This is a genomic window from Priestia sp. SRI_019 (assembly GCF_057586255.1).
The window spans coordinates 1-113,960 of the sequence record NZ_JBYCZN010000006.1 but is presented as its reverse complement, the minus strand read 5'-3'; the positions used below and the strand labels follow the sequence as shown (position 1 = coordinate 113,960).

Below are 113,960 nucleotides of genomic sequence, written 5' to 3'. Positions count from 1 at the left end.
GGCTACTTTTTGACTGTTCATATGATTTGTGAGAAAAAAGATAATCAGACCATAGATAAGAATTCCCATCATTGCATGGCCGCTTGGAAAACTGTAGCCTTCGATGCCTTCAAGAGGACGTCCTCGTTCTACCGCATCTTTAACTGCTTTATTAATAATATCACCGCTTAAAATAAGTAAAAATGCCGATATCATACCGATATAGTCCTTTTTGAAAAATAAAAAAACGAGAAGTACAGCTAAAAGAACCATAATCATCACTTTTGAAGCTAAAAAAGACAAGCCATGAAAAATAGATGACGCTGACTGAAGAATAGTGCTGTCACCTATAGCTGAAACAAGCCAGTGGTCTCCTTGAAAAGAATCTGTCGACACAACAAACAACACTCCTAAAAAAACAAGACCTGCCCCCCCAAACATCCACATCAATTTTTTGTACAGAGATACAGTTTGTGAATCTACCATATCGTTACCTCCTATTATCTCATGAGAAAATTGGTAAAAAACTCATTCTTTATCCCTATTCCTCACCTTATGTATCTATTATGTATATAAAATATTTCATGATTCAATTACTTTTTCCAATAACAACGCTTACATTCTTTTCTTTTTTATAGATAATGATATAATGATTAAAATGTCAAAAAATTCAAAACTTTATTCAACTTATACAGAAAGGATATGGTCACGTGAATCCCAAGCTACATACTTTACTTGAAGAAAAATTTGATGAAATGATTCAAATCCGCCGATATTTGCATCAGTATCCAGAACCGTCTTTTAAAGAATTTCAAACCGCTGCCTACATTCGATCTTTTTATGACAAAATCGGTATTTCTTACCGAGCAAATGTAGGAGGAAACGGCATTGTAGCAAGCATTCAAGGAGGAAACCCTGGTCCTACTGTAGCTTTGAGAGCCGACTTTGATGCCCTTCCTATTCAAGATGAAAAAGATGTACCATATCAATCAACTGTTCCGGGTGTGATGCATGCGTGTGGTCATGATGGTCATACGGCTACTCTTTTAGTCCTTGCTAAAGCGCTTTTTGAAATAAAAGATTCTCTCCCTGGTAAAATCGTCTTCATTCATCAGCACGCTGAAGAGTACGCTCCCGGAGGCGCCAAGTCCATGATTGAAGACGGATGCTTAGACGGTGTAGACGCGATATTCGGAACGCATTTATGGTCCTTAACTCCAACTGGTGTCGTTCAATATCGAACGGGCCCTATTATGGCTGCTGCTGATCGCTTTGAAATTACGATCAAAGGAGCAGGCGGACACGGTGCACAGCCCCACAAAACAAAAGATTCAATCGTCATCGCCTCTCAGCTTGTTGTTAATTTACAGCAAATTGTAAGCAGACGTGTAAACCCAATTGATTCAGCGGTTGTGAGCATAGGTTCTTTTGTAGCGGAAAATGCATTTAATATTATTGCTGATTCTGCTCGACTAATTGGAACGGTAAGAACATTTAATGAAGATGTACGAAATGATGTCGAAAAAGAAATCGAACGAATTGTCCAAGGTACATGCTTAACAGCTGATGCTTCTTATGAACTGAGTTATACGCGTGGCTATCCTTCCGTCGTCAACCACCCCGAAGAAACGGCCTTTCTTGCTTCTGCTGCTTCTCAAATCGATGAAGTTCATACAGTCGAAGAAACGGAGCCTCACATGACTGGGGAAGATTTCTCTTATTATTTGCAGCATATTAAAGGAACGTTCTTTTTTACAGGAGCTCAGCCAGAAGGCGTAGATGCTCCTTATCCTCATCATCATCCTAAATTTGATTTTAACGAAAAAGCAATGCTTATCGCAGCTAAAACGCTTGGTACGGCTGCTGTTGAGTATTTAAGAGAACAAGCTCCTTCTAAAAACGTAATAAAAGCGAATTAATCATTCAGCAAGCATTCGTACAGATAAGCAAACGAGTGCTTGTTGTTTTATTTCAGGAACCTTTTCCTCACTTAAAACGTAGTATTTATATCGACTGAAATGAGGTGATTTTTTTGAATACGTATGAAGAAAAAGTGTTACAAGAAGCTGAACATTGGAAATTCAGCATGTTGAAACGACCTTCTAAATTTCAACGGACCGCAAAATCTTTACAGCTTAAAATAAATGAAAAAATCCCTGCTAAAGTCCATAAGATTATGACTGAAAGCATAAAAAAAATGGTTGAAACCACGCTTGTTGGATCCGATTTCACTACTAAAAAAAGAGATGTCAGCGGTCTTTCGTTTGAAGAAAAAGAGAAAAAAATTTTGGAGCTCATACCTAAGTACAAAAAAACTGCTGCTGTAGAAGGAGCTGGTACTGGTGCAGGCGGTCTCCTTTTAGGTGCAGCAGATTTCCCGCTTCTTCTTTCCATAAAAATGAAGTGCTTATTTGACATTGCCGCTACGTATGGTTTTGATGTAAAAGAAAAAGAAGAACGCATTTATATGCTGTATATTTTTCATCTTGCTTTTTGCAGCGATGACCATAGAACGAAGCTGCTTGAAGTAGTAGAAAACTGGGAGGAAAAGAAAGAGGAACTTCTTGAGCTTGATTGGAAAGCTTTTCAACAAGAATACCGCGATTACATTGATGTTGTGAAAATGTTTCAGCTGATGCCGGGAATTGGAGCTGTTGTAGGTGCCTATGCTAATTATCAGCTTCTTGACCATCTCACAAAAGTAGCGATGAACGTCTATCGCTTTCGGATATTATCTTCGTCACAAAAGTAGTCTAAAAACGTAAAAAAAGCTCCATTCGGAGCTTTTTTTACGTTAATTTTTTATTTACATATGCATTTACAAATAAGTGAATAAATATAGCACCTGCTGCCACGGAAAGCAGTGCAGCAACTAGATTAGAAAAAGCCACCGCTATGGCGAGTACAAGAATTTGTACATACAGCGCTTTTTTCCATACGTCCAAAAATGCCTTTTTTCGTTCTTTAGCTTCAACTGGATAAAGAGAAAGCCATAAAATCTGTTTGTGCTGCTTCCAAAGCGGGAGTAATTGAAAACCCGTCATGTACACAACAAATAAAACAACCACTATATTGCCGTATTGAAACGGCGCAGCTACAATTAAAAATCCGCCAATGACAGTTAAGCGAACGAGCAAGCTTAAATAATCTCCTGATCGCAAAAATGTTCTGGTGTACAAGTAATGGTAAGTGGCACTTTGACGAAATGGAATACGTGCTACTAGCCAATCTAAATATCTACGGCGTTTAATTCGCTCTTTTACCTGAGGAACGTCCGTAAATAAATTAGCTAATCGATAAAAATAGCCCATGCGCTTTTCTTCTAAGTCAATTAGCTTTTCCCATTTAATCGGCTTTCTTTTTGTAAGCGAGCGATAATAAATGGCTAGCGCAATCATAATTACCGCTACGATTCCTGTAAAGAATGCGTATGCATGCGAAAATAAGAAATACGTAAAAACTGCATTCAAGAAAAACCTGACGATATAATCTGTCCACTTCGCCCACTTTTCTTCAAACCATACGGCCCACCAAGACATGCCTAAGTTTACAACTTTCAAGATGAGTAATAGCAGAAAAAACACAAAAACGTTTGAGTAAGAATCATGCATTACCTTTACGTGAAGAGGTGCTGCTGCACCAGTTGCAAATAATAAAATATAAAGCTGAATCGTAAAGGTAAACCAAAAAGATTTTTTAAAATAAGGCTGCAGCTTCGTCTCCAAAGGAAGTAAAAAGACTAAATCAGGTCGTTTTAAAAACGTTTGAATTTGACCCATGGTTAAAATCAATCCCATAAGTATCGCAATCACTACAGCTGAAGGAAACGCAGGTGTTAATGTACTCAACCACTGTTGATAATAGTAGGCCAAACCGCCAATCGCAAAAATTAACACTAATTTAATGTGGTCATTTAAGATATATTTTGTATATCTTCTTATATCCACTAAATACTGCTGAAACCGTTGCTTCCATAATGCATCAATCTTACTCATAGCCTTCTTCCTTTGTTAATTCAATATAAATTTCATCAAGAGTAGCATTGCACATTTGAAATTCTTCTTGAAGGTCTTTAAGCGTTCCTTGCGCTCTTACTTCTCCGTTATGTAAAATAACAAATTTATCGCAGTAGCGTTCCGCGGTCGCCAAAATGTGTGTGGACATTAAAATGCCTGCACCTTGCTTTTTCATATCCGTCATCAAATCAAGTAAAGATTGAATACCAAGCGGGTCTAACCCTAAAAAAGGTTCATCAATAATATAAAGAGACGGCTGAACCAAAAAAGCGCACATAATCATAACCTTCTGCTTCATTCCTTTTGAAAAATGCGCAGGGAACCATTTTAACTTCCGGTCTAAACGAAATTCTTTTAAAAGCGGCTGCAGACGGGCTTCATATGTTTGAGGCTCAAGTCCATAAGCCATAGCTGTCATATCTAAATGTTCTTTTAATGTTAATTCATCGTATAGCACAGGAGTTTCTGGAATAAACGTAAACTGACTTCGATAACCTGTTGGGTCTTGTTGAAAGGTTTTATTATTAATGGATACACTTCCTTTTTTTGCTTCCATTAATCCAATGATATGTTTAATCGTTGTACTTTTGCCGGCCCCGTTTAACCCGATTAATCCGACTAATTCACCTGCGTTTACATCAAACGATACATCTTTTAAGACGGGAGTTTTTGTATATCCCCCTGTAATATTGTTAATTTGCAATAAAGAACCCATCACGATCTCCTTTTATTTGTTCTTTTTTGTCTCCAAGCGCAAGCGCTATTTGCTCTATTGTACCAAATCTTTTTCTTCCTCACATCGTTTTCAATTTTTTTCGGTTAATTTTTCCAGAATATAATCGAAATATCGGGACATTCTATATAGGGAAGAAGGAAAACAAGTTATTGATTACAACTAATCATTACAAAGCTTCTTACATTTGGGATGAGGTGTCTACAGCAGGCATATTTCAGAAAACCTTATTGTAAATCGATGTATGTTTGATTCATAAGGGGATGGTAGTCATGAACGTAGTAAGAATATATATAATGGGTAGACAATAATGTTCATTTATTACTGTGTAAATGAGGTGTTTGTCAAAGACCAAGAACGATTTCGTTCACATTGTATATTTTTTTAGCTCAATGCTTAAATGAGGTGTTTGTTAAAGAGAATATACTTTTTCAAGTTACTGTGTCATTAGGCAATGCAATTACGTAAATGAGGTGTTCCTTAAAGATCATATGCTGCATTAAAAGCTATTTTTTCCTTCTTCACATAACGGGATGCATAATCGTTTGCATCCCGTTTTTGTGTATAAAATACCAGCAGCTATTTCTTGCCTGCTGATTGCATTTCTACTTTGTGGTAAAATAAACGTACATGTATACCCATACATTTATATTGGTAACGGAAGGTGAACATAATGAGCACACATGATGAAAACTGTATTTTTTGCAAAATTATTCGCGGTGAAATCCCAGGTGCAAAAGTATTTGAAAATGAACACGTATTAGCTTTTTTAGACATTAGTCAAGTAACAAAAGGTCATACGCTGGTGATTCCAAAAGTACATAAAAAAGACATTCACGAACTAACGCCGGAAATTGCGCGCAATTTGTTTGAAGTGGTTCCTCAAATCGCAAATGCAATTAAAGAAACATACAGCCCAATCGGCTTAAACATCTTAAATAATAATGGTGAAAAAGCTGGTCAATCCGTGTTTCATTATCATATGCACATTATTCCTCGCTATGGGGAAGGCGATGGATTCGGTGCTGTATGGAAAGAGCATACAAGCGAATACACGCCTGAAAAACTTCAAGAAATCGCTGGCAATATTTCTTCTCGCCTTTCTTGAAACAAAAAAAGCTTACACATGTAAGCTTTTTTTGTTTTATCTATTCATTTAATACATGTTTAATCAGTTTGTGGTATAAAACATCGTGCGGCTTTTCACTTATTATGAACGACTTTCCGCCTTAACTTCTAAATTCATACGTTCTTCAATCAATTTTGTTAATGCTCTTGATCCTTCAGGTACCAAGTGGACACCATCTGATGTAAAGTATTCGGGGTGCTTAGAAGCCTCTGAGTACCAATCTACGAGCGTGACGTGATCAAACTTTTCAGAAGCAGCTTTCAAGTTCTTGTTCACGGTGCTTTCCCACGAACGAGGAACGCGCGTATTCACTAAGTAAACGTCCGCGTGTGAAAAAGCTTTTAACAGTTGTTCAAGTTCTTCATTTGTAAAATAGCCGTTTGTTCCTAACTCAATAATCACTGCGCTGTTCGGATTATTAAATGCTTGATAGCTAGGAGTTAGCTGCAGTGCTTCATTGAGCTGCCTTCCTACTTTTCCGTCAATCGTAATACTAAGCGGCATCTCTTTAAGATTAGGAGCAATATCCAGCATGACCGAGTCTCCAATTGCAAGAACATCTCTGTAAGAATTCGGCTGCTGTTTTTCTTTGGCATCAGATTTTTCTTCCCCGGAACTCTTTTCCGCGTTCTCTGCTTTTTTATTATCCGCTTTGTTCTTGTCTTTGACAGAAGTTGAAGCATTTTCTTTATGATTCGTTTGAATTTTAACCTCTGTCTCTTTTGCTGTCGTTTCATCCTTTTGCTGCGTACTAATAGCAAAGCTTGTCATATCCGCTGTAAACAGCGCCAAAAAGAAAATGAGACTGCCCAAAACCGCTTGTCTCGAACGAGAGAGATTACGCCATTTAAAAAGCTCTCTCGGATGGTAGTGCCGGAAATAATAGCGAAAGCCGCGTGTGCGGATAGGCACTTCGATGTAACGGTAAGAAAGTTCAGCAATGATAAATGTAAGGCCTACTTGTAGCAGCGCATGCCAATAGACCGGGCGGCCAATCTCGGATACAGGCGTTGTAAGAACAATAACCGGATAATGCCACAAATAGATGCCGTATGATCTAGTACCAAGCCAGCGAAGCGGTTTAAACGACAGAGCTTTTCCTAAAAAACTACTAGGATGACTAATTGTTGCAACCAGTACAGCAGCGTTTAAACAAATCAGCAGCATTCCACCTTGATAAAGAAAAGATGCATGAGTATACTCATCAACGCTCCATACGCAGAGAATAAATACAAAGAAACTCACCATACTTACCGCGTTTAATACTTGCTTGCCTACGGCTGGAAGATTTTTTGATGATAAACGATACATCGGCCAGGCAAATGCAAGTAAACAGCCGATTAAAAGGGCAAACAGCCGAGTGTCGGTTCCATAATAAATACGGCTAGGATCTCCTCCTGGCTCATATAAAAAAGACATTAGAATAGCTGAGACCATTACTCCAGCTAAAATGAATAGAGAAAGAATTCCTCTCTTTTTGATAAATTTTAAACCCAACAATAAAACAAGTGGCCACACAATATAAAACTGCTCTTCAATAGCCAGTGACCATAAGTTCTTTAATGGTGACGGTGACCCAAAACTATCAAAATATGAAACTTTATGAAAAATAAACCACCAGTTACTCATATAAAAAATAGACGATAATGCATCGCCTCGTAGCGTTGTTAACAATGGCCGGTTAAATAAAATAACCCAAGCTGCAGTCAATACTACCATCACATACACAGCCGGAAGAAGTCTTCTCGTTCGGCTGATCCAAAAATGCTTCAAATTTCCCAAAGGATTTTCCCAAGATTGCACGAGTAAAATCGAGGTAATTAAATACCCTGATAATACAAAGAAAACGTCAACTCCTAGAAATCCTCCAGATGCCCATCCAAATCCTAAGTGATAGGCAATAACAGACATAACAGCGAAAGCTCGAAGTCCATCCAAACTATATATATACCTATTTTTCTTTTCCTTTGCACTCATAAAAATGCCTCCAAGCAATATGTACAACAAATTTCTTTCTCAATAAACATTAAGAATATTACGTAAATGTTACATTTTTGTTACAAAAATCATTATATACAATATTATTACTTTCTTCAATATATCACTTACTTAAAATCAAAGAATAAGTAAAAAGAAACAAATTCATTATCTATCTTATTCATAAATTACTAATTTAGTAGTAGTCATATCGATTCTATCTGCGCAGTACTAAAGCCTAACATCTTTCTTTCACCTTACCCGTTTGAGAAATAGAAAAACTTCACACAATTGGTGAAGTTTCTAAGGTGTCTTTAGCATATCTAGGTGGGGAAGCCCTTCATCTGAATAAATATCGGAAATAGGTCTAAAACCAAACGATTCATAAAATGTTTGAAGTCTGCTTTGAGCTTGAATTTTAATTGTCTTCTCGTGCAACTCATTTTCTAAAAAATCAATTCCTCTTGCTACTAGTTCTCTTCCAAGACCTGTACCGCGCTGTGCTTGTTCTACAATAATGCGCCCAAGAGAAGCTTCCCGATAGCTAATTCCTTTTGGTAAAACTCTAAGGTATGCGATAATTTTCTCATTCTCTTTTTTGAACAAGTGATAAGCAAGTTTGTCTTTTCCATCTACTTCTAAGTAAGCACACTTCTGTTCGACAACAAAAATAGCGGTGCGAACCTGTAGAATTTCGTAGAGTTCATCGTTTGTCAGCTCTTGAAATGATTTTATGCACCAAGTCATGATCCGCTCACCTTTTCTTATTGTTCTTTTTCAATTAAATTCAGCGTACGTTCAAGCCAATTGATATAGCTTGTCTCCCGGTCTTGAGCGCGAGATAGCACCAAATAATGACCAAATTGAGGAGACGAAACGGTAATGTGATGATTAACTTGTTCCAAAAGGTCATCCATTCGTTTCTTTAAAAAGGTTAGCTTCACTTTCCTGCTTGATAGCTGATTATCTATTTGCTGCTTTAACTCTTCTATTGACATGGATGAAGCAAAATAAGCTTTTAACATAAATTCATCTTTAGTTGTTTCAGGAATAGGATCAATCGTAGTGAGCCACTTGCTTAACTCGGCTCTTCCTTCTTCCGTTATCGAATACATCTTTTTTTCTAATTTCTTGCCTTGAATCACGGTTTCATAGCGAATAAATCCCTCTTCTGTTAATCGCTTTAACTCAGGATAAATCTGGCTGTGCTTAGCACTCCAAAAATTACCGACCTCTTCTTTAAAAAGCCTCGTAATGTCATACCCGCTGAGCTCCTTCTGATCTAAGAGCCCTAATATGGCATATTTTAATACTCTCATTCTGTTCCTCCACATTATTTCTTCCATCAGTATAGCATATAAACATTTCATTTACATGTTTGCCAAAACATGTTTGCGTATACTTTTTATTTATCTTTTTTCTATTATTTTCTCTTTACAGATTAATTTAAATTTTTGAAAAGTTACCTCCACAATCAATGGTTTTCATGATAGTATAATGATATTCTTTCTGACATCAGTCATTAGCCATTTTGTATGATGAGTGTTCGAACTAATTTGAGGAGGAATTAATGTGATTACGTTAAACAGAGCTTATAATTTTAATGCAGGTCCGTCTGCGCTTCCCCTACCTGTCTTACAACTTGCTCAAGAGGAGCTAGTTAATTTTAAAAATACAGGTATGTCTGTGATGGAATTATCACACCGCAGCAAAGAGTTTGAAGATGTATTAACACATGCTAAAGAAACACTCACGGAATTGCTTAACATTCCAGATACACATGAAATTTTATTCCTGCAGGGCGGAGCAAGCCTGCAATTCTCTATGATTCCAATGAATTTTTTATCTCCCGATCAAGTCGGTGCATATGTACTAACCGGATCATGGTCGGAAAAAGCATTAAAAGAAGCAAAGAAACTTGGAAAAACAGCAGTTGTTGCTTCTACTAAAGAAGAGAACTACCGCTCTATTCCAGCTTTAGATGATGTAAAGCTTCCAAAAGAAGAAATTGGGTACTTGCATATCACGTCCAACAACACCATTTTTGGTACACAATGGGCTGACTACCCTTCTATCGAAGGAGTAGACTTAATTGCCGACATGTCAAGCGACATTCTTTGCCGTCAAATTGATGTATCTAAGTTCTCACTCATTTATGCTGGTGCTCAGAAAAACCTCGGACCATCTGGTGTCACGGTTGTCATTTTGAAGAAAGAATTACTTAAACGTATTCCTGAAGGTTTACCAACAATGCTGAATTATGAGACACACGTAAAGAGCAACTCTCTTTACAACACTCCTCCAACGTTTGGCATTTACATGCTTTCACTTGTTTTAGATTGGATTAAAGAACAAGGTGGCGTTAAAGCAATTGAAGCCCAAAATCATAAAAAAGCTAAGTTACTCTACACAAGCATGGAAGGTTCAAATGGTTTCTATACCCCTCACGCTACAGAGGAAAGCCGATCAATTATGAACGTAACGTTTACTTTACCAACCGATGAGTTAACTGCTGCGTTTTTACAGCAAGCAAAAGAAAAAGGCTTCGTAGGATTAGCTGGACACCGTTCAATCGGCGGATGCCGCGCTTCTATTTACAATGCTGTACCGCTTGAAGCGTGTGAAGCTCTTGCCGCCTTTATGGATGAATTTGCACAGGCAAACGCATAATTGGCAGAATTAACAGATCCTTTTTTCACATAAATATGTTATAATCAGTATGTAAATATATGCAATGGGCATAGACGCACTATTGGTATATTTCGAGCTTAGCTTAGAAGAGGAGAGATGAGAAATGAATACAAAGGTTTTAGTTTCTTTAGCGTTATTAGTCGGAATTGGAGCGGTTCTCCACACGGTGGTACCTCCTATTTTATTTGGAATGAAGCCAGATATGATGTTAACAATGATGTTTTTAGCAATCCTGTTGTTTCCTAGCGTAAAAAATGTTGCATTGGTTAGCTTAACCACAGCGGTTATTTCTGCTTTAACAACAAGCTTTCCTGGCGGACAAATTGCAAACTTGATTGATAAACCAATTACAGCATTTGTTTTCTTTGCATTATTTATGCTTGTGAAAAAAGCAACAGGTATTAAAACACCAGTTGCCGCTGCTTTAACAGCTGTTGGCACGCTCGTATCAGGAACCGTATTCTTGTCTGCTGCCGCGCTAATCGTCGGCTTACCGGGCGGAAACAGCGTCATGGCGCTTGTTGCTGCAGTTGTATTACCTGCAACAGTAGTGAATACAATCGTTATGGTCGTTATTTACCCAATTGTTCAATCCGTTCTAAAACGCACAAGCATCAAAGCAAAATTATCGTAACGTCAAGAGCCTGATTTAATTGAGAATCAGGCTCTTTTTTTACACCAAAAGCTAAGGCCCACCAAAGCGTGGCGGACCTTTAGATAAAACGGTTCATTTATAGTATGTTGCTGATCTTTTAGAGACAGCCGACGGTTCTTTTGTTTAAAAAGAAATGGTACAGAATGCTTTTCACTTAAATTTCATTTGCAGCCCATACAATAGGTATGAAGACTTACTATGTAATAAAGGTTTAAGTTCTTCATCCTAGGTTACATAATAAAGTATAAGCGCCAATAAAAAACTCGCAAAAGCCACTGTCGCACATGTAAGAGACTTTTGTTTCAGCACATGTTTAGGTGGATATGATGCCGTTCTAGTCGTAAGGCTAAACCATTTAAAGGCAGCCAGAAAAAAACTCAGGCTAATCATCAAAAGAATGAATAAAGCTACCCCATGTTGATAACCTCCTTCTTTTGTATCAATCTATGCTATTTTTTTTATGATTATGTCAGAAGGAAGTGTTAGCAATTACTTTACTACATAGGAGGAAATAAATAATGAGTAGAATGAAAAAACTAGCAGCTGGAGCAGTAATCGGAAGCACCGTAGCCGCTATTACAACGCTTCTTGTTACTCCATATTCAGGACGAGAACTCAAACAGCGTGTCAGCTCTCGAAAAGACCGAGTTAACGCTTCACAACAAGAGCTCTCAACAAAAATAAAAGCTGTTTCTCAACAAGTACAAATGACCGCCAGAGAAGGAAATACTATAGTGAAAAATATCGCAAGTGACCTTTCTACTACCCTTGGTCAGTTTAAAGAAGAAATTGTCCCTCATAAGGAATCCCTTCAGCATCATTTGAAAGAAATCCAAAATTCTTTGTCAAACCTAGAGGAACATGTACAGACAACTAAAAATCCCAATGAAAAAATTGACAAAAAAGAAGGTTAAGACGCCTTCTTTTTTAATTTTTTAAAATTTTGTAAATTTACATCTTTATAATTTTTTATTTTATTGGCATAATAGAAGATAAATAAAAAAAGAGACTAAGTAGGTGGGAGAAGATGAAAAAGACTAGTGATCAAGATTACAGTTTGAAAGAAGCACTTCTATTTAGCCAACGCATTGCCCAATTAAGTAAAGCCCTTTGGAAAACCGTAGAGAAGGATTGGCAGCAATGGATTAAGCCTTATGACCTTAATATTAACGAGCATCATATTTTATGGATTTCCTATCATTTAAACGGGGCTTCCATTTCCGAAATTGCCAAATTTGGAGTTATGCACGTTTCTACTGCATTTAACTTCTCCAAAAAACTAGAAGAACGAGGTTTACTCGAGTTTTCTAAAAAAGAAAGCGACAAGCGAAATACGTACATTCAGCTGACAGATAAAGGCGAGGCCATTTTATTAGATTTAATGGAACATTACGAACCTTCTAATAATTCAGTGTTCAGCGGCGCACTTCCGTTGCGCGACTTGTACGGCAAATTCCCTGAGTTTATGGAACTAATGACCGTCATCCGCAAAATTTACGGTGAAGATTTTATGGATATCTTCGAGCGATCTTTCCATCATATCGAAGAAGAATTCACTGAAGAAGATGGCAAGCTTGTCAAGAAAGATAAAGAGAACCACCAGGAGACTATTTCAAACTCTTAATGGTTAGTCCCTTATCCATTGAATAATTTCAAAAAATTCATTCATCACATCTTGATAAGAAGGTTGATAACGAAGCGATTCGACCGTCTCTCTGGGAGTTAATTTATAATTCAGCATGCCAACAAATTGTGTAAGAAGCGGAACAAAGTCTGTTAGACCTTCCGCTTTTTGCTCAATATATTCGTTTTTTGTATCTTCACACAGAATTAAAATTTCCTCTACTTCCTTCTTTGTAAGCTGATTTCTTACCACTAAATCAATAAATGGTTTAGCTTCTTGTTCAGATGTCCCAGATAACAGTTTTATGTAATATTCTAAACGTGATACTCGAGATTCTAAAGTTTCCATCCGCTTCCCCTACTCCTTCAACGTTCATATACCTCTACTCCATATTGTACATGATTCATTCATGTTCTTCCAAATAATTCTTTCTTCGTCATTCACATTTCCTGTTTAAGTAGCACCGTATAAAGATTTTCATATACTGATTATGTACTCACTGCATATATTAATATAAATCCCTCTGTCCTTTTTAACAATCCTTTTGCACAATGGGTAATTGTTACTCATTTCTTATCCATTCACTTTGCTATTTCGTTTAAAACCTATTTCTCAACTTCTTAACTACCCTTTATAAAATAAAAACCGCATTTCTGTGTAAATACCTTTTGAAATTCTTTGCTCAACTGTATATATAACTATCTATTTTATCGCTTTTTTGGTAATGTTAATATAGATATTTGTAAATTCATACAAAGCTGTACTATATAAATGACTATAAGACTTTTTGTCTTCGTCACACTGATTTTGTTAGGGGGATTTTTATGTACATATTCTTTATTGTATTTGCACTATTCATTTTATTCTACATCAATGCACTAACAAATACATTGTGTATTCAAAAAGAAATTCCAGCTGAAAAACAGCCTAAAGTTTTTCGTACGATTAATGTATTAATTACCATTTTATTAGTTTCATCTTATATTGAAGTATCATTTACATAAAAAACGGTGAGATGTCTCACCGCTTTTTTATAGGCTTAGCAAAAACAGCTAGCTCCGATGATAACTAATAAGATGAATAATACGACTAATAGCGCAAATCCACTGCCGTATCCGCATCCGTAAGAACCCATATCTATCGCCCCTTTCCTTTTATATTCATCTGTTTCCTAGTGGTAACATGCACAACCAACAATGACTAATAGGATAAACAGTACAACTAATAGTGCAAAACCGCCTCCATATCCGCCTCCGCTCATTTGAGCACCCCCTTTGTTTACTAATACTGCATCTTATGCATCAGCTCAAAAAACGTCTAGGCTTTTAGCCCAAACTCCATAATTTATTTCTCTTTCTTCTCGTTTGGAGATTACTCTGTGAGTTTGTCCACCATTTTGAAAACGCTTTATAAAAAAGCCATCATAAGCGTATAATCACTCCATGCTTAGTGGAAAATAAATGTAAATTTACGTGGTTTTAACTTCATTTGCTAACATCAGGAAATGTGATATAGTAAATCTTGAGTCAAGCTACATAAGTAAAAATGATGAGTAGGAGTGTTTACGTATGAAAAAAAGCTTAGTTGCACTAACAACGGCAGCCAGCCTCGTTGCTTTATCAGCATGCAGTGGGGGAAATGATGCTTCAAATGCCAACGATTCTTCAAAAGTAATTGTAGAAACAAAAGCAGGCAATATCACTCAAGGTGATTTGTATAAGCAAATGAAAGATACAATCGGACAAGACCAATTTAATACACTCGTACGAAGCGTTACCGAAGAAAAAGTATTGAGTGAAAAATATAAAGTAACGGATAAAGAGCTTGATCAGCAGCTGAACATTCTAAGAGAACAATACGGTGATCAGGTGGATTCAGTTATTAAGCAAAAAGGCGAAAAAGAAGTCAAAGATATGCTAAAAGTTGATATTCTCCGTGAAAAAGCTGCTACGGCAGGCATTAAGGTATCGGACAAAGAGCTGAAAAAAGCTTATGATGAATATAAAGCTCAAAAACCTCAAATTCGCGCAAGTCATATTTTAGTAAAAGACGAAAAGACAGCAAACGAAGTAGAAGCGAAAATCAAAAAAGGCGAGGACTTTGCTAGTCTGGCAAAAGAATATTCAACGGATCAGCAGTCTGCAGCTAACGGCGGCGATTTAGGCTACTTCGGTGAAGGTCAAATGGTTAAAGAATTTGAAGAAGCGGCTTACAAGCTGAAAAAAGGTGAAGTAAGTAAACCAATCAAAACAGAGTACGGCTACCATATCATTAAACTAGTCGATAAAAAGAAAGTAGAATCGTTTGAGAAAAAGAAACCCGAACTTGAGCAGCAAATCAAACGTTCAAAAGTAGATCAAGCAGAAGCGAATAAGAAGATTCAAAAAGAGCTTGATAAAGCAAAAGTGGAAGTCAAAGATAAAAATGTAAAACCAATTTTTGAAGAAGGTGCGACAGATAGTCAATCTGGCGTAGAAACTCCTCAGCAGTAATGCTAAGAGCCTGTCACTCATGTGACAGGCTCTTTTATATAATCAGATGGAATCGCTGTTGCGTCTTTCTTTTTCCACTTGCATTCTTTCAATGAAGACTTGTCCCTCTTTTTCAATAAACGAATCATCCACTTGCTTATCATGTTGTGCAGCACGAATCGCCATAAATCCACTAAAGAAAATGCCTGCTACAACTAAATAAATCCAAATTGGTAGTGTCACCATATATTGATCCCCCATCACAGTTATTTACAACCACTATATGCGAAGGAAGAAAGACTTATACCTTTTTAATCAATCGTTGGTTTATAAAATGAGCGATTATCCAGTGCAAAAATACGCTCTGTAAACTCACCGGGCTTCACTTTTGTTAATGCTCGGTCAAGCATATTCATTTTAGCGTCTACATTGTCAATCAAATGAAGCATTTCAGCCTCTTTAATTAACGGCTTTTTCGGACTTCCCCACTCTTCCTTACCATGATGCGATAACACAAGGTGCTGAAGAAGCATAACCTCTTCTCCTTCAATCGCTAATTCTTCTGCCGCTTTTCCAATTTCATTCACCATAATCGAAATATGGCCAAGCAAATTTCCTTCGACTGTATATATCGTCGAAACAGGACCTGAAAGTTCAAATACTTTGCCAAGGTCATGAAGAATAACTCCAGCGTACAGCAAGTCGCGGTTTAAGCTTGGATAAAGGGTTGAAAATGACTCAGCCAGCTTCAGCATAGACACCACATGGTAGGCAAGTCCTGATACAAACTCATGGTGATTTTTAGTTGCTGCCGGATATTCTAAAAATTCCGTTTGATATTTTTTAAACAAATGGCGAGTAATGCGCTGGACATTCGAATTTTTCATTTCAAATATGCTCTTTGTAATATGTTCGACCATTTCTTCTTGAGATAAAGGCGCCACTTCTAAAAAGTCAGATGTGCGTACTCCGTCTTGGGGCTGTGCAGGACGAATGTTGCGTATTTTCAGCTGGTTGCGCCCGCGGTAATTCATTACTTCTCCAGCAGCTCGCACAATCTTTTGAGCAGCATAATTTTCCTCGTCATCTGGGGATGCATCCCACAGCTTGGCTTCAATATCACCTGTTTTATCCTGTAGGATTACCGTTAAAAATGGCTTTCCATTGCTTGCAATTCCTCTCGTTGAGGATTTAATTAAAAAATAAAGATCAACTTGCTCTCCTACTTCGTATTGAGCAATTCCTTTTGTCATGATCTTTTCCTCCTTACCACTTCATTCTATGTATTTGATAACGAAGCTCTTATCGCTTCGTCCGCTTATTTACAGCTCTTTACATTTCATTTTACCATCGCTTGGCACCGAATGCACGGGTAGACGCTTTTTCATAAAAGATGAGATTGCGACATAACAAAATCAATGCAATCTAAAGACGAACGAATTGGATAAAGGAGCTGAACTGCTCGAGACACCGCTGTTGATTTCCGTGCAAGCCTTCGTTTTCTACGGGAGGGCGCTGAGCCTCCTCGTCGCCTCCGTTCCTGCGGGGGTCTCACCTATTCCGCTTTTCCCCTCAGGAGTCTTCGTCTTGCTCTCCAATACAAAGCTAGAAGCAGCCGCATATATGAAAACTATGGTTACCATAGCAATAAAAAAATCCGAACGAGTTGGATTCTCCATCAAGAATCTAGGTTGTTCGTTCGGACCTTCCTTCAACTAAACTACTTTTGTCTCAGCCTCTCACTTCTTTATGTTTCTTTTTTCGTTAGCTGCAGCGCCTTTTTAATATCTTTAAAAGAGGAAGATTGCCCATACATAAGGACTCCTCCTTTATACACACGGGCACCAAATATAGCTAAAGCAGTAATTGTCACAACTAAAATCCCTATTGATACACTCACTTCCCACATAGGAACATTTAACATACCTACACGCAAAAACATAATCATCGGAGCAAAAAACGGGATAAAAGATGTGACCGTAATGATTGTGGTTTCAGGATCACCAAGTCCAAACATAGCAATTAAAAAAGCGGCCACAATCACAAGGGTCATGGGCGTAATCATTTGCTGTACATCTTCAATACGGCTCACAAGAGAACCTAAAAAAGCCGCCAGCGTAGCAAAAAGGAAGTACCCCAATATGAAAAAGACAAATGCATACACGAATGTAGTCAGCGGAACATCATTAAATCCGAGGTAAGAAAAGATACCGTTATGATTTGTTTCCACACTGGCTTTTAATGATGTGTAGCCCACGCTCAGTATCACTGCAAGCTGTGTTAAGCTGAGCAGTGCAATTCCAATGATTTTAGCAAACATTTGTGTAATAGGTGATACGCTCGATACAAGGATCTCCATAACGCGGGATGATTTTTCAGTAGCTACTTCCATCGCAATCATGCTCCCATACATGATAACGGCAAAATAAATAACAAACAGCAGCACATACACAAGACCTCTTGCTTGATTTAGCTCTTGTTCTGTTTTAGCATTTTCAACTAACGCTTTCTTTTTAAATGAAACAGGGCTGTAAAGCTGATCAATTTGCTTTTCTTCTAACCCGATTTTTACTGTAGCCATAGCCACTTTTGTTTGCTGTACCGCCTGTTCTAAGGTAGAAGAAAGGTTTGATTCGGCCAAAGAGTTAGCTTTGTACACAGCTTGAGGCAGCTGCTTATCGTTTAAGGATAAAAGTAAATAGCTATCGAGCTCCCCGCTTTCTACCGCTTGTTTTGCCTTAGACTCAGACGTAAATTCTTTTAAATGAATGTCTTTATCCATGACATTTACATTTTGTTTGAACAACGTATATACGCTTTCCACTTCGTAGATGACACCCACATTTGTTCCATTATCGTCTGAATTAAAAACGTCGATAATTTTCTCCATATTTGTAAGAGCAACTAGAATAAGAGCAGTAATAATCGTCGTAATAATAAAAGATTTTGTTTTTAATTTATTAAGATATGTATGAAAGACAATGACCCAAAATTTATTCATAGGAAGCACCTACCTTTTCAATGAAAATATCATTTAATGAAGGCTCTTCCACTGCAAATTTAGATACAAATGAAAAGTGTTTAAGTTCTTGAAAAATGAGCTGCGATACGGATTCATGTTGAATTTGAACAATTATGCCTTCAACCGTTTTTTTCACCTTTACAACGCCTTCAAGCTCTGTAATTCTCTCAAACGGACCTTTTCCGTGTACAATGACGTTTTTCTTGCCAAATGAACGCTTGATCTCCGGCAGCCTTCCATACACAACAGGCGTGCCATGATGCATAATACATAAATATTCACAAAGTTCTTCCACATGTTCCATTCGATGACTTGAAAAAACAATCGTCGTTCCGCGCTTTTTCAAATCAAGCACCGCTTCTTTTAATACCTCTACATTTACAGGATCCAAACCGCTAAAAGGTTCGTCTAAAATAAGCAGCTCGGGCCGATGAATAACGGAGGCAATAAATTGAATTTTTTGCTGATTTCCTTTGGATAGCTCTTCTACTTTTTTCGAAGCATATTGAGGAATATTAAATCGAGATAACCAGTGCTCCATTTCTTGCAGCACGTTCGCTTTTTTCATTCCGCGCAGCCGTCCAAGGTACACAAGCTGATCTTTGACTTTTAATTTCGGATACAATCCCCTTTCTTCTGGAAGGTACCCAACTAGATGACTTCTACTGTAAGTTAAAGATTTATCATTCCATTGGATGTGACCTGAGGTTGGTTCAATGAGCCCTAAAATCATTCGAAACGTCGTCGTTTTGCCAGCACCGTTTGCACCTAAAAAACCAAACACTTCGCCTTTTGGAATTTGCAAGGATAGCTCATTTACAGCTGTAAATTCACCGTACCTTTTTGAAACTTCACGGATAGAAAGAGACATTTAATTCCTCCTTTGTAAATAAACCTATGTTTATTGTATGGAAAAAAATGATATCTGTAAACCTTAGCAGGATTTAGAGGAATAGGACGAGAAATATGTTGAATACGCTTACAATTATACTATAAGAGGAGAGTAGATTTTATGAGTACTTACACATTAACCGCTTTTGAAAAGACTGGAGAAAAATTAATAGATGAAAGTTTTGAAGCAGCTTCTGAGACAGAAGCAAAGACTATCGGCACCAAGAAGTTAGAAGAGCTTTCCTATTTAGAAAAAACGCATCGATGCGTTAGCTCTAGCGGAAAACTTGTATTGTTTCATCGTTAATACAAAACGCCGGAAAGGTTTAGCTTTCCGGCGTTTTATATTACTTTACAGCTTCTTTTAGTTCTTTACCAGCTTTAAATGCCGGTACTTTTGATGCTGGAATTTGCATTTCTTCACCCGTTTGAGGGTTACGGCCTGTACGAGCAGCACGCTCGCGTACTTCAAATGTACCGAAGCCGATTAACTGAATTTTTTCACCTTCACCTAGCGTTGATGAAATTGTTTCTAGTAATGCATCAACTGCTTTAGATGCATCTGCTTTTGTTAACTCTGATTTTGTTGCCACTGCGTTTACTAAATCTGTTTTGTTCATTTCCAATCACCTCATTAGTTTCTACATTATCTTGTGTTACCACTGTTTTGCAACTTTTAAACATGCTCTATCAATATGATAGACAAAAATATTGGCTTTTAAACTAGTTCACTTAATTTTCGGAAATATCTTTTTCACTTTGATTAAAAACAGGCGCTCGCTTTTCCAGAAACGCACGTACACCTTCCTTATGATCCGAACTTTGGCTCATAGCAAACTGACTTCTTTTCTCAAGCGCGAGCACTTGCTTTAATTGTGAAACAGATGTCTCCACATAAATTCGCTTTGTTTCCTTCAAAGCACGTGAAGGTTTTTTTAGCCAATATGAGAGATAATCTTCTACATGCTTCGCCAAATCTCCTTCTTTTATTTCATCAATTATGCCAAATTGATGAGCTTCCTCTGCTTTTAATGTCTTTCCTTCCCAAATTAGCTGTTTTGCACGATGAGCACCGATGCGCTTTTCTAGTAAAAAGTGACCGCCTCCGTCTGGAATTAGAGCAATACCGATAAAGTTCATCGCAATTTTTGTGTGTCTTTCTGCAATAATATAATCAGAAGCAAGCGCAATGCTGAGCCCTAGCCCTGCTGCCGCACCGTGCAGTACACTTATCGTCATTTGAGGAAGGCTGTATAAAGTCAGCACGGCTTCATTAATCAAATCCATCACCTGCTCAAAACGTTCTGATTGTGAAGGTGACATCATCATATTAATGTCTCCGCCTGCTGAAAATACTTTTCCGTTTCCTTTTACTATTAAAAAGTCCGCTTCGCTTTCTTCGACAACTTTTAAACATTGAATAAATTGCTCTAGCACTTCTTCGTTTAATGCATTTAAGGCATCCGGCCTGTTAAACGAAATTGTGGCGATACGCTCTTGCAAAACTAGTTCTACTACTTTTAATTCGACGGTCATCTTACTCACCCTTTCTGATAATGATTAAGGACTTGTTCACGAAGCGTACGTTTTAAAAATTTTCCTACCGTTGTCTTTGGAATTACATTCATAAATAAAATGTCATCTGGAAGCCACCATTTTGCAAACTGCGGCGCTAAAAATCCGAGCAGCTCTTCTGATGAAACGACACCTTTGTATGCATCTTTTAACACGACACAAGCCACTGGACGCTCTTGCCACACCTTATGAGGGACTGCTATGACACAGGCTTCAAAAACAGCTTCATGGGCAATAAGAGCGTTTTCTAGATCAACCGATGAAATCCATTCTCCTCCGCTTTTAATTAAATCTTTTGTTCGGTCTACGATTTTGATTGTTCCCTCTTCGTCAACCGTCACAATATCTTCGGTATACAGCCAGCCGTCTTTAAACGTATCTTCTGTTCTTTTATCTTTGTAATATTCAGAAGCTACCCATGGCCCCTTTAGTAATAGCTCACCCATTTCCACTCCATCCCAAGCAACTTCTCCATTTTGACCTATTACTTTCATTTCAACCCCAGGAACTAAGAAACCTTGCTTTGCTTTTACGTTGAGCTGATACTCAAAGTCTTCGCTGTACTGATAGCTTTTCAAGCGGGAGACGGTCACCACAGGGCTTGTTTCCGTCATTCCGTATGCATGCATAAATTCAATTTGATATTTTTCCTGAAATTCTCGAATGACGCTTTTTGGAGCCGCTGATCCACCGCATAAAATAGCTCGCAAACTGTCAACTGCGTAAGGTTTTTCTTCTAACTCTTGTAAAAAATTTAGCCAAACGGTAGGCACAGCTGCAGCAAGAGTTACTTTCTCTTGTTCAATCAGAGAAGCAATCGTCTCTGAAGTACAAAAAGCACCCGGCAGCACGAGCTTTGTTCCAAACCAAACGGCAGCAAAAGGAATTCCCCATGCGTTCACGTGAAACATTGGAACGATAGGCATAGCAGTATCAGCTTCTGATAATCCAGCACTATCAGCAAGCCCTAGCGCCATACAGTGCAGATAAATAGCGCGATGAGAATATACAACGCCCTTTGGCTCTCCTGTAGTAGCAGAGGTATAACAAAGACCTGCCGGTTCTTCTTCGTTTAAATCTTGAACAAAAGAATGCGATGCATCCCCTCGCTCAATCCAATTTTCGTAATGATAAACTGGCAAGCCTGTTTCTGGCAGTTCATCTTCATCTGACATAATGATATAGGCTTCAACATGTGGAAGCTTTTGATGAATACTTTCAAATAAAGGTAAAAAGCATTCATCAAATAAAATAACTTTATCGCGTGCATGGTTAATGATGTATACAATTTGCTCAGGATCTAACCGGATATTGATGGTGTGAAGAACAGCGCCTATTCCGGGCACGGCGAAATAAGCCTCTAGATGTCTATGGTGATTCCATGCAAACGTCCCGACTCTTTCTCCTCGCTTCACTCCGATTTGTTCTAGCATACTAGAGAGTTGCCGAGTCCGTTTTATTAACTGGTTATAAGTTAAACGCTGAATTCCTTTTGAAGATTTAGAAATCACTTCTTTTTTACTAAACAGCTTTTCAGCTCTTTCCATCATAGATGGTACGGTTAACTGTACATTCATCATTAAGCGGCACCTCGCATCGCCATAATAAGAAAACGCTTACAACTTTTTTATATATTCAACATATTCCGACATTTCCCTGCCGGAAATAAAAAAAGATCACTAAAAAGTGACCTTTTTATTTCATAAATAATTCATCTAAAATCTTGAGTTTCTCTTGTGTGTAGTGCTCGAATCCATCGTTGTACGATTTTGGGTCTTTTGGATTCGCAAACCTTGTAATAATGCCTGTTTCTGGATGCACGAACTTACTTGATGCCCCGCATCCAAGACCAATAATCGTCTGCTTTTCTTCCATGATCATAATATTGTACAGGCTCTCTTGACCAGGGAATGAATATCCAACGTTCTCTAAATTACCTAAAATATTTTTTTGGCGATATAAATAATAAGGTTCATACCCTTGTTCTTGAGTCCACTCGGTTGCTAAATCCATCATTTCACCAATTTCATAGCGATCTGCCACTTTGTATTTCCGTTTATTTTGAGTCATTTCAGACGCGCGTTTAAACGATAGCGTATGAACAGTTAAAGATTCAGGAAGCAATTTTTTAGATTCGTCTAGCGTATGCTGAAATTCTTCTACACCTTCATTTGGAAGCCCAATAATTAAGTCCATGTTAATGTTATTCATCCCCATTTTTCGAGAAAGATGAAATTTATCAATAGTTTCTTCAACTGTATGATGGCGTCCAATAGCTTTTAAGGTTTCTTGAATATAAGACTGCGGATTTACACTAATCCGGTCAATATTCCATTTGTTCAAAACAGCTAGTTTTTCTTCCGTAATCGTATCGGGTCTTCCTGCTTCTACCGTAATTTCACGGATATTTTGTACATCCGGGAACGATTCATACATCTCTTCATACAGCATGTCCATTTCTTCAGCGGTAATGCTCGTTGGTGTGCCTCCACCATAATAGACGGTTGTAATCTTGACGTTATTGTCTTTTAGCCATTTTCCTACTTCACGCATTTCATAATGCAAGCCGCCTAAAAATGACGTAACGGATCCTTGACGTCCGTTAATCGCATAGGCTGGGAATGTACAGTATGCACACTTCGTCGGACAAAACGGAATGCCTATATAAATGCTGACTTCATTCTTTAACTCATGTAAATCGGGAATAGCTGCTAGTTGACGATCTACAATATGCTGCATTAAATTAATTTTGTCATCGGTAATTAAATATTCTTCCTTTAGCTCACGATGCGCTTGTTCTTTACTTTTGCCTGACTGCAGTTTCATATGAAGCAGCTTCGTCGGGCGTATACCGGTCAAAATACCCCATTTTTGAACGATGCTTGTATACTCCTGTAGTACAGATAAGTAGACGCGAAGCACCACATTTTTTATTTGCTTAAATTCTTCTTTTTCTGTTTCATACGGCGTAAACGATTTAGAAAGCTCTTCTGTAAACACCTTGTCCGTTTCAGCGTCATGCAGCACTGCTTTCGCATAAATTTCTTCATGTACTTTTAGCTCTACTTCGACCTTCAGCTGAGCTTCGTTATCATCCTCAAAGGAGACATTGCTTTCTTCAAAAAACAAATCTGAAATTCGGTGAAGCGGACGTAAAAAACGCTCATCTTCTATACCTTTTATATAAATGTTCAATATAATCACCTTTCAAATCAATTCTATCTAAGTAATCAGTTTACAAAACCTACGTATGTCCGGTCAAGGTGCTCAGCTCAAGGGAATGCGCGGACAGGAAACAAACGGAAAAAAGAGACTAAACCATAACTACATTCATTCAATCTAAAGACGAACAAATGAGATACATGAGCTGAACCGCTTGTTACACTTGTTGATTTCCAGGCAAGGCTTTGCTTTCCGCGGGCGGCCGATGAGCCTTCTCGTCGCTTACGCTTTTCGCGCAGAAGTCTTCGCCTTGTCCTCCAGTCAACAGCTAGAATTATCTACATATATGAAACCTACGTCCACTCTTCCAATAAAAAAATCCGAACGAATTGGATTCTCTATCAAGAATCTCGATTCATCGTTCGGATCTTCCTTCGGCTAAACTACTTTTGTACTAGCCTCTTTTTTCCTTTATTTATTTTAAACGAAAGCTGTCAATTTGATGAAGATAACCAAGGCGCTGCTGCTTTCTAAATAATTCTTTTACCATATAGGCTACACCATTTTCATTATTAGAACGAGTAACCCAATCCGCAAGCATTTTTAATTCTGTTGGTGAATTGCCCATGGCCACACCCATTCCTGCATGTTCAATCGTTTCTAAATCATCATAGCAATTTCCAATTGCTACTACGTCTTCCATTGGTATCCCTAGACGATTTGCTACATAACGAACGCCTGCAGCTTTTGTGGCTCCTTTTGGCGTAATATAACATCTATTTTCATTTGGATACGAAAACCATTCAATATCCGGAACTGCACTAGCAATTGTTTGCTCCGCGTATTCTTTTTCTCTACGATCTGCAAAATACACTTCTATTTTTGGCGTAGAAACAGGTTCATCACGAAGCGTATCTCCTAATGAATCTACGAACTGCACGGGATAAAAGAGCGGTTCTCCCGTTTTTAACACACTTTTAGCTACAATATTATTAGGAAGCTTTACACGATTTCCAATTGAAAACCTTTCATGCAAAATGCGGACATGACAATTAAAATTTTCAAAAAGCTGAATGAGATTAAATGTTTTTTCCTCGCTAATTCTCTTATCTAGTATCGGTTTGTCTATCGATGTTCCGATAAAGGCACCGCTATGAGTAATTAGCATTGCTGGATGAACTTTAAGTGACCGAGCAATTTTTTTAGCAGACGGAAAATGCCTGTTTGTTACTAACGTAACGTAAACCCCTTTATTTTTCACAAATTGAATTGCGTCTTTCGTTTCTTTTGTAACGCGCCCTTGGCTATTTAAAATGGTTCCATCAATATTCAACGCTAGCAATCGATAAGCCATATGAGAACCCCTTCTTTCATAGATGTCTAATCCGTTAGGATACGGTTATAAATGACCTTTTCATGATAGTCGGCATGTGTAGCCTTGTTACTAAGCTTATGAGCAGAACTGCACAATTAGAAGGAATTTCCGCACAAAAAAAAGAGGAAAAGATTTCTCTTTTCCTCTTTCCTCTATCTCTTATTCAGCCGCACCGTAAAGTTCTTCAAGTGGCTTCATGATAATTTTGTTTAATTCACCAATTACCATGCTCATACGCTGCTCAGCTTCCATTAGCTTCGCAATATTTTGATCTTGTTGAACGATTGCAACTGTTTGTTGAGCTTGCTGAACTTCTTCTTCAGTGATTTCTTGGCCCATCATTTGCTTTTGTTGCAGCTCCATTTGCATTGTACGGAAACGCTCAAATAATTGTTTTGAACCTTGATCAGCGTTTACTGCTGCATATAAGTTTTTTAAGTTTGTGTAATCGTCGCTTTGACGAATTGCTTTTTCTAAATCATTTGCTACATCATGTAAGTTTACAGACACGTTAAGTTCCTCCTAATTAAGTTCTATAATTTCTTGACTTCCCTAACTATAACAAATTATTATATAAAATTCAGCTTAAGACCTTTATTTTCTCAGAAAACGATAAATTCTCTTCACAGATTGGGCTAATTCCTCATAGTATATATCAGCATTCGCCTACTAAAGGAAAGAAAAAGAGGATTCGTTTATGAATACTTTTACCATCTCTCTAAAACCACTAGAGAACCATATGAGCAGCGACATTTACATTAGTTCTGCTCTGTTCTCCCGCGTGAAGTGCAAGCACGAGTTTACGCTAACAGTAGGCTCCATTACGAAAGAAGTCGAAGCCACCGTTTTTCAGCATCGAGAATGCTGTTTCATGATGTCAGAAGCTCTATTTACAGACTTTCGCTTTCCTTATGAAACGCATCAGCTGAGAGGCATTTATGAAGAGAACTCGTTTAGGTTGGGACCCGTAATTAGCATCGTAACAGAAGTTCGAGAAGATGAAGAACTCTTTGGCTCCATTTCTGTATTTTGTAAGGAATTTGTTCAAGCTTGCAAGGAGTTAGGGTGTTTTTGCTATGTGAGCAAATTAAGCGACGTGCAGTCATTATCCCCTAAAGGATATGTTTATCGCGCTGATCGATGGGTTTATTCAGACGTTCCCTTTCCGGGAATCGTACACAATCGGATTCATGCCAGGAAAACGGAGCAAACCGCTGATTTTCAAACCTTTAAAACATTTTTAAAAGAACATGACGTTCCTTTCTTTAACGCACGCTATTTAAATAAATGGACGGTTTTTCAACAGCTTAAAGATGTCGTACACTTGCTTCCATATTTGCCAAAAACGTATCAGCTTCGTTCACGGCAAGATCTTCTTGACGCTTTGGAACTCCATGACGATGTTTTTTTGAAGCCCGTTCATGGTAGCCAAGGAAAAAACATTTTTAAAATTTCAAAAAAAGAGAAGTATATTTTAGACTATACAACGTTTACGCAGACGTATGAAAAAGAATATGAATCTCTTTATGACTTATTTGAAACGCTTTATAGTCAATTAAAAAGGCAAGGATTCCTCATCCAAGAAGGAATTTCACTGCAGACATACAAACAGTGCCCTTTTGATTTCCGCATTCTCTGTCATAAAAAAGACGACTTGACGTGGAAAATCACGTCCATTGTCACACGTGTATCAAAACCCGGCAATTTCGTTTCAAATCTTGCCCGTGGAGGAGATATTCATCCTCCTCATCAAGTGTTAAATCAGCTCTATGATTCAAAAACTACGCGCCATATCCTTTCACTTTTAAAAGAGATTGCGATTGAAATTTGCACACAGCTTTCTCATCCGTCTGAACTTTATGCGGAATTCGGTATTGATTTAGCGATTGATCAAGAAGGAAAGCCTTGGATTATTGAAGTAAATGTCAAACCTTCCAAACAATCCGATTCAAGCGCTTTCTCCGTCCGTCCATCAACAAAAGCACTGCTTGACTATTGTCTGCATGCAACGAATTTTCAATTTCCCAAGGAGGATTTACGATGATTTCATTAGGCTTTTTAACGATTCACCCACAGCAAGAAGTGGAGTACGTGACAGAAATTGCTAAACATGCTTCTGAGTTTTCGATTGAAATATACCGTTTTACTCCTTTTAACATTCATCCTAACACCGAAAATATTGAAGGCTTCCGCTACGATTTACAACAAAAGAAATGGATAGAAGATTCCTTCTTACTTCCTTCGTTTATTTACGATCGCTGCTTTTATCGAAAAGACTCGCTTTCTAAAAAGGCTCGCCCTATTGTAAACTGGCTTAAACAGCGGGAAGATGTTACATTTTTAGGCCATGGATTACCCAATAAACTAGATGTCTATGAAGTAATTAAAAAAGATAGCTATTTATCTTCATATATTCCTCCTACCACTCCAATCGAAAGTGTAGAGCAACTTGTTCAGCTGCTTCGAACAAACGATAGCCTAATGATTAAACCTGCCAATGGCTCACAAGGTAAAGGAATTGTGAAATTAAGACAGCGCGGACGTGAAATTGAAGCTTCTTATCAACAAAATGACATTGTAAACACCATTCTGTTTTCCTCTTTTCAAGAGTTTAAGAACTGGTTTACGAAAACGACCCGTGATGTACTGTATATTGCTCAGCCCCATATTTCATTTTTCCCTTATGAACGCACTCCTTTTGATATAAGACTGCTATTACAAAAAGGAAACGATGGTAATTGGAAAGAAATTGGAAGAGGAATTAGACAAGGTGAACGGGACTCCATCGTAACAAATGTAAGTTCAGGAGCATCTATTGTACCTTTTGAGAACTTGCTGCCTCGCATCCCTCGCGTTCATCGTCAATATGTAATGGATGAAATCAGCACCATTTGTAAAACGATTCCGTCCGTGCTGGAAAATCACTTTCCTTCTCTTTTTGAATTAGGTATTGATTTATGTATCTCGAGAGACTTCAGCATCTGGATTCTAGATTTAAATTCGAAACCGGGAAGAAAAATAGTAATGGAGACCGCACCTGAACAAAAAGAAGTCATGTATAAAAATGTCCTGTCTTACTGCGTCTATTTAGCTAACACACTATCGTATCGTAAGGAGTAATGCTATGAAAAAAACTCTTACTCGCCTTGTTGTAGTAGAGCAGCTGGGCTGCGATCTTTCTATTCCTGCATCTCTTTACAAAGACTCCTTGAAACAAGCAGCCTTTGGAACAATGACAGCTCCATGCCTTATACAATCTTCAGAACGTGAAGAAATTCAGATTTCAGCTGAGCTAATGACAAAACTTCAAATTCCTTTCGCCCATATGATGCATCCTATTATTGTGAATGAGACCATTCACTTAGGACCTTTAATCGGTGTGTTATCCGCTGGTTTTACTGGTTCTCTGCTGCGGCCAATTGGAAAGCGTTCCCTTCACTTAGCTAAACTTCTTTCTACTGCAAGTATAACCGGGGGCCTGCCTTTTATTTTTGGAACTCATCATATCAACTGGGAAACCGGGACCATAAACGGCTATTTTTATGAAGAAAGCGGCTGGACACAGCATGAAATCCCGCTTCCTAACGTTGTATATAATCGTTTGCCAAATCGAAAAACAGAGGGGTTAGCTCCTTTTAAGTTCATTAAAGAAAAGATGATGACTGATTACGGCATTCCATTTTTTAATCCTGATTTTTTCAACAAGTGGGAAATTCATGAGCTTTTAAAACTGAACGAGCAGACAGCCTATTTGTTACCTTACACGGTTGAAAGTCCTTCGTGTGAGCAAATAAAGAAACTTCTGCTTCTTCATCAAACCGTTTATTTAAAACCGAAAAACGGAAGCTTAGGCCGCGGCATTTATACCCTATCTTTTAAGGATTCCATGTACACGCTGACTTACAAAGGAGAAAAAGGTCTTCATGTTCAAGCAAAAGAAACCTTAGAGGATCTATTATCAGAATTTGAATATTTACTTACTAACCCTTCCTACATTGCTCAGCAAGGTATTTCATTAATCAAAAAAGAAAAGCGCTGTGTAGACTTTCGCGTGCATACGAATAAAGACGGGAATAACCAATGGATGCTTACTGCTCTAGCTGCTAAAGTGGCCGGTCCCAACAGCATCACTACGCATCTTGATTACGGCGGAGAAATTGAAGCTACAGCCAAAATATTCACTAACCCTTCTTACAAAAAAGAAATTGAAAATAAGCTAAAAGATGCCGCTATCTCAATTAGTCATGTGCTTGAACAGGAGTTGAACGGATTAATTGGAGAGCTTGGATTCGATTTTGGAGTGGATTATCAAGGAAACGTATGGCTGTTTGAAGCTAACTCTAAGCCCGGTCGCTCTATTTTTTCACACCCTGCCTTACGAAAAGCGGACCAACAAACTAGAAAACTTTCTCTAGAATACGCGATTTACTTATCTGGATACTATCTAAATACACCTGAAGGCATCAGCATATGATTACAATTTACTATCACAAAGAAGAGCAACAGTGGTTTCATCACAACCCTTCAGCATCTTACACATGGGGAGTTCAAGACATTGAACTTCCCTTTACTCAAAACATTTCTTCTACTCAAGCTTTTCTTCGTTTAAAAGGAGAAAAAGCTGGTCCTATTGTGGGGGTTTTAACGAACAAAGCTGTTTTGGAAAAACTGAATGTAAAACAGCGTCCTTTATTAGAACTCTTACATCATACCCTGCAAGAAAAAGGAGGGCTTCTTGCTTTATTCGCTGAAGAAACAATGTCTCATCACTTCTTTGAAGGGTATTGCTTTGACGGTGCAAAAAAGCAGTGGATCAAAACAACCTTGCCGCTGCCAAACGTTATATATAATCGTTATCCAGGAAGAAAATCAGAAACCAAGAAGCTGACATCTTTACATCAAAAAATTAAAGGCAAGCACATCCCACTTTTTAATTCCGCTTTTTTTTCAAAATGGAAAGTATATCAATTATTTTCAAAGGATCCACTGCTATCTTCTCACCTTCCTAAAACCTATCGTTTAACACCAGAAATTGATATTGCTAAGCTTCTGCAAAAACACTCTTCCCTTTACTTTAAGCCTATTAACAGCAGTAAAGGTGCTGGAATTTTTCGATTATCTTCCCATAAGCATACGATTATTTATCAAGATCATAAACGCAAAGAAGAATTTTCTTCTTTACAAGCAATTGACCTTCCCAGGTCTGCTTATCTCATTCAAGAAGCGATTGAGACGCAACCATTCAAAGACAGGCGCTATGACTTACGTATTTTAGCCCATCACAAAGATAGCCGATATGTTATTAGCGGTGTCGGTATTCGACATAGTCCCTATCAATCCATTACAACACATACGTTAAACGGCGGCAGCATTTCATCTTTTCAAGATCTTGAAGATGAAGTAGATACTTCCTTTCTTTCGTCCTTTGTAAATACGTGCGGGCAAGTCCTTCAAAAGTCTTTCCCTCTGGTTGAAGAATTTTCTCTTGATATGGCAAAGTCAGCCCAAGGACAGTATTATTTGTTTGAAGTGAATGCAAAACCGATGATTTTTGATGAAACAGATATTCAAACGCAAGGTGCTAAACACATATGCAACATATTTTACAAATTAACAAAATTTTTAGATTAAATGATTTTTCATCTCCTTTTCTCATGGTAAGCTTATAATAACTAATTGAGAAAGGAGATTTTCTTTATGGTTTCACACTTTCAGGTTAAACCACTGTATCAAAATAATCGAATGCCGGGCTGGCACATCTCGTTTTATATGAATCGGGTTTATTATGAGGCTGATTATTTAAAAGATGGACAAATTGTATGGAAAACTGCGCTTTCTAATCAAATAGATGAAACACAATTAATTGATTATATTCATGAGCTTATGCTTTTTCATGTTTATGAATAGTAAGCTTTCACCGAAGGGAACGAGCACAGATGAAACAGCTGCACACACTATTTGGGGATAAAATGATTAAGGCTAAAATCCCTTCTCAATTTGAGCGTTACAAATGGTTTTCATGTGATGAAGGCTTCATTGGAATTGAACACACGGCTTTATCTCAAAAAGAGCAGGCGTTACTTTCTGCTTTTTTAACCCCTTATGATGAGAAAGTTTCTTTACTGACGCCAGAGCAATTGTATTGGTCAGACCTGTTATTTGAAGCACCTGAAAAAGTCATTCACTCTCATCATACGCACCATTCTTTTCGCTTCACCCAGTTTTTAATTAAACGTTTGTTTGAACAAAAAATAGAGTTTGAAAATGCGCTTCACGCCTTGTATTCTACCTCGATTACTGTGTTGTGGATTGATAAACAATCAGGTATCGTTATCGAAACCTTTAATGATCCTAATGACTTAACTGAAAATTTATCAGATTCTATCGAGGTGCTATGTCATGATTTTGAAACTTCGATTCAGTTCTTTGAGGGACAAATTCACTTTTTTCCGTCTTCACCGCGATTAATTTTTGAGCGTGAAAAGAGATGGTTTTATCAAATTAAGCATACAGTCGAACAAAACCATGTTATCCATTTTGCCGACGTTTTACCCCATTTGGTTCTGCAAGAGTCTTCAGAGGCAATTCAAAACCATATGATACATTTACTTGACTTAGTAAAAGATGATGGAGATCTTTTAGAAACGATTAAAGTTTATTTAGAATGTAATTTAAACGTATCTCTTGCTGCTAAGAAATTGTACATGCATCGTAACAGCTTGCAGTATAGAATTGAGAAATTTATTGATCGCACACACCTTGATATCAAACACTTCACAGGAGCTGTGTCTGCTTACTTAGCCATTCTTGCTTTAAAAAATTTGCAAGATGGAGAATAAAATGAAAGGGTTTTCGTTAATAATGCACGAAAACTCTTTCTTTTTTTTGTGCATGTTTGCCATTTACCGTTTCATTAAAAAAAATTACACTAGAGTTAAGAAAACGGTTTCACAGAGTACATACAAGGGGGAAATGGAAATGGCTGAATTACGTTTAGAACATATTTATAAAATGTATGATAAAGATGTGACGGCGGTAAAAGATTTTAACCTTCACATTCAAGATAAAGAATTTATTGTATTTGTTGGGCCTTCAGGCTGCGGGAAATCGACAACGCTTCGTATGGTTGCAGGGCTAGAAGAAATTTCCAAAGGTGATTTTTATATTGACAGCAAGCGTGTAAATGACGTTGCTCCAAAAGATCGCGATATTGCAATGGTATTCCAAAACTACGCATTGTATCCGCATATGAGCGTATATGACAACATGGCTTTCGGCTTAAAACTTCGTAAATTACCAAAAGATGAAATCGAACGCCGCGTAAAAGATGCCGCTCGTATTTTAGGACTTGAGCAATACTTAGAGCGTAAGCCAAAAGCATTATCCGGCGGACAGCGTCAGCGTGTAGCTCTAGGTCGTGCAATCGTTCGTGATGCTAAGGTCTTCTTAATGGACGAACCTTTATCAAACTTAGACGCGAAATTACGTGTGCAAATGCGTTCTGAAATTGCGAAGCTTCACCAGCGTTTGGGTACAACGACAATTTACGTAACACATGACCAAACCGAAGCAATGACAATGGCTTCTCGTCTGGTTGTTATGAAAGACGGGATTATCCAGCAGGTTGGTACACCAAAAGAAGTATATGAAAAACCTGAAAATGTATTTGTAGGCGGGTTTATTGGTTCTCCTGCTATGAACTTCTTAACCGGAACGTTAAAAGACGGAAAGGTTCAAGTAGGCGATTCTCTTCTTGCAGTTCCGGAAGGTAAAATGAAAATACTTCGCGAGCAAGGATATTTAAACAAACAAATTATTTTAGGCATCCGTCCTGAAGATTTCCATGATGAGCCTGTATTTATTGAATCTTCACCTGGCACAAAAGTTACAATCAAAGTCGATGTATCCGAGTTAATGGGAGCTGAAACCATGCTTTATTCTAAACTTGGCGGACAAGATTTTGTAGCACGCGTAGATTCAAGAACAGATATTAAACCGCTTCAGTCTCTGGACTTAGCATTAGATATGAACAAAGCGCATTTCTTTGATGCAGAATCTGAACAGCGCATCCGTGCTGAGCAGGAATAAAAAAAGACCCCTAGGGGTCTTTTTTTATTCCTGTATTTGCTTGAATTCTTCACTGTGACAAGTAGAGCAGTAAAAGAGATGAATACATTGGTGATTTGCTAAGTCACTAGGATACCCATTTTCTACTTTTAACTGATCGATTTCCATGTAAGCACTGTAATCATCAAAATAATCGCTGACTTTGCCCATATCCCCCAGCACTCCTCCACATGTTTTGCACGTCATTTGTACATCACTAAACCCATTACATAAGGAACAAATCGACATCCGCACACCTCGCTTTACCTGATCAATATATACCTATAATATGCACGGAATAAAACTCTCTTACTCTTTATCAAACTCCACACAAAAATTTCTATAAATTACCAACAAATTTCTATGTATATGTTTTTTTTCCTTTCGCCATAATACTAGTAACAACCGAGCACAACAGCTCGCAAGCATTGAGTTACGCCGCGGTAGGCAAGCAGATCTAATCGATGCATCTGCTCGGCTGGTTCAACTCCAGCTAACTCAACCATTACAATCTATTTTATCTAACGAGGAGATGAATACACATGGCAAATTATCAAAACGCATCAAACAGAAATTCATCAAACAAGTTAGTAGCGCCTGGTGCTCAAGCTGCTATCGATCAAATGAAGTTCGAAATCGCTAGTGAGTTTGGTGTAAACTTAGGACCAGATGCAACAGCTCGTGCGAACGGATCTGTTGGTGGCGAAATCACAAAACGTTTAGTACAATTAGCTGAGCAAAACCTAGGCGGCAAGTACTAATATTAACTAATTTCATATTATGGCTTTAGCGCTCCAAGATTTCTTGGAGCGCTTTCTAATTTCTTTTAATCAACTTCCTCATTCTTATTCGCAAATGATTTTACGGAAACTTTGCGAATACGTCGATTTTCTACTTCCTTAATGGTAAACAATATCTCTTCATATGAGAAAAAGTCTCCTTTAGCAGGAATATGATCAAACTGCTCATATATCCATCCCCCTAAGGTATGACACGTACTGTCAGGAGAACTAACCGCTATATAGGTTAAAAATTCATCAATAGGGATGTCGGCGTTAAATTCGTACTCTTTTTCCCCTATCTGGTGTACATACTTAACAGCTTCATCATGTTCATCCCAAATCTCTCCTACAATTTCTTCTAATATATCCTCTAAGGTCACAAGACCGGCCGTTCCCCCAAACTCATCAACTACAATTGCCATGTGAACCTTACTTTTTTGGAGCTCTGGCAATAGAACAGATATTTTCATGGATTCTACTACAAAAATAGGTTGTCTCAACAAATCACGAATAGAAATCTCTTTTCTTTGGACTAAACAGGTTAAAAATTCTCTTTCTGATAAAATGCCAATAATATTATCAATATGATCTTCGTATACAGGGACTCTTGAATATCTCTCTTCAAGAAACATTTGACAAACCGAATCAATATCGGCATTTACGTCAACTGCTGTGACATCTATTCTAGGTTTTAAAATTTGCCCCACCACAATGTCATTAAAATTGATTGAACGATGAACTAGCTCTTTTTCAATATTATTAATCGTTCCTTCTTCTTCGCTTAAATCTACCATCACTTTAATTTCATCTTCTGTAATCGTTGGTGTAGGAGCAGACGCTAACAAGTGAGAAGTTCCTTTTTTCACTTGTAAAAATAAGAAGGAAATCGGGGTTAACAATTTAATAATAATAAATAACAAGGAAGAAATCATCAGCGCAAAAGATTCGGCATGCTCTTTAGCTAACGATTTTGGCAAGACTTCACCAAAAATCAAAATGATGATGGTCATAACGATGATACTAATCACAAGTGCTAGGTTTCCTTTAAACATATCGAGGGCAATTTTAGCTGCCAAAGAGGACGCAGCAATGTTTACGACAATATTTCCTACTAAAATTGTCGATAGCGTCTGCTCAAAGTGTTCAGCAATATGCAGCGCTTTTTTACTTCCCCGATATTTTTTCTCAGCGTAATGTTTTAAACGAATTTTATTTACGCTTGAAAAGGCTGTCTCAGCAGATGAAAAGAAAGCTGATAACATAAGCAAAACGACTAATATCATCATTTGATTCAGAGGCAAGTCTCCCAAAAGACATTCACTCTCCTATTTTTTTATTTTTCTGTCTTTTTATCATATCAAATTTTTTTGTTGGTGAATATTTCATTCATAAACTTTGTATTACTTTATGCTACGCATGCTTTTTATTATGAATAAGTATACAGATTGTATATCCTAAAGAATAGATACTATCTTTTATAGAGGGGTGTAGCCAATGAAAATTTTACTATTAGGCTCTACAGGGCGAGTTGGACAGTCTTTATTAAAAATGATGCTAAAAGATGAAAACGACGTTACTGTACTTGTTAGAGACCGCAATAAGCTACAGGTTAGTCATCCAAACCTACATATCTTACAAGGCGATGTACTTCATCAAGAAAATATCAACTTTGCCCTCAAGCACCAAGATATCGTAGTCAGCGCGTTAAATACAGATGGTGCAGAGACGATTTCAAAAAGTATGCCGCTTATTATAAACAGCATGAAGTATTACGGCGTTCATCGTATTCTTACTATTGGAACTGCAGGCATCTTACAATCACGAACAGAACCAGAAAAGTATCGTTTTCAATCAAATGAATCAAAGCGTAAAACGACGAGAGCAGCAGAAGATCATTTAAAAGGATACTTACACTTGAAGGAAAGTGATCTAAACTGGACGGTTATATGCCCAACATACTTGCCTGAGGGTGAAATAACAGGCACATACCGAGTGGAAAAAGATATTTTACCAGCTGATGCCGTTAAAATTTCAACGGGAGATACGGCTCACTTTACCTACCATGAGATATGGGCTCAAAAGTTTTCCAAATGCCGCGTTGGAATTGCTTATTGAAAAATCAGGAGAACTTTTCGTTTTCAAAACGAGAAGTTCTACATCCAGAAAATACCGATTATAGCTAATCCACCTAGAACAAAACCTCCTATTTGACCAACGAGAGCCGGTGTCAAAACAGGCTTTCCTTTTTCTTTCTCTAATGTGCTAATATCAAGCTTCATCTGATACATTTCTTCTTTTAAATCTTCAATCTGGCCGTGCAGCGCTTGAATCTGACGTTCTTGGTCACTCATTCACTATCTTCCCTTCCCTTTTTTATTTTTATCATATGCGTAAAAAAGTTAAAGCTTTACTTTTCGGCATCACTTTTTCTAAATGATAAAAACTCCTTTCCCCGGCTTTAGGATAAAAAACTCTTTCCTTCTCATAATAAAAAAGAATAGAGTCCTTAGTCACTGTTGAAAGGAGAACACGATGATAAAACTTGTGTTGATTCGGCACGGACAAAGCGTGTGGAATCTTGAAAATAAATTTACAGGCTGGACGGATGTAGATCTTTCTAAAAATGGATTGCAAGAAGCGCGAGAAGCTGGAAAAGTGCTAAAGAAAAACGAATATACTTTTGATATTGCCTATACTTCTGTTTTAAAACGATCCATTCGCACTCTGTGGATTGTCTTACATCAAATGGACTTCATGTGGATTCCCGTATATAAATCTTGGAGGCTGAATGAACGGCACTACGGGGCTCTTCAAGGTTTGAACAAAGAAGAAACCGCAAAAAAATTTGGAGAAGAGCAAGTGCATTTGTGGAGAAGGTCGATGAACGAACGCCCTCCTGCTTTAGAGACAACAGATATTCGCTATGAAGCTTCCAACCCTAAGTATAAGGAATTAGCTAAGGGACAATTTCCTGTAACGGAAAACTTAGCTGATACAGAAAAGCGGGTTCTAGAATACTGGGACGAAACTATTGCTCCTTCTATTAAAGCTGGCAAAAAGGTTATTATTTCCGCTCACGGTAATACGATTAGGGCTCTGATGCAGTACTTGGATAACATTTCCCCTGATGGCATTGCGAACTTGAATGTTCCTACAAGCGTGCCGCTTGTTTATGAGCTTGATGATAATTTAAAGCCCCTTAGACATTATTATTTAGGCATCGATGGAGAGATTCCTACCCATATTCCTTCTTCATAAAAAACGTGCCTAGATTGTAGGCACGTTTTTTTATATGTTTGAACGAAAGTATTTTCCATACGCCCAGTGATTAGTAGGACCGTGCCCGGAACCAATTTCAAGCGTGTGCTTAATCGCATAGTGAACAAAATCGGAAGCGATTTGAACTGCTTCAACCACGCTTTTGCCTTTCGCTAGTTCAGCTGTGACGCAAGCAGCAAACGTGCATCCCGTTCCATGTGTATGCTTTGTATTCATCTTTTCATGCGTGATTTCAACGTACGTATGACCATCATACACTATATCAATCATATCTTGATGAGATTGATCATGTCCGCCTTTAATTACCACGTGCTTTACACCTAGCTCATGAATCTGTTTTGCCGCTTCTTTTCGGTCTTCGATCGTGTGAATTTCTTTACCCGTGATGACTTCCGCCTCCGGTATGTTCGGCGTAATGACTTCACAAAGAGGCAATAATTCTTTTAGAGCCTGTACGGCTTCTCTTTGAAGAAGAGACTGACCGCCTTTTGCAATCATAACGGGATCAACTACAACATTTTGCAGTCCGTACTGTTTGATTTTACGAGCCACTGCGTAAATAATATCAGCACTGAACAACATACCTGTCTTCACTGCATTAGGAAATAAGTCAGTGGCAATTGAATCTAACTGCGTTTCAACTGCTTCTACTTCTAAAGGATAAACTCCTTGAACGCCAACTGTATTTTGTGCAGTCACAGCTGTAATAACAGACATGCCAAAAACGTCACGCTCTTGAAATGTTTTTAAATCAGCTTGAATGCCTGCTCCTCCACCGCTGTCTGATCCAGCAATGGTTAATGCTTTTTGTACTGTCATGCTTGAAACCTCCATCTCTTTCTTACCCAATATACCGATGATAAAGTGACTTTGCTTCTACTATATCATTTGTTCCATGGACAAAGACGCGCCCATCTTGAAACATAACTAAACGGTAATCATCTACATAAAAAGAAAGCAGATACGGATTTTGTTCAATTTTATATCCTTTTTCTTTTAATCGTTCACCTAAAGACTGCAGCGGCTGCTTAGCTGATTTGCCCGGACGGATTTGTACCGTGTTTCTTCCGCATAGCACAGCTGTTTTCGTTTGATTTTCATATTGTAAAAAGGGATAGGTTTGTTCACTGCCGCATGAGCGGCAAGCAGATTTGCGAAACACGTTCACATTGATGCTCGTATACTCATTTTTCCATACGTCAAACGAAACAAGTTCCCTCCTGAGCGCATTCCAGTCTCCGACTAATATTTTTAACACTTCTGTTACTTGATGAGCGACTACCATTTGTACAGCAGGACTAATAATCCCCACTGTATCACATGTTAACCCTCCAAGCGGTACAGATTCAAGCAAACAGGATAAACACGGTGTTTCACTTGGTATGATCGTATAACTAATTCCATAACTTCCTACACAAGCTCCGTAAATCCAAGGAATATCATATTTTTGTGATAAATCATTCATTACAAGGCGTGTGTCAAAATTATCGGTCGCATCAATCATAACATCTACCCCCTCAACAAGCTGTTCTAAAACTTGAGGGGTACCGTCTGCTACGTGCGCTTCTATTTTTACATCATGATTAATATCGTGAAGCCTTTTTTTAGCAGCAATTGCTTTTGGAATTCTTTTATCAGCATCTTTTTCACTATATAATTGCTGACGCTGAAGGTTGCTCCACTCTACATAGTCCCGGTCAATGAGCGTTATTTTCTTTACCCCCGCTCGCGCAAGGGCCTCGGCGTTCCCTGTTCCAAGAGCACCTGCTCCTACAATCAGAACATGCTTTTCTTGAATTAGCTGCTGTCCGCCTTTTCCAATAGGTTGAAACAGTTCTTGGCGGGAATAACGATTAATCAACCGATACTCATCCCTTCTGTTGGACTGCTTGCCGTTGCATATTGTTTCTTTTCAATACGTCCTGCTTCAAATGCTGCTCTTCCTGCCTCAATCGCTAGCTTCATAGCACGAGCCATTTTCACAGGATCTTTTGCTCCTGAAACAGCTGTATTTAATAACACACCATCTGCTCCTAGCTCCATAGCTTGAGCTGCGTCTGAAGCCGTTCCAATACCTGCATCTACAATTACTGGAACAGTTGATTGTTCAATGATAAAACGCATGTTCAACGGATTAATAATACCTTGACCTGAACCGATAGGCGAAGCTCCTGGCATAATGGCATGTACGCCTAACTCCTCTAAACGACGCGAAAGTAAAACATCATCTGATGTGTAAGGTAAAACGGTAAAGCCCTCTTTTAACAGTTCTTCACTAGCTTTTAATGTTTCAACTGGATCAGGAAGCAGCGTCTTATCACATCCAATTACTTCTACTTTCACCATATCACAAAGTCCAGAAGCCTTTGCTAATTTAGCAATACGTACGGCCTCTTCTGCATTTTTTGCTCCAGCAGTGTTAGGCAAAAGAGTGAAACGCTTCACATCAAGCGCTTCTAGTAAATTAGGCTGATTTTGATCAAAAATATCCATTCGTCTAACAGCAAATGTTAAAATTTCTGTTTCCGACTCTTCTACCGCTTGACGCTGAGTCATAAAGTCCGGAAATTTCCCTGTTCCTAATAATAAACGTGAATTAAATGTATATTGTCCAATTTTTAACATACTCTTCATCCTCCTCCTACAAATGAAACGACTTCTAACGCATCTCCATCTTTTAAACTTGCATCACTATGTTCTTCTTTTTGTAAAATATTCTTGTTTAGCTCAACAATTACCACTCGTTCATGCAGGTTCTGAGCCTGCAACAAGTGCTGAACCGTTTCAATTTCCTCTCCAACAGTAACGGTCTTACCATTAATGATTAGATTCAATGAACTCCCTCCATTACTCTAGTTAGCTGAAATGATGTAAAAAATGAATGATTCGGCTTTTTCCCTAACAAAGCATCAGCCATAATTTTTCCAGTTGCAGCACTTAATAAAATACCGTTTCGGTAGTGGCCAAACGCCATGTGTAGATTCACTATTTCAGGATGCTCTCCTAAATAAGGCCAGCCATCATTTGTTTGTGGACGAAGACCTGCCCATGCTTTTTCAAATGTGGCTTCTTTAATAGCCGGCAGAAGCGCAGAAGCTTTATTCAGCAAAAATTGAATACCTTGTGCAGAAACCGTCTTGGTAAAATCATGCTGTAGCTTAGTTGCCCCTATTACGATTCTTCCACCAGTCTTTGGCACTAAGTAAAAACCTTCATCTAAAAATATCGTTTTAGAAAGCAAAGGCTTATGACTTTGCAAAGCAATACACTCCCCTTTTACAGGAAACACCTGACCTAAATGTTCAGAAGAAATAAAGCGTTTAGCCCATGAGCCTGCTGCAATAACTACTTTTTCTCCATAAAAAGATCCTTTGGACGTCTGTACACCTTTTACTGTTTCATTTTCCATAATAAGAGAATGAACGTCACAGTATTCGAATATATCTGTTCCGTGATACAAGGCTCCATGAGCAAGAGCTTGCGTTAACTTAGCCGGAGCTAGCTGGCCGTCCCCCGGTATTGTAATGGCTCCGTATATGTCTGGAGAGAGCCCGGGTTCTAACAAACGCGCTTCTTTTACATCAATCCATTTTACATGTTCATCCCACCTGTGGTGCTGAGCGGCTTTTTTCTTTAATACGTGTGCATCTTCTTCTGTTACAGCGACTTTTAATAAGCCTTTTTGAATGAGCTCTACGTCGATGGCCGTTTTTTCTTTTAGTTCCTTCACCAGCTCAGGAAACATGCTTCTGCTCTTAATAGCAAGGTCTAAAAGAGGACCTTCTTCATCAATTTCAGCTTGAGCACCTAAAATACCAGCGGCTGCACTTGAAGCTTCACAACCAATTTGATTGCGCTCAAGAATGGCTACTGATGCTCCTTGTTTTGACAAATGATAAGCGATAGAAGAGCTAATTATGCCTCCTCCGACTAACAGTACATCATAATGCTGCTTCATTTTCTCCACCTCCAGATGTCCATATATGAGAATATTGTTTAATCGCTTTAAGGGGATCTTGCGCAAGCATGACACTAGACATCACAGCTATACCATGTGCTCCTGTTTGCAGTACCTCTTTGGCATTTCCAGGTGTAATCCCACCAATCGCAATAACTGGTATCTCCACAGCGTCTACTACTTCTTTTAGCGCTGCTATCCCTCGACTTTTTAATCCTTTTTTTGAATGAGTTGAATAAATATGTCCGTATAGAATATAATGAGCGCCATCTTTTTCAGCTTCTAGAGCTTCTTCCACAGAGTGAACTGATTTTCCCACAATAAGAGAAGGAAATGCGTCTCTAACACACGAAACATCTAAACTATGATAGGCAAGCTGTACGCCTTTTGCTTTTAAAGCATGCGCTACATCAACTCGGTCATTTACAATAATTTTAGAGCGACAAAATGGCAGGCTTTCTAGCAAACATTGAATCTGCTTTGCCGTTTTCTTTTTTTCTCTAATATGAATGACACCCACAAAAGGCTCAATAGCCGTTAAAATGTCCCGAACCTCTTTAACTGGCTGCTTATCTGTTGTAATGACATGAAATTTAGGAATATCCATATGATCGAAACCTTTCCATTCAGAATAAAGAGAAATTTCAATCACTTCATCTTGTGTAGAGGGCTTGATTACATACAAAAAAACCACTCTACAACGTAGAGTGGTTAGCATGTATCGTTATGTAAACATGATCGCCACTTCCCTACGCTGGTACAAACCAGATCAGGTTCAAAGGGTCCGAAATACATTCGTCTCAGCTTCAAAAAGCTCCCCTAGTGATTGCTATTTATTGATTTTGTTTTTGCACTTAAAATTATAACACAACTAGATGTAAATACAATATCTCTTTATGCTCTTACGGCTCTCTTCCTTTTATAGATGTATCTTTTAAGCTTCTTTACTAAGAGGCCCGGCGCACCGCATCATTCTGCTTTTTATATAGTTAGTAATCGGTATAGTCGTCAAATTCTTCTTTGTCTTTTTCCTTTTTCCGATCCCATATAAACAGCAGGAGTAACATAATAAAAGTTAGAATATAAAAACCGTAAAAAATAAATGCCGCCACAACATTTATAAATAAAAATAAAAAACCGATGATCTGACCTGCAACAGCTACAATCAACAAAATGTATTTCCAAACTTCTGCTTTTCTATCCATTCTCTACTTCTCCGTCTTTTTGTTTTTCCCTACTAGAAACGTTCTCTTTACTTAAATAAAAACGTTCCTGCCATTAAACCGACTGTAAATAAACCAACTGTTCCAAATGCTGAAATCCCCACGTAAGCCAACATTTTCCGATAAGATTTTTCTCGAATTAACTGTACGGTTTCCACACTAAACGTTGAAAAAGTGGTAAAGGCACCAAAAAAACCAATGCCAATCATTAAAAATATTGAATCATCATAAGCATGACTCGGAACCTTTCCATAATAACTACCGTAAAAAAGACCAAGGCCAAACGCACCGAGCAAGTTTACAAACAGCATTGATACTGGAAAAGGAGGGTTTGAAACTGCTTTTGTAACTTTTAAACCCAAAAGATAACGGCATATTCCTCCAGCTGCTCCACCAAGTGCCAAGCTCACTATGCTCATTTACTTCACCTCATGTACTTTCACTAAATTTTCCCCTGCCGCTTCACCGCATAGATAGCCTGCTAAAGCAAGAAGGATTCCACCTACTAAAGAGACAATGACATAAATGGCTCCCCCAAATAAATGGTGCTGAGTGAGAGAAATGACGTCTCCTGCAAACGTTGAATACGTTGTAAAACCGCCGCACACGCCAACTCCTAGTCCAAGCTTTATCCATTCTTTTGGCTTTTTCCACACAAAAAATCCTGTTAATAGGCCTAGTATGAAGCTTCCTAATAGGTTTTCGATTACCGTTCCTATTGGATAGCCCGTATATAATAAGGAAAGATTCAGCAAATAACGTGCATATGTACCAGCGATAGCGCCAAAGGCAATTGAGATTAAGTTTATGGCTTTCATCATATCGCTCCGTTTCATAAATTCTTCTTTAAGTGTACCATAAGGAATTTATTTCTACCTTAACATTTAACTATATGTTTATTGCACCAAAAGTCATGAAAAAATGAAAGAGAAAATCGTCGCATGAAACTTCCTTTTTACTCCTCAAATATCCCTTAAAAATCCACTTAATCCAAATTTTAAAATCTTTCTGTATCCTTATGACAAACCGTGTATAGAAGGTATATTTCCCTTATTTTAAGTCACATTAATCGTATAAGTTTTTTTTGTTGACTTTTGCTGTGTTCTTGTTTAGTATCACAGAGTATCATTTCCTATCAGAATACTAGGGGGTTTAGAAAATGAAGAAATTTGCTGCACTTTTGTCGCTACTATTAGCTTTCACAGTTGTGCTTGCCGCATGCGGTTCTAGCTCAAAAAATGAAGCAAACAATGGAGACAATAAATCTTCACAAGAAGATTTATATAATAAAGTGAAAAAAGATGGCGTATTAACAATTGGAACTGAAGGTACATACCCTCCGTTCACTTTTCATGATGACAAACAAAAGCTAACTGGGTTTGATGTAGAATTGGCTCAAGAAGTAGCTAAACGTCTTGGCGTAAAAGCTGAGTTCAAAGAAACACAGTGGGATGGCATGTTTGCTGGATTAGATGCTAAACGATTTGACATGATTGCTAATGAAGTTGGTATTCGTGAAGATCGTCAAAAAAAATACGATTTCTCTGATCCATACATCCAGTCAGGCGCTGTATTAATTGTTCGTAAAGACGAAAAAGATATCAAATCATTTAAAGATTTAAAAGGAAAAAAATCAGCGCAGTCATTAACAAGTAACTATAAAGACATGGCTCAATCTTATGGTGCAAACATTACGAGTGCTGAAGGTTTTGCTCAAGCAGTAGAACTAATGAGCGCAAACCGTGTTGATGCTACAATCAATGATAAATTATCGTTCCTTGACTATAAGAAAAAGCACCCTAACGCACCTATCAAAATCGCGGATGAAAAATCCGATGGTGCTGCAAGCGGCTTTATGTTTAGAAAAGACAGCGGTAAGTTAGTGGATGAAGTAAACAAAGCATTGAAAGATATGAAAAAAGACGGAACATACGCAAAAATTTCTAAGAAATGGTTTGGCGAAGATGTTTCTCCTAAATAATATTTTTCCTGATGGAGAGCGATTGAATCAATTGATTTCAATCGCTCAATCATCTCTTTTACCAATGCTAAAGGGAGCTATTCAATATTCTATTCCACTAACATTAATCACGTTTGTACTCGGTATCATTTTAGCTGTCTTAACAGCCTTGGCTCGTTTATCATCTATAAAAGTTTTAAATATAATTGCGCGCATCTATGTATCGATTATTCGAGGTACACCGCTGCTTGTGCAATTATTTATTATTTTCTACGGCTTACCCAATTTAGATATAACAATTGACCCATTTATCTCTGCTGTTATTGGATTTTCATTAAGTGTAGGTGCGTATGCATCTGAAATTATCCGAGCAGCGATTCAATCTATTCCTAAAGGACAGTGGGAAGCTGGTTACTCACTTGGTATGACCTATTCCCAAGCGTTAAGACGGATTATTTTACCGCAAGCAGCACGTGTATCGATTCCGCCATTATCTAACTCTTTTATTAGCCTTATTAAAGATACGTCACTTGCATCGCTTATTCTTGTTTCTGAGATGTTCCGTAAAGCTCAAGAAATTGCTTCGACTAACTATGAATTTTTACTTCTTTATAGTGAAGCAGCGCTCTTGTACTGGATTATGTGTACAATCTTATCCATTATCCAAGGACGCATTGAAATAAGACTAGATCGTTACGTATCTAAATAACCGTTTCGAGTAGCTAAAGGAGTTTTTTATATGATTAATATCAAAAATTTGCATAAATCATTCGGTGATTTGCAAGTATTAAAAGGGATTGATTTAGAAGTTGAACAGGGCAAGGTAATTGTATTAATCGGTCCTTCTGGATCGGGTAAAACTACTTTTTTACGTTGCTTAAATCTGTTAGAAATCCCAACAGACGGCACGATTGAACTTGATAAAAAAAGCATGAATTTTACCAAGCCTGTTCGTAAAAAAGACATTACTTCATTTCGAAGTCTAACAGGTATGGTCTTTCAAAACTATAACTTGTTTCCTCATAAAAATGCTCTTGAAAATGTTATGGAAGGTCCTGTAATTGTAAAAGGTGTTTCCGCTCAAGAAGCAGAAAAAAGAGGGAAAGAATTATTGACACGAGTTGGCTTAGGAGACAAGCTCGACTTTTATCCTTTCCAGCTGTCTGGCGGACAACAACAGCGTGTTGGCATCGCCAGAGCAATGGCGATGGATCCAAAAGTTATGCTGTTTGATGAGCCTACTTCAGCTCTTGATCCTGAGCTTGTAGGAGACGTTCTTCAAGCGATGAAAGACTTGGCAAAAGAAGGAATGACGATGGTGGTGGTAACTCACGAAATGCGCTTTGCCCGTGAAGTAGCGGATGAAGTTATTTTTATGGATCAAGGTGTCATTATGGAAAGAGGGACACCGGATCAAATATTTTCAAATCCTCAGCAAGAGCGGACACGTCAATTCTTGAATATGATTCATTAAAAAGGTTGCACACTTTCATGTGCAACCTTTTTCTTTATTTGACTACTGCTTTTTTCATTAAATCGGTAATGTACGTAAAGAATGCTTCAGCTGTGACGTCATATACGACATCTACAGGTCGTCCCTCTTCGGAAATTTCTGTTCTTCCTTGGCTCGGTGTTTCTGTATGCACAATACTCGAAACGGTTTTTACCTTCACAAGTGTTGAATTCCCTGTAAATGCTGTTGTGAGTACATCCCACAAATAATATGTTGAATTGGTTTCAACGTGTACAAGCGGCGGGCAAGCCGCGTAGCACTGCCCTACAAAGTCTACTCCTTCATATCTTCGAAGTGAAGCCCACATTTGACGAATAGCGGGCGTTAAGGGAACTTGATTCGTGCTTTCTAAAGCAACCATCTCAATTTTAATTTTGCTTTCCCATACTTTCGCTACTGCTTCTGGATCCCAAAAAGCATTCCACTCCGCCGTTCCATCGTGTTCGGGCTCTTGCACGTTTCCTACTTCTTGAAATGTACCGCCCATCCATACTAACTTGTCAATTTTCTCTTCTATTTCCGGCGCTTTTTCCAATGCTCTTGCTAAATCTGTTAACGGTCCTGTAAACAATAAAGTTGTTTTCCCGGCTGTGTGCTGCAATGTCTCGATTAAATGATCATGAGCAGGGAGCTGACTTATTTTTGTTTGTACTTCCCCTTTTTCATTTAAAATCGGTAGTGCATCCACATAAAACGTATGCATGCGCCATTCTTTTGGAAATGGATTCATGCCGCGTGAAGTAGATTTGGCTACCTCGATATCATAACTTCCAAAACGATCAATAATCTTTTGGCTTGCGCTGATACCTGGCTCTAGATATCCGTCAGCGGGAATGACAGATACTCCCGTTACTTTTACATCATCCATTTGCAGCAGTAAAAAAAGCGATACTAAATCATCGATGCCTGCATCGTGGTTAAAATATACATTTGTACTCATTTCTCTTCTCCTCTTTTCTATGTATTGCTAACTAATAGCTATACCGCTATTTTACAATGAAATAATCCCTTTCGTAATCAAAGTATTAGGAACTTCTTTTACTATTTTCTATAATGGGTATAGAAATAAGGTAATCTATGTATAGATGTATACATCTCATTATAGAAAGGAGAAATAAAATGGAGCAATCATTTTCAGCATTAATCGTAGATAAAAAAAGTGAACACCAAGTGGAGGCGTCCGTCCAAGAACTGACGCTAAACGATTTGCCAGAAGGCGATGTACTTATTCGCGTTCATTATTCAGGGGTGAATTATAAAGATAGCTTAGCCAGCATCGCAAACGGAAATATTGTGACAAGCTACCCATTTGTCCCAGGAATCGACCTAGCAGGCGTCGTTGTATCTTCTGACAGCCCTGATTTTAAAGAAGGTGATCGTGTCATTGCAACAAGCTATGACATTGGCGTATCACACTTTGGAGGCTATAGTGAGTATGCGCGCATACGCAGCGAATGGATTGTCCCTCTTCCTCAAAATCTAACGTTAAAAGAAGCAATGATTATCGGAACAGCTGGCTTTACAGCTGCTTTATCTGTGCATCGCTTAGAGGAAAACCATACTAGTCCATCTAATGGCTCTGTGCTTGTAACAGGCGCTACGGGAGGTGTAGGAAGCTTTGCGGTTGCCATTCTTTCAAAATTAGGCTACACAGTGGAAGCAAGTACGGGAAAAAGCTCGGAAGCAGCTTATTTGAAAGAGCTTGGCGCTTCCTCTATTGTAGCGCGTGAAGACGTTTATAACGGTAAATTAAAAGCATTAGGCAAGGAAAAATGGGCCGCTGCGGTGGATCCTGTGGGCGGAGAGCCTCTAGCTTCTGTTCTCAGTCAAATTCAGTACGGAGGCTCTGTAGCTGTCAGCGGGCTAACGGCTGGAGGCAAAGTGCCAACAACCGTCTTTCCCTTCATTTTAAGAGGGATTAATTTATTAGGTATCGATTCTGTTTACTGTCCAATGCCTACTCGAAAAGAGATTTGGAATAGACTCGCTAATGACTTTAAGCCTGAGAGCTTAGAACCTTTCATTCAGCAGGAAATTTCACTACAACAGCTCCCTAAGGTACTTCCGACTTTATTAAAAGGACAAGCTCGAGGACGAACAATTGTGAAGCTATAAAAAAACGGAGAAACCTAGGTTTCTCCGTTTTTTCACGAACAGAAGCATGTTATTATGCATCTATTTTTGCTATTAAATCCGTCACTAATTCTTTCATGGTCACATCAGCTAAGACTTGTTCCATGGCATCTTGAGAATGTTTTAAAATCAATTCAAGAACACTTTGAATATTGGCTCCTACAGGACACTCCACATTCGGATTTTCATGCATTTGAAACAATTCTCCTTCTTCCACTGCCGCCACCGCTCGATAAACGTCTAACAACGTTATCTCTTCTAAATCTTTCAATAGATAAGCTCCGCCAGCTCCGGCTTTTACACCCACGAGTCCAGCTTTCTTTAACATCCCAATTACTCGTCTTATAACAACAGGATTTGTATTTACACTGCTAGCAATCCACTCTGAAGTACTAGGATGACTGCTATCTACTTTAATTAAAGATAGTATGTGAACGGCCACGGTGAATCGACTGCTAATTTTCATTGCTCTCACTCCTATTTTGTTGTAATCATTATAGTTACAACATTTAGGAAAGTCAAGCATGCTTTTTTAGGAAAGAATGTCCTCTTCTACCGCCTCATAAAAACGCAGCGTTTTCTTGATTTCCATAGCTTCAGAAAATACTTTCGTTTTCTTTTTATTCGCTTCTTTATGTTCGTTCACATGTTCTTCTCTTGAGATCCACGCTTGAAAGAACTGCTTATCTTCCCACTTGGATACAAAGACATATTCAACTTTATCTGCGGAATCTTTTTTCCAGCATTCGAACGATAAATTTCCTTTGGCTGCCTCAATTTCTGTTTTGTTTTTCTTAGCTTTTTGCTTGAGCTGTTCTTCAAATTTCTTTTCTGTTTCAAAACTTGCGTTTACAACAAACATCTTATCTTCCTTTCTAAATGAAAGTAATTCTCATTGAATTATCGCATACTCATTTTATTTTTTCAATTTATATGGATAAGTTACAGAAACCCAAAAAGACCGCTGTTTAAGCGGTCTTCTCTTTTACAAATGCTTTCTATGCACTGTTTTTCCATCATACGTAAAGGCAATAGGTTTGCCTTCCATCATCGTTTCTAAATGAACGGGGCGGCCCCAAAGCTGATGAACATAAGGTACCACTTTTTCTAAGTATTTGACATCTAATTCAATTCCTTCATACCAGTGTTTTAAATAGAGCTCTCCATTTTTTAAATAGTCTCCATTGGTTACTGTGATGTAAGGAAATCCGCCGTTTACGCGCATATTAACAAGCTGATCTCTAACTTCTGTCCATTCTTTATCGACAATTTTGTAATCTTTCCCTTGCTTTTGGAATAAGTACATATCCTCCCGCATGACTAAATCTTTTGTTAAGTAATTGCGGATAAAGGAAATATCTGATTCAACTTCACGTACCTCAAACATCTTCTCTCTTCCTGATCCGGGCTCGACGCCCCGGCGAATCATATCTTCTGTTGGATTATTGTAGCGTTCTTCAATGTCTTCAAAGATTTTTAATCCTAAATAATATGGATTAATTCCCGTCTTAGACGGCTGCACAACCCCTGCATTTAGCTTGGCGAATTCTATCGCTTCATCACTCGTTAAGTCCATTTCTCGAATAATGCGCTGATGCCAGAAAGAAGCCCAGCCTTCATTCATAATTTTTGTTTCAAGCTGCGGCCAGAAATAAAGCATTTCTTCTCGCATCATCGTTAAAATATCCCGCTGCCAGTCCTCTAAATAAGGACTGTATTCTTCGATAAATAATAAGATGTCTTTTTCAGGCTGAGGCGGAAATTTTTTAAAAGATTTTGGAGGTTTTGGTTTTTTCTTTTCTTTATAATCCAAATTCCATAAATCATCGTAAGGAGAAATGATTTCTTCTTCCGATGATTCTACATCATCTATGCTCCAAGAAAGCTTGGCACGCATAAGGGACGGATCAATATGTTCCTGAATCGATAGGACAGCATCTAAAAACTTTTCTACTTCACGCTTACCGTGCTTTACTTCGTATTCTTTAATTCGATCAGCGGTCGCTGCCATACTTTCTACCATATCCCGTTTAGTGTTAGCAAAACGGCTGTTATTTTTAAAGAAGTCACAGTGGGCTAACACGTGAGCTACAATTAATTTATTTTGAATAAGCGCATTGGAATCCAATAAAAATGCATAACAAGGATCTGAATTGATAACTAATTCATAAATTTTACTCAATCCCAGATCGTAGTGTAATTTCATTTTGTAAAATTGTTTTCCAAAGCTCCAATGTGAAAAACGAGTTGGCATCCCATATGCACCAAACGTATAAATAATATCTGCCGGGCAAATTTCATAGCGCATCGGATAAAAATCTAAGCCGAAACCGCTAGCTATTTCCGTAATTTCATCAATCGCACGGTATAATTGCTTATAATCTGCTTCTTTCACGACAGCTCCCCCTTTCACTCCTTACTTCAATCTATGTACAAACATGTCAATTCATGTGTTTTCATCAAAAAGAAGCTTTATTTTTTCAAGAAAAGGGGATTTTTATTTAGTTGTCTTAAATAATGGATGTAATATACCTATTATGCTGCATCATTCTTTGCTCTTCTTATCATTTATCCGGTGCTGTACGTTTATTCTTCTTGCATAATGACTACAACCTCTTTTAATTATGCACTGGTCTTTTGCCCAACATTTACAGCGTAAGAATTCCCGCAAATATCATACACTAATTTCAACTCCTCAAAAGGAGGAACGTTATTAATGGATGTAATTGATTATGATCGAGCTTTATATTACACACACCGTTCACAATGGGATAACTTATTAATTTTAATGGTTCGAACAGACGACGATTTTCTTTCAAAAAAGATTGAACATTTTTTGCACGCCTACAATTTTGAACGAAACTACCGCATCATTCAAGAAGAGCTTTATTCTTTACTACGCTACATTGATCATGCAACGGAATATTCGGAGCACAACCCGGAGCTTCTGGAAGAATCATTGTACTAGTATTTTTGATACACACACTTGGACAAAGAAGGGATGAATTCCCTTCTTTATTTTTTTATGTTGCACTAAAAATATGCATACTTTATTTCAAAAAACCTTACATAATATATGTAAACACATTTATTTTTATCGTTGACATAAAAGTGAATTCGACGTACAATCTTCAGTACATACGCTAAGATATTTCAGTACATACTGGGAGGAACATATATGAGTACTAATAAAAGGTTTCGCACATTAGATTTAACGCTAGCCGGTATGTTTGCGGCTCTGATGGCTATTGGTGCAAACATTACTTCTTGGGCACCTTTTTTACAAGTAGGCGGCGTGCCTCTTTCACTTCAGCCTTTTTTTGTTATATTAGCAGGACTTTTACTTGGGAGCCGAATGGGTTCTATTTCGATGATTGTATACGTATTAATTGGCATTGCCGGCGCCCCGGTATTTGCTCAATTTAAAGCAGGAATTGGTATTTTATTTGGAAGCACCGGCGGCTTTTTGCTTTCTTATATCGTAGCAGCATTTATCACAGGAAAAATTATGGAAATGCGCGGGAAGCCAACTTTTTCTATCTTTTTAATTTCATCGCTAGTTGGTATTGCGGTTATTTATTTAATTGGTACTACGTATATGTATGCAGCAGTTAATTACTGGCTTGAAGCTCCTGCAATGACATATGCAGCCGCTTGGAAGATTATGTCGTGGTTTGCGGTAAAGGATCTTATTTTTACTGTTCTTGGGGCTATGCTTGCTCCGAAAATTTATAAAGCCCTACGATCTTCTTCGTACTTGTCAAATACGCAATCAAACAAAGTATCATAAAAGAAGCCTGCTCAAGTTTGAGCAGGCTTTACTTTTATACCGTTTTCACTTTATCCAATACACGTTCTACTTCACCCATTACAGCTGTTTGTACAGCTTCTAAATGAGCAATGCTTGTTGCTTCATCTTCTGACACGACGCCAAAATAGAACTTCACCTTTGGCTCTGTACCAGACGGACGAAGGCAGAACCAAGAACCGTCTTCTAAGATATATTTTAATACATTTGATTTTGGTAATGTAATTTCTTCTACTTTTCCTGCTTTAATATGCTGACGCTCACTTAATGTATAATCCTCTACAACCGAAACATTTAATCCTGCAATGTCAGTAGGAGGTTCATTTCTAAATGTAGCCAAAATATGCTGAATTTGCTCAGATCCTTCTTTTCCTTTAAGCGTTAAAGATTTCAGACCTTCACGATAGAAACCATATTTAGTAAACACTTGCTGAAGCGCTTCGTATAGTGTCATGCCCTGCTTTTTATAATAAGCACAAGCTTCTACTGCTAGAATGGCTGCTTGTACAGCGTCTTTGTCACGAGCAAAGTCACCAATTAAATAGCCATAGCTTTCTTCATAACCGAATTGGAATGTATACTCGCCCGTTTGCTCATATTGCTTAATTTTTTCACCGATAAATTTAAAACCTGTTAGAGTGTCAACAACTTGCAGTCCAAATGAACGAGCAATTTGTGCGCCGATTTCTGACGTTACAATCGTTTTTAACACAACGCCATTAGCAGGCAGCACGCCTTTTTCTTTCTTTTGAGAAAGCAAATAGTGAAGCAATAAAGCACCCGTTTGGTTTCCTGTTAATAACGCATATTCGCCGCTTGGATCTTTGACAGCAATTCCTAAACGGTCTGCATCTGGATCCGTTGCGATTAAGATATCTGCATCAATTTCTTTTCCTTTACGAACAGCATATTCAAATGCAGCAGGCTCTTCAGGATTCGGAGATTTAACCGTCGAGAAATTTGGATCAGGAAGTTCTTGTTCTTCAATAACCGTGACATTTTCGTAACCGATGGATTGAAGCGCGTTGCGAACTGGCTTATTAGCTGTACCATGCAGAGGTGTAAAAACCACTTTTAAGTCTTTACCTGTTTCAGAAGCTAGCTCTGGATTAATTAAAATCGTTTTTAGTTTCTCATTGTATGCTTCGTCAATCGCTGAACCAATCATTTCAATAAGACCTTTTTCTTTTAGCTCCGCTTCAGATTGAACAGCTAATGCAAGTTCATTTTCCACAGCATTTACAAAGCCAACTAGTTCATCAGCTTCTTTTGGCGGCAACTGACCACCGTCTGGACCATATACTTTGTATCCATTATATTCAGGAGGATTGTGGCTCGCTGTAATAACAATACCTCCAAATGCGTTTAACTCACGCACTGCAAATGAAAGTTCAGGTGTTGGTCTTAGCTCTTCAAATACATACGTTTTAATTCCGTGACTTGCTAATGTTTTTGCTGCTTCCATTGCAAATTCAGGGGATTTGTGGCGAGAATCATACGCTATGACTACTCCTTGGTTAATAGCTTCTTCGCCAGCTTGTTTAATGTACTCAGCAAAGCCTTCGGAAGCTTTTCGGATTGTATACGTATTCATACGGTTTGTACCCGCTCCAATTTCCCCACGCATTCCGCCTGTTCCAAATTCTAATGTTTTGTAAAAACTATCTTCTAATTGTTTTTCATCACCTTTGATTGCGTCTAAATTTTGACGTAATTCAGGATCTAAATTTGGATGATTAACCCAAGATGTATACGTTTCTTTCCAACTCATAAAAAAAAGCCCCCTTATATAAATGTAAATATGTATGAAAAGAGAAAAACGAGTAATCGTCTTTCTCTTTTTTTAACAGTCATATTATATTTCTTCGTCAAAATTTGACTTCCTGCTATTATATTATGGCTGTATTGACAAATTTTGAGGTACTTTTTATTTTATCATGAAATACCTGTCATACGGTTAACTTTTTCATCTACTGGTACAACTGCGTCATGAAGGTGCTGTTCTAATTCATCCGTATAAGCTTTTGTTTGCTCAGGCGTCCACTTTAACTCTTCGGCCATATGAGCAATCACTTGTTTTTTCCAGCTTCTTACCCAGTTGATATCAAAGAATAAAGCGCCCGTACGTCTAATAAAGAAGTCCACTGGTTTTGAAACCATTTCTTCTTCTATGCCATATTGAATTTGCAGAAATACACTAGCTGGAAGGTCGCTGTTTTTTAGCTGATCCGGACGTTCAATCATGTAGCGGTATACTTTATCTACGTTTGAGCCATAGCGTTTTACAAGCTTTTCAGCAGCGTCACGTGATAACCCTAGTTTGATGCCTTCTTTGACTTTTTGCTCTACAAACGTTGGGAACCCACCTGAACCTCCTACATTACCTCCAGAAATCGGTAAATGTTTAGTTTGACAGCTTTCAAATTCGCGTCCTTCTGCTTTAAAATCTTCAGCTACGCGATTTACGACAATTTCAGCCATTTTACGGTACCCAGTTAATTTCCCTCCAGCGATCGTAATTAAACCTGATTCCGATGTCCAGATTTCATCTTTACGCGAGATTTCAGAAGGGTCTTTTCCTTGTTCGTGAATAAGTGGACGAACACCAGCCCAGCTTGATTCCACATCGTCTACTGTAAGATCAACCGTTGGGAACATATAGTTAATCGCATCAATAACATATTGACGGTCTTTTACAGTCATACGCGGATGTCTAGCGTCTTCTTTATAGACCGTGTCTGTTGTGCCCACATATGTTTTTCCATCACGCGGAATTGCAAACACCATACGTCCATCAGGTGTATCAAAATAAATGGCTTGTTTTAACGGAAAGCGCTCTTGATCAATAACTAAGTGAATTCCTTTTGTTAATTGAAGCTGCTTGCCTTTTTTTGAATTATCTTTTTCACGCAGCGTGTCCACCCATGGACCTGCAGCGTTGACGATTTTTTTCGCATAGATATTATATTCTTTATTCGTAAGCTGATCACGAACAACAGCCCCTACTACTTTTCCTTTATCATAAATGAAGTTTTCCACTTTTGTGTAATTGACTAAATCTGCTCCTCTTGCGGCAGCTTCTTTAGCTACTTCAATTGTTAAACGTGCATCATCTGTTTTATATTCAACGTAGTAACCGCCGCCTTTTAAGTCTTTAGATTTCACCAATGGCTCGCGGCTAAGCGTTTCTTGTGCACTAAACATTTTGCGGCGCTCTGAGCGTTTTACACCAGCTAAGAAATCATATACGCGCAGTCCGATTGAAGTTGAGAATTTACCGAATGTTCCACCCGTATGGAAAGGTAACAGCATCCACTCCGGAGTCGTTACATGAGGGCCATTTTCATATACGATGGCACGTTCTTTACCAACTTCAGCTACCATTTTAACTTCAAACTGTTTTAAATAGCGTAGGCCGCCGTGAACAAGCTTCGTTGAACGACTAGATGTTCCTGCTGCGAAATCCTGCATTTCAACTAATGCCGTTTTCATACCTCGATGAGTCGCGTCAAGGGCAATACCCGAACCAGTAATTCCCCCACCAATTACTAGTAAATCATATTGATTTTGTGTCATGTCTACCAATTTATTCGAACGTGTTTGACTTGAAAACATACGTCATTCCCCTTTCATTTTTCAAAGATATCAATTTTTTCCAATATACCAAAAAGAGAGACCACAAATCACATATATAGTATGCCTACATATGGATCTGTGGTCTCTCCGATTCTCCAACCAATTTATTAACTTGAGTAAATTATATCATACATGCACTTTTAATTAAAGGATTTTTATCAAATAATTACTTAAAAGCCATTGTTGCATGCACGGCTTTTTTCCAGCCGCTATATAATTCTTCACGCTTTTCTTCTTCCATATTTGGTTCGAAAGATTTTTCCATATTCCACTGCTGCGCAATTTCATCGCAATCTTTCCAGTAGCCAACCGCTAGACCCGCTAAATATGCTGCCCCAAGAGCTGTTGTTTCATTCACTTGAGGACGCTCAACCGGAACGTCTAACACATCACTTTGGAACTGCATTAAGAAATTATTCTTAACTGCTCCTCCGTCTACACGCAGTGTTTTTAATGTAATTCCAGAGTCGGCTTCCATTGCACTTAATACATCTCTTGTTTGATAAGCTAGTGATTCAAGCGTTGCACGGATAAAGTGTTCTTTTTTTGTACCACGAGTCAATCCAAACATCGCTCCCCGTACATCGCTATCCCAATATGGCGTTCCAAGTCCTACGAAAGCCGGCACGATATATACGCCGTCTGTAGACTCTACTCGCGTTGCATAGTTTTCAGTTTCAGCCGCATTTTTAAACATTCTTAAACCGTCCCGAAGCCACTGAATAGCAGATCCTGCTACAAAAATACTGCCTTCAAGCGCATATTCTACCTTACCGTTAATCCCCCATGCTAATGTAGTTAACAAACCGTGATCGGACTTAACTGCTTTTTCACCCGTATTCATTAACATGAAGCAACCTGTTCCATACGTGTTCTTCGCCATTCCTTTTTCATAGCACGCTTGTCCGAATAAAGCGGCTTGCTGATCTCCTGCTGCTCCCGCAATTGGAATACTCTGACCGAAGAAGTGATAATCTACTGTATGAGCGTATACTTCAGAAGAAGGCTTTACTTCTGGAAGCATAGATTTCGGTACTCCTAAAATATCTAGCAGTTCATCATCCCATTTTAAATCGTAGATATTGAACATAAGCGTGCGGGATGCGTTTGAGTAATCCGTTACATGCGCTTTTCCACCTGATAGCTTCCAAATTAACCATGTATCGATTGTTCCGAATAACAATTCACCGTTTTCTGCTTTTTCTCGTGCACCTTCTACGTTATCTAAAATCCACTTTACTTTTGTTCCAGAGAAGTATGCATCAATTAATAATCCCGTTTTGTCGCGGAACGTATCGTTTAATCCTTTTGCTTTTAACTCTTCACAAATGCCAGACGTTTGTCGAGACTGCCATACAATTGCATTGTATACTGGCTTTCCTGTTGCTTTTTCCCATACTACTGCTGTTTCACGCTGATTGGTAATTCCAATTCCTTCGATTTGATCAGCATGAACACCTGACTCAGATAAACAAGATGCGATAACTGCTAAGATAGAACCCCAAATTTCACTTGCATTATGCTCTACCCAACCTGGTTTTGGAAAGTACTGTGTAAACTCTTTTTGAGCTACATGTACAACTTCACCTTTTTTATTAAATAACATTGCTCGTGAGCTTGTCGTTCCCTGGTCTAAAGATAAAATAAATTTTTCCATATCAATATCCCCTATTCTCTGTATAGTGTCGTTTCTTTATTGTACATAGTTAGATGGTAAAGCGCATTCATTTTTTTGGTACTACTGCTGATTGAATTTGTGCTGCCTTTTGTTTAGAAACAGCGTAGATAACAGCTAAAACAATCACCGCAATGCTTAAGACAATCCATAAGCTGCTAGACATTTTATTTAAGAATGCCGCTTGATAAAATACTGCGCCAATTGATCCGCCTACTAAAGGACCCACTACTGGCACCCAAGCGTATTTCCAGTTCGAGCTGCCTTTGCCAGGTATCGGCAAGATAGCATGAGCAATACGAGGTCCTAAATCACGAGCCGGGTTGATGGCATAGCCTGTTGTTCCTCCTAATGATAAACCAATACTTACGATTAAAAATCCTACTACTAACGGATTTAATCCATCTGTAAATTTATTTGCTCCAATTGCTAAGATTCCTACTACTAATACAAACGTTCCAATTGCCTCACTTAAAACGTTTGCAAATGGGTTAGCAATTGCTGGCCCCGTTGCGAATACGCCTAATTTTGTACCAGCATCTTTTGTTTCTTTCCAGTGTGGAAGATAGTGTAAATAAACAACTGTTGCACCAAGAATGGCTCCAATAAACTGAGCTAAGATGTAGATCGGTACTTGTGACCATGGAAAATCACCTGTAATAGCAAGCGCTAAGGTTAACGCTGGATTTAAGTGTGCCCCACTCATATTACCAACCGCATATGCTGCCATCGCTACTGCCATTCCCCATCCCATTGTGATAACAATCCATCCTGAATTAGCAGCAAACGATTTTTTTAAATTGACGCCCGCACATACACCAGCGCCAAGGATAATTAAAATCATTGTTCCAATTATTTCTCCTAAGAATGCTTGCATATAAATAACCTCCCCTTTGTATGAAAACAATTAAAGTAACAAGAAAATAAGAAAATCCACCATACATCCCCCTAATAAAATCATTAAAAGGCTATACCGTGGATCTCCTATTCTCCCTCACATCTATTAACTTATCTAGAAGTTTACTAGATGATGAAAGCGTTGTCAAACAGTTTTTTTAAGTTGAAATACTCCACAGTTCTCTATTTGATGTTGTAACAGCAGAAGCCCCGGCTTCTAAAGCATTATGAACTTCTTCTGCCGTTCGTATTAAACCTCCAGCTAACACCGGAATGCCCGTTTCAGCTTTAACTTCTTGGATTAAAGTGGGCACAATTCCAGGAAGAAGCTCAATATAATCCGGTTTTACTTTCTTCATTAACTCATAGCTTTTCTTCAAAGCCGTGCTGTCCAATAAAAAGACCCGCTGAATGGCATAAATCCCTCTTTGTTTAGCTTTTAAAATAACGTTTGTTCTTGTCGAAATAATTCCCGCAGGCTTAAACTCCTGACACAAAAAATCAACCGCATATTCATCGTGCTTTAAGCCATGAATTAAGTCTAAATGAATAATTAGCTTTTTTTCATGCTTATGGACTTCTTTCATAATTCCTTTTAGCATGCCCACTTGATTGTCTAAAAGAACTCCGTACTCATAATTACTTGCTAAAAACTTTTCCAATTGCTTCATATCTCGAACAGCGGGTAATACCGATTGTCCATGAAAACTCATGTTTTCCCCTCTTTTCCATGGTTAGTCCACAAAATTCATTGTAATAGTTTTTATTATGGCAAAAGTTGAAATAAAAAACACCATGCATTTGCATGATGTTTTTAGAAACTGCGTTATTTTTTATATTTGATATTGTAAACGTCATGGCGTCGGTCTTTTAATTGACGAACCGTTCCTGATTGACGCTGGCGGCGAAGAATTTCTAAATCTACATCTCCAATAACCACCATTTCAATATTAGGATTACATTCTCCTACAATACCGTCTCGTGCAAATTCAAAGTCAGACGGTGCAAAAATAGCAGACTGAGCGTACTGAATATCCATGTTTTCTGTTTCAGGCAGGTTTCCAACTGTACCTGCGATAACCGTATAAATTTGGTTTTCGATCGCGCGCGCCTGAGAACAGTATCTTACGCGCAGATAGCCTTGACGGTCTTCTGTACAGAATGGCGTAAAAATAATATTTGCACCTTTATCGGTAGCAATACGAGCAAGCTCCGGAAATTCGATGTCATAGCAAATTTGGATGGCAATTTTACCGCAATCTGTATCAAACACTTCAACTTTATCTCCTGGGCTAATTCCCCACCATTTTCTTTCATTAGGTGTAATATGCACTTTATACTGCTTTTCAATTGTTCCATCTCGGCGGAATAAATACGCAATATTAAAGATATCTCCATTATCTTCTTCGACGAAGTGGGATCCTCCAATAATATTTACGTTATATTTAACCGCCAAGTTAGTGAATAGCTCAATGTACTCTTCCGTATATCCTGCTACGCGCTGAACCGCTTTGCTTGGAATCTTTTCGTTCAAGAAAGACATTAGCTGAGTTGTGAAAATTTCCGGGAATACGCAGAAGTCGGCTTTTGCGTCATAAGCAACATCTGTATAATATTCTACCTGTGTTGCAAACTCTTCAAATGAATTGATCTGTTTCATCATATACTGAACAACACAAATACGCACTGGGAATGACGTTTTAAAATGGCGTTTTGAACGGCGAACGTAATCTACGTTGTTCCATTCCATCAGCGTTGCATACTTATTAGAAGCTAGATCGTCAGGAAGATAACCAGGGTTTATACGCATAAGCGTAAATCCGTTCATTAGCTGAAAAGATAGGACTGGATCATAAATTTTATGATGAATAACTTGCTCTACATATTCTCTAGGCGACATTTCAGCTGAATGCTTATGGTAATTAGGAATTCTTCCGCCGATAATGATACTTTTCAGATTCAATTCACGTGCTAAATCTTTACGCGCTTCATACAAGCGGCGTCCTATTTTCATGCCGCGATACTTTGGATGAACCATTACTTCAATTCCATACAGATTGTAGCCTTCCGGGTTATGATTTGTAATGTATCCTTCGTCTGTAATATCGTCCCACGTATGCTGATCATCGTACTCATCAAAGTTCACAATCAAGCTTGAACAAGATCCGATAATTTCCCCGTCGTACTCTGCACATATTTGTCCTTCTGGAAAAATGGCCAGGTGACTTTCAAGCTGTTCTTTTTTCCACGGATCCATTCCCGGGAATGATAGTTTTTGAAGTGCTAAAATTTCATCTATATCGTCCGGTTTGATGTTACGAATAATCATTTTTTTCTCGAATTTTGATAAATCTATTGTAGACATACGCTAAAACAACCCTTTCTCTCTCTTCATTAGGCAATTAGTTTCCCTGTTTTTTATTATAATAAACATTATTAAAAATTCAAAAAATGAAGTTGAGACATAACGAAATAAATCCAATCTAAAGACGAACAAATGAATACATTAGCTCGTATGAATAGCTTGTGACCACGCTTTTGGTTTCCGTCCAACACTTCGCTTTCCGCGGGAGTCTTTGCCTTTCTCTCCCATCAACTGCTAGAAGGAACAAAACAGATGAAACCTGCGTTCACCATAATAAAAAAACGAACCACCAATCAAACATGTTGATCAATGGCTCGTTTTTCACTTAGGCTAAAATACTATTGTTTCAGCCTTATTTTCTATTTGCAAATATCTAATTTTATGGATGTTTTTTTATTAGGATAATTTTCAATAAATCCTGGTCCTAAAGAGACTTTAATGCCATTTATTTTATATACATTATAGCGTTCACCGCGATTTAACGTACGAATCTTTACCCATTTTCCTTTTTCTTCTTTTAACAAAACCATCGGTGATTGAATCGTTACAAAACCAATTTGGCCTTTTGAGAGCTTTTTCGTTTTACAAAGATTCTGGGCGACTGGAGCACTGCTTACTTTGTATTTGTTTTTAACAGCGATCGAATCAAAACTTTGAGAATGAAATTGACCAATAACCACTTTTGTACCGGTTTGAACGCGGTCAAACAGCCAGCGTACCTCTTCATCATACATACGAATGCACCCTGAACTTGCATAAGTCCCGATAGAACTTGGATTATTATTTCCATGAATAGCATACGTCGTTCCATATGTTCCGCGCGCATTTAATCCTAGCCAGCGATCACCTAGCGGATTCCTAGGATCTCCTCCCCGAATGTTGTCTTTATAATAAGGCCGGTTTTTAATTTTATTTACAATGCTAAAGGTACCCTCTGGTGTATAACTCATCTGCCTCCCTGTCGCAACTTTGAACGTCCTTACTAATTTTCCTCCATCATAAAAAGCAAGGGTGTTAGTAGATTTATTAATAATAATAAGTTGATTTGACGCCGCAGACGCATTGCCTGTCAGACCCATCCCCGCGAGTAAAAAAATAAGCCCAACAAAAAAAACAGCCACCTTTTTCATTTATTGACTCCCCCAATTTCTCTTATATCTATATAAGAAAAGTATAGGATGAAAGGCAAACCATCAGAACACTTTTTACCTTATAAGTCAAAATACAATAAAATCTTTCACGCACCCCTTTTTACTGACAAGAAGCAATAAATGTACATAACAAAAAAACGGCCCTTTAAAGGACCGTTTCATTTGTATTTAAAGCTTCACTTCAACTTTTGCATTTTTCTTAAGTTCTTCGACTTTTTTCTCTAATGCTTCTTGTTTCTTTTGTTGTTCAAGCTGCTGCTTAATTTGAGGCTTTACGTCTTCAAGCTTTGGCATTTGAGATTGTTCTTTACCGCCGCTTGCTTGACTTTGGCTTTGTTTTGCAAATTGATCGTAATAATCTTGAATTTCTTTATCCGTTACTTCTGGTGTTTGGATGTCTTTATCTACGTACTGCTGATATTTAATGCTGTCAGCCAGCTCAGACTTTAATTGTGATTGAGTTAGTCCTGCATCTTTTAAAGCCGCTTTAAACTGTTTATCTGTTTTGAACTGCTTTTTCGTTTCTTTTAACTTTTTATTTACTTCTTCATCAGTTGCTTTATAGCCTTTGTTTTCAGCCTCTTGCAATAGCAGCGTTTGACCTACTAAATTGTCAATTGTTTGCTGCTTTACTTGTTTAGCTGCTTCTTTAGATGTTGGGTCTTGTCCCATTTGTTGATATTGGGCTTGTGATGAAGATAATGCCGCATTATATTCTTCACCAGAAACTTTTTTACCGTTTACAACTGCTACGGTTTTCTTCTCATCTACTTTTTGTTTATCTAATTTCTTCTGCATTTCTTTTGCTTGCTTTTCCTGCTTTTCCTGAGCCTCTTTTTGCTTCTCAGTTTGTGCAGTTTTCTGATCATCACTTTTTGATTGCTTTGCATCATCGTTCGAACCGCATGCTGTTAAAGCTGCAGCAATTAACCCAATGAGCAATGTATACATCAGTTTTTTCATGATTAATCTCCTTTCATAATCCCAAACGATTATTAGCTATTCGAAAAAATCATCTAGGGGGCATTGTATATGATATAGGCGTAAAAAGAAACCATTTAGGCTAATTTTAAACATATGTAATAAGATTGAAACGTTCTGTAATCTTATGAAAGGTAAACAATTTCGTTTATACGACCTGTCTAATCATAACATTATTCAGTATGATTTACATAATTTACAGAAAGTTATTCATCGTACATTCTTTTCTTTAAAGCTTTCTTTACATTAAAGATGACAGTATTCGATCACATAATCTCATCGTTTTTACATTGTCACTTCCACTGGAAAGAAGTTCTTTATCACTTGTACAACACTCAATGAAATGAGCCATCTCTCCAACAAATCCACGAAGGTAAAGATCTCGATATGCTCCTGACATTGGAGAAGCAGTAGGTGTAAACACACGGTCGTTTTCTTTTAATGACTTCCATGGTAAATCATCAAAAGTCTGAGATTCGTGAATAGTCAATGCGTTTACTTCATCAGCAAAAGCAAAGCCATTGTCAAATGTCACTAATAAGTTTTCGCTTTCGCGAGACCACGCTGTCATGCCAGTAAAATAAAGGCTTCCTACCGTACCGTTTTCAAACTTCAGCGAAATACTATTTGAAATATACTCACCATGACTATTTCTAAACCCTGTCACGTGAACGACTTCGCCGAACAAGTGACGGACAAGATCAACAATATGTATGGCAGCAAGCTTCATAAACTGCTCTTCATCTTTACAAAAAGGGGTACTGTCTACAGCAAACCTCGCTTGAAATGAACGGACGTTTCCAAGGTTTCCTTCTTCAATTAGCTCTTTTAGTTTTATATAGCAAGGTGCATAGCGCTTCATAAAACCTACCATTACTTTTACGCCAGCTTCCCTAGCAGCATCTGAAATCTCTTTTGCTTCTCTTTCATTCATCCCCAAAGGTTTGTCCACATAAACATTTTTTCCCGCTCGAATACAATCAAGCACCAAAGCAGGATGATCTTCAGGCTGTGCCACAACTACTACTCCGTCGCACTTTTCCTGCTTCAGCATTTCCTTATAATCATCGTATGGCGTACCGCTGCTCCCAAATCGCTGAAGAGCAGCTTTTGATCTTTCCATACTGCGTGTGGAAATTGCTTTAATTTCTGCTCCCGCTTCAATAACGGACGGATAAATGTTCGTCGATGCGTGAAAGCCTGCACCGATAAAACATAATTTTGCTTTTGTCATGTTTTCGCTCCTATTTGTTTTTTGTGATGGATTTATACAAGTTTGACCATATCACAAGCTCTTTTTGAATGTCCAATAGAAGTCTGAAATATATGATTAAAAAGAAAAAAAGCATGTGATACATGCTTTTTTCTTTAATTTATGTATGAATTATAAAACGATTCATACGAATACGTAATCAAATTGTTTTCTTTTGCAAAACATTCAATGGAAATAGGGAATAAAAACCCGTATTTTTTTAAAATTGCAATATTTTTTTCGAATTGCTCGCAGTCGCTTTCTTCAATCGGCCGATGTTGAATCGCTTCAATCACGGCAATTATTGTCTGAAGGCTACTAATGACTTGCAATGCTTCATCGAGTAAGCCATTATATAAATGGTCTGTACAATAATCTGGATTTAATAATTCATCAGGATTAAGCTTATCTACAGATACATACCGAGGTAACAAGTCATAGCGAAGCTGTTCAGTCAACTCTTCTATGTAATTCTCCATTTCTGGCGGAGCTGCTTGGGCAATTTTCATGGTTACCCCCCCTTTTTTCTCTTAACTTATGTCTCTTTATTTAGCATAACATAAACATAAAACGAGAACTTCAGGTAGTTATTTCCTCCTAATTATTTACAAGTTCTTTTAAAAGATTAAAGGATATTTACTAGTATGTAAGGAAGGGATTAAATATGAGTATACACGGCCAATGGCTAGAAGATAAAATCGCAAAAAATGATGCAGGGCAAACAATTGAAGATTATTTAAAAACGAAATGGCATATTCCTAAAAAAACGTTGCATCAGTTTCGGATGAATAAAAATGTGCTTATAAACGGTGAGCCTTTACCATGGAGAAACACTCTTAAGGAAAATGATAAAGTGTCACTCCCTTTTTTTGAAGCAGAGCCTAATGAAATAACACCTTACAATGTTGATATAGAGATTTTGTTTGAAGATGAGCACGTACTAATCGTAAACAAACCAATAAACCTAGATACTCATCCTTCATCAGAGCAAGACCAAAAAACTCTTTTAAATGCTGTAGCTGCTTATTTTCAAAAAATAGGCCTCAAAACAAAGCCTAGACACGTTCACCGTTTGGACAGCGATACATCAGGTGCTATCTTATTCACGAAGCATTTTGTAGCAAGCTCTGTGTTTGATCAGCTGCTGGCTGAACGTAAAATTAATCGGACTTATATTGCCCTCGTCCAAGGAATCATAAAAAAAGAGGACGGAATCATCAATGAACCCATTGGACGCGATCGTCACCACGCTACAAGAAGAAGAGTATCTAGAACGGGACAAGCTGCCAAAACACGTTATCGGGTGTTAAAACGCAATACAGCAAAAAACGAAACGCTTATTGAACTTTCGCTCGAAACCGGACGCACTCACCAGATTCGTGTTCATATGAGTCACATCGGCTATCCATTACTTGGTGATACTCTTTATGGAGGAAAGAGATTAAAAGAGCAGCAGCAAGCTTTACATGCCATTAAGCTTTCTTTTATACATCCGTTTACACATCAGCGTGTGTCAGCTGTTGCACCTCCAACTCAGCAAGTCTTTTTACCTTACATCAAGTTGCTTTCCTATTAAACATAAAAGAGAGGTTAAGACATAACCAGCTAAGGGCAAACAAATAGAAGAAGTGCGCTGAACCGCTTGAGACACCTACATGAAACCTGCGTTCACCATATCAATAAAAAAATCCGAACGAGTTGAATTCTTTATCAAGAATCTCAATTCATCGTTCGGATTTTCCTTTAACTAAAATACTTTTCTTCTAACCTCTTTTTTCTATTGAATTTTAAACTGACGAATCAAGTTCGCCAATTCTTCACTAATCTCTTGCAGATGTTCAGCTGATTGAGAAACAGTAGAAATAGCTCTAATTTGTTCTTCTGTAGAAGCGGTAATTTCTTCAGTTCCCGCTGCTGATTGCTGTGCAATAGCTGCTATGCTTTGAATTGCCGCTACCACGTCTTCTTTATGGTCATCGATACTGTCCATACTGCTTGTCACATGTTCGACAGCCGCCGCCACTTGTTCAATTGTAGTTGCAATTTCATGAAAAGCTCGTTCTGTATCTCCTACCACAAAGTCTTGAGACTTTGAAAGCTCTTCTGTACGGTTGCATTCTTCACGCGCAGCAGCGACTTCCCCTTGAATCGCTGCAATCGTATGGCGAACTTGTTCAGTGGCCTGAGAGGACTGTTCAGCAAGTTTTCGCACTTCTTCAGCTACTACCGCAAATCCTTTGCCATGTTCTCCTGCACGAGCTGCTTCAATACTAGCATTTAATGCAAGTAAATTTGTCTGATCTGAAATACTATTAATGGTGAAAATAATAGATTCAATTTTTTTCATCTTATTTGTTAACTCTTCCATTACAGCTTGAACAGCGTGAATCGTTTGAGACGATTCAGTAGTTTGGTTGCGAAGGAGCTGCATCTGTTTTAAACCTTTTTCATTGATGCTTACAGCTTCAATCGTCATTTTATTAATCTGTGCATTTTGTTCAATGACTTCTTCAATTTGCGAAGATAAACTCATCGTTTTATGATTAGTAGAGTCAGCATCAGAAGCTTGCTGCGTGGCACCGCTGGCAATCTCATGGATAGCCCGGCCGATTTCCTCACTGGATGCAGTTGCTTCTTCAGACACGGCACTCAAGTCTTCAACAGACGTTTTTACTGTCTCAACAGACGTCTGAACCGTACCAATCAATGTTTTCATTTTGGCTACCATATCATTAAACAAATGAGTAAGCTCACCGATTTCATCTTTTGACTTCGTCTTCACCTGAACCGTTAAATCGCCAGCTGTTACTTTGGCTACTTCATTTTTCAAGCGGCGAATCGGATTAGTAATAATTCTTGAGAAGAAGACGGTTAACACCACTGATAATAAGATGCCAATTAACGCAATCCAGACAATAACAGTCAGTAAATGATGAGCGCTTGAGAGCATTTCATTATAAATAAAGGCATTTCCTATCTTCCAATTCGTCCCTTCGAGAGTATCATATGCCATCACTCTCTCTTCACCTTGAAAGGTATACTTCATGAAATCTCTATTCCGGTCTGCTCCGTACATTTTTTTCATAAATGGCTGATTCATCAAATTTTCCCCAGCTTCTGTTGGATGAACGAGCGCTGTGCCATTTTGATCAAATAAAAATGCATACCCACCGTGATTTACTTCTGCTTTACCTACAATGTTTTTTAATGCATCTAAGTCTAAATCAGTAGCTATAACGCCCAGCACATTTTTAGTATCTGGATCTAAAATAGCCTTTGCAATTGTCACGACCGTCTTTTTTGTTGCTGCATCTTCATATGGATCCGTATAAATAACCTCATTAGGTGATTCTACTGCTTGTTTGTACCATACCCTTGAAGTCGGATCATAGTTTGAACCAAACTCTTGTTTAGGAACAGAATACATTCCTTTATTTTTAGTGCCTATGTATTCAAGTGCCAGGTTTGGATACTTTTCTTTAAACTGCGTAAACTCTTTTTGAACTGTGTTCCATGTAAAATACGGATTTTCCTCTTGGTTTGTTTGATCTCCTTCCAGCTTAACAAAATTAACAATTACATCGTTTTCACTATACGTCAGCAAAGAACGACTATACATGTCTAAGTACGTATGAATGGTTTCTTTTAACTCTTTCACTTGACTTTGAGACTGAACTTCTACATCTTGTTCTATTTGCGTTTTGGTAAATTGATAAACAGCCCCTGAAACAACTAATAATAAAATAGCTATAAAAATACTAAAAAATACTACGAGCTTTGCACTTAACCTCTTCATTCCCTCACCCTTCTACAAAAATCTTTATATTACTAATAACGGCTTTTCATTTTCATTTTTGAAGAAGTTTTTGTGATTTATTTCAAATTCCCGCAAAATAAAACCAGCGCATCCTTTCACAATGAAAGAACGTGCTGGTCTTATTTTTGCTTTTCGTATGCATCAGGTTCAATATGAACAAGTGTATCTTTAATTTGATGCTCATCGTTCATCATATGTTCAATTTGATCAGCAATTTCATGGCTTTTGATAACATTTAAATGGGGATCTACTTTAACCGTTACATCAATCACGACTTGATTACCAAGCTTGCGCGCTTTCACATCTTCTACTTCTTTTACACCTTCTACAAGCTCGATGCTTTCTTTGTAGTGCCCTAACTTTTCTTCATCAAACCCGTCCGTTAAGGAATGAGCCGCTTCTTTAAAAATCTCGATGGCTGTTTTACAAATAATAATTCCCACAGCAAAAGCAGCTACCACGTCCAGCCAGGGCAAGCCGAATTGTGAGCCCAAAATTCCCACAACAGCCCCTATACTCACAAGTGCATCAGACAAATTATCTTTAGCAACCGCATATAAAGACTGGCTATCAAGTTTTTTAGCAAGCTTAATATTATATCGGTAGACACCACCCATAACAGCAGCTGCTCCAAGACCTACCCAAGCAGCCAGTAAATTAGGCGCTTCAGATTTGTCCATAAATAATGACTGACCCGCATCGACCAATACTTCTAGTCCGATGACCATCATGATAAAAGAAGCAATAAGTGAAGAGATATGTTCCGCTCTGGAATGTCCATAGGGATGATCATTATCGCGAGGTTTTTTAGAAATTTTTAAGCCGATTAAGACGGCAATGGATGCAATAATATCTGTAACATTATTAAGACCGTCGGCTTTTAATGCAGAGGAAGCGGTGATACCCGCAATAGTAAGTTTACATGCCGATAAAAAGATATATGATAAGATACTAACCCAAGCGCCTTTTTGGGCTTGCTCATAGTAGTTCTCCATCCCTTCAACTCCTTTATTAAAAATAAGCAAACTTAGTGTAACAAATGGATTTCGTGTGGGTCTATAGAAACATTATTGGCTGCTAACATACAAATAGAGAATGTTAAACTCTTTAGCTTTCTGCAAAACAAGTTGCCTTTACTCAACACTTTAAACGTTTAAGATCTTTCTAAATGTGGCACTTCATGTAGAAGAACCTTTTTTAAATCACCCTGTAAAATTGTTTCCTATTTTTTAAGGTGTGATTTTTATCACAGCCGAGGGTATTTATTCTTGTTACACTAACATTGTGAAAAACATCACAAAATAAAATTCAAAGGATGATACAAATGAAAACACAATTTACGCCAAAAACACGAAAAGTTGCTGTAATTGGAACCGGATTTGTTGGCTCAAGCTACGCTTTTTCAATGGTGAATCAAGGTATTGCCAATGAATTAGTGTTAATCGATATGAACAAAGAAAAAGCAGAAGGTGAAGCACGTGATATCAATCATGGAATGCCATTTGCCACACCGATGAAAATCTGGGCTGGAGATTATAAAGACTGTGCTGACGCTGATTTAGTAGTTATTACAGCGGGCGCTAATCAAGCTCCAGGGGAAACACGCTTAGATCTAGTTGAAAAAAACGTTAAAATTTTTGAATGCATTGTAAAAGATATTATGAACAGCGGATTTGACGGCATCATTTTAGTGGCAACAAATCCAGTTGATATTCTCGCACACGTTACACAAAAAGTATCAGGATTACCAAACGAACGGGTAATTGGTTCAGGAACGATTCTTGACACAGCTCGCTTCCGCTACTTGTTAAGCGACTATTTCGAAGTAGATTCTCGCAACGTCCACGCTTATATTATGGGGGAACATGGAGATACGGAATTTCCTGTTTGGAGCCACGCGCAAATTGGCGGTGTGAAGCTCGAACATTTTATCAATACTGCCGCTATTGAAAAAGAACCCGATATGCAGCATCTATTCGAACAAACCCGCGATGCGGCTTACCATATTATTAATCGAAAAGGAGCGACTTATTACGGAATTGCAATGGGGCTTGTACGCATTACCAAGGCTATTTTAGATGATGAAAATTCTATTTTAACGGTATCTGCTTTATTAGAAGGACAATACGGTATTTCTGATGTGTATATCGGCGTACCAGCTATCATTAATAAAAACGGCGTGCGTCAAATTATTGAATTGAATTTAACTCCTCACGAACAGCAGCAGCTCGAGCACTCTGCTAGCATTCTTAAGCAAACTCGCGACAGAGCTTTTGTGTAACATCTAAAGATTTTTGCGGGGGACTCCCCCCCGCTCCCTTGTTTTAAATATGTAGTAGAGGTGTATGAATATGACGTGGACTCAGGTATATAATCCGTTAAATAATATTTGGCTTTCTGCACTAATTGCACTCATCCCCATTATCTTTTTCTTTATTGCTTTAACTCTTTTGAAATTAAAAGGACATATTGCTGCCGGTATTACGGTGCTTCTTTCTATGATTATTGCTATTTATTTTTATGATATGCCTGCCTCAATGGTCTTAGGAGCCACAGGCTACGGGTTTCTGTATGCACTTTGGCCCATCAGCTATATTATTATCGGAGCGGTGTTCTTATACAAGCTAACTGTCAAAAGCGGACAGTTTACTACCATCAGACAATCTATTATTTCAATAACCGATGACCCCCGCTTGCAAATGCTGCTTGTTGCTTTTTCCTTTAATGCTTTTTTAGAAGGGGCAGCGGGATTTGGAGCTCCGATTGCCATTACAGCAGCGCTTCTAGTTGGACTTGGGTTCAAACCGTTAAAAGCAGCGGCGCTATGTTTAATTGCTAATACAGCTTCAGGAGCGTTTGGCGCCATGGGGATTCCTGTTATTGTCGCAGGACAAGTATCTGGCATAGATCCAAAAGAAATTGCTCATTTTCTTGGCACGCAGCTTCCGATTATTTCTTTTCTTATCCCTTTTTTACTTGTCTTTATTATGGATGGGATAAAAGGATTAAAAGACGTATGGAAAGCAACGAGCATCACAGCCGTTTCCTATGCACTGACACAGTATTTAACTGTTACATACATCGGCCCTGAACTTCCAAATATCACATCTTCTATTGTGAGTTTGCTTGCTCTTGCTTTTTATATTAAACGAACAAGCCCGGCAGCAGCTAAAAGCTTCAGCCTGTCACCAAAACAGATTTTAAAGGCTTGGTCTCCTTTTATTCTCTTAACGATACTCGTTACGGCTTGGAGCATTTCTTTTGTCAAAACAATGCTTGAACATATGAACCTGCTTATTAACGTCCCATTTTTACACAATCACGTAATTAAAGCAGCGCCTTTAGTAAAAGATCCTACGCCTTATGCTGCTGTCTTAAAAATAGACGTATTTGCAGCAACAGGTACAGCAATTCTTATCGCTTGTGTCCTTTCAGTTTTCTTGCTTAACGTATCACCAAAAGTGGCATGGACCACTCTTTTAGAAACCGTAAAAGAATTATCAAGACCTATTATTACTATAATGATGGTCATTGCTTTTGCCTTTATTTCAAATTATTCAGGTCAGTCTTCTACACTTGGATTGGCGCTCGCTACATCGGCTGCTTATTTTCCATTTTTATCACCATTCCTTGGCTGGATTGGCGTATTTCTAACGGGATCTGTCGTATCAAATAATGCGCTGTTCGGCAACTTGCAGCTAACTACAGCTCAGCAAATTAATGTCTTGCCAGTTATTCTCGTAGCAGCTAATACTGCCGGCGGCGTAATGGCTAAAATGCTTTCTCCTCAATCAATTGCCGTCGCTGCCGGAGCAGTGGGACTGGCTGGAAAAGAAGGTGAACTGTTCAAATACACGCTCAAATACAGCATGGGATTTTTGATACTAGGGGGATTTGTTACCTTTTTATTAGCTTGGTGGTTATGATAAAAAAGCGCTAAAAAACTGTTATTATCGTGTTTCTTTCATTTAAACAAACGTTTGATTATATAAAAAAGTCCCCAGTTAGCGCTGGGGACTTTTTTTATTCTGAAATAAGTAAACCTATATTGCCAAATTGTTTTCCTTTATCTAATCGTTCGCAAGCTGCAGCTACCTCTGACAGCGGATAGAATCGATCGATGATTGGTTTAATTTGATGTTTCTCTATAAAATTCATCATGTCCACAAATTCTTCCTGACTTCCCATAGATGTGCCAAGTATATTGAATTGAGGATAAAAAATAGTTCTTAGAGGCAATTCAACTTCATTTCCAGAACTCGCCCCAAAATTAACAATTCTTCCATTTGGCTTTAGTATTTCAAAATACGTCGGAAATAAAGCTGCCCCTACACTATCAAGTATAATATCTACTTTTCTATCGTTGATTTCTTCTGTTAGGTTACTTCTACTGTCTAATGCATAATTCGCTCCATACTTTAGGGCTTGCTTTCTTTTTTCATCACTTCTAGAAGTGACTGTTACGTTAGCTCCGATAGCTTTTGCGAATAACAATCCATAGGTCGCGACTCCGCTTCCTATACCGGGAATAAGTAGATGCTCTCCTTTTTTTAATTGGCCTTTTGTAAATAGAGCTCTATAAGCAGTTAAAGCGGATAGTGAAAGAACCCCCGCCTGTTTCCAAGATAGATAAGGCGGCTTTTGCACAACGTTCTTCGCTTGTATGATTACATACTCTGCAAACGTCCCATTCGGTGGACCACCTAAAATTTTAGGCGTAAACGGAATGTCCTCTATACGATCCCACTCCAGACTTGGATTAATGATCACTTCCATTCCAGTTTTTAAACCTTTTACATCTTCCCCGGCTTCTTCTATAATGCCTGCACCGTCTGAACCTGGGATAAAAGGCTTATCTCCTTTGCCTCGATTACTCATAACGAATAAATCTCTTCGGTTTAAACCTGCTGTTTTTAGCCTTACTTTTACTTCTCCTCTTTCAGGGTGCATCTCCTGAAGATCTCTGTACTTCATGCCTGCTATTCTACTTTTTTCACTATGTATAATGCCTTTCATCATTTCGCCTCCTTTTAATCTACTCTACTAAAAACCTCAAAACCTAAAAAGAAATATGCCTAAAAAAGGAAAACAAACTTTTAGAATCGATCTTTCACCGTTTTATCTTTATTTTTCTGTATCGTAAAGGTATTAAGCTTCTTTTATTACAGTTTTGTTACAAACAATCCTTTTGTAACAAAAAGATTAAAAAGTAGAAAGAAACGCCTAAAAACATTGATGAACCAGCATTTAACTGGTGATTCCCTTACTATATCTATTTTAGAAACTACTAAAAAACTAAAAAAATTTAAGAAAAAAAGACAAAACACTTTCTTTTGTTACAGATTTATTGTAATATAAATGTAACAAAAGAAATATAAAACACATAATTGTTACATAAATAAGGTTAATTAATTAGGAGTGAGTTAGAAATGAAAAAAATTGGACTAGTTTTATCATCAATCGCTATTTTCTTTACACTAAGCACTGGAGTTACAGCACAAACAACATCTACAACACTAACGGATGCAAATGCTGCCAAAATTGCAGCTAGTGCCAGCAATCATTTCTGGAGTGCTCTGCACGGTTATAAAAACAAACCATGTACAGAACGTACATTTGAATATAAAGGAACTGATTACGTGTATCTTTGCCCTGAATTTGATACAAAAGCTGAGCTATCAAGCTACTTATCTGAGACATTTACAAATAGTGCAGTAGAAAAAGGATTAACAAATTACGGCTATATCACATATAACGGCAAACTTGCACATCCAATCGGCGACGGATTCAGCATGTTAGAGTGGTCAAAAGCAAAAACAAAGCTTGTGTATCAAACAGCAACGGTTCGCTCTTATGAATTCACAGTTCCAACTGTAGATGGCGGCAGCGTAAAACGCACTGTCACATTCTATAAATCTAATTCTCAGTGGAAAGTAAATAAATTTGACGCTGTTCAATAATAAAAAAAGCAGGCCTGCTTGAGCAGACCTGCTTTTTTCTTTTTTATCGATAACATAAATAAAACTTCTACTTACAGCGCTCTAATAGCTGTAAATAGAAGTTGAGATCACAAGTTTAAGTAAATCAAATTTTGTCGAATCCTGTAGAAACAGTGATAAGTTACGTTTTATATTACAGGCTAAATTGCTTATTGTCAACATAATTCAGCAAAAAGATAGGGCAATATATTCAGAGCATAATAAAGACATTAACTTGGATTTTGTTCATGTTCCTCTGGGTTATCATGTACAGGATGAGCGCCTGGAAATAATCTTTGCGCTTTTTCATGAAGATTTTTGTTTTCATAATTAAATGCGCTATACGTTCGCTGCCCTTCTTCCCATGAAGTAGATTTCCCCAGTTTTTGATTAACAGGAGAACCGAAAGGACCGTCTGGAAATTCTTCAGCGGTTATATACTCATGGCTTTTTTCTACTGTAGAGAAATCATCATACGATGGTTGTTTGTCTTCTTTCAATGATTCCACCCCTTCTTTCTAGAAGATTTTCTACTAGTATGCACACTTCTTTGTAAAAAACCCTCTTAAATTAGTCTAAATCAGGGTATGATAACTATACATTTATTTTTAAAAGGAGTTGAACAGCTTGGAACCTAGACCTCAGAAAGGAACTTTTTTCCGAGAAAAAATCTTAAATAATAAATTTGTTGTATATACAATTATTATTTTTATTCTCAGCATGACTATTTTTTCGTTATCAAAAATCGGATTTATTTTAATTCCTATCTCTATTTTTATTAAAACAATCGCACTGCCGATTATCTTAGCAGGAATTTGCTTTTATTTATTTAATCCGCTTGTTGACTTTTTAGAACGAAAAGGTGTAAAACGAATTATTTCCATTCTTGTTTTATACATAGTGATTATCGGCGCATTAGCCATTATTATTTCATCGGTTATTCCGCCTCTAAAAAATCAAGTTGACCGTCTTATTGATAATATCCCAGAGCTGACGCATGACGTTCAGCATGCGGTGACGAACCTTTCGAATAACCGATATGTCGAACAAGGTCTTCAGTCGGCTAACACGGACCTAGATAAGATTTCAAAAGATGCATCAAAACACTTGAGTAAATATGTTTCTGGATTTTCAAGCGGGATTGTGAACTTTGTCGGCACCATTACAGAAATTATATTATCGGTTGCCGTTTTACCCTTTATTCTTTTTTACTTATTAAAAGATGGGAAAAATTTACCTAATTACATTGTAAAACTGCTTCCAAACCGCTCTCGTTCTGAAGCTAAATTCATTTTAGCCGACATGAACCACGCATTAAGCGCATATATTCGCGGGCAAATTTTTGTTGCGATTTGTATAGGTGTACTGCTTTTCATTGGCTATCTGATTATTGGGTTAGATTATGCATTACTTCTAGCGATTATCGCCATGGTAACCAACGTTGTGCCTTACCTTGGTCCTATTATCGCCATTATCCCAGCCATTATTATTGCGTTTATTACCTCTCCTTTCATGCTTGTAAAACTAGCCATTGTCTGGGCAGTTGTTCAATTGCTTGAAGGTAAAGTAATATCTCCCCAAATTATGGGAAGAAGCCTAGACATTCACCCGATTACAGTCATTTTTGTCATTCTAACCGCCGGAAACTTATTCGGAATCATCGGTATCATTTTAGCTGTCCCTGGATATGCCGTTTTAAAAGTTATTATTACGCATATTTACCAATTCATCCGTTTGAATTCGACTATGTATCCAGATAAAAAAGCATAATAAAAAGCCCATCGATTTTCGATGGGCTTACCTTTTTACTTTTGTTCTTCTTCTTCATCTTCACGATCAAACCAAAGGAGCTCTTGATCATCTTCATCTCCATTATAGTTGATGAGAATTTCTTCTCCTGCTTGGATATCCGTATATGCATAAAAATCAAAGGTATGATTGTCAAAATTAATTTCATACGTAGCATTGGGTGTATACGAGTGATTAAACAGCATACCGTATCCCAAAAGAATAGCCGTATGATTCACTCCATATTCAAAAGCATAATCCGCTAGTGTTGTTTTCTCAATAAAATCATGCTCTTTATTAGGATAAGCGATAACAGGAGCTTCGTGAATAAGCGTTCCTTTTTTAATATCTTGCTTAGCAAATACACCTCTATTAAATTCTCCGTCGCTTATCGCAGACACTTTTATTTCGATCATATTCGTCACCTATATATTCTTTCCTTTAAGATTTTTTTCTTTCTTAAGCTTGACAGTTTCTAATGGGGAAATCAACTGTTTTTCATAACCACTTGAATATAAGCTGAAGGAGCGCTTATCATGCACACTTGTGTAAGCACTTACCTTGTTAGAAACATGCAATTTGATTTTATTTTAGACATGGGAAAGCAATAACCTTGCGCATAGCGCTTTTTTGAGCCATTCAACATGTGAAGAATCGTTTTTCTCTGTGATATAATCGTTTATGCTGCTTTTTTATGTTAATCTATCACTCTTATTACCAAATTTATCTCATGTTAGAAAGAAGGTTTTAAATGAACTTAAATCATGACAAAGATGGTGTAACGTATGCAGTCCTTTCTTATCTTATGTGGGGGCTCACGCCAATTTATTGGAAGCTGGTTCACCACGTAGCACCGGGGGAGATTTTAGCTCAGCGCGTTTTTTGGTCTTTTATTTTTATGCTTACTCTTTTATTGATAACAAAGAAATGGCGTACATACATTACGTTTGTAAAAGAAATAATGAAAAAACCATCCTTATTCTGGTCCCTTTTTACTGCGTCTGTACTTATTAGTACAAATTGGGGCATTTTTATGTGGGCTGTCATTGATGGAAAAATAGTAGAAGCGAGCCTTGGACAATATATTAATCCCCTAACAAGTGTTTTATTAGGTGTTATTGTCTTAAAAGAGAGATTAAGCGGGGCTCAAATTTTTGCCTTTATACTAGCAGCGATCGGGGTATTAACACTCAGTCTTCATTATGGTGTGGTTCCTTGGATTTCACTTAGTTTAGCTCTTACTTTCGGATTATATGGTTTGGCAAAGAAAAAGATTAAAGCTGATTCAACAATTGGATTAACTCTTGAAACGATGGTCGTCTCCCCTATTGCATTAGCATACATAAGCTACCTCACGTTTCAATCACACCTGCAGTTTTTTGATTCTTTTTCAACAAGTCTTTTATTAATCGGAAGTGGAATGGTCACAGCTCTACCACTCTTATTATTCACAAAAAGTGCTAAAAAAGTATCATTATCAATGCTTGGTATTCTTCAATATATTTCACCAACCTTATCTCTGCTAGCAGGAGTGATTCTGTACCATGAATCGCTAACAAAAGCTCATGTTATTGCTTTTAGTTTTATTTGGTTAGCTCTTATTGTTTATACGTTTTCATCTATTACTAAATGGGGGAACAAAAAACAAATAAGAAATAAAGTGGAGGCCTAACAGAAGCATACATTTTCTTACGTATTATTTTTAAATACAATAGGCTGGGAGGAGCAGTATTTATGAAACGAATTATTGACTCTCATATTCATCTCGATCAATATGAACCGAAAATCTGGAAAGACATAATTGAGCAGGATCCTTCGTTACAAGCGCTTATTTCTGTATCTTCCACATTACAGTCTTGCCAACTTAATCAAAAAATCGGCCAATTGTATTCCTGTGTGAAACCCGCCTACGGATTTCATCCTGAACAAATGCTTCCTTCTTCAAATGAATTAGCGGAACTGTTTGCCTGGATTGATCAAAACAATGAAGAAATGATAGCTGTTGGGGAGGTTGGTCTACCTTATTACTTAAGTCAGACCTATACTCTTTCTCTAGAGCCCTATTTGGAGCTGCTTGAAGCTTTTATTGTTCATTCAAAAAAATGGGGGAAACCGTTAGTTCTTCACGCTGTATATGAAGATGCTGAGATCGTATGCGACTTATTAGAAAAACATTCTGTGTCTAAAGCTCACTTCCACTGGTTCAAAGGAGCTAAAAAAACCGTTGAACGAATGAAAAACAACGGTTACTATATTTCAGTTACACCCGATATTGTATATAAGCCTAAAACCCAAGCGCTTGCTATGGAATACCCTCTTGACTACTTGATGGTCGAAACAGATGGTCCGTGGCCATTTGAAGGACCTTTTCAAAACCACACAACGGTTCCATCAATGATACATCAGTCCGTTGAGGAAATAGCACGTCTCAAAGGAGTTTCTGTAACGGAAGCATATGATTTTTTATATCAAAATACGTCTTGTTTTTATAGTCTCTCCATATAAAAGGCCTTTCCCTAAGGAAAGGCCTTTTATATCTAAATTCGTTTCACAAGTTTTACGATTAGCACAATCACTGCAATGACAAGAAGAATGTGAATGATGCCGCCGCCAATATGAAAAACTAATCCTAATAACCAAAAAATAAATAAAAGTCCAATAATCGTCCACAACATAATGTTTTCTCCTTTTTTTATATGTAGTATTTGTTATAATTTTATATTTCCCTAAATGTGCATAAATAAACGTATTTCATATACATCTTTTCACTGAGGAAGGTTCACATAATGTACAAAAAGCAATCATGTTCTCTGTGGTAAAATAAGTATGTAATCTTATTTCATTTAAACTATAGCGGAGATGATTAACTATGACGTGGATTGTATTACTTTCCATCATTCTTGTAAGTGCACTCAAAATATTAATAACGTGTCTTCCAACTCCAGTGGTCAAATGGCTTATGACTAAATTTCAATTACACCCAACACTTGATGACCAAAGCGTTACTGTCACAGTTGATGGGAAACATTTAGAAGGCAAAGACAAAATGCAAGTGATTGATTATTTTAATAAAGCAACATTTTTAAAACAATATTATGTCCATGAAGGAAATAAGGACTATTATAAACACCTAGAAGACAGTGAAACTCCACTGGTTATCGATACGAAAAAAGGAAAAAACGATGTTCGATTATGCGTATACAGTTATCACGATCATGTCGACGTCGTAAAACAGCATAAAAAGAAAATTATTGCTTACAGCCTGCTGTCTGATCACCTTCAAAAGCAGTCCATAACAGCTGATCTAGCTTAAACCAGTCGCCTACAAGGCGGCTTTTTTAGTTTTTAGTTTTAGGTTGAAGCTACCTTATTTAAAAATACCAAACTTTAACATTAATTCTAATGCTATAATATAAATTAATAGAATTTTCTAACTTTTTTAAGAGGTGATGGATAGTGCTTTCTTTGTTAGGGTTTGGAATGATTGCGACTTTTCTATTTCTTGTCATTAGTAAACGCTTGTCCGTGGTTGTTGCTTTTATTTTTGTCGCTATCCTCTTTGGTGTAATTGGAGGTTTTAGTGCTGATATGGGCGATATGATGATGAATGGTATTTTAAAAGTAGCTCCTACAGCCATTATGATCGTTTTTGCTATTTTATATTTTGGACTAATGATTGACGTCGGTTTATTTGATCCTATGATTTCTCGTATCCTAAACATTGTGAAAGGCGATCCCTTAAAAGTCGTAATGGCAACTGCCGTTATTACAATGCTTGTTGGCTTGGACGGAGACGGCTCTTCTACATTTTTAATTACAGTTTCCGCCTTGCTCCCTTTGTACACAAAACTGGGAATGAACCGACTAATACTGGCTTGTGTTATTAGTTTAAGCGCAGGTGTTATGACTATGATTCCTTGGGGAGGTCCTCTCGTAAGAGCCGCAGCAAGTTTACAATTAGAAGTATCAGATCTATTTAATCCTCTTATTCCAGCTATGACAGCGGGATTGATGTGGACTTTATTTTCAGCATACTTACTCGGAAAGAGAGAAAAAGCGCGCTTAGGAACCATTCATTTAAAAGGTGCATCAATGGCTTTTGCTGAACAGCTTTCAGCTCATGAAATTCCTGGGAAGCCGCCTAGACTCTTTTGGTTTAATGCCTTATTGACACTGTGCTTAATGACTCTCTTGATCATAGACATACTCCCTATTCCAATTTTATTTGCTATTGCTTTTGCCATTGCTTTATTTGTTAATTTTCCTCATCCAAAAGAACAGCAGGAAAGAATCTTAAGTCATGCAAACAGCTTTGTAATGGTTAGTACGTTGGTTTTTGCAGCCGGAATCTTTACAGGCGTTTTTACAGAAACAAAAATGATGGATGCCATGGCTAATACCATTGTAAGCCTCACTCCTGAATGGCTGGGCTCTCACCTTCCCTTAGTTGTAGCAATAACAAGCCTTCCTCTTAGCTTTGTATTTTCACCTGATGCTTATTACTTTGGCATTTTACCTGTTATTAGCCATACAGCAGCTAATTTTGGTGTAGACCCTGTAGAAATAGGACGAGCAGCTTTATTGGGACATTCCACAACTGGGTTTCCTCTATCCCCTTTAGTACCCGCTACTTTCATTCTGATTGGGCTGGTTGAAGTAGATTTCGGCGAGCATCAAAAGTTTCTTTTCAAGTGGGCCTTTGGGACAACTATTGTCATGACGATTACAGCCATTTTAACGAATGCAATTTCCTTATAGAATCTTACCATAAAAAGGAAGCCGACTACCATAAGGCAATCGGCTCACACATGTAGGATATTGATTTAACACTAACAAAGTACAACACAACACTAGTAATTATATAATATATTTCATTATTTTGAAAGCGATTTCATATATATTTTTAAAAATATTTTGTTATTTGTTTTTCATAGAAAAAAACCACGTTTCAGCCAATTCGAAATGTGGTTCTTTTCTGTAAGGACTTGCCCTACAGGCTATAAATGTAAGTACGCTTATTATAGCATGAGCTCTTATCTAGATTCTATGGTAATTACTGTATAATATTGTTACATTACGACTGGTTGTATTTTTCTGTCCATGTGCAGCGTATTCCATGGCTCTTCCTGTTCAGCAAGCCTTTCGATAAAACCTTGTGAAGTCCAAAATGGGATAGCCCCCGGTAAAAAAGGATGAGTATGCAGATACAACGTGTCATAAAAATGATTTTGAGCAAATTGTTCCACTGCTTTTAACAGCTGCTGTCCAATGCCTAGACGCCGGTACGCTGGATCGACATAGCATTTTACAATCTCAGCTGCAGTTTTATGTTCATATCGCTTTTTTAATGCATGAAACCTTCCATCGTAAGCGTATAAACCAATTGTTCCAATTACTTGTTGATTTTCCGTGACAGCTGCAAAAAAAGCAGCGCCTTTCGCTTGAACATAATGTTCATTAAAATGAAGCAAATCTACAGGAAGCTGATTTTTTTGCAGCATAGGAAATAGCTCATTCCGTATATTCATGACAAACTGAACCACTTCCGCATCTTTTTCTGTTACTTCTTTAATTTGATACATTTGTACTTCTTGCACGTTTACTGTCACATCCTTTTTTCTATCATTGTATACTTTCTCGTTTTCCTATAGGAACAACAATATTGACTACGGCGTTACGTCTAAATGCTGAGTCAGCATATAATACTCACTGGGATTTGTTGTCCAATTTTTCACTTGTTGATTATAAGCAACAACAATGTTTGGATGTACAATCGATGATGTCAGCATTTTTCTATTAATCAAAGCGGTTGCTTGCTTGGCTAGCTGATTTCGTTTTGCGTCATCTACGGTTGAATTTAACTGTTCTATCATTTTTGTTAGCGTATCGTCATTAATTCGACTGGCATTTAAACCACCGCCCGGCAAATAGTTCGTGCTTAAATAATAGCTGGCATCCCCTCTAGGTGCTGTGATAAGGCTGTACAATGCTAAATCCCAATCATCTTTTGCCATTACATATTCATCGCTATCTTCAACTAGGTGAATTTTAATAGAAATTCCTAACTCTTTGGCATTAGACTGTATAAGCTGAGCAATTAAAGGCAGTTCTGGCAGAGAGCTGTATGTGACAAGAGAGAGCGATAGTGGCTTTCCATTTTTGATTGCTTTGTCATTTTTGATTTGATAGCCTGCTTTCTCTAAATATTTTTTAGCAGATGTCATACCTCTTTGCTCGTTAGCAGTATTATCAGCAAAAGGAAATTGAGATAAAAATGGACCTCGAGCCGCTGCCGCTTGATTGTTCATTATGCTGCTGACAATTTCTTTTCGGTTCAATAAGGTATCGATAGCTTTTCTTACATTTTCGTCTTTTAATGCGTCATTGGTTTGGTTATAAAGCAATAAATGAGTACGCACACTAGGTACTCCGCTTACTTTGAAAGACGAATTCGCTTGTAAAGTGCTCAAGCTTTCTAAAGGCGGCCGATAAATAATATCGGCTGTCCCGGACTGAAGAGCTGCAACTCGCGCATTTGCATCTTCGTTAAATGCAAAGATCGCATTTTTCAATTTCACTTTTCCATTCCAATAATGTTCATATCTTTCTAACTTCACTTGATTTCCTTGATCGAAAGTCAAAACGTGAAATGGACCTGTACCAATGGGCTTCTTAGCTATATTAGAAACATCAACATCTATAATAGCTGTGTTTGGATGCACTAACTCAGAAGGGAATTTAGGCATTGGTTCTTTTAATGTAATTGTCAGCGCATGACCGTTCGATTTCATTTCTTTAATATTTAAAGCGTTTTTCATCGCATAACTTTGATCTATCGTTCTTTGAAGAGAAGACTTAACAGCATTTGCATCCAGCGCTTTTCCATTTTGAAACGTGATGTTCTTTCTTATCATAAATGTCCATGTAAGGCCGTTATCTTTCGTTTCCCACTTTTCAGCAAGCCAAGGCTTTATTTTTAAATCGTCGCTGATTTTAACAAGCGTCTCCCCTACTCCCGCACGAACTGCTGTATAATTATCGTCGGTATGAGGATCAAGCGTTGCAGATGTAAAATTAAATAAAAACGTCACACTTTTATCCGTTTTCTTTCTTTCTTTTATACTTATGCTCTCTTCATTAGGAGCGCAAGCAGTGAGGCAAAGTAACACAAGAAATATCATAGATACGAGCTTTTTATTATTTATCATTGATTTTCCCACCTTCTATTTTAATACAAAAAAAAGCACTTCTAAAAAGAAGTGCTTGTCTTCACAACAAATTCAGATAAACGTATCCCTTGTTTATCTTATTTTTGATTCTGCCAAAACACCTCCCTATCCTCGTAGGTTATTGTGTGCTGAGATTTATGGCAGGTCTCCTGGCTTCAAGTCATTGCCTTATACCGCCTTCCCGTCTCTAAATAGACAGTGGCTTTTTGACATAAGGCTCCTTGTTACAGTGGCGGGACCGCTCCGGATTTGCACCGGATTCCCTTTTAAGGCAATTGAAAAACAATTGCCACCATAAAAGCTGGTTATTTAATTTAGTAGCGTGCTCTTGAAACTCTAGAAGTAGAAGCTGATGGTGAAACATCTTCATCATCAAATCCAGTGGCAATAACGGTTACCATCATTTCGTCCTTTAAATCTTCATTAATCACAGATCCAAAAATCATATTTAAGTCCTGATCAGAAGCAGACGTGACAATATCTGCTGCTTCCTGTACTTCGTAAAGACTCAAGCTGCTGCCGCTCGTAATGTTCAACAGCACGCCTCTTGCTCCATCAATCGATGCATCTAGCAGCGGACTAGAAATGGCTTTTTTTGCTGCTTCAATTGCCCGGTCTGATCCGGAAGCTCGTCCGATACCCATAAGCGCAAATCCTTGATTAGACATGATTGTTTTTACATCAGCAAAGTCAAGGTTAATCAGCCCCGGAACAGCGATTAAATCTGAAATACCTTGAATACCTTGGCGAAGAACATTATCTGCTTCACGGAATGCTTCAAGCATAGGCGTCTTTTTATCGACAATTTCAAGCAAGCGGTCGTTTGGAATCACAATAAGGGTATCTACCGATTCATTCATCGCAGTAATACCCCCTACTGCTTGCTTCGTACGTTTATTTCCTTCAAACTTGAACGGGCGAGTGACTACTCCAATTGTTAAAGCATTTAGTTCACGGGCAATTTGGGCAATAACCGGAGCTGCTCCAGTACCGGTTCCTCCGCCCATGCCAGCTGTTACGAATACCATGTCTGCGCCTTGCAGTACTTCTTGAATTTGTTCTCTGCTTTCTTCGGCTGCTTCTCTTCCTACTTCTGGATTAGCTCCTGCACCTAATCCTCGCGTTAAGGCCGCACCAATCTGCATTTTCACATCTGCTTTAGATAAGTTAAGCGCCTGAGCATCCGTATTAACGGCGATAAATTCTACTCCTTGGACACCGTGTTCAATCATACGGTTAACGGTGTTATTTCCTCCACCGCCAACCCCAATTACTTTAATTCGCACTAACGGCGATACATCTGCATCAAATCCAAACATTCTAAGTTCCTCCTCAATGATCAAAATTACTTTCTCTTATTATCCGAAAAAACACGTGAAGAACCTTTTACTCCTATGTTTAACGCGTAACTGTTCTTTTGTTTTACAGATTTTATACACTTCTCTTTTAACCTTTAAATCTTTACATCTTTATGTAAATTTATTGTTGTTCTAAAATTAGTACGCCGAACTCTTTTATGGTTTTTCCACTCAAAATGGCATATAAGCTTATTGTATCATTCATTTGACAGATGTCTGTATTTAATTTTGAGTAAGATGTGACTAAGAGAATAATATTTTTATAGACAAAATGAGAAAAAGCCCTTAGAAATAAGGGCTTCTCTAGATAATAAACCGTTTTATAATTTCCCAGTTAAGAATTGAGCCTCTCCCATGCCAAAGCTCCAGTCAGCATTACCGTTTTCAACAATCGAAATCATAATGTCGTTTGGCTGAATGCCGCAGCTCTCTCCAAGCTCTTTTACAATTAATCTGTAAAGAGCTTGCTTTTGCTCTTCTGTTCGCTGTTTACTCGTTACACTTATAATAACCAAATCCTTGCTTCTCTCAAAGCCAAGACCTGTATCTTCAATAATCATTTCATGAGCAGGATGCTGATGTACAATTTGATAACGGTCGCGCTCCGGGACGCCAAAGGCTTCTAGCATCGCTCGGTGAGCAGCGTCTAGTAATGTTTTTAACTCTTTTTCATCTCTTCCTTCTATTACATCAAATCTAAGTAATGGCACACTAAGTAACCTCCAGCTTTTTGTCTAATATATTATTGCCTCATCATATCACAACTATCATTTGTTAAAAAAAGATATGCTATTCACAATGTGCTCTCTAGTGAAAGAGACCTCAAACGCTTCAATAAAAGCTGAACCTACTAAAAAGAAATGAGCAGCATAACGGCTCATTTCATTAGTACAAAAACATTTATAATAAGAGCTAAAATACATACAGATACAATGGCAATGAGTACGTTCATCACAAGGTTTTGCGAGGATGTTTTGGCTTTTTTTTTCATATCAGCCCGACTCATCTGTTGCTTTTCATGATCACTTTTAGACATCACGCAGCCTCTCCTATTCATCAAAATGTCAGCAGTGTGTAAATGATTTTTGAGAAACCTTGATCCAGTTCTTTTGTATAGACAGCAGCACATGCAGGTTATCACCAGTTATTTTAGCATGTTTTGTCAAATAAGTGGACTATGTAGCGCTTCAATTTAGTATTCACGGCCAAATATATTTAAATTCGTTGCTTTTCTCTTCTTTTCTCGCTATTGTTTGAGAAGAAGGATAATTAGATACGATAAAGGATGATACAATATTGAATAACCATACGCAGCTGCCTCAGTATATCTACACATACGCATGCAGCGAAGAGGAACTCTCACTATGTCAATTAGAGAGACGCTCTCTTTTTGACATTGAAACTGAGAAACCTATCATAAAAAGTGCCGTTAAACTTGATCCAAGCAGAAGCCCTTTTATCAAAGAGCGATTAGATATTATGTATGAATCAGATGACCTTGCTGATATTTGTAAGCAAGTAGAAGATATTGACCTTGGAGACAAAACATTTAAACTCATTTTCATGAAAATTAATGACTTGGAAAAAGATCAAAAAATAAGTTATAAAGGTCAGCGTGCTATTGAACGTGATGTGGGTTGGCATTTTGTAGCAGAAGCAGACTTGCATAACCCTGACCATTTGTTTGGCATTGTTCCATTTGAAGGACGCTGGTATTTTGGGAAATATCAAAAAAGCGAAGCGGTATGGCTGCATCATTTGAAGAAACCGCGTGAATACTCTACAGCACTCAGTACCCGCCTTGCAAGAGCTGTAGCTAACATTGCCGTTCCAAACCCTGAAGGAATCAAAGCGATTGATCCATGCTGCGGTATCGGTACAGTCCTTGTAGAAGCCCTTTCAATGGGCATTGATATTGTAGGACGCGATATCAATCCACTTGTGACCGACGGATCTCGTGAAAATATTGCGCATTTCGGTTTAAGCGGTGATGTCAAAACTGGACCGATTTCAGATGTTACAACTCACTATGATGTAGCTATCATCGACATGCCTTACAATCTCTACACCTATGCGACGCCTGAAGATCAGCTTTCTATTTTAAAACACGCTCGCCGCTTTGCGGATAAAGTGGTCGTGATTACAGTAGATACGATTGACCATATGATTCATGAAGCTGGCTTTTCTATTTCAGATCGCTGCATAGCGCGCAAAAGCGTATTTTCTAGACAAGTAGTTGTATGCGAATAAAAAAGACACCAGTCTAACAGGCTGGTGTCTTTTGATTTACCACTCTTTAGGTTCATAGTCTAATTCTTTGAATAGCTGCGTACGCTCTTTTTTCGTTAAATCTCTCCATTGCCCAACAGGTAAGTTGTTTAAATGGATATTCATAATACGCGTGCGCTGAAGGCGGTATACTTCATATCCAAGCACTTCACACATACGGCGAATTTGACGATTTAAACCCTGTGTTAAAATAATTTGAAACTCATACTTAGACAGCTGTGTCACTTCACAAGGAAGCGTTTTTGTGCCTAAAATTTTTACTCCCTCAGACATGTTTTTGATAAACTCCGGTGTAATTGGCTTATCTACTGCAACAATATATTCTTTTTCATGCTTGTTTTCTGCACGTAAAATTTCATTAATAATATCGCCGTCATTTGTAAGTAAAATTAAGCCGTCTGAATCCTTATCAAGTCGTCCAACGTGGTGAATACGCAAAGGGTGATTGACTAAATCAATGATGTTTCCCTTTACTTTTTTTTCACTCGTACTTGTAATGCCGACTGGTTTATTAAGCGCAATATATACATTATTTCGAGCAATCCGAAGCTGTTGGCCGCTTACTCGAATATCATCGCCAGGCTTAACTTGATCTCCGACTTTTGCAACCTTTCCATTAACGGTTACTCTTCCTTCACTAATTAACTTATCTGCCCCGCGTCTTGACGCCTTTCCAGATTCGCTAATAAATTTATTCAGTCTCAGGTGAATCACAACCTTACATTTAAAAATTTTAAAATTTATCTCTTCTATTAGAAACAGACATATGCCAATTTCTATACCGTCCCTATCGTAACATGCTATACGCTTCTCGTCTGCTTTTAATTTCATTACTTAATCATATTTTTTTAACAGTAATAGAAGTATAGCTCCAAAATACTTTGTAACCTTATTCTTAACATTTCAATCAATGCTTACACCTGTGAAGCTTGCATCAATCTTTACTTATATACAAGACCTAAACGTCTGGATTGACTGATCAGTATAGAGTTGCTACCATTATACTGACCGATCAACTAGTAATTATATCAGGGAGCTGTTTTCATGGAACCAACCAATTCAAAAGAAAAAATTTTAAGCGCAGCTGCTAAACTTTTTCGCAAAAAAGGCTATCACGCCACCAGTCTAAGTCAAATTACAAAAGAAAGCAGCGCTCCGAGAGGATCTATTTATTATTATTTTCCGGATGGAAAACAACAGTTAGCAAAAGAAGCTATTCAAAAAACGGGAGAAAGAGTCAAAGCTTATATCGAAAAATCCCTCGCTTCTCATGAAGATGCCGCGTCAGCTATTCAATATCATATAAAACTGATGGCTGATCGAATGTTTGAACAAGTGGAAAATGAAGCGGATATCTCTCTCGCTGCTATGTCGAGTGAAGTATGGTCATCAAACGCAACGCTTCGCATGGCCTGTGAAGCCGTGTATAACGAGTGGGAGCAAGTTTATGCAGATAAGTTAGTTTGTTCAGGTTATGAACAAGAGGAAGCAAGACAGCTAGGTTCAGCTATACAGTCTTGGATTGAAGGGGCTTATACTCTTTCATTAACTAAAAATAGTACAGTCCCTATGCAAATTGCAGCTGACCAAATTGGTAAGCTGTTCGCAAACAAAAATTAATTTAGTAAAAGGAGGTCACTTATGACACAAACAGAAGAAAAAATGAGTACACAAAGTAAGCTTATCCTTTTCATTTTGATTCTAGGAAATTTTTTATGCTTAATTAGTGAAACGGTAATGAACGTGGCCTTGCCAAGTATCATTTCAGATTTTCACATTAGAACGAGCTCAGCTCAGTGGTTAACTACCGGATATATGCTTGTAATTGGCATCTCTGTTCCGGTGTCTGCTTTTTTAATTCAACGATTCACATTAAGACAGCTGTTTGTGACGGCTATGAGTTTTTACTTAATTGGGTCCTTCATTGGATTTATTACTCCATGGTTTTCTCTGCTTTTTGTGGGCCGTATGATTCAAGCATTAGGGACAGGCATTATTTTACCTCTTGTGATGAGCACAATGTTAACACTCGTGCCTATTAGCAAACGCGGCACCGTAATGGGGATTTTTAGCGTAGCTATTTTATTTGCACCGGCAATAGGACCGGTTCTTTCAGGATTAATTATTCAATACTATTCGTGGCAAATTATATTTCTAGGTCTTTTAATTGCAGCGGCGCTTATTTTCCTATTTGCTCTTTTCAAGCTCAGTAACGTTTCTGAAACATCTAGACCAACAATTCATATCCCATCTGTGATTCTTTCTACGATTGGGTTTGGAGGAGTTGTTTATGGATTTAGCGCAGCTGGTGAAGAGACGGGATGGAGTAATCCTATCGTATGGCTTACGCTCATAATTGGCGTCATAGCTCTTGCTTTATTTGTCAGACAGCAAACAAAGCTGAATTCTCCTATGATTAATATGAAGCCTTTTAGATCGTCTGTGTTTTCAAGATCGATTTTCTTAATGTTTCTTATTATGATGATTCAGTTTTCAATGATGTTAATTTTGCCGCTATACTTCCAAACGGCTGCGGGACTGTCTCCTTTGCAAACAGGGTTTCTTATGCTTCCAGGCGGTGTAACGCTGGCTCTAACAGCTATGGTGGGAGGACGTTTGTTTGACAAAATCGGATTTAAACCGCTGCTTTTAACGGGCTTAGTCCTTTTAACATTTATTTTAAGTTTGTTCACTACTATTTCAAGCGGAACAAGCACGACGACTGCAGCCATCTTATACGCAGCCTTTACAATTGGCGTAGGTTTAAGCATCGGTCCCGTGATGACGCTTGCTTTAAATCAAGTGCCAAAACCGCTTCATGCCCACGGTTCAGCTATTTCAAATACGATTAACCAAGTTTCAGGCGCGATTGGACCCGCTTTGTATACAAGTATTATGACCATGGCTTCTCAGCACTTTATTCAACAATCAAACGAAACGAATAAAACGCTGCTACAAATAAAAAGTATGACAAGCGGGGTTCATACCGTCTATTATGTAGCCATCGCTTTCGCCGTCGTTTCGTTCTTGCTCGCTCTTACGTTAAAGAAAAGAGATCAGCATCTTGAAACACAATAAATAAGAAACTGATAAGAGCTGCTCACGGGTTGAGCAGCTCTTGTTACATGCAGAATTTATATTACAAATGTAAAAGCAATCATAGATACTATTAAAACAAGGATAACAATACTTTTCTTTTTTTCTGTCTTCCATGCTTCAACAGCGCCCACGATACCACCAATAGCTAAAATAAAAGTACCTATAACGTGGAGAGGCAGCAGAGATAACAACCTGCCTAAACTCGCCATCACTCCTCCGGTCAATATAAATCCTGTTGTTACAATAGATTTTAAAGATATTAAGTCTCGTATCGCTTCTTTTTTTTCAGTTTTACTCAGTTTAAAGTACTCTACTATACTAAAAACAGCGGGTGTTCCCCATAAAATAAAAAAGCTAATCAATCTATCCGTGTCTACACTCACTGTTCATTCACCGCCTTTATCAATCCTTACGCTCAGTTCCACCATTTAACAAATAGTTATATATTATTCTTGCTTCAAGGATCCTCCAAAAGAAAATTGATGGTAATCATCAAGCTTATTCCAATACCCTATGCACTTTACGTCGGGCTCATCAATAGCTAACGCTAATAAAACAAGAATTGCTAACTTCCTATTCAAAAAACAATCCCTTCTCTAGTAACAAAGGTTATTTTACAATTATAACTCAAAAAAGTTATTTAATGGTAAAAAATACAATTAAAAAAGCAAACCGTTATCGGTCTGCTTTTTTAATTGCTACGCATAGGTAATGTGTTGTTGTGCGAAAAACTTTTCGATAAGGAGTTTGCCAACTATATGTATATCGTAACAAAAGAAAAAAGAATGTGCTGTGAGATTTGTCACTCCTTCTTTCAAAATAATCTAACCGAATACTTCCTATTGCCTTACGCAAAAAGAGCAGATCGCAAACGCGACCTGCTCTTTTCACATGCTAGATATGGGTAATTTGTCCATGCGTGAAAAGCTCTTCAATAATAAGGGGTTTATCACTACACTTATAGAATAACAAAGAAAAAAAGATGTGGCTGTGAGATTTATCACAGCCACATCTTTTTTATCCAACTAGCTTATTAAATTGTACACGTTTATTAATTGCTGCCATAATTGGTGCTCCAACAAGCATAACAACAAACTCACCAACGGCTGTTGTTAGCCACGTAAAGAAAAATGGCAAGTCAAATGCTAGGTGCAGCTCAAAAGCAATAATAAACATCGTGAACGTAAATACAAGTGTATTAACAAGCATACGAGCCCACATATTTTTAATGTAGCGCATAGAAAAAATGGTAATGAGTAATGATAGCACGGATTGTCCTACCCCAAACACCAGATCATAAGCGACCATTGGTGAAAAAAACAAATTCGTCAGAAATACTCCTAGCACAATGCCGTACACGTACTTTTTATTAAACACAATTAAGTGATTGAACATTTCCGATATACGAAATTGGATATTGGTGAAGCCAAACGGCTGGATTAGCATGCTGACAGCAATATACATAGCAGCTAAAAGACCGTTGACGCAAAGTGTTCTTATATTCATCTTACTATTCTCTCCTTAGTTTTTTAACGTGGGATGGTTACGAACCACGTAAACACTCAAAGAATCATACAGCATGCTTAAGCTTTCGTCAATCTAGCTGTTTACAAACTACTGCCGGTTTCTATACCTTGCATATTGACTGCTCTTTTTTCTTACTTTTCTTTAGTATAAAATAGAAGACGTATCAGTATACATAGGTGACATCAAGTAGTTAACCCTTTTGATTTGAAATACGAAAGGATTTGTAGCTATGTTAGATAATACAGATAAGCGCATACTAGAAGAGCTATCAAAAAATGGACGTATAAAGATGAAAGAATTAGGAGAAAAAGTGCATTTAACCGGACAAGCCGCTTCTGCTAGAGTATTAAAGTTAGAAGATGAAGGGATTATCAAAGGCTATACAATTAACATTGATGAACGAAAACTCGGCTACACCATCCATGCATTTTTAAATATCTATACGCAGAGCATTCATCACCACCCCTACCTTACATTTTTAGAAAGTCAGCAGGAGTACGTTATCAACAACTTTAAAATCAGCGGCGATGGCTGCTATTTACTAGAATGCAAATTTCATTCAAATGAAGAACTAAATGATTTTTTGACAGAGCTAAATCAGCATGTGAATTACAAACTTTCAATCGTCATTAACAAATAAATCTTTTAAAAAAATAAAGGTATATTAATTTATGAAAATGGTAATCCTAATAACGTATTCCCCCTATTCCAATAAATTTGAAAATCCTTTGCGTCATCGCAAAGGATTCTTTTTTTATGTAGGAAACCGCCTTCTATTTTTTGAAAAGTTGAACATCTCTCACAGCGTTGACATAGCGGTCAGAGGTTTATATAATCGGTGACATCGAAGCATAGAAAAGTCGGATTAAGACCTATACACGTATCGTAATTCTTCGTCTTAGAAGTTGATCAGTTTTATAACTAGACAATTTCTAAGACGTTTTTTATTTTATCATTTGTGAAACACTAGTAAAAACAAGATTAAACATGAAAATATCCTAATAATCAAGGAGGTTTGCATATTGAAAACAATCTATAAAGACATCATCTTAATTATCGTCGGCGCACTTTTAGTTGCTGCATCCATTGATTTTTTCGTCATTCCAAATAAATTAGGTGACGGAAGTACGGTTGGTATTGCTCTTGTTTTATATTATTTATTTCATATCCCTACAAGTATCAGCACATTTCTTGTAAACCTTATATTTATTGCCTTAGCCTATAAATTTCTAACAAAAAAAACGATTCTTTATACGATTCTAGGAGCCGTCATGACGTCCGTTTTCCTCGGTCTAGTCAGCTATATTCCTTTTCACGTTCACGACATGATTTTAGGAATTGTATTCGGGGCTTTACTAATGGGAACAGGACTTGCTCTCATTTTTATCGCAGATGGATCGACTGGTGGAACAACGCTTTTAGCTTATTTATTAAACTATACAAAAGGCTATAATATCTCTAAAAGCATGTTCTACATGGACAGTGTCATTATTTTAGCATCGGTTTTCGCTATTGGCGTCAATAACATGCTCTATACTTTTATATTCGTCTATCTTTGTGCCAAAATCGTAGATGTCGTTATCGAAGGTTTCCACAACAAAAAAGCAATGACGATTATGTCCGATCAATATAAAGACATAGCGCAAGTCATCACCAGTGAATTTGGAAATGCAGCCACCATCTTTTACGGATACGGCTACTACGCCAACAAAGATAAACGTATTATTTACGTTGTTATTAAAAAGAACGAGTTATTAAAAATTAAAAAGAAAATCCAGCAAATTGACCCGAATTCTTTTATTGTCATCCACGAAGTAAAAGAAGTTGTCGGCGGAAAATTTGGATTTATCGGCAATTCGCCTCATGAAACAAAAGCCGCTGCTAAATAAAAAATCCACCTCTTGGTGGATTTTTTTATGAAAAAACCGTTAAGAAAAACGAAAAGATACCTGCTAAAAAGTAAACTGACCCTAACGCAATTGCTCCTGTAACGACCGTAAATACACTTAATCCGATAGCCACCTTCATTTTCATCCACATCCCTTTTTAGATTAGTAGTATAAGTATGTCCAAGAATAGAAGATTTATAACTATGCCACCCTATTTATCTCATATATCGATGCAACAATTGTCTATTCAATGTGTTCTAAAACCACCTCTGGCGACATAGTGTATAGGAAGGATTTCATATACACATCTTTGTATCACACATATCATATGAAATTAGGTGAGATAAAATGGTGGCTGTTCACTTTTTTGAAAACAGAAAGCTTCTATTAAGCCAGCTGAGGGAAAACATTCCTTCTACGGGTGATGATTTAAAGATTAAAGGACGAAAAGGAACCGTCGTGCTTGTGAATGACATCGATGAAAAAAATGTTCACGTGGAAGTTGCTTTAGAAAAAGTAGTGAAAAAGAACTTAGCATTAGATAACGCTAAAAAGAAAAGGAGATAAGCGGCTTACGCTTATCTCCTTTTCTTTTTAATTTATATATGAATCGTCTTTATCTGTTGCTTCAGTTTCCAAAAAAAAAGAGACTCCTAAAAAGGAATCTGCAGCAAAGAGCGATATCATCGCCTGAATATTAATACAAGCTATATTTTAACATATAAAAACATATTTTACAAAAATAAACTATTATTTTACGCATAATTATTTTTCAGTCGAGGTTTTTCAACATTTGAGACCCATTTCGTATAAAGATCTTTATTTATTTTTCAGGCCAAATTTTTGCATCCGGCTCTAATAACCACTTATGCTCTTCTTCCATAATACGGTCTGTCCACGGATTATTGTCGAGATGGCGAATCATCCAGCAGAAGTACATTGCATACCCAGGAGCCGTTGCTTGAGGATGATCCAATTCACCAGGAATTGTAATAAAACTATTATCAACTACACGGTACGCATCTTCTCCAACCATTGCGCAGCCAAATCCTTGCGGCTTGTCAAAACGATAGTAATACACTTCGGGCTGGTCATGATGATGAGGCGGATAACTCGACCATCTTCCTGGATAAGAAATAACTTCTCCAATAACAAGGTTAGAGTAAGGAGCGTTATTGTAGTCAAAAATTGTTCGGATTACACGCTGAGCAGTACCTTCCCATACTCCTTCACCAGCCACTGTGTTTTGACAATCTTCGGGCGTATATAATTTTGATGAAAACTCTTTTTCATTATCCGTTTTTTGAACTAGTACTTCACTATCGGCAAGCCCAGTAATTTTGACCTCCACATTTTTTGAAACGTGCAAACACCAAGGCTCTTCTTCAAATAGGGACTGGCGCTGAATTTCTTTCGAATGGCCTTCCCACTCTAGCTTTACCTTTCCTTCTAGTAAAAGAATAGCCGTTTCACTGCTGCTGTCTAGTAAAGTTTCCTCTTTTCCTTGGGACATTTTATAAATCCCAATATCCATCAGCATATCTTTGTGCTGACCGGTCATTTCTGTAAGTACGTTGTATCCTTTATTTAATTCACCTAATTTACCTAACATCCTTGAATTCCTCCTTTATGTAGTAGCGCGATAAGAATTTACTAATTACTCATTTTTCTTCATAGACTCTCTAAATTCTTTTAAATATGTGACTATGAGGATTTTTTATTAACGGCAATATTCTTGATTGTGTTCAATTATTTATAGATGCTGTGGCTTCCCTTCGTAATGGAGCCGTTGATTTCCGAACAATCAATTTTGGCTCAAGAAGCAAATGTTCCTTATGCATCGCTGGATATTTCATTTCTCTAACCAGCAAATCCACTACGTTTACAGCCATTTCTTTTGTCGGTTGTGCTACTGTCGTCAACATGGGCGTAATGGTAGTAGAAAGAACCGTATTATCAAAGCCAATCACTGATAAGCCTTGCGGTACATCAATTTTGAATTCTTTTGCAGCTTGGATAACTCCGATAGCCAGTAAATCGTTACAAGCAAAAATAGCCGTCACTTTCTCCTTCATTGAAAAAATTTGCTTAGCACTTTCATATCCTTTTTGAATACTTGCTTCGGTCGTAATAACGTGCTGAGGCGGCACGATGATTCCATTTTCTTGCATAGCGTCTCGGAAAGCATCTAAACGGGCGTGATTGCTTTTTGCATTTTCTGTAATAATCGCAATTTTTTTATGATGCAAAGACAGCAAATAATCAGTCGCTAAATAGCTCCCTTTGTAGTCATCCACTGTCACTGTATTAACGGATATGTGAGGAATTTCTGAAGCAATAACACTAATCGGTATATCTTGCTTAAGCATATTTTTTAAAAGATTAGCATTGCGAAAAGCAGAAGCTACAATTAAACCGTCGATTCTCTGACGTATTAACAGCGATAGATACTTTTTCTCTTTTTCCGCATCGTTATCGGTATTGCACATTACAACATGGAAACCTCGCTCATGACTTCGGTCTTCTATGCTTCTTGCCAAATCGGCAAAAAAAGGGTTGGAGATGTCAGGTACGAGAAGCCCAATCGTTTTAGTAGGTTTTCCTGTTAAAGCAGATGCTACGACGCTTGGATGGTAATTCAACTGCGCCATAACCTCAATTACTCTTTGTCTTGTTCTTTCACTAATATGACCGGTTTGATTGATGACTTTTGATACCGTAGAAATTGATACACCTGCTTCTTCAGCCACACTATAAATGGTTGGCTTCATTTCCTCTCCTCCTTTCCTTTCATAAACGCATAAAAGGCGTAAAATCTTTTACAATGGAAATTAAAGACCACTTTTTTCTTTAATAAAGTTTCTTGCTTTTAACGCATATTCAAAAGGATTAGCAAGGGCTGGATCCTGTTCTGCTTCTACGACAAACCATCCGTTATAATCCGAAGTGGCAAGCGTAGTAAATACTTCATCAAATTCAATAGCTCCGTCACCTGGAACAGTAAAGGCTCCTTCTTTTACCGCTTGCAAGAAGCTTAGGTCTTGTTCTTTGACTCGATCAACTACTTCTTGACGAATATCCTTTAAATGAACATGCTTAATACGGTGCAGATATTTTTTTAAGATATAAAGAGGTTCTTCTCCTGAAAAGACAAGATGACCGGTATCAAATAGCAGCGAAACAAGCTCCGGATTGGTAAGCTCCATTAGCTGCTCAATTTCTTCTGTTGTTTGTACACCCGTTCCCATATGGTGATGATAGACAATATGCATATCTTTTTCTTGTGCCAGTTTCCCAAGATGGTGCAGGCCTTCTGCAAGTCTGCTCCACTCTGTTGGCGTGAACACAGGCTTTTCTTTAAATAAAGGAACATCCATCAGCCCCTGAATGCTGTGCCCTTGTTCAGAAACAACAATTACTTTTGCTCCCATTTCGTATAAAAAATCGCGATGTTCAATAAATGGCGTTACCGTTTCTTCCAGCGGCTTTGTTGTTAAAAATGTACTGAACCACGCACTTGCAATTTCCAAATTCCGAAGCGATAATGCCTTTTTTAAGATTGAAACATTTCGCGGATATTTGTTTCCGACCTCACTTCCTCTAAAACCGGTTAAAGCCATCTCACTGATACACTGTTCGAATGTATTTTCAGCCCCCAGTTCAGGCATATCATCGTTTGTCCAAGCAATTGGAGCAATCCCCAGTTTGACCGTATTCTCCTTGAACATCTCTTCCTCTCCCTTATATGAAATTAAAACCTCTTTTATATTTATCGAATGTTTCTCTTCAACAACCTCATTTTCTCCTGCTCCTTAATAAACTCTTGCCATTTCAAGGTTTTTCACCTTATCTTCATAAGCTTCCTGTACATGCTGATTTTTAGATACCTCTGCTACTCCTACATGCCACCATGATTCATAACCGTTCGTCATAGTTTTTGGCAGCACTTTAATATCAATTAGCGTTGAAATCTCTTGTTTTTGTGCATCTTCTATCGCCGTTTTTAATTCTTCAAGAGAACTTACGCGATACGTTTTTACACCGTAGCCTGCGGCGCTGGCTGCAAAATCAATTTTCATTACGTTTCCGTTTAGTTTTCCTGTTTCATCGTTTCGATAACGAAACTCTGTACCGAAGCTCCCCATACCGTTTGACATTTGAAGGTTATTAATGCACCCGAAGCCGGAGTTATCAAACAGTAAAATGTTTATCTTTTTTCTTTCTTGAAGGCTTGTAATAAGCTCTGAATGAAGCATTTGATAGCTTCCATCTCCAACCATCGCGTACACTTCCTTAGCTGGTTCTGCCAGCTTAACTCCAAGTGCTCCTGATACTTCATATCCCATACATGAATATCCATATTCCATATGATAGGTATTAGGTTTAGTAGACTTCCACATTCTCTGTAAGTCTGCTGGGAGACTTCCTGCTGCACCAACAATGATGGAGTTGTCATCAAGGAGCTTATTCACCTTTCCAATTACTTCTGTTTGCGTTAATTGAGTACCAAGTGATTCTACATATTCAGCTAAGCTTTCATCTAAATGACCTTGTATTTCCGGAACAAAATCTGCACCAGTAAAACGTATGCTATGCAGACGCTCTAATTCTTTATCCCATGCGTCTTTAGCACTTGTAATTTCTGTTGTATAAACAGACTGATAGCCAATTGATTTTAGCTCTTCCCTAAGAGCAAGCAACCCTTCTTTTGCATCAGCTACAAGTTTCACGGCATCAAGTTTATTTGCATGAAATTCAGACGTATTAATGGTAAGAAATTGCACGTTGGGATGTTGAAAAAGCTGTTTAGATGCTGTTGTAAAATCAGTAAATCGAGTGCCTACTCCAATTACTAAATCTGCTTCTTTAGCGATTGTATTAGCAGCTGAGTTCCCTGTTACACCTATTCCGCCTAGATTATAGCGATAGTCACTTTCAACGGCACTTTTCCCTGCTTGAGTTTCTCCAAATGGAATATGGAACTCACTAGCAAATTGTTTTAACTCTTTTGCAGCTTCTGAATACCGAACGCCTCCTCCGCAAATGATGATTGGCTTTTTCTTTGTTTTCATTAATTGAATTGCATCTGCTAGACTGTCCCTAGTCGGAAGGCGACGCTCAATGCGGTGAACGCGCTTTTGGAAGAAATAAGCTGGAAAGTCCCATGCTTCTCCCTGCACATCTTGAGGCAAACAAATAGTTACAGCTCCCGTATCTGCAGGATTCGTTAACACACGTATCGCATTAATCATAGCTGTCATCAATTGTTCAGGGCGGCTTACGCGATCCCAGTACTTACTTACTGGTCGGAAAGCATCGTTTGTAGAAATAGATAAATCATATGACTGTTCAATTTGCTGCAAAACGGGATCCGGCTGTCTAGTTGCAAATACATCACCAGGAAGCAGTAAAACTGGAATATTATTAGCTGAAGCAGTGGCTGCCGTTGTAACCATATTTGCTGAACCTGGCCCCACTGAAGATGTGCAAGCCATAATCTGCTTTCGATGTTTTTGTTTTGCAAAAGCCATCGCTGCATTGGCCATTCCTTGTTCATTACGTCCTTGATATACATCTAGATTTCCTGGGTCTTCTTCCAAAGCTTGCCCAAGGCCTACCACATTTCCGTGCCCGAAAATTGTAAAAATCCCTTTAATAAACTGATGCTGCTTTCCATCAAATTCAACATACTGCTGATTTAAAAACTTCACTAATGCTTGTGCCGTCGTCATTCTAACTGTTTCCATGCTTCTTTCTCCCTTCTAATACTAGATTGCGATTTTAAAAAAGGAAGCATAAGGAATACCTTTAATTCCTGATACCTCCTTTTAAAATGGAATGCGATTTTTAATGAATCACTTACCAGCGCGTTGTTACCATTTTCTTTCTTGTATAAAACTCCACGCCGTCCGTACCGTTTGCATGAAGATCACCGTAAAAAGAATCTTTCCAGCCAGAGAATGGGAAGAATGCCATAGGTGCCGGTACCCCTACATTTACTCCTAACATACCAGATTCAATATTTTCACGGAACTCACGTACGCTTGCGCCGCTATCTGTATAAATACAAGCACCGTTTGCAAATCGAGAGTTATTGGCTACTTCAATAGCTTCTTCTAATGTTTTCACACGTACAATAGAAAGCACAGGTGCAAAAATTTCATCTTGCCAAATTTTCATTTCTTGCGTAACATGATCAAAAATCGTTGGTCCGACAAAGTAGCCCTTGCCATTTACTGCTGCATCTGTGCGACCGTCACGAATAAGCTCTGCTCCTTCTTGCACGCCTGATTCAATATAGCTGAGCGTACGCTCTTTATGATTTTCACGAATGACTGGTCCTAAGAAGACGTTTTCTTCTAAGCCGTCGCCAATTACAATATCATTTGCTTCCTCTACTAATCTTTCAATTAGCTGATCTGCAATTTCTTCTTGTACAGTAACAACAGATGCTGCCATACAACGTTCACCTGCTGAACCAAAAGCGGCTCCGATAATTTGTTTTGTTGCTACGTTCAAATCTGCATCATTTAATACAATTGAATGGTTTTTAGCACCGGCTAAAGCTTGAACACGCTTTAAGTTTTCCGTACCTTTTTTGTACACGTACTCAGCTACAGGCTGGGAACCTACAAACGAAATAGCTTTCACTAATTTATGTTCAAGAAGACCGTTTACCACATCATGCGCCCCGTTTACAATATTTAATACACCTTTTGGCAAACCAGCTTCTTCAAACAGCTCAGCTAATCTTGCAGCTAACAGCGGCGTACGCTCAGAAGGCTTTAACACAAATGTATTGCCGCAAGCGATCGCAAGCGGGAACATCCAGCAAGGAACCATCATTGGAAAATTAAACGGTGTAATTCCTCCAATGACGCCAATTGGGTAGCGGTACATGCCAGACTCAATATCTGTTGCAATATCAGGAAGCTGTTTACCCATCATTAACGTAGGAGCACCTGCCGCAAATTCTACACATTCAATTCCACGCTGCACTTCACCTCGCGCTTCGTTAAAGCTTTTTCCGTTTTCAACTGTCACTAACTTTGCTAATTCATCCCAGTTATCTACTAATAGCTGCTGATACTTGAATAAAATTCGTGCACGTTTAGGCACGGCTGTTTTTGCCCACCCTTTGAACGCTTCATTTGCTGCTTGCACCGCTTGATCTACGTCTTCTTTTGTAGAAAGAGGTACCTGTGCGATTAATTCACCTGTCGCTGGGTTATACACAGGTTCCGTTTTTGATGTAGCTGATTCAATCCATTGTCCACCAATATAGTTTTTTACTGTTTTTACTGCTGTCTGTGTCATAGAATATCTCTCCCTTTATCTAATTTTAATAAGCTGCTATTCCTTTAATCTCTCAAGCAATCTCTCAAGATTTTCCCTTTGTTTATTAAGCTTCCTGCAAAACTTCCGTTGCTGTCTCCATAAAGTTGAAGAGCTCAATGCTTGTCGGCATAGCATCTGAACAGCTGTGTTTTGAAATGACAATCGAAGCGGAGGCACCCCCCAATCGCATTGCCTGTGGAATTTCCAGCCCTTGCATCAATCCGTAAATAAAGGCTGAAGCATATGAATCACCAGCGCCAAACGTTTTCAGAACTTTTGTTTTAAATATTCCTCCGCGGTGAGACTTACCATCTCTTGCATAGGCAATAGACCCTTCTCCACCGTGCTTAATCACGACGATTTGAGCATGGTGAGAAAACCAGCGCTCTGCTGTTACTTGATCATTAGATTCTTTATAATTTAAAAGTTTTTCCATCATGTCAAACTCTTCTCGCGTACCAATAATTACATCTGATTTTTCAGCGGCTAAATTAAAATAGACTGCCGTTTCAGCTTCGGATTCCCATGTATATGGACGATAGTCGATATCAAAAAACACTACAACTTCATGCTTGCGTGCGTGTTCTAGTGCTAAAAACACTGCTTCACGAGAAGGACTTTGCGCAAGAGCCGTTCCAGATATTAAAAGTGCCTTTGACTGTTTGATATATTCTTCGGATACTTCTGTAGGACTTAGCTTTAAATCCGCTACGTTATCACGATACATTAAGATGCTGCAATCTGTAGGGCTCTTGATTTCCGTAAAAGCAAGCCCCGTTACGGCCCCCGTTTTATCAACAACAATGCTATCTGTATTAATCTTATTTTTTTGCAGATAATCCGTAATGAAGCGTCCCATTTGATCATCTGATACTTTTCCGATAAAACCGGTTTTTAAGCCTAGCCTTGCTGCTCCAATCGCAATATTAGCCGGAGAGCCTCCTACATATTTAGTAAATGTTTTCGTCTCTTCCATTGGACGCTGTGTTTCATTTGCATTTAAATCAATACATAAACGGCCAACAGCGATGAAATCTAACCCACGATTTTCTTTAAAAACAAGCGGATTCATCTTTATTCCTCCTTAGTTAAGCGCTTTCCTAAAAGGGTAGAAAGACCAATTTCTTTCATCCCCACGTTTACTGTCATTAATTCACTGCGTATTTTTTATGTTCAATCTTCACTGGCTGCCCGGATAGTAAAGATTCTTTTGCTGCTTTAGCAATTCGTTCTGCTTGTAATCCATCGTTCCCTGTACAAATAACGCTTTGTTTTTCCATAATTGCTCTTGCAAACTGTGTCACTTCCGCTATGTACGCTTGTGTATAGCGCTCAAGAAAGAAATACAGCGGCTTCTCTTTGACTACACTTTCGCCTGTTGATATTTCTACTGTAGTAGGACGACAATTGTCAGCAGCAGCTGCACCTTTTTCACCAAAAACTTCAAGGCGCTGATCGTAACCGTAGACAGCTTGACGACTGTTATCGATTACACCTAAAGCTCCATTTGCAAATTTTAATGACACAATTGCCGTATCTATATCCCCTGCTTCTTCAATAGCAGGATCGATAAGCGTCGTGCCGTAAGCCGATACTTCAATTACTTCACTGTCCATTACATAACGAGCCATATCAAAATCATGAATCATCATATCCATGAACAATCCTCCTGAAGCGCGAACGTATTCCGGACTTGGAGGCTGAGGATCTCTGGAGGTGATTTTTAAAATGTGCGGCTGTCCTACTTCTCCTTGCTGTACAAGATCATGCACTTTTTTAAAGTTGGGATCAAAGCGTCGATTAAAGCCAACTTGAAGCTGCACTCCATGTTCTTTTACTACTTCTAACGCTTGGATTGTTTCTTCTACTGAAAAACTAACGGGCTTTTCACAGAAAATATGCTTTTTCGCTCGAGCTGCTTCTTTAATAATCGATGCGTGCGTATTCGTTGGCGAACAAATGAAAACGGCATCAATTTCTGGATCAGCTAATAAATCTTGATAATTTGTTGTTAACGTCGAAATTTCTTTACTTGCAGCCCATTCATGTAAATGATCTACTACCACATCTGAAACCGCTTTAATTTTTATTTGCGGCATTAATTTTAAATTATCAACGTGTAATTTCCCTATGCGTCCAGCACCAATTATTCCAATTGTAAGAATCCCCATCTTATTTTCCCCTTTAATTAAAAGTTAAGAAAACATTCGCTCAAACCTCTATATAGGTTAAGCGCTTTCCTTATTCTAATTATACATAACGTTTTCTGAAATGCAAACATTTTTTATAGATTATTTAGAATATTTGTTTTTTAACAATCTGAATGCATACTATAAAAAACTATTTTTATTTTTTATCTATTTATCAATGAAACATAAAGAAATTCTCTATATTTAAGTATTTTTATCATGAATTCAGTGATTATTGCCTTACTTACTAATATTTTTATGATTAAAATCATTTAATTGAAAATTATATATATTTAAAATTTTAATTGACGTTCAAAAAATGTAAGCGTATACTTTTTATCAAATAGATTAAGCGCTTAACCAAATTAGTTTGATGTTTTACACAAAATAATCGATCTGGTGGTGTGGAAAATGAATGAATTTATTTCCAGAAAAACGGCTTTAGACAAGATTGGGATCCCTTCTCATTTAACGTGGGGATACATAGGTATTATTGTTTTTATGATTGGCGATGGTTTAGAACAAGGATGGTTATCTCCTTATCTTGTAGAACAAGGTTTAACCATTGAACATGCTGCTTTACTGTTTACTGTTTACGGCATTACGGTCTCTGTTTCTTCCTGGTTCTCCGGCGTACTGGTTCAGCTGTGGGGTCCTAGAAAAGCAATGGCATTCGGCTTGATATCCTTTATTATTGGTTCAATTGGATTTATAGGTTTAGGACTTCATATTATGAATTACACAATTATACTAATTTGTTATGCCCTTAGAGGATTTGGTTACCCTTTATTTGCTTACTCGTTCTTGGTCTGGGTGTCTTACCGCACGCCCCAGGAAATGCTTTCAAAAGCAGTAGGCTGGTTTTGGTTTGTCTTCCAGCTTGGATTAAGCGTAATTGGAGCCTTTTACTCAAGTTATATGGTTCCAAAAATTGGCGAAATCGCTACCTTGTGGAGTGGTTTACTTTTTGTTTTGATCGGTGGAATCTTTTCGATTATTATGAATAAAGACAAGTTTACCGTACAAAAAGTAAACGATAATAAAACAAAAGAATTAATGAAAGGGATTACAATTGCATTTGAGAACCCTAAAGTAGGGATTGGCGGCATCGTAAAGATTATTAACTCTGCTGCTCAATTTGGATTTGTTGTTTTCTTGCCAACATATATGATGAAACATGATTTTACGATGAGTGAATGGTTGCAAATCTGGGGTACATTGTTTTTTGTGAATATGGCTTTTAATATTATTTTTGGTATTGTTGGAGATAAGTTTGGCTGGGTAAATACAATCAAGTGGTTTGGCGGAGTTGGATGCGGAATTGTAACACTTGCTCTCTACTATGTACCGCAATTCGTCGGACATAATTATTGGGTAATGATGATTGTCGCATGCTGTTACGGTGCAACACTAGCAGGTTATGTCCCTCTTACAGCGTTAGTGCCTTCTTTGGCTCCGGAGAATAAAGGAGCTGCAATGTCTGTGTTGAACTTAGGATCTGGACTTTCTGCTTTTGTAGGCCCTTTAATTGTAACCGTTTTTATTGGTCTTTTGGGCACGGGCGGCGTAATTTGGATCTTTGCTTGCTTATACTTCTTTGGTGCTTTTCTAACTGGTTTCCTTACGATGCCAACAGAGACAACTATTAAAGGCGAAACAATAAACGAAGTCAAAAGTCCGGTCTCTCTATAAATATGCTTAAGCAGAAAAAGCTGCAGGTGTCTCAACACCTGCAGCTTTTTTACCTTCTCTATTTTATAACTTTTTTACCGACGCACGTTCTACTAGTTCGGGAATAATCGTTACTCGCTGTTTCGCATGCTCTTCTTTTTTCATAGACTTCAACAGCTGTTCAAACGTACTAGTAGCCATCTGAGAAATGGGTTGTTCAATCGTTGTCAAACCCGGCTCAGCAATATCGGCATAAATCGTATTATCGAATCCAATTACCGACAGGTCTCCCGGGATCGAAAGCCCCTGCTTCCTTGCCTCGTTTATGAGCGATACCCCAATTAGATCTGTACATGTAAAGACTGCTGTGGGCCTATTAGGCAAGGAAAGCAGCTGTTTACTTGCTCTCCTGCTATCTTCTACTGTTGAATAACAGCTGATAATGGACTGATTTTCTAGTGATAAATTTGCTTCTGTGAGCGCTTGTTTAAATCCCGCTAATCGCCCCTCACTGCTTTTTCTATCTTTTTCAGTCATAATCGTTACCGATTGATGACCTTTTTCTATTAAATACGTACCTGCGATATATCCTCCGCGAACGTTATCAATTGTCACTACATGCGTTGAGATAGAAGGATGGTCAACTGAAAACAATACAAGCGGTACATCATGCTTCACAATCTTCTTTACGAGCTTCGTATCATTTAGTTCGGTTGCGATAATGATTCCATCTACTTGTTTTTTAAATAAAAGATCTATATATTCATGCTCGCGGGCAGTTTGATGATCTGTACTGCATAAAAAAAGCGTGTATCCCGCTGCTCTAGCACTATTCTCAAAAGCTCTTGCTACCTCTGCAAAAAAAGGATTAGAGATATCAGGAACTAGAACACCGATCGTGTACGTCTTTTTTCCTGTTAACGCCGCTGCCACACTGCTAGGCTGATAATCTAATTCCATCATTACTTCATTCACTTTTTTTATCGTTTTTTCACTAATACGGCCTGTCTGATTGATTACTTTGGATACAGTGGCTATCGATACCCCTGCTTTTTTCGCAACATCGTAAATGGTTGGTTTCACTTTCACTGTTCCTTTCTTCGTGATCTCTTCCTTTATTTTATCACGAAAGTATTCAATCGTTTATTTTAGATACAGTCTTTCGTTTTAAAAGAGAAATAAAAAAGCTGTTCAACGTTCAACAGCTTTTTTTAAAATGATTAATTTTTCAACGATTGTTCACTTATCCATTCCATTATGCTTGTTGTGGTTCCGTTTATTTTAGCTTTAGGTTCATTATTATACAGATATATCCAAGATGAATGTCCATTATACTGATAGGGCGAACCATCGTTATTTTTATACAAGCCTGTGGTGTCATGCACATCCTCAAATAGTGATAAATAAACATTATTTGCATGGCTTTTCACCAAACGTTCATAAGTTGGAAGAGTGTTAATTGTTGGCGGAAGGACTGTATCATTCTTAGCGGCTACGAACCAAATAGGTGTTTCTTTCATCTTTTCAATATCTTGATTCGTAATTAATCTATCATTTAGTCCTTCACATACTGGAAATGCTGCTGCAAAGTATTTTGGATAATCACGAATCATGAGCATAGTCATATATCCGCCATTAGATGCTCCTCCGATATAGATTCTATTGGAATCAATATCGGGGTTTTTAGAAACATATTCTTCAATTAAGGCCATCAGTGATACTTTATAAATAGAAGTTCCATCCGCTTTACCCGTATAACCATCCATCCATTTTGTTGGCGCTTGCGGTACTAAAACGTAGGCCCCTTCAAAATAAGCCTGAGTTTCTTTTGTGACAAAACTAACAGCTTTATTGGCGGATAAGGGAATTGTTGCATCTGTTCCTCCTTCTCCTCCACCATGTAGCCAAATGATTAATGGATTCTTTTTCTTATCCTTTGCCGGCGCATGACTTGCGTATGCTAATTCTATATTTTGGTATATACCTTTTTTAATTGTAAAATCATCTACGAGTTCTTTTTTCTCTCCCGCAAACTGTTTCACTACAAGCCCTGACAACTTTCCTTCATTTGTTATCATGTCTTTTTGCTGAGTAATGGTATATTGACTGTCTATCCATGCATTTAATCCTGTACCATATTCATCATAATTTAGTGGTGCTCCTAATGAAACAGTTGGTCCAACTTCCATTTCTAAAACTGCATATTTTCCAGTATGTACGGCCGGTTGTCCATTTTTATCGGATACATAGGCTTTTTTTACTGTACGATCTCCTTGTTCCAATAAAGACGGTTCTAATCGACTATCACTTCGAGCCACATGCACCTTAAACGTTTCTTTTGTAAGTGAATTGGTTGGAACAGGTTCACCTAAGTCAATAATAATTTTTGTGATCGCCGCTCCCCAGTCATAAATCTCTGTCACTGTACGATAGGATGTAGCTTTTTCGTGCGTCTGCTTCGCCAGCGCTGCTTTCTCATAAGAGAGTACAATGCCAATTGCTAAACTCAATGTAATAGCCAATAGTACAGACTTTTTTAACCTTTGATACATAGCAAATCTCCTCCTTTTAAATAGAATAGGAATATTAAAATTCTCCTTCTATCTTAATCAATATGTAACCGCTTACCTACTTGTGTTCTATTTTACTTGTCCCCTCTCTCTTTCTACACATAATTATTTTCCGTTACCTAGCGGAAACTTTTGGTTCTTTATTCCAATAAGCATATTCTATAAGTCCTTGAAAAAATTTTTTTATTTTATGTATAAAAACTATCTATTAATCAAATCATAATCTTAACCTTATAAAAGGAGTTGATTATGATGGCAAACAGCAGAAATAAGAGCAGCAACGAATTAGCAGTACACGGTGCTCAACAAGCAATCGATCAAATGAAATATGAGATCGCTAGTGAATTTGGCGTAACTCTTGGTCCTGACGCAACTGCACGCGCAAACGGCTCAGTAGGCGGCGAAATCACAAAACGTCTTGTGCAAATGGCTGAACAGCAACTTGGCGGCGGACGTTTCTAAATCACTATCATAAGCAATACGGCTGGAGGAAGAGCGAAAACTGTTCTTCCTTTTCCCATTTTTATATAATCTCTTATCGCGTTCCTTCTCATCTATATGTATCTAAAACAAAACCACTATCCCCGTAACGTTCACATCCGGTTATATAAAATTCTCTTTCTCTCACCATAGATTGTGTATAATAAAATATAAAAAGAAGTTCCTTCTATAGGAACTTCTTTTATCTCATTTTATAAATGTGCAAGCTCTTTAGATATCTTTTCGGTCTTTGCTTTTAGCTGTTCTTGCTGACCTTCTAAGTCAGCAAGAACAGCTAACACTTCCGTATTCTCTGGTTCTTCTTCATACTGTTTTAACGTAGCAACAAGAGACTGTGAAACTTTGATGAGCTCTTGATTAACTTCTTGCTGCTGTTTTAAATAGTCAAGTTCATATTCCGTTTTTTCTAGATTTCTCATCGGTCCCCTTCCTTTCGTTAACTAGCTTTTATTTAAGAACGCAGTCTTTTATTATCGCATTTGGTTACTTCAACATTACCTTATTTTATTTTCGTGATTGCCGTATAACATTTTTTCATTCATTGGGTCAGCTGATTTTTCAGCAGGCGTCACTGTTTGTCCTAGAGCTGAATTGTGTTTATCATGCTCAACTGCGTCTACCATCAGCAAAACTTTTCCTTTTTTAAGATCAGATACATATGAGGAAGCTTCTGCAGCAGGTACACCATATTCGGTTAATTGATTTTCGATTCGATTAACATCTTGATCCATTTTTTCTTCAGATGGAGTAAAAGCATTTTTTATTTTCTCCATAAAGGATTGATGGTGTTTTGAATGTTGATCTGTATCAACTGTTTGCACATCAATTCCTGCAGAATGCTCAATCGCTTCTGTATTTTCATGACGCAGACCACTGTTTGTCAAGACAGAAAGTGCACTGTCCGGATATCCCTGTGTTTTTAAATTTCGAATCGCTGTAATAACCGCTGCCTCTGAATCATACGTACCTACTACATTTTTTGTCATTTTCTATTCCTCCTAGGTATTATCATTTTTTAGCTTGTTATAGTATTAATACCCTTGGATTTTTTGGTAAAACTTTTTAATTTTATCTCTAGCTCTCCTTACAAGGAGAAATCAATAAAATAACAGACCTGAATCTAAAAATTCAAGTCTGCTTCATGATATCAATGATTTGTATTATAAAATTGGTGACAGCAAGCGAGATACCGCTTCTTTAAATTTTATAAGAAGAGAGCGCTCTTTATATCGTTCGAGCGTTAATTTTGAACTGTATTGCACATCTTCAAGAAACAGGTTCTGCAACTTTTTGGCAATAGGCTGGTCATATACAACTGCATTCACTTCAAAATTAAGACTGAAACTTCGTGGATCAATATTCGTCGTGCCTACAGAAGACACCTCATCATCTACTACAATCGTTTTAGCATGCAAAAAGCCTTTTTCATAGAGATAAATATGCGCACCATACGTCAGCAGTTCGCCTACGTGAGACCACGTAGCCCAATAAACAAAAGGATGATCCGGTTTGTTTGGAATCATAATATGAATCTCTACTCCAGATAATAAAGCAATTTTACAAGCATCCATAAAGCTTGCGTCTGGAATAAAGTAAGGCGTTTGAAGGTACACACTTTCTTTGGCCGACATAATCAATGAGATATACATGTTTTTCAGATGCTGAGTAGTCGAGTTTGGCCCGCTTGCTACAATTTGTACAGGAACCGTTCCAGAATGAGTTTCTGTACGATGCAAAAATTGTTCCAGTTCAATTGGCTGTTTTGTTGCTTGATGCCAATCTAAAATGAATCTCCCTTGAATATCGTTCACTGACTCTCCTTTAATGCGAAAATGAGTGTCTCTCCAATAACCCATTTTTGGATCTAACCCTAAATATTCATCTCCTACGTTAAATCCTCCTATGTATGCTACTTCACCATCAATAATACAAAGCTTTCGATGATTTCGATTGTTAATCCGAAAATTAATTAAGCGAAGAATTGAAGGGAAAAATGCCTGTGCTTCGCCGCCATATGAAACAAGCTCCTTAAAAAATGATGGCGTCATTTTTCTAGATCCTACTTCATCATAAAGAACGCGAATTTTTATGCCTTCTTTTGCTTTTTTTGTTAGCTCATCTCTTAATTTTTTCCCAAGATTATCTCGTTGAATAATATAATATTGAATATTAATTTCTTTTTTAGCATTTCGAATGTCCTCAAACAATGCATCAAATTTCTGATTACCATCACTAAAGATATCAATTTCATTGTCGGTGCGCACGAGTGACTTAGAAGAATTTAAATTAGTGAACAGCAGTTTATTATGTTGAATCAATAAATTATTTCGATATTCATGGGTAGCTTTAAGTTCTTTTAATTGTTCATCTACTGAAGATCTTAAATATTCCCGCTCATCAGATGATAACTTATAAAAGTTCTTCTGTTTTAGCTGTCTTCCAAAGAATAGATATACAATAAAGCCGACAATCGGTATAAAAAATAAAATAAGAAGCCACGCCCATGTAGATCCTATATCTCTTCGTTCGATGAAAATAAGAATACCGGCTAATAAAATATTAATAGCTGTTACAACAGATACACTGAGTGTAAAGATATGGGCAAATTCCATCCTATTACTCCTTTCTTTCTACTGCATTGCTTTATTACCTCATTCCCGTTTTTAACGCTTTCATTCACTTTACTATACATAACACAGATCGCTTCCTTTTTCATCTTTAGTATCCAAATTTTATTGTTTTTTATTTTTTGCTATACTAAAAATGTAAATTTTTTCTTTTCATAGTGTATTAAAAACAAGGGGGAAATGATTTGTTTTTTTCTTTTATTTTTCTTAGCCTCATCAATGTATTTATCAGCATTAGCCTGGGGTATACGGCTTATCAATTGTTTAGAAAAGCAGTTATTGGAGGTATTCTTACGTGTATCCTTGCTTGCAGCGCTCCTATTATATTTGTATGGCCTTCCCTGTTTTTATCAACGGGCATATCACTTTTTCTCTGCTTTCTCATTATTTACTCAAAAAAGCACATATCATCTAATATGTAGATAAAAAACACGGAAATCTTAGATTTCCGTGTTTTTTATCTACAAGCTGTATACGTAATAATCCTGCACGTGATATGAATTGAAACCGCATGTTTCGTAGAGTTGCAAAGCGCTTTTGTTTTTCGCTTCAACTTCAAGAAATATATCATATCCTAGCCGAAGCTGCTTTAAAACAACTTGTTTTAAAGCAGCTTTTCCTATTCCCAATTTTTGATAAGAAGGTAAAATACCAAATCCATAAATCCATGCCTCGCTTTTATCATAAGATACCCTTAACTTTCCAACTGCTTGACTATTGTACTCTACGATAAAATGAATTTGCTGTTCTTCCGTTTTCGTTTGTTCATAATAAGCAGCTGCTTCTGTTAAAGACATACCAAAGCATTCCACATCAACTTGCACTTCCATTTTCATATCGGTATCTGATTGGGAAGAGCGAAGTGTAACAAAGGGATTATCATCTTCCAATTCTTTTTTTGTCCACTTCATTTGATATTCTGAAAAAGTAAATGAACATGGAATTTGCTTTAAGAACTCCCTGCCTGAAACCGAATCGCCAGGAGCATTCAATAAAATCTCTGTATATCCACGCTTCTTACATATATGTAAAGCTTGAGAAAACAGCTTTGAAAAAATCCTTTTTCGGCGATATCTAGGAGCGACCATTCCGCATATTTCTACTGTATTCCCAAACCCATAAAGACCAATAGACCCAACAAGCTGATTATCTTCATAATGAAAAAGATCGTTAACTTCATTTTGTTTTCGACTTCGTAACATATCAAAATTCAGCTTCAGCTCTATGTGCTCTTCTTGTTCGCAAATAGACTGCAGCTTTTGTATATCTTCTAACACATGTTGTTCTAACATACGTATCCTCCTGCATCTCTCTTTTTATTATAAGTTCGGCTTTATTTAACTTTTTCCTTTCATCTTTAGCGCAATAGTCGAATAATTATAGGGTAAAAGCAAGATCAAAAAGCATATAGAGTAATCAAACTAAATAGGCGGGGTGCTTATGAAAAAGACCATTTTAATAAGTTTTATTGCACTAGTTGCTTTAACCATTATTTATTGCCTGCAGCAAGAATTTATTTTCGCTTTAGCTTTGTGGAGCATTTATGGAACAGTATTATCTGTTTTTGTATATTTTTCTTTTTACAAATCAACGGAAGATCGCGAGGAGGAGTAACAATAAAGCTATTAAAAGGTCTGTGAAATAGCCCTTTTTACAGACCTTTTATAAATTTACAACTAGGATATATGTTGGTAACAATTTAGAAACAAGTAACCCTTATTCTTAGTGTTATAGAAAAGTTATTACCTATTTCACTAAGGAGTTGGATATTTGTATGAAGACAATTACAAAATCTATATCGGTTTTAGCATTAGCAGCGGGCTTTACTTTTTCATCTCTATCTGGAACACTGCCATTCACTCACGAGCAAACAGCAAGTGCAGCAGAAAAAATAAACGCATCGTTCAGCGTATATGAAGTGACCGCAAACGTACTCAATATACGTTCAAAACCTAGCACTCAGGGAAAGATTCTTGATACATTAAGAAAAAAAGATCAAATTGAAGTAGTCAAGTTTGTAAATGCAGACTGGGCTGCCATTAAAATAATTGGCGGCACCGGATATATCAGTACTTCCTATTTAATGAAAGTCCCTACTACTGTTCATACAGCTGCTAACCTTAATTTACGCACAGGGCCTAGCACAAGCAACAAAGTTGTAACAACTATTCCTAAAGGAAAAAGCGTCAGCTTCTTAGCTTGGGGATACTCCAAAGATAACAAACTTTCATTTGATTGGGCTTTTGTAGAATACAATGGCTTTAAAGGATATGTAAGCACTTCGTACTTACAGTTACCTACTTATAGATAAAAACAGATAACTCCCTTGAATTATTTCAAGGGAGTTTATTTATAGACACCTTATTAATAGTGCCCTGCCCATGAAGCACCAATGATAATTAGTAAAATAAATAGCACAACGATTAGCGCAAAGCTACTTCCGTGACCTGATCCGTATCCGTACCCATAACCTCCGTAAAAACTCATTTTCTTTCACCTCCCTTTTTTGTAGAATATGTGAAGGGAAATGAAAACGAACATGAGTATTCTTTATCACAAAATTCATTATAATTTATAAACGTTAACTCTTTTACTAGTAAGGCATAGGATATGGCACCCCGTGGTTCATCTCTACATCTTTCCCTCATTCCACCTTTTAAAGTAAGGGTATATTTCAGCAATACAAAAAAAGAAGAGTTTATATCACTCTTCTTTTTTATTGAACCGGATTATCAACTTGCATGTAGTCATTATAATATTCTTCTAACGTAATTCCTTTCTTAGACACTTTAGAGGCGAGTTCTTTTCCGACAAATCGTATATGCCACGGCTCGTATTTATAACCTGTAATCTGCTGCTTTCCTTCTGGATAGCGAACAATGTATCCGTATTTATATGAATTTGCTTCAATCCATTTGGCTTCAGGAGTATCTTTAAAACAATCTTGAGCCGCGCACTTACCGGTGCTGCTTGATACATCTATACTTAAACCAGTCTGATGTTCACTGCTGCCTGGGTGAGCGCTGTAATGATTAGCTGCCGCTTCTCCGTCTTGTTTTATATACGCTTGATAAAGAGATTCTTGACGGCTTTGAGAACGATAGGCAGAAACACCGGCTAGGTAAATTCCTTCTCGTTCAGCAGCTGAAAACATCCTTTCTAACGCTTTTGCTGCTTCTGTACGCATTTGGCGCTTTTCAATTTTTTCTTTAAATATAAACCGAACGTCCGGGTATACAAGGTCAGTGGGTTCATAGTGATCAGGAAGAAGATTTTGCTTGTTTACTAACACGGCAATGGATTCTGGGTTCCCTACAATTTCTATACTATTCTGCTTCTGTTTAGAAGAAGATAAAGGATTATGGTCAGACGTATTCAAATGATCGTCGTGCTGAAACAATCCCTGATAGCCTAGATACGAGAATCCTGCGATAACACCCAGCACTATTAGTAAAGCCATTTTTTTATAAAGTTTCATATTTCTATACTCCTGACATATTTTCAGCTTTTTAGGACACTCAAACATTGTATATAAATCAAGAAATAATTACTAATATAATAAACTAATTCCTACTATAAATTTTAGTATGCCCGGACCTAATTTTTTCAAACGTTCATTTTAAGCATAAAGAAAGAGATGTCTCCTAAAAGACATCTCTTTTTACTTCTATTCTATAAGACTAGTATTAGTCGATAACTGTAATTTTAACTGATCTTCTGCCCCAGTCTTGTGCAGCACTATCTGAAGAAACGAATACATCAATTCGATTTCCTTTAATTGCGCCACCTGTATCTGCTGCTACAGCTTGACCATAACCTTCAACGTATACTTTTGAACCTAATGGAATAACGCTAGGATCAACCGCAATTACTCGTTGATTTGGATTTGATTTTAAATTTACTCCAGTAGCTGTTGTACCACTGCATCCAGCACAGTTAGCTGTATAAGCTGTTGCTTCAACAGTCATAGACTTGCCGCTAGCTTGCTGTTGAGACTGCTGTTGCTGCTGTTGAGCTTGTTGTTGCTGAGCTGCTTGTTCTTTTTGTGCCTGCTCTTGTGCTGCCTGTGCT

Annotated in this window: 122 protein-coding genes and 3 riboswitches (1 of these 125 running past the window's edge); of the genes, 45 read left to right on the top strand and 77 right to left on the bottom strand. The window is 37.7% G+C overall.

Annotation, left to right across the window (positions count from 1 at the left end):
- On the bottom strand, positions 1 to 465 hold the 5' portion of the coding sequence (locus AC2YJL_RS24170) for a phosphatase PAP2 family protein (protein ID WP_251569037.1). It extends 201 nt beyond the left edge of the window; only the first 465 of its 666 coding nucleotides appear in the window; its start codon is at positions 463 to 465; its stop codon lies off the left edge, out of view.
- Positions 466 to 689: 224 nt separating this feature from the next.
- On the opposite strand from AC2YJL_RS24170, the gene AC2YJL_RS24165 reads away from it, so the two are divergent.
- Positions 690 to 1,898, top strand: coding sequence for a M20 family metallopeptidase (locus AC2YJL_RS24165; protein ID WP_276510991.1), 1,209 nt, complete (start codon positions 690 to 692; stop codon positions 1,896 to 1,898).
- A 113-nt stretch (positions 1,899 to 2,011) separates the two neighbouring features.
- Positions 2,012 to 2,731: an EcsC family protein gene (locus AC2YJL_RS24160; protein ID WP_028410280.1), complete on the top strand. Its 720-nt coding sequence runs from the start codon at positions 2,012 to 2,014 to the stop codon at positions 2,729 to 2,731.
- Positions 2,732 to 2,768: 37 nt separating this feature from the next.
- On the opposite strand, the gene AC2YJL_RS24155 is transcribed toward AC2YJL_RS24160, so the two are convergent.
- Together AC2YJL_RS24155 and AC2YJL_RS24150 are read right to left on the bottom strand one after the other, a co-directional pair.
- Positions 2,769 to 3,974: an ABC transporter permease gene (locus AC2YJL_RS24155; protein ID WP_195695442.1), complete on the bottom strand. Its 1,206-nt coding sequence runs from the start codon at positions 3,972 to 3,974 to the stop codon at positions 2,769 to 2,771.
- Positions 3,967 to 4,710 carry an ABC transporter ATP-binding protein gene (locus AC2YJL_RS24150; protein ID WP_251569038.1) on the bottom strand — a complete coding sequence of 248 codons (744 nt, stop codon included), beginning with the start codon at positions 4,708 to 4,710 and terminating at the stop codon, positions 3,967 to 3,969. The genes AC2YJL_RS24155 and AC2YJL_RS24150 overlap by 8 nt, the downstream gene beginning before the upstream one ends.
- Positions 4,711 to 5,401: 691 nt before the next feature.
- On the opposite strand from AC2YJL_RS24150, the gene AC2YJL_RS24145 reads away from it, so the two are divergent.
- Positions 5,402 to 5,836: an HIT family protein gene (locus AC2YJL_RS24145; RefSeq protein ID WP_014461670.1), complete on the top strand. Its 435-nt coding sequence runs from the start codon at positions 5,402 to 5,404 to the stop codon at positions 5,834 to 5,836.
- Positions 5,837 to 5,938: 102 nt separating this feature from the next.
- Here AC2YJL_RS24145 and AC2YJL_RS24140 read toward each other — a convergent pair whose 3' ends face one another.
- The 3 genes from AC2YJL_RS24140 to AC2YJL_RS24130 form a co-directional block, all read right to left on the bottom strand.
- On the bottom strand, positions 5,939 to 7,834 hold the full coding sequence (locus AC2YJL_RS24140; RefSeq protein WP_251569039.1) for an acyltransferase family protein: 1,896 nt from the start codon (positions 7,832 to 7,834) through the stop codon (positions 5,939 to 5,941).
- Between the two features lie 303 nt (positions 7,835 to 8,137).
- A complete protein-coding gene (locus tag AC2YJL_RS24135) occupies positions 8,138 to 8,581 on the bottom strand; it encodes a GNAT family N-acetyltransferase (protein WP_195695444.1) in 444 nt (147 codons plus the stop codon).
- Between the two features lie 17 nt (positions 8,582 to 8,598).
- On the bottom strand, positions 8,599 to 9,153 hold the full coding sequence (locus tag AC2YJL_RS24130; RefSeq protein ID WP_025752934.1) for a PadR family transcriptional regulator: 555 nt from the start codon (positions 9,151 to 9,153) through the stop codon (positions 8,599 to 8,601).
- 253 nt (positions 9,154 to 9,406) lie between these two features.
- Between AC2YJL_RS24130 and serC the strand changes: the two genes are divergently transcribed.
- Both serC and AC2YJL_RS24120 read left to right on the top strand, forming a co-directional pair.
- Positions 9,407 to 10,504, top strand: coding sequence for a 3-phosphoserine/phosphohydroxythreonine transaminase (serC, locus tag AC2YJL_RS24125; protein WP_195695445.1), 1,098 nt, complete (start codon positions 9,407 to 9,409; stop codon positions 10,502 to 10,504).
- 124 nt (positions 10,505 to 10,628) lie between these two features.
- Positions 10,629 to 11,159, top strand: coding sequence for a tryptophan transporter (locus AC2YJL_RS24120; RefSeq protein WP_153253357.1), 531 nt, complete (start codon positions 10,629 to 10,631; stop codon positions 11,157 to 11,159).
- Positions 11,160 to 11,405: 246 nt separating this feature from the next.
- Here the strand turns inward: AC2YJL_RS24120 and yhzF are convergent, their stop codons facing one another.
- Positions 11,406 to 11,579 (bottom strand): membrane protein YhzF, encoded by a 174-nt coding sequence (gene yhzF / locus AC2YJL_RS24115; protein WP_465119511.1) that lies wholly within the window; start codon positions 11,577 to 11,579, stop codon positions 11,406 to 11,408.
- Positions 11,580 to 11,698: 119 nt separating this feature from the next.
- Between yhzF and AC2YJL_RS24110 the strand changes: the two genes are divergently transcribed.
- Positions 11,699 to 12,094 (top strand): YtxH domain-containing protein, encoded by a 396-nt coding sequence (locus AC2YJL_RS24110; protein ID WP_050689473.1) that lies wholly within the window; start codon positions 11,699 to 11,701, stop codon positions 12,092 to 12,094.
- Positions 12,095 to 12,207: 113 nt separating this feature from the next.
- Positions 12,208 to 12,804 carry an HTH-type transcriptional regulator Hpr gene (locus AC2YJL_RS24105; protein WP_014461677.1) on the top strand — a complete coding sequence of 199 codons (597 nt, stop codon included), beginning with the start codon at positions 12,208 to 12,210 and terminating at the stop codon, positions 12,802 to 12,804.
- A gap of 3 nt (positions 12,805 to 12,807) precedes the next feature.
- Here AC2YJL_RS24105 and AC2YJL_RS24100 read toward each other — a convergent pair whose 3' ends face one another.
- On the bottom strand, positions 12,808 to 13,152 hold the full coding sequence (locus AC2YJL_RS24100; protein ID WP_013081673.1) for a DUF1878 family protein: 345 nt from the start codon (positions 13,150 to 13,152) through the stop codon (positions 12,808 to 12,810).
- Positions 13,153 to 13,628: 476 nt separating this feature from the next.
- On the opposite strand from AC2YJL_RS24100, the gene AC2YJL_RS24095 reads away from it, so the two are divergent.
- On the top strand, positions 13,629 to 13,808 hold the full coding sequence (locus tag AC2YJL_RS24095; RefSeq protein WP_013055312.1) for a hypothetical protein: 180 nt from the start codon (positions 13,629 to 13,631) through the stop codon (positions 13,806 to 13,808).
- Positions 13,809 to 13,843: 35 nt separating this feature from the next.
- Here the strand turns inward: AC2YJL_RS24095 and AC2YJL_RS24090 are convergent, their stop codons facing one another.
- Together AC2YJL_RS24090 and AC2YJL_RS24085 are read right to left on the bottom strand one after the other, a co-directional pair.
- Complete coding sequence (locus tag AC2YJL_RS24090; protein WP_016762974.1) at positions 13,844 to 13,939, bottom strand: YjcZ family sporulation protein; 96 nt, start codon at positions 13,937 to 13,939, stop codon at positions 13,844 to 13,846.
- 36 nt (positions 13,940 to 13,975) lie between these two features.
- Positions 13,976 to 14,065, bottom strand: coding sequence for a YjcZ family sporulation protein (locus AC2YJL_RS24085; RefSeq protein ID WP_016762973.1), 90 nt, complete (start codon positions 14,063 to 14,065; stop codon positions 13,976 to 13,978).
- Positions 14,066 to 14,372: 307 nt separating this feature from the next.
- Here AC2YJL_RS24085 and AC2YJL_RS24080 point away from each other — a divergent pair, with 307 nt between their 5' ends.
- Positions 14,373 to 15,296, top strand: coding sequence for a peptidylprolyl isomerase (locus AC2YJL_RS24080; protein WP_193420836.1), 924 nt, complete (start codon positions 14,373 to 14,375; stop codon positions 15,294 to 15,296).
- 42 nt (positions 15,297 to 15,338) lie between these two features.
- Here the strand turns inward: AC2YJL_RS24080 and AC2YJL_RS24075 are convergent, their stop codons facing one another.
- From AC2YJL_RS24075 to AC2YJL_RS24060, 4 genes are all read right to left on the bottom strand, one after another.
- A complete protein-coding gene (locus AC2YJL_RS24075) occupies positions 15,339 to 15,521 on the bottom strand; it encodes a sporulation YhaL family protein (RefSeq protein WP_013055310.1) in 183 nt (60 codons plus the stop codon).
- Between the two features lie 65 nt (positions 15,522 to 15,586).
- The gene (gene yhaM / locus AC2YJL_RS24070; protein WP_013055309.1) at positions 15,587 to 16,528 is read right to left on the bottom strand and encodes a 3'-5' exoribonuclease YhaM; all 942 of its coding nucleotides are present in this window, start codon (positions 16,526 to 16,528) and stop codon (positions 15,587 to 15,589) included.
- Positions 16,529 to 17,022: 494 nt separating this feature from the next.
- Entirely contained in the window at positions 17,023 to 18,276 is a 1,254-nt protein-coding gene (locus AC2YJL_RS24065) for an ABC transporter permease (protein ID WP_251569040.1), read from the bottom strand.
- The gene (locus AC2YJL_RS24060; protein ID WP_050689469.1) at positions 18,269 to 19,168 is read right to left on the bottom strand and encodes an ABC transporter ATP-binding protein; all 900 of its coding nucleotides are present in this window, start codon (positions 19,166 to 19,168) and stop codon (positions 18,269 to 18,271) included. Before AC2YJL_RS24060 ends, AC2YJL_RS24065 begins: the two co-directional genes overlap by 8 nt.
- A 141-nt stretch (positions 19,169 to 19,309) precedes the next feature.
- On the opposite strand from AC2YJL_RS24060, the gene AC2YJL_RS24055 reads away from it, so the two are divergent.
- Positions 19,310 to 19,495, top strand: a complete 186-nt coding sequence (locus AC2YJL_RS24055; protein ID WP_013055306.1) for a YhzD family protein — start codon at positions 19,310 to 19,312, stop codon at positions 19,493 to 19,495.
- Positions 19,496 to 19,535: 40 nt separating this feature from the next.
- Here AC2YJL_RS24055 and AC2YJL_RS24050 read toward each other — a convergent pair whose 3' ends face one another.
- From AC2YJL_RS24050 to AC2YJL_RS24025, 6 genes are all read right to left on the bottom strand, one after another.
- On the bottom strand, positions 19,536 to 19,808 hold the full coding sequence (locus AC2YJL_RS24050; RefSeq protein ID WP_013055305.1) for an HU family DNA-binding protein: 273 nt from the start codon (positions 19,806 to 19,808) through the stop codon (positions 19,536 to 19,538).
- Positions 19,809 to 19,920: 112 nt separating this feature from the next.
- Positions 19,921 to 20,724 carry an enoyl-CoA hydratase gene (locus AC2YJL_RS24045; protein ID WP_013055304.1) on the bottom strand — a complete coding sequence of 268 codons (804 nt, stop codon included), beginning with the start codon at positions 20,722 to 20,724 and terminating at the stop codon, positions 19,921 to 19,923.
- 5 nt (positions 20,725 to 20,729) lie between these two features.
- A complete protein-coding gene (locus AC2YJL_RS24040) occupies positions 20,730 to 22,343 on the bottom strand; it encodes a long-chain fatty acid--CoA ligase (RefSeq protein ID WP_251569041.1) in 1,614 nt (537 codons plus the stop codon).
- 115 nt (positions 22,344 to 22,458) lie between these two features.
- On the bottom strand, positions 22,459 to 23,958 hold the full coding sequence (locus AC2YJL_RS24035) for a coproporphyrinogen III oxidase (RefSeq protein WP_050689465.1): 1,500 nt from the start codon (positions 23,956 to 23,958) through the stop codon (positions 22,459 to 22,461).
- Between the two features lie 442 nt (positions 23,959 to 24,400).
- A complete protein-coding gene (locus tag AC2YJL_RS24030; protein WP_013055300.1) occupies positions 24,401 to 25,279 on the bottom strand; it encodes a Cof-type HAD-IIB family hydrolase in 879 nt (292 codons plus the stop codon).
- A gap of 180 nt (positions 25,280 to 25,459) precedes the next feature.
- Complete coding sequence (locus tag AC2YJL_RS24025; protein WP_013055299.1) at positions 25,460 to 25,810, bottom strand: YlbF/YmcA family competence regulator; 351 nt, start codon at positions 25,808 to 25,810, stop codon at positions 25,460 to 25,462.
- A gap of 187 nt (positions 25,811 to 25,997) precedes the next feature.
- Here AC2YJL_RS24025 and AC2YJL_RS24020 point away from each other — a divergent pair, with 187 nt between their 5' ends.
- The 7 genes from AC2YJL_RS24020 (at position 25,998) to AC2YJL_RS23990 (ending at position 33,388) form a co-directional block, all read left to right on the top strand.
- A complete protein-coding gene (locus tag AC2YJL_RS24020) occupies positions 25,998 to 27,344 on the top strand; it encodes a YheC/YheD family endospore coat-associated protein (protein WP_153253350.1) in 1,347 nt (448 codons plus the stop codon).
- On the top strand, positions 27,341 to 28,420 hold the full coding sequence (locus AC2YJL_RS24015) for a YheC/YheD family endospore coat-associated protein (protein WP_195695450.1): 1,080 nt from the start codon (positions 27,341 to 27,343) through the stop codon (positions 28,418 to 28,420). The genes AC2YJL_RS24020 and AC2YJL_RS24015 overlap by 4 nt, the downstream gene beginning before the upstream one ends.
- A gap of 4 nt (positions 28,421 to 28,424) precedes the next feature.
- Positions 28,425 to 29,774, top strand: a complete 1,350-nt coding sequence (locus AC2YJL_RS24010) for a YheC/YheD family endospore coat-associated protein (protein WP_195695451.1) — start codon at positions 28,425 to 28,427, stop codon at positions 29,772 to 29,774.
- Complete coding sequence (locus AC2YJL_RS24005) at positions 29,771 to 30,931, top strand: YheC/YheD family endospore coat-associated protein (protein WP_251569044.1); 1,161 nt, start codon at positions 29,771 to 29,773, stop codon at positions 30,929 to 30,931. The genes AC2YJL_RS24010 and AC2YJL_RS24005 overlap by 4 nt, the downstream gene beginning before the upstream one ends.
- A 66-nt stretch (positions 30,932 to 30,997) precedes the next feature.
- Entirely contained in the window at positions 30,998 to 31,207 is a 210-nt protein-coding gene (locus tag AC2YJL_RS24000) for a YheE family protein (RefSeq protein ID WP_013055294.1), read from the top strand.
- 29 nt (positions 31,208 to 31,236) lie between these two features.
- Complete coding sequence (locus AC2YJL_RS23995; protein WP_195695453.1) at positions 31,237 to 32,139, top strand: PucR family transcriptional regulator; 903 nt, start codon at positions 31,237 to 31,239, stop codon at positions 32,137 to 32,139.
- Between the two features lie 139 nt (positions 32,140 to 32,278).
- Positions 32,279 to 33,388 (top strand): ABC transporter ATP-binding protein, encoded by a 1,110-nt coding sequence (locus AC2YJL_RS23990; RefSeq protein ID WP_016762961.1) that lies wholly within the window; start codon positions 32,279 to 32,281, stop codon positions 33,386 to 33,388.
- A 24-nt stretch (positions 33,389 to 33,412) separates the two neighbouring features.
- Here AC2YJL_RS23990 and AC2YJL_RS23985 read toward each other — a convergent pair whose 3' ends face one another.
- On the bottom strand, positions 33,413 to 33,577 hold the full coding sequence (locus AC2YJL_RS23985) for a hypothetical protein (RefSeq protein WP_308201975.1): 165 nt from the start codon (positions 33,575 to 33,577) through the stop codon (positions 33,413 to 33,415).
- Positions 33,578 to 33,948: 371 nt separating this feature from the next.
- Between AC2YJL_RS23985 and AC2YJL_RS23980 the strand changes: the two genes are divergently transcribed.
- Positions 33,949 to 34,167 carry an alpha/beta-type small acid-soluble spore protein gene (locus AC2YJL_RS23980; RefSeq protein ID WP_013055290.1) on the top strand — a complete coding sequence of 73 codons (219 nt, stop codon included), beginning with the start codon at positions 33,949 to 33,951 and terminating at the stop codon, positions 34,165 to 34,167.
- 65 nt (positions 34,168 to 34,232) lie between these two features.
- Here AC2YJL_RS23980 and AC2YJL_RS23975 read toward each other — a convergent pair whose 3' ends face one another.
- The gene (locus AC2YJL_RS23975; RefSeq protein ID WP_369361675.1) at positions 34,233 to 35,498 is read right to left on the bottom strand and encodes a hemolysin family protein; all 1,266 of its coding nucleotides are present in this window, start codon (positions 35,496 to 35,498) and stop codon (positions 34,233 to 34,235) included.
- A 184-nt stretch (positions 35,499 to 35,682) separates the two neighbouring features.
- Between AC2YJL_RS23975 and AC2YJL_RS23970 the strand changes: the two genes are divergently transcribed.
- A complete protein-coding gene (locus tag AC2YJL_RS23970) occupies positions 35,683 to 36,303 on the top strand; it encodes an NAD(P)-dependent oxidoreductase (RefSeq protein ID WP_013081655.1) in 621 nt (206 codons plus the stop codon).
- 38 nt (positions 36,304 to 36,341) lie between these two features.
- On the opposite strand, the gene AC2YJL_RS23965 is transcribed toward AC2YJL_RS23970, so the two are convergent.
- Positions 36,342 to 36,539 (bottom strand): hypothetical protein, encoded by a 198-nt coding sequence (locus tag AC2YJL_RS23965; protein ID WP_016762958.1) that lies wholly within the window; start codon positions 36,537 to 36,539, stop codon positions 36,342 to 36,344.
- Positions 36,540 to 36,720: 181 nt separating this feature from the next.
- Here AC2YJL_RS23965 and gpmA point away from each other — a divergent pair, with 181 nt between their 5' ends.
- Complete coding sequence (gene gpmA, locus AC2YJL_RS23960) at positions 36,721 to 37,446, top strand: 2,3-diphosphoglycerate-dependent phosphoglycerate mutase (protein WP_195695456.1); 726 nt, start codon at positions 36,721 to 36,723, stop codon at positions 37,444 to 37,446.
- Positions 37,447 to 37,476: 30 nt separating this feature from the next.
- On the opposite strand, the gene thiD is transcribed toward gpmA, so the two are convergent.
- The 9 genes from thiD to AC2YJL_RS23915 all read right to left on the bottom strand — a co-directional run bounded on the left by thiD (position 37,477) and on the right by AC2YJL_RS23915 (position 43,484).
- The gene (thiD, locus tag AC2YJL_RS23955; RefSeq protein WP_251569048.1) at positions 37,477 to 38,286 is read right to left on the bottom strand and encodes a bifunctional hydroxymethylpyrimidine kinase/phosphomethylpyrimidine kinase; all 810 of its coding nucleotides are present in this window, start codon (positions 38,284 to 38,286) and stop codon (positions 37,477 to 37,479) included.
- Between the two features lie 22 nt (positions 38,287 to 38,308).
- Positions 38,309 to 39,328 carry a thiazole biosynthesis adenylyltransferase ThiF gene (locus AC2YJL_RS23950; RefSeq protein ID WP_050689454.1) on the bottom strand — a complete coding sequence of 340 codons (1,020 nt, stop codon included), beginning with the start codon at positions 39,326 to 39,328 and terminating at the stop codon, positions 38,309 to 38,311.
- Positions 39,325 to 40,092, bottom strand: coding sequence for a thiazole synthase (locus tag AC2YJL_RS23945; protein WP_230931746.1), 768 nt, complete (start codon positions 40,090 to 40,092; stop codon positions 39,325 to 39,327). Before AC2YJL_RS23945 ends, AC2YJL_RS23950 begins: the two co-directional genes overlap by 4 nt.
- A 5-nt stretch (positions 40,093 to 40,097) precedes the next feature.
- Positions 40,098 to 40,301, bottom strand: coding sequence for a sulfur carrier protein ThiS (thiS, locus tag AC2YJL_RS23940; protein ID WP_050689453.1), 204 nt, complete (start codon positions 40,299 to 40,301; stop codon positions 40,098 to 40,100).
- Positions 40,298 to 41,425 carry a glycine oxidase ThiO gene (gene thiO, locus AC2YJL_RS23935; protein ID WP_050689452.1) on the bottom strand — a complete coding sequence of 376 codons (1,128 nt, stop codon included), beginning with the start codon at positions 41,423 to 41,425 and terminating at the stop codon, positions 40,298 to 40,300. The genes thiS and thiO overlap by 4 nt, the downstream gene beginning before the upstream one ends.
- Positions 41,409 to 42,032, bottom strand: coding sequence for a thiamine phosphate synthase (locus tag AC2YJL_RS23930; protein ID WP_195697128.1), 624 nt, complete (start codon positions 42,030 to 42,032; stop codon positions 41,409 to 41,411). The genes thiO and AC2YJL_RS23930 overlap by 17 nt, the downstream gene beginning before the upstream one ends.
- Positions 42,033 to 42,154: 122 nt before the next feature.
- Positions 42,155 to 42,256, bottom strand: a riboswitch (TPP riboswitch).
- Between the two features lie 158 nt (positions 42,257 to 42,414).
- A complete protein-coding gene (locus AC2YJL_RS23925; RefSeq protein WP_013055279.1) occupies positions 42,415 to 42,630 on the bottom strand; it encodes a hypothetical protein in 216 nt (71 codons plus the stop codon).
- A 47-nt stretch (positions 42,631 to 42,677) separates the two neighbouring features.
- Entirely contained in the window at positions 42,678 to 43,067 is a 390-nt protein-coding gene (gene crcB, locus AC2YJL_RS23920) for a fluoride efflux transporter CrcB (protein WP_050689450.1), read from the bottom strand.
- Positions 43,068 to 43,484 (bottom strand): fluoride efflux transporter FluC, encoded by a 417-nt coding sequence (locus AC2YJL_RS23915; protein ID WP_230931743.1) that lies wholly within the window; start codon positions 43,482 to 43,484, stop codon positions 43,068 to 43,070. It lies immediately after the preceding gene.
- Between the two features lie 323 nt (positions 43,485 to 43,807).
- Here AC2YJL_RS23915 and AC2YJL_RS23910 point away from each other — a divergent pair, with 323 nt between their 5' ends.
- From AC2YJL_RS23910 to AC2YJL_RS23900, 3 genes are read left to right on the top strand one after another with little or no spacing between them, the layout of a single operon-like run.
- Entirely contained in the window at positions 43,808 to 44,629 is an 822-nt protein-coding gene (locus AC2YJL_RS23910) for an amino acid ABC transporter substrate-binding protein (RefSeq protein WP_013081647.1), read from the top strand.
- Positions 44,613 to 45,317: an amino acid ABC transporter permease gene (locus AC2YJL_RS23905; RefSeq protein WP_016762949.1), complete on the top strand. Its 705-nt coding sequence runs from the start codon at positions 44,613 to 44,615 to the stop codon at positions 45,315 to 45,317. The genes AC2YJL_RS23910 and AC2YJL_RS23905 overlap by 17 nt, the downstream gene beginning before the upstream one ends.
- A 30-nt stretch (positions 45,318 to 45,347) precedes the next feature.
- Positions 45,348 to 46,082 (top strand): amino acid ABC transporter ATP-binding protein, encoded by a 735-nt coding sequence (locus AC2YJL_RS23900; RefSeq protein WP_050689448.1) that lies wholly within the window; start codon positions 45,348 to 45,350, stop codon positions 46,080 to 46,082.
- 34 nt (positions 46,083 to 46,116) lie between these two features.
- Here the strand turns inward: AC2YJL_RS23900 and AC2YJL_RS23895 are convergent, their stop codons facing one another.
- Entirely contained in the window at positions 46,117 to 47,061 is a 945-nt protein-coding gene (locus AC2YJL_RS23895; protein WP_050689447.1) for a nucleoside hydrolase, read from the bottom strand.
- A gap of 179 nt (positions 47,062 to 47,240) precedes the next feature.
- On the opposite strand from AC2YJL_RS23895, the gene AC2YJL_RS23890 reads away from it, so the two are divergent.
- Entirely contained in the window at positions 47,241 to 48,236 is a 996-nt protein-coding gene (locus tag AC2YJL_RS23890) for an NADPH:quinone oxidoreductase family protein (RefSeq protein WP_251569049.1), read from the top strand.
- A 52-nt stretch (positions 48,237 to 48,288) separates the two neighbouring features.
- Here the strand turns inward: AC2YJL_RS23890 and AC2YJL_RS23885 are convergent, their stop codons facing one another.
- The 3 genes from AC2YJL_RS23885 to AC2YJL_RS23875 all read right to left on the bottom strand — a co-directional run bounded on the left by AC2YJL_RS23885 (position 48,289) and on the right by AC2YJL_RS23875 (position 50,649).
- Positions 48,289 to 48,720 carry an Rrf2 family transcriptional regulator gene (locus AC2YJL_RS23885; protein WP_195695462.1) on the bottom strand — a complete coding sequence of 144 codons (432 nt, stop codon included), beginning with the start codon at positions 48,718 to 48,720 and terminating at the stop codon, positions 48,289 to 48,291.
- Positions 48,721 to 48,786: 66 nt separating this feature from the next.
- On the bottom strand, positions 48,787 to 49,116 hold the full coding sequence (locus AC2YJL_RS23880) for an antibiotic biosynthesis monooxygenase family protein (RefSeq protein ID WP_195695463.1): 330 nt from the start codon (positions 49,114 to 49,116) through the stop codon (positions 48,787 to 48,789).
- Positions 49,117 to 49,239: 123 nt separating this feature from the next.
- Positions 49,240 to 50,649 (bottom strand): SpoVR family protein, encoded by a 1,410-nt coding sequence (locus tag AC2YJL_RS23875; RefSeq protein ID WP_014461707.1) that lies wholly within the window; start codon positions 50,647 to 50,649, stop codon positions 49,240 to 49,242.
- Between the two features lie 321 nt (positions 50,650 to 50,970).
- Here AC2YJL_RS23875 and AC2YJL_RS23870 point away from each other — a divergent pair, with 321 nt between their 5' ends.
- Together AC2YJL_RS23870 and AC2YJL_RS23865 are read left to right on the top strand one after the other, a co-directional pair.
- The gene (locus AC2YJL_RS23870; RefSeq protein WP_013055267.1) at positions 50,971 to 51,222 is read left to right on the top strand and encodes a YhdB family protein; all 252 of its coding nucleotides are present in this window, start codon (positions 50,971 to 50,973) and stop codon (positions 51,220 to 51,222) included.
- Between the two features lie 210 nt (positions 51,223 to 51,432).
- Complete coding sequence (locus AC2YJL_RS23865) at positions 51,433 to 52,044, top strand: biotin transporter BioY (protein WP_028410248.1); 612 nt, start codon at positions 51,433 to 51,435, stop codon at positions 52,042 to 52,044.
- Between the two features lie 34 nt (positions 52,045 to 52,078).
- Here the strand turns inward: AC2YJL_RS23865 and AC2YJL_RS23860 are convergent, their stop codons facing one another.
- From AC2YJL_RS23860 to AC2YJL_RS23815, 10 genes are all read right to left on the bottom strand, one after another.
- Complete coding sequence (locus AC2YJL_RS23860) at positions 52,079 to 53,833, bottom strand: phospho-sugar mutase (protein ID WP_028410247.1); 1,755 nt, start codon at positions 53,831 to 53,833, stop codon at positions 52,079 to 52,081.
- Positions 53,834 to 53,997: 164 nt separating this feature from the next.
- Complete coding sequence (locus tag AC2YJL_RS23855; protein WP_195695465.1) at positions 53,998 to 55,677, bottom strand: glycerol-3-phosphate dehydrogenase/oxidase; 1,680 nt, start codon at positions 55,675 to 55,677, stop codon at positions 53,998 to 54,000.
- Positions 55,678 to 55,864: 187 nt separating this feature from the next.
- Entirely contained in the window at positions 55,865 to 57,355 is a 1,491-nt protein-coding gene (glpK, locus tag AC2YJL_RS23850) for a glycerol kinase GlpK (protein WP_195695466.1), read from the bottom strand.
- Positions 57,356 to 57,422: 67 nt separating this feature from the next.
- The gene (locus AC2YJL_RS23845; RefSeq protein ID WP_195695467.1) at positions 57,423 to 58,250 is read right to left on the bottom strand and encodes an MIP/aquaporin family protein; all 828 of its coding nucleotides are present in this window, start codon (positions 58,248 to 58,250) and stop codon (positions 57,423 to 57,425) included.
- Positions 58,251 to 58,428: 178 nt separating this feature from the next.
- Positions 58,429 to 58,983 carry a glycerol-3-phosphate responsive antiterminator gene (locus tag AC2YJL_RS23840; protein WP_028412593.1) on the bottom strand — a complete coding sequence of 185 codons (555 nt, stop codon included), beginning with the start codon at positions 58,981 to 58,983 and terminating at the stop codon, positions 58,429 to 58,431.
- Between the two features lie 113 nt (positions 58,984 to 59,096).
- Positions 59,097 to 60,635: a carbon-nitrogen hydrolase family protein gene (locus tag AC2YJL_RS23835; RefSeq protein WP_195695468.1), complete on the bottom strand. Its 1,539-nt coding sequence runs from the start codon at positions 60,633 to 60,635 to the stop codon at positions 59,097 to 59,099.
- Positions 60,636 to 60,994: 359 nt separating this feature from the next.
- A complete protein-coding gene (locus AC2YJL_RS23830) occupies positions 60,995 to 61,765 on the bottom strand; it encodes a L,D-transpeptidase (protein ID WP_098433062.1) in 771 nt (256 codons plus the stop codon).
- A gap of 189 nt (positions 61,766 to 61,954) precedes the next feature.
- Positions 61,955 to 62,749 carry a SurA N-terminal domain-containing protein gene (locus AC2YJL_RS23825; RefSeq protein WP_013055258.1) on the bottom strand — a complete coding sequence of 265 codons (795 nt, stop codon included), beginning with the start codon at positions 62,747 to 62,749 and terminating at the stop codon, positions 61,955 to 61,957.
- Between the two features lie 259 nt (positions 62,750 to 63,008).
- Positions 63,009 to 64,001, bottom strand: a complete 993-nt coding sequence (locus tag AC2YJL_RS23820; protein ID WP_251569050.1) for a Gfo/Idh/MocA family protein — start codon at positions 63,999 to 64,001, stop codon at positions 63,009 to 63,011.
- 134 nt (positions 64,002 to 64,135) lie between these two features.
- A complete protein-coding gene (locus AC2YJL_RS23815; protein ID WP_129706044.1) occupies positions 64,136 to 64,528 on the bottom strand; it encodes a DUF5365 family protein in 393 nt (130 codons plus the stop codon).
- A gap of 155 nt (positions 64,529 to 64,683) precedes the next feature.
- Here AC2YJL_RS23815 and AC2YJL_RS23810 point away from each other — a divergent pair, with 155 nt between their 5' ends.
- Positions 64,684 to 65,595: an RluA family pseudouridine synthase gene (locus AC2YJL_RS23810; RefSeq protein ID WP_230931739.1), complete on the top strand. Its 912-nt coding sequence runs from the start codon at positions 64,684 to 64,686 to the stop codon at positions 65,593 to 65,595.
- 201 nt (positions 65,596 to 65,796) lie between these two features.
- Here the strand turns inward: AC2YJL_RS23810 and AC2YJL_RS23805 are convergent, their stop codons facing one another.
- Positions 65,797 to 67,815 carry a methyl-accepting chemotaxis protein gene (locus AC2YJL_RS23805; protein ID WP_195695472.1) on the bottom strand — a complete coding sequence of 673 codons (2,019 nt, stop codon included), beginning with the start codon at positions 67,813 to 67,815 and terminating at the stop codon, positions 65,797 to 65,799.
- Positions 67,816 to 67,955: 140 nt separating this feature from the next.
- Complete coding sequence (locus AC2YJL_RS23800; protein WP_369361674.1) at positions 67,956 to 68,831, bottom strand: cation diffusion facilitator family transporter; 876 nt, start codon at positions 68,829 to 68,831, stop codon at positions 67,956 to 67,958.
- A gap of 329 nt (positions 68,832 to 69,160) precedes the next feature.
- Between AC2YJL_RS23800 and AC2YJL_RS23795 the strand changes: the two genes are divergently transcribed.
- Both AC2YJL_RS23795 and AC2YJL_RS23790 read left to right on the top strand, forming a co-directional pair.
- Positions 69,161 to 70,117 carry an L-lactate dehydrogenase gene (locus tag AC2YJL_RS23795; RefSeq protein ID WP_013081626.1) on the top strand — a complete coding sequence of 319 codons (957 nt, stop codon included), beginning with the start codon at positions 69,161 to 69,163 and terminating at the stop codon, positions 70,115 to 70,117.
- A gap of 64 nt (positions 70,118 to 70,181) precedes the next feature.
- Positions 70,182 to 71,762, top strand: coding sequence for a lactate permease LctP family transporter (locus AC2YJL_RS23790; RefSeq protein ID WP_195695474.1), 1,581 nt, complete (start codon positions 70,182 to 70,184; stop codon positions 71,760 to 71,762).
- Between the two features lie 97 nt (positions 71,763 to 71,859).
- Here AC2YJL_RS23790 and AC2YJL_RS23785 read toward each other — a convergent pair whose 3' ends face one another.
- Positions 71,860 to 72,852 (bottom strand): zinc-binding dehydrogenase, encoded by a 993-nt coding sequence (locus AC2YJL_RS23785; protein WP_251569067.1) that lies wholly within the window; start codon positions 72,850 to 72,852, stop codon positions 71,860 to 71,862.
- A 413-nt stretch (positions 72,853 to 73,265) separates the two neighbouring features.
- Between AC2YJL_RS23785 and AC2YJL_RS23780 the strand changes: the two genes are divergently transcribed.
- On the top strand, positions 73,266 to 73,796 hold the full coding sequence (locus AC2YJL_RS23780; protein WP_251569052.1) for an IseA DL-endopeptidase inhibitor family protein: 531 nt from the start codon (positions 73,266 to 73,268) through the stop codon (positions 73,794 to 73,796).
- Positions 73,797 to 74,044: 248 nt separating this feature from the next.
- On the opposite strand, the gene AC2YJL_RS23775 is transcribed toward AC2YJL_RS23780, so the two are convergent.
- On the bottom strand, positions 74,045 to 74,314 hold the full coding sequence (locus AC2YJL_RS23775) for a hypothetical protein (protein ID WP_014461729.1): 270 nt from the start codon (positions 74,312 to 74,314) through the stop codon (positions 74,045 to 74,047).
- Between the two features lie 127 nt (positions 74,315 to 74,441).
- Here AC2YJL_RS23775 and AC2YJL_RS23770 point away from each other — a divergent pair, with 127 nt between their 5' ends.
- Complete coding sequence (locus AC2YJL_RS23770) at positions 74,442 to 75,584, top strand: AI-2E family transporter (protein WP_013081622.1); 1,143 nt, start codon at positions 74,442 to 74,444, stop codon at positions 75,582 to 75,584.
- Positions 75,585 to 75,619: 35 nt separating this feature from the next.
- Here AC2YJL_RS23770 and AC2YJL_RS23765 read toward each other — a convergent pair whose 3' ends face one another.
- Positions 75,620 to 76,018, bottom strand: a complete 399-nt coding sequence (locus AC2YJL_RS23765) for an SET domain-containing protein (protein ID WP_251569054.1) — start codon at positions 76,016 to 76,018, stop codon at positions 75,620 to 75,622.
- Positions 76,019 to 76,353: 335 nt separating this feature from the next.
- On the opposite strand from AC2YJL_RS23765, the gene rarD reads away from it, so the two are divergent.
- The gene (rarD, locus tag AC2YJL_RS23760; protein WP_251569055.1) at positions 76,354 to 77,274 is read left to right on the top strand and encodes an EamA family transporter RarD; all 921 of its coding nucleotides are present in this window, start codon (positions 76,354 to 76,356) and stop codon (positions 77,272 to 77,274) included.
- A 62-nt stretch (positions 77,275 to 77,336) separates the two neighbouring features.
- On the top strand, positions 77,337 to 78,107 hold the full coding sequence (locus tag AC2YJL_RS23755) for a TatD family hydrolase (RefSeq protein WP_195695476.1): 771 nt from the start codon (positions 77,337 to 77,339) through the stop codon (positions 78,105 to 78,107).
- A gap of 32 nt (positions 78,108 to 78,139) precedes the next feature.
- On the opposite strand, the gene AC2YJL_RS23750 is transcribed toward AC2YJL_RS23755, so the two are convergent.
- Positions 78,140 to 78,277, bottom strand: a complete 138-nt coding sequence (locus AC2YJL_RS23750) for a lmo0937 family membrane protein (protein WP_013055244.1) — start codon at positions 78,275 to 78,277, stop codon at positions 78,140 to 78,142.
- 194 nt (positions 78,278 to 78,471) lie between these two features.
- On the opposite strand from AC2YJL_RS23750, the gene AC2YJL_RS23745 reads away from it, so the two are divergent.
- Both AC2YJL_RS23745 and AC2YJL_RS23740 read left to right on the top strand, forming a co-directional pair.
- Positions 78,472 to 78,915: a YfmQ family protein gene (locus tag AC2YJL_RS23745; protein ID WP_195695477.1), complete on the top strand. Its 444-nt coding sequence runs from the start codon at positions 78,472 to 78,474 to the stop codon at positions 78,913 to 78,915.
- A 143-nt stretch (positions 78,916 to 79,058) separates the two neighbouring features.
- Positions 79,059 to 80,360: a CitMHS family transporter gene (locus AC2YJL_RS23740; protein ID WP_251569056.1), complete on the top strand. Its 1,302-nt coding sequence runs from the start codon at positions 79,059 to 79,061 to the stop codon at positions 80,358 to 80,360.
- 311 nt (positions 80,361 to 80,671) lie between these two features.
- Here the strand turns inward: AC2YJL_RS23740 and AC2YJL_RS23735 are convergent, their stop codons facing one another.
- The 5 genes from AC2YJL_RS23735 to AC2YJL_RS23715 form a co-directional block, all read right to left on the bottom strand.
- Positions 80,672 to 81,199: a GNAT family N-acetyltransferase gene (locus tag AC2YJL_RS23735; RefSeq protein ID WP_195695479.1), complete on the bottom strand. Its 528-nt coding sequence runs from the start codon at positions 81,197 to 81,199 to the stop codon at positions 80,672 to 80,674.
- 69 nt (positions 81,200 to 81,268) lie between these two features.
- On the bottom strand, positions 81,269 to 82,810 hold the full coding sequence (gene nikA, locus AC2YJL_RS23730) for a nickel ABC transporter substrate-binding protein (protein ID WP_251569057.1): 1,542 nt from the start codon (positions 82,808 to 82,810) through the stop codon (positions 81,269 to 81,271).
- A gap of 143 nt (positions 82,811 to 82,953) precedes the next feature.
- A riboswitch (cobalamin riboswitch) is annotated at positions 82,954 to 83,143 on the bottom strand.
- Positions 83,144 to 83,145: 2 nt separating this feature from the next.
- The gene (ftsZ, locus tag AC2YJL_RS23725) at positions 83,146 to 84,150 is read right to left on the bottom strand and encodes a cell division protein FtsZ (protein ID WP_013055240.1); all 1,005 of its coding nucleotides are present in this window, start codon (positions 84,148 to 84,150) and stop codon (positions 83,146 to 83,148) included.
- 359 nt (positions 84,151 to 84,509) lie between these two features.
- Entirely contained in the window at positions 84,510 to 84,899 is a 390-nt protein-coding gene (locus tag AC2YJL_RS23720; RefSeq protein ID WP_013055239.1) for a tautomerase family protein, read from the bottom strand.
- 167 nt (positions 84,900 to 85,066) lie between these two features.
- Positions 85,067 to 85,225, bottom strand: coding sequence for a hypothetical protein (locus AC2YJL_RS23715; protein WP_195695482.1), 159 nt, complete (start codon positions 85,223 to 85,225; stop codon positions 85,067 to 85,069).
- A gap of 260 nt (positions 85,226 to 85,485) precedes the next feature.
- On the opposite strand from AC2YJL_RS23715, the gene AC2YJL_RS23710 reads away from it, so the two are divergent.
- A complete protein-coding gene (locus tag AC2YJL_RS23710; protein ID WP_251569058.1) occupies positions 85,486 to 86,439 on the top strand; it encodes a TRM11 family SAM-dependent methyltransferase in 954 nt (317 codons plus the stop codon).
- 36 nt (positions 86,440 to 86,475) lie between these two features.
- On the opposite strand, the gene rluF is transcribed toward AC2YJL_RS23710, so the two are convergent.
- On the bottom strand, positions 86,476 to 87,183 hold the full coding sequence (gene rluF / locus AC2YJL_RS23705; RefSeq protein WP_025601719.1) for a 23S rRNA pseudouridine(2604) synthase RluF: 708 nt from the start codon (positions 87,181 to 87,183) through the stop codon (positions 86,476 to 86,478).
- A 339-nt stretch (positions 87,184 to 87,522) separates the two neighbouring features.
- Here rluF and AC2YJL_RS23700 point away from each other — a divergent pair, with 339 nt between their 5' ends.
- Both AC2YJL_RS23700 and AC2YJL_RS23695 read left to right on the top strand, forming a co-directional pair.
- Positions 87,523 to 88,098, top strand: coding sequence for a TetR/AcrR family transcriptional regulator (locus AC2YJL_RS23700; protein WP_195695484.1), 576 nt, complete (start codon positions 87,523 to 87,525; stop codon positions 88,096 to 88,098).
- 21 nt (positions 88,099 to 88,119) lie between these two features.
- On the top strand, positions 88,120 to 89,556 hold the full coding sequence (locus AC2YJL_RS23695; RefSeq protein ID WP_230931737.1) for a DHA2 family efflux MFS transporter permease subunit: 1,437 nt from the start codon (positions 88,120 to 88,122) through the stop codon (positions 89,554 to 89,556).
- Positions 89,557 to 89,612: 56 nt separating this feature from the next.
- Here the strand turns inward: AC2YJL_RS23695 and AC2YJL_RS23690 are convergent, their stop codons facing one another.
- From AC2YJL_RS23690 to AC2YJL_RS23680, 3 genes are all read right to left on the bottom strand, one after another.
- Entirely contained in the window at positions 89,613 to 89,960 is a 348-nt protein-coding gene (locus AC2YJL_RS23690; RefSeq protein ID WP_195695486.1) for a hypothetical protein, read from the bottom strand.
- A gap of 63 nt (positions 89,961 to 90,023) precedes the next feature.
- Positions 90,024 to 90,158 (bottom strand): hypothetical protein, encoded by a 135-nt coding sequence (locus AC2YJL_RS23685; protein WP_285852957.1) that lies wholly within the window; start codon positions 90,156 to 90,158, stop codon positions 90,024 to 90,026.
- 436 nt (positions 90,159 to 90,594) lie between these two features.
- Complete coding sequence (locus AC2YJL_RS23680; protein ID WP_074682902.1) at positions 90,595 to 91,083, bottom strand: QueT transporter family protein; 489 nt, start codon at positions 91,081 to 91,083, stop codon at positions 90,595 to 90,597.
- A 9-nt stretch (positions 91,084 to 91,092) separates the two neighbouring features.
- Positions 91,093 to 91,137, bottom strand: a riboswitch (PreQ1 riboswitch).
- 196 nt (positions 91,138 to 91,333) lie between these two features.
- On the opposite strand from AC2YJL_RS23680, the gene AC2YJL_RS23675 reads away from it, so the two are divergent.
- The 3 genes from AC2YJL_RS23675 (at position 91,334) to AC2YJL_RS23665 (ending at position 93,560) form a co-directional block, all read left to right on the top strand.
- On the top strand, positions 91,334 to 91,744 hold the full coding sequence (locus AC2YJL_RS23675; protein WP_116516670.1) for an Lrp/AsnC family transcriptional regulator: 411 nt from the start codon (positions 91,334 to 91,336) through the stop codon (positions 91,742 to 91,744).
- 382 nt (positions 91,745 to 92,126) lie between these two features.
- Complete coding sequence (locus AC2YJL_RS23670) at positions 92,127 to 92,993, top strand: YitT family protein (RefSeq protein ID WP_013081605.1); 867 nt, start codon at positions 92,127 to 92,129, stop codon at positions 92,991 to 92,993.
- 348 nt (positions 92,994 to 93,341) lie between these two features.
- Positions 93,342 to 93,560 carry a hypothetical protein gene (locus AC2YJL_RS23665; protein WP_013055227.1) on the top strand — a complete coding sequence of 73 codons (219 nt, stop codon included), beginning with the start codon at positions 93,342 to 93,344 and terminating at the stop codon, positions 93,558 to 93,560.
- A 256-nt stretch (positions 93,561 to 93,816) separates the two neighbouring features.
- On the opposite strand, the gene AC2YJL_RS23660 is transcribed toward AC2YJL_RS23665, so the two are convergent.
- From AC2YJL_RS23660 to iolG, 7 genes are all read right to left on the bottom strand, one after another.
- A complete protein-coding gene (locus AC2YJL_RS23660) occupies positions 93,817 to 94,605 on the bottom strand; it encodes a 5-deoxy-glucuronate isomerase (RefSeq protein ID WP_014461755.1) in 789 nt (262 codons plus the stop codon).
- Positions 94,606 to 94,738: 133 nt separating this feature from the next.
- Positions 94,739 to 95,764, bottom strand: a complete 1,026-nt coding sequence (locus AC2YJL_RS23655) for a LacI family DNA-binding transcriptional regulator (protein ID WP_195695489.1) — start codon at positions 95,762 to 95,764, stop codon at positions 94,739 to 94,741.
- 60 nt (positions 95,765 to 95,824) lie between these two features.
- The gene (iolE, locus tag AC2YJL_RS23650; protein ID WP_034654606.1) at positions 95,825 to 96,721 is read right to left on the bottom strand and encodes a myo-inosose-2 dehydratase; all 897 of its coding nucleotides are present in this window, start codon (positions 96,719 to 96,721) and stop codon (positions 95,825 to 95,827) included.
- An 84-nt stretch (positions 96,722 to 96,805) separates the two neighbouring features.
- Positions 96,806 to 98,740 carry a 3D-(3,5/4)-trihydroxycyclohexane-1,2-dione acylhydrolase (decyclizing) gene (iolD, locus tag AC2YJL_RS23645; protein ID WP_251569060.1) on the bottom strand — a complete coding sequence of 645 codons (1,935 nt, stop codon included), beginning with the start codon at positions 98,738 to 98,740 and terminating at the stop codon, positions 96,806 to 96,808.
- A gap of 112 nt (positions 98,741 to 98,852) precedes the next feature.
- On the bottom strand, positions 98,853 to 100,310 hold the full coding sequence (locus tag AC2YJL_RS23640) for a CoA-acylating methylmalonate-semialdehyde dehydrogenase (protein ID WP_098600700.1): 1,458 nt from the start codon (positions 100,308 to 100,310) through the stop codon (positions 98,853 to 98,855).
- Positions 100,311 to 100,395: 85 nt separating this feature from the next.
- Positions 100,396 to 101,403 (bottom strand): 5-dehydro-2-deoxygluconokinase, encoded by a 1,008-nt coding sequence (iolC, locus tag AC2YJL_RS23635; RefSeq protein ID WP_195695492.1) that lies wholly within the window; start codon positions 101,401 to 101,403, stop codon positions 100,396 to 100,398.
- 76 nt (positions 101,404 to 101,479) lie between these two features.
- Positions 101,480 to 102,502: an inositol 2-dehydrogenase gene (iolG, locus tag AC2YJL_RS23630; protein WP_050691411.1), complete on the bottom strand. Its 1,023-nt coding sequence runs from the start codon at positions 102,500 to 102,502 to the stop codon at positions 101,480 to 101,482.
- Positions 102,503 to 102,931: 429 nt separating this feature from the next.
- Here iolG and AC2YJL_RS23625 point away from each other — a divergent pair, with 429 nt between their 5' ends.
- Positions 102,932 to 104,212 (top strand): MFS transporter, encoded by a 1,281-nt coding sequence (locus AC2YJL_RS23625; protein WP_195695493.1) that lies wholly within the window; start codon positions 102,932 to 102,934, stop codon positions 104,210 to 104,212.
- A gap of 63 nt (positions 104,213 to 104,275) precedes the next feature.
- Here the strand turns inward: AC2YJL_RS23625 and AC2YJL_RS23620 are convergent, their stop codons facing one another.
- A complete protein-coding gene (locus AC2YJL_RS23620; RefSeq protein ID WP_251569061.1) occupies positions 104,276 to 105,274 on the bottom strand; it encodes a LacI family DNA-binding transcriptional regulator in 999 nt (332 codons plus the stop codon).
- A gap of 137 nt (positions 105,275 to 105,411) precedes the next feature.
- A complete protein-coding gene (locus tag AC2YJL_RS23615) occupies positions 105,412 to 106,743 on the bottom strand; it encodes a prolyl oligopeptidase family serine peptidase (RefSeq protein ID WP_251569063.1) in 1,332 nt (443 codons plus the stop codon).
- A gap of 270 nt (positions 106,744 to 107,013) precedes the next feature.
- On the opposite strand from AC2YJL_RS23615, the gene AC2YJL_RS23610 reads away from it, so the two are divergent.
- Positions 107,014 to 107,223: an alpha/beta-type small acid-soluble spore protein gene (locus tag AC2YJL_RS23610; RefSeq protein ID WP_025753598.1), complete on the top strand. Its 210-nt coding sequence runs from the start codon at positions 107,014 to 107,016 to the stop codon at positions 107,221 to 107,223.
- Positions 107,224 to 107,453: 230 nt separating this feature from the next.
- On the opposite strand, the gene AC2YJL_RS23605 is transcribed toward AC2YJL_RS23610, so the two are convergent.
- The 4 genes from AC2YJL_RS23605 to AC2YJL_RS23590 form a co-directional block, all read right to left on the bottom strand.
- Complete coding sequence (locus tag AC2YJL_RS23605) at positions 107,454 to 107,681, bottom strand: hypothetical protein (RefSeq protein ID WP_013055216.1); 228 nt, start codon at positions 107,679 to 107,681, stop codon at positions 107,454 to 107,456.
- Between the two features lie 75 nt (positions 107,682 to 107,756).
- Positions 107,757 to 108,248 carry a YflT domain-containing protein gene (locus AC2YJL_RS23600; protein ID WP_025753600.1) on the bottom strand — a complete coding sequence of 164 codons (492 nt, stop codon included), beginning with the start codon at positions 108,246 to 108,248 and terminating at the stop codon, positions 107,757 to 107,759.
- A gap of 174 nt (positions 108,249 to 108,422) precedes the next feature.
- Positions 108,423 to 109,874 (bottom strand): cardiolipin synthase, encoded by a 1,452-nt coding sequence (gene cls / locus AC2YJL_RS23595; protein WP_195695495.1) that lies wholly within the window; start codon positions 109,872 to 109,874, stop codon positions 108,423 to 108,425.
- A gap of 476 nt (positions 109,875 to 110,350) precedes the next feature.
- The gene (locus tag AC2YJL_RS23590) at positions 110,351 to 111,181 is read right to left on the bottom strand and encodes a GNAT family N-acetyltransferase (RefSeq protein WP_251569065.1); all 831 of its coding nucleotides are present in this window, start codon (positions 111,179 to 111,181) and stop codon (positions 110,351 to 110,353) included.
- Between the two features lie 148 nt (positions 111,182 to 111,329).
- Here AC2YJL_RS23590 and AC2YJL_RS23585 point away from each other — a divergent pair, with 148 nt between their 5' ends.
- The gene (locus tag AC2YJL_RS23585; protein WP_195695497.1) at positions 111,330 to 111,503 is read left to right on the top strand and encodes a hypothetical protein; all 174 of its coding nucleotides are present in this window, start codon (positions 111,330 to 111,332) and stop codon (positions 111,501 to 111,503) included.
- 160 nt (positions 111,504 to 111,663) lie between these two features.
- Positions 111,664 to 112,200 carry an SH3 domain-containing protein gene (locus AC2YJL_RS23580; RefSeq protein WP_230931734.1) on the top strand — a complete coding sequence of 179 codons (537 nt, stop codon included), beginning with the start codon at positions 111,664 to 111,666 and terminating at the stop codon, positions 112,198 to 112,200.
- A 53-nt stretch (positions 112,201 to 112,253) separates the two neighbouring features.
- Here AC2YJL_RS23580 and AC2YJL_RS23575 read toward each other — a convergent pair whose 3' ends face one another.
- The 3 genes from AC2YJL_RS23575 to AC2YJL_RS23565 form a co-directional block, all read right to left on the bottom strand.
- A complete protein-coding gene (locus AC2YJL_RS23575; RefSeq protein WP_195695499.1) occupies positions 112,254 to 112,376 on the bottom strand; it encodes a YjcZ family sporulation protein in 123 nt (40 codons plus the stop codon).
- A gap of 229 nt (positions 112,377 to 112,605) precedes the next feature.
- Positions 112,606 to 113,367 (bottom strand): M15 family metallopeptidase, encoded by a 762-nt coding sequence (locus tag AC2YJL_RS23570; RefSeq protein WP_013055209.1) that lies wholly within the window; start codon positions 113,365 to 113,367, stop codon positions 112,606 to 112,608.
- A 208-nt stretch (positions 113,368 to 113,575) separates the two neighbouring features.
- Positions 113,576 to 113,960 (bottom strand): 3D domain-containing protein (locus AC2YJL_RS23565; protein WP_207401670.1); only part of this gene is annotated, 385 nt, incomplete at its 5' end.

Excerpts from the sequence above, each read along its gene's own strand:
- AC2YJL_RS24155 (WP_195695442.1), bottom strand. The coding sequence starts at position 3,974 with ATGAGTAAGATTGATGCATTATGGAAGCAACGGTTTCAGCAGTATTTA.
- AC2YJL_RS24150 (WP_251569038.1), bottom strand. The coding sequence starts at position 4,710 with ATGGGTTCTTTATTGCAAATTAACAATATTACAGGGGGATATACAAAA.
- AC2YJL_RS24145 (WP_014461670.1), top strand. The coding sequence starts at position 5,402 with ATGAGCACACATGATGAAAACTGTATTTTTTGCAAAATTATTCGCGGT.
- AC2YJL_RS24140 (WP_251569039.1), bottom strand. The coding sequence starts at position 7,834 with ATGAGTGCAAAGGAAAAGAAAAATAGGTATATATATAGTTTGGATGGA.
- AC2YJL_RS24135 (WP_195695444.1), bottom strand. The coding sequence starts at position 8,581 with ATGACTTGGTGCATAAAATCATTTCAAGAGCTGACAAACGATGAACTC.
- AC2YJL_RS24130 (WP_025752934.1), bottom strand. The coding sequence starts at position 9,153 with ATGAGAGTATTAAAATATGCCATATTAGGGCTCTTAGATCAGAAGGAG.
- AC2YJL_RS24120 (WP_153253357.1), top strand. The coding sequence starts at position 10,629 with ATGAATACAAAGGTTTTAGTTTCTTTAGCGTTATTAGTCGGAATTGGA.
- AC2YJL_RS24110 (WP_050689473.1), top strand. The coding sequence starts at position 11,699 with ATGAGTAGAATGAAAAAACTAGCAGCTGGAGCAGTAATCGGAAGCACC.
- AC2YJL_RS24105 (WP_014461677.1), top strand. The coding sequence starts at position 12,208 with ATGAAAAAGACTAGTGATCAAGATTACAGTTTGAAAGAAGCACTTCTA.
- AC2YJL_RS24100 (WP_013081673.1), bottom strand. The coding sequence starts at position 13,152 with ATGGAAACTTTAGAATCTCGAGTATCACGTTTAGAATATTACATAAAA.
- AC2YJL_RS24095 (WP_013055312.1), top strand. The coding sequence starts at position 13,629 with ATGTACATATTCTTTATTGTATTTGCACTATTCATTTTATTCTACATC.
- AC2YJL_RS24090 (WP_016762974.1), bottom strand. The coding sequence starts at position 13,939 with ATGGGTTCTTACGGATGCGGATACGGCAGTGGATTTGCGCTATTAGTC.
- AC2YJL_RS24085 (WP_016762973.1), bottom strand. The coding sequence starts at position 14,065 with ATGAGCGGAGGCGGATATGGAGGCGGTTTTGCACTATTAGTTGTACTG.
- AC2YJL_RS24080 (WP_193420836.1), top strand. The coding sequence starts at position 14,373 with ATGAAAAAAAGCTTAGTTGCACTAACAACGGCAGCCAGCCTCGTTGCT.
- AC2YJL_RS24075 (WP_013055310.1), bottom strand. The coding sequence starts at position 15,521 with ATGGTGACACTACCAATTTGGATTTATTTAGTTGTAGCAGGCATTTTC.
- yhaM (WP_013055309.1), bottom strand. The coding sequence starts at position 16,528 with ATGACAAAAGGAATTGCTCAATACGAAGTAGGAGAGCAAGTTGATCTT.
- AC2YJL_RS24065 (WP_251569040.1), bottom strand. The coding sequence starts at position 18,276 with ATGAATAAATTTTGGGTCATTGTCTTTCATACATATCTTAATAAATTA.
- AC2YJL_RS24060 (WP_050689469.1), bottom strand. The coding sequence starts at position 19,168 with ATGTCTCTTTCTATCCGTGAAGTTTCAAAAAGGTACGGTGAATTTACA.
- AC2YJL_RS24055 (WP_013055306.1), top strand. The coding sequence starts at position 19,310 with ATGAGTACTTACACATTAACCGCTTTTGAAAAGACTGGAGAAAAATTA.
- AC2YJL_RS24050 (WP_013055305.1), bottom strand. The coding sequence starts at position 19,808 with ATGAACAAAACAGATTTAGTAAACGCAGTGGCAACAAAATCAGAGTTA.
- AC2YJL_RS24045 (WP_013055304.1), bottom strand. The coding sequence starts at position 20,724 with ATGACCGTCGAATTAAAAGTAGTAGAACTAGTTTTGCAAGAGCGTATC.
- AC2YJL_RS24040 (WP_251569041.1), bottom strand. The coding sequence starts at position 22,343 with ATGATGAATGTACAGTTAACCGTACCATCTATGATGGAAAGAGCTGAA.
- AC2YJL_RS24030 (WP_013055300.1), bottom strand. The coding sequence starts at position 25,279 with ATGGCTTATCGATTGCTAGCGTTGAATATTGATGGAACCATTTTAAAT.
- AC2YJL_RS24020 (WP_153253350.1), top strand. The coding sequence starts at position 25,998 with ATGAATACTTTTACCATCTCTCTAAAACCACTAGAGAACCATATGAGC.
- AC2YJL_RS24015 (WP_195695450.1), top strand. The coding sequence starts at position 27,341 with ATGATTTCATTAGGCTTTTTAACGATTCACCCACAGCAAGAAGTGGAG.
- AC2YJL_RS24010 (WP_195695451.1), top strand. The coding sequence starts at position 28,425 with ATGAAAAAAACTCTTACTCGCCTTGTTGTAGTAGAGCAGCTGGGCTGC.
- AC2YJL_RS24005 (WP_251569044.1), top strand. The coding sequence starts at position 29,771 with ATGATTACAATTTACTATCACAAAGAAGAGCAACAGTGGTTTCATCAC.
- AC2YJL_RS24000 (WP_013055294.1), top strand. The coding sequence starts at position 30,998 with ATGGTTTCACACTTTCAGGTTAAACCACTGTATCAAAATAATCGAATG.
- AC2YJL_RS23995 (WP_195695453.1), top strand. The coding sequence starts at position 31,237 with ATGAAACAGCTGCACACACTATTTGGGGATAAAATGATTAAGGCTAAA.
- AC2YJL_RS23990 (WP_016762961.1), top strand. The coding sequence starts at position 32,279 with ATGGCTGAATTACGTTTAGAACATATTTATAAAATGTATGATAAAGAT.
- AC2YJL_RS23985 (WP_308201975.1), bottom strand. The coding sequence starts at position 33,577 with ATGGGCAAAGTCAGCGATTATTTTGATGATTACAGTGCTTACATGGAA.
- AC2YJL_RS23980 (WP_013055290.1), top strand. The coding sequence starts at position 33,949 with ATGGCAAATTATCAAAACGCATCAAACAGAAATTCATCAAACAAGTTA.
- AC2YJL_RS23970 (WP_013081655.1), top strand. The coding sequence starts at position 35,683 with ATGAAAATTTTACTATTAGGCTCTACAGGGCGAGTTGGACAGTCTTTA.
- AC2YJL_RS23965 (WP_016762958.1), bottom strand. The coding sequence starts at position 36,539 with ATGAGTGACCAAGAACGTCAGATTCAAGCGCTGCACGGCCAGATTGAA.
- gpmA (WP_195695456.1), top strand. The coding sequence starts at position 36,721 with ATGATAAAACTTGTGTTGATTCGGCACGGACAAAGCGTGTGGAATCTT.
- thiD (WP_251569048.1), bottom strand. The coding sequence starts at position 38,286 with ATGACAGTACAAAAAGCATTAACCATTGCTGGATCAGACAGCGGTGGA.
- AC2YJL_RS23945 (WP_230931746.1), bottom strand. The coding sequence starts at position 40,092 with ATGTTAAAAATTGGACAATATACATTTAATTCACGTTTATTATTAGGA.
- thiO (WP_050689452.1), bottom strand. The coding sequence starts at position 41,425 with ATGAAGCAGCATTATGATGTACTGTTAGTCGGAGGAGGCATAATTAGC.
- AC2YJL_RS23930 (WP_195697128.1), bottom strand. The coding sequence starts at position 42,032 with ATGGATATTCCTAAATTTCATGTCATTACAACAGATAAGCAGCCAGTT.
- AC2YJL_RS23925 (WP_013055279.1), bottom strand. The coding sequence starts at position 42,630 with ATGGATAGAAAAGCAGAAGTTTGGAAATACATTTTGTTGATTGTAGCT.
- crcB (WP_050689450.1), bottom strand. The coding sequence starts at position 43,067 with ATGAGCATAGTGAGCTTGGCACTTGGTGGAGCAGCTGGAGGAATATGC.
- AC2YJL_RS23915 (WP_230931743.1), bottom strand. The coding sequence starts at position 43,484 with ATGAAACGGAGCGATATGATGAAAGCCATAAACTTAATCTCAATTGCC.
- AC2YJL_RS23910 (WP_013081647.1), top strand. The coding sequence starts at position 43,808 with ATGAAGAAATTTGCTGCACTTTTGTCGCTACTATTAGCTTTCACAGTT.
- AC2YJL_RS23905 (WP_016762949.1), top strand. The coding sequence starts at position 44,613 with ATGTTTCTCCTAAATAATATTTTTCCTGATGGAGAGCGATTGAATCAA.
- AC2YJL_RS23900 (WP_050689448.1), top strand. The coding sequence starts at position 45,348 with ATGATTAATATCAAAAATTTGCATAAATCATTCGGTGATTTGCAAGTA.
- AC2YJL_RS23895 (WP_050689447.1), bottom strand. The coding sequence starts at position 47,061 with ATGAGTACAAATGTATATTTTAACCACGATGCAGGCATCGATGATTTA.
- AC2YJL_RS23890 (WP_251569049.1), top strand. The coding sequence starts at position 47,241 with ATGGAGCAATCATTTTCAGCATTAATCGTAGATAAAAAAAGTGAACAC.
- AC2YJL_RS23885 (WP_195695462.1), bottom strand. The coding sequence starts at position 48,720 with ATGAAAATTAGCAGTCGATTCACCGTGGCCGTTCACATACTATCTTTA.
- AC2YJL_RS23880 (WP_195695463.1), bottom strand. The coding sequence starts at position 49,116 with ATGTTTGTTGTAAACGCAAGTTTTGAAACAGAAAAGAAATTTGAAGAA.
- AC2YJL_RS23870 (WP_013055267.1), top strand. The coding sequence starts at position 50,971 with ATGGATGTAATTGATTATGATCGAGCTTTATATTACACACACCGTTCA.
- AC2YJL_RS23865 (WP_028410248.1), top strand. The coding sequence starts at position 51,433 with ATGAGTACTAATAAAAGGTTTCGCACATTAGATTTAACGCTAGCCGGT.
- AC2YJL_RS23860 (WP_028410247.1), bottom strand. The coding sequence starts at position 53,833 with ATGAGTTGGAAAGAAACGTATACATCTTGGGTTAATCATCCAAATTTA.
- AC2YJL_RS23855 (WP_195695465.1), bottom strand. The coding sequence starts at position 55,677 with ATGTTTTCAAGTCAAACACGTTCGAATAAATTGGTAGACATGACACAA.
- glpK (WP_195695466.1), bottom strand. The coding sequence starts at position 57,355 with ATGGAAAAATTTATTTTATCTTTAGACCAGGGAACGACAAGCTCACGA.
- AC2YJL_RS23845 (WP_195695467.1), bottom strand. The coding sequence starts at position 58,250 with ATGCAAGCATTCTTAGGAGAAATAATTGGAACAATGATTTTAATTATC.
- AC2YJL_RS23840 (WP_028412593.1), bottom strand. The coding sequence starts at position 58,983 with ATGAGTTTTCATGGACAATCGGTATTACCCGCTGTTCGAGATATGAAG.
- AC2YJL_RS23835 (WP_195695468.1), bottom strand. The coding sequence starts at position 60,635 with ATGTCTACAATAGATTTATCAAAATTCGAGAAAAAAATGATTATTCGT.
- AC2YJL_RS23830 (WP_098433062.1), bottom strand. The coding sequence starts at position 61,765 with ATGAAAAAGGTGGCTGTTTTTTTTGTTGGGCTTATTTTTTTACTCGCG.
- AC2YJL_RS23825 (WP_013055258.1), bottom strand. The coding sequence starts at position 62,749 with ATGAAAAAACTGATGTATACATTGCTCATTGGGTTAATTGCTGCAGCT.
- AC2YJL_RS23820 (WP_251569050.1), bottom strand. The coding sequence starts at position 64,001 with ATGACAAAAGCAAAATTATGTTTTATCGGTGCAGGCTTTCACGCATCG.
- AC2YJL_RS23815 (WP_129706044.1), bottom strand. The coding sequence starts at position 64,528 with ATGAAAATTGCCCAAGCAGCTCCGCCAGAAATGGAGAATTACATAGAA.
- AC2YJL_RS23810 (WP_230931739.1), top strand. The coding sequence starts at position 64,684 with ATGAGTATACACGGCCAATGGCTAGAAGATAAAATCGCAAAAAATGAT.
- AC2YJL_RS23805 (WP_195695472.1), bottom strand. The coding sequence starts at position 67,815 with ATGAAGAGGTTAAGTGCAAAGCTCGTAGTATTTTTTAGTATTTTTATA.
- AC2YJL_RS23800 (WP_369361674.1), bottom strand. The coding sequence starts at position 68,831 with ATGGAGAACTACTATGAGCAAGCCCAAAAAGGCGCTTGGGTTAGTATC.
- AC2YJL_RS23795 (WP_013081626.1), top strand. The coding sequence starts at position 69,161 with ATGAAAACACAATTTACGCCAAAAACACGAAAAGTTGCTGTAATTGGA.
- AC2YJL_RS23790 (WP_195695474.1), top strand. The coding sequence starts at position 70,182 with ATGAATATGACGTGGACTCAGGTATATAATCCGTTAAATAATATTTGG.
- AC2YJL_RS23785 (WP_251569067.1), bottom strand. The coding sequence starts at position 72,852 with ATGAAAGGCATTATACATAGTGAAAAAAGTAGAATAGCAGGCATGAAG.
- AC2YJL_RS23780 (WP_251569052.1), top strand. The coding sequence starts at position 73,266 with ATGAAAAAAATTGGACTAGTTTTATCATCAATCGCTATTTTCTTTACA.
- AC2YJL_RS23765 (WP_251569054.1), bottom strand. The coding sequence starts at position 76,018 with ATGATCGAAATAAAAGTGTCTGCGATAAGCGACGGAGAATTTAATAGA.
- rarD (WP_251569055.1), top strand. The coding sequence starts at position 76,354 with ATGAACTTAAATCATGACAAAGATGGTGTAACGTATGCAGTCCTTTCT.
- AC2YJL_RS23755 (WP_195695476.1), top strand. The coding sequence starts at position 77,337 with ATGAAACGAATTATTGACTCTCATATTCATCTCGATCAATATGAACCG.
- AC2YJL_RS23750 (WP_013055244.1), bottom strand. The coding sequence starts at position 78,277 with ATGTTGTGGACGATTATTGGACTTTTATTTATTTTTTGGTTATTAGGA.
- AC2YJL_RS23745 (WP_195695477.1), top strand. The coding sequence starts at position 78,472 with ATGACGTGGATTGTATTACTTTCCATCATTCTTGTAAGTGCACTCAAA.
- nikA (WP_251569057.1), bottom strand. The coding sequence starts at position 82,810 with ATGATAAATAATAAAAAGCTCGTATCTATGATATTTCTTGTGTTACTT.
- ftsZ (WP_013055240.1), bottom strand. The coding sequence starts at position 84,150 with ATGTTTGGATTTGATGCAGATGTATCGCCGTTAGTGCGAATTAAAGTA.
- AC2YJL_RS23715 (WP_195695482.1), bottom strand. The coding sequence starts at position 85,225 with ATGTCTAAAAGTGATCATGAAAAGCAACAGATGAGTCGGGCTGATATG.
- AC2YJL_RS23700 (WP_195695484.1), top strand. The coding sequence starts at position 87,523 with ATGGAACCAACCAATTCAAAAGAAAAAATTTTAAGCGCAGCTGCTAAA.
- AC2YJL_RS23695 (WP_230931737.1), top strand. The coding sequence starts at position 88,120 with ATGACACAAACAGAAGAAAAAATGAGTACACAAAGTAAGCTTATCCTT.
- AC2YJL_RS23680 (WP_074682902.1), bottom strand. The coding sequence starts at position 91,083 with ATGAATATAAGAACACTTTGCGTCAACGGTCTTTTAGCTGCTATGTAT.
- AC2YJL_RS23675 (WP_116516670.1), top strand. The coding sequence starts at position 91,334 with ATGTTAGATAATACAGATAAGCGCATACTAGAAGAGCTATCAAAAAAT.
- AC2YJL_RS23665 (WP_013055227.1), top strand. The coding sequence starts at position 93,342 with ATGGTGGCTGTTCACTTTTTTGAAAACAGAAAGCTTCTATTAAGCCAG.
- AC2YJL_RS23660 (WP_014461755.1), bottom strand. The coding sequence starts at position 94,605 with ATGTTAGGTAAATTAGGTGAATTAAATAAAGGATACAACGTACTTACA.
- AC2YJL_RS23655 (WP_195695489.1), bottom strand. The coding sequence starts at position 95,764 with ATGAAGCCAACCATTTATAGTGTGGCTGAAGAAGCAGGTGTATCAATT.
- iolE (WP_034654606.1), bottom strand. The coding sequence starts at position 96,721 with ATGTTCAAGGAGAATACGGTCAAACTGGGGATTGCTCCAATTGCTTGG.
- iolD (WP_251569060.1), bottom strand. The coding sequence starts at position 98,740 with ATGGAAACAGTTAGAATGACGACGGCACAAGCATTAGTGAAGTTTTTA.
- AC2YJL_RS23640 (WP_098600700.1), bottom strand. The coding sequence starts at position 100,310 with ATGACACAGACAGCAGTAAAAACAGTAAAAAACTATATTGGTGGACAA.
- iolC (WP_195695492.1), bottom strand. The coding sequence starts at position 101,403 with ATGAATCCGCTTGTTTTTAAAGAAAATCGTGGGTTAGATTTCATCGCT.
- iolG (WP_050691411.1), bottom strand. The coding sequence starts at position 102,502 with ATGGGGATTCTTACAATTGGAATAATTGGTGCTGGACGCATAGGGAAA.
- AC2YJL_RS23625 (WP_195695493.1), top strand. The coding sequence starts at position 102,932 with ATGAATGAATTTATTTCCAGAAAAACGGCTTTAGACAAGATTGGGATC.
- AC2YJL_RS23615 (WP_251569063.1), bottom strand. The coding sequence starts at position 106,743 with ATGTATCAAAGGTTAAAAAAGTCTGTACTATTGGCTATTACATTGAGT.
- AC2YJL_RS23610 (WP_025753598.1), top strand. The coding sequence starts at position 107,014 with ATGGCAAACAGCAGAAATAAGAGCAGCAACGAATTAGCAGTACACGGT.
- AC2YJL_RS23605 (WP_013055216.1), bottom strand. The coding sequence starts at position 107,681 with ATGAGAAATCTAGAAAAAACGGAATATGAACTTGACTATTTAAAACAG.
- AC2YJL_RS23600 (WP_025753600.1), bottom strand. The coding sequence starts at position 108,248 with ATGACAAAAAATGTAGTAGGTACGTATGATTCAGAGGCAGCGGTTATT.
- cls (WP_195695495.1), bottom strand. The coding sequence starts at position 109,874 with ATGGAATTTGCCCATATCTTTACACTCAGTGTATCTGTTGTAACAGCT.
- AC2YJL_RS23590 (WP_251569065.1), bottom strand. The coding sequence starts at position 111,181 with ATGTTAGAACAACATGTGTTAGAAGATATACAAAAGCTGCAGTCTATT.
- AC2YJL_RS23585 (WP_195695497.1), top strand. The coding sequence starts at position 111,330 with ATGAAAAAGACCATTTTAATAAGTTTTATTGCACTAGTTGCTTTAACC.
- AC2YJL_RS23580 (WP_230931734.1), top strand. The coding sequence starts at position 111,664 with ATGAAGACAATTACAAAATCTATATCGGTTTTAGCATTAGCAGCGGGC.
- AC2YJL_RS23575 (WP_195695499.1), bottom strand. The coding sequence starts at position 112,376 with ATGAGTTTTTACGGAGGTTATGGGTACGGATACGGATCAGGTCACGGA.
- AC2YJL_RS23570 (WP_013055209.1), bottom strand. The coding sequence starts at position 113,367 with ATGAAACTTTATAAAAAAATGGCTTTACTAATAGTGCTGGGTGTTATC.